General features: G+C 38.6%; 127 protein-coding genes and 3 pseudogenes (2 of these 130 cut by a window edge). 90 read left to right on the top strand and 40 right to left on the bottom strand.

What is annotated here, in order from left to right; translation table 11 throughout:
* From ABC255_RS25990 to ABC255_RS25980, 3 genes are all read right to left on the bottom strand, one after another.
* A protein-coding gene (locus ABC255_RS25990) for an SET domain-containing protein (protein ID WP_412997992.1) crosses the window boundary here: on the bottom strand, positions 1-197 show its 5' portion. 193 nt of this gene lie to the left of the window's left edge; only the first 197 of its 390 coding nucleotides appear in the window; its start codon is at positions 195-197; its stop codon lies off the left edge, out of view.
* Positions 198-314: 117 nt separating this feature from the next.
* Entirely contained in the window at positions 315-2,054 is a 1,740-nt protein-coding gene (ade, locus tag ABC255_RS25985) for an adenine deaminase (protein WP_412997990.1), read from the bottom strand.
* A gap of 24 nt (positions 2,055-2,078) precedes the next feature.
* Positions 2,079-2,549 (bottom strand): nucleoside deaminase, encoded by a 471-nt coding sequence (locus ABC255_RS25980; protein WP_412997988.1) that lies wholly within the window; start codon positions 2,547-2,549, stop codon positions 2,079-2,081.
* Positions 2,550-2,954: 405 nt separating this feature from the next.
* Between ABC255_RS25980 and uraD the strand changes: the two genes are divergently transcribed.
* The 13 genes and pseudogenes from uraD (at position 2,955) to ABC255_RS25915 (ending at position 14,077) form a co-directional block, all read left to right on the top strand.
* Positions 2,955-3,443: a 2-oxo-4-hydroxy-4-carboxy-5-ureidoimidazoline decarboxylase gene (uraD, locus tag ABC255_RS25975; RefSeq protein ID WP_412997986.1), complete on the top strand. Its 489-nt coding sequence runs from the start codon at positions 2,955-2,957 to the stop codon at positions 3,441-3,443.
* 481 nt (positions 3,444-3,924) lie between these two features.
* Positions 3,925-4,875 carry a factor-independent urate hydroxylase gene (gene pucL / locus ABC255_RS25970; RefSeq protein ID WP_412997984.1) on the top strand — a complete coding sequence of 317 codons (951 nt, stop codon included), beginning with the start codon at positions 3,925-3,927 and terminating at the stop codon, positions 4,873-4,875.
* Complete coding sequence (gene uraH / locus ABC255_RS25965) at positions 4,875-5,234, top strand: hydroxyisourate hydrolase (protein WP_412997982.1); 360 nt, start codon at positions 4,875-4,877, stop codon at positions 5,232-5,234. Before pucL ends, uraH begins: the two co-directional genes overlap by 1 nt.
* A gap of 8 nt (positions 5,235-5,242) precedes the next feature.
* Positions 5,243-6,616: an allantoinase AllB gene (allB, locus tag ABC255_RS25960; protein ID WP_412997980.1), complete on the top strand. Its 1,374-nt coding sequence runs from the start codon at positions 5,243-5,245 to the stop codon at positions 6,614-6,616.
* Positions 6,617-6,620: 4 nt separating this feature from the next.
* The gene (locus ABC255_RS25955) at positions 6,621-7,850 is read left to right on the top strand and encodes a Zn-dependent hydrolase (protein WP_412997979.1); all 1,230 of its coding nucleotides are present in this window, start codon (positions 6,621-6,623) and stop codon (positions 7,848-7,850) included.
* A 13-nt stretch (positions 7,851-7,863) separates the two neighbouring features.
* Positions 7,864-9,126, top strand: coding sequence for an ArgE/DapE family deacylase (locus ABC255_RS25950; RefSeq protein WP_412997977.1), 1,263 nt, complete (start codon positions 7,864-7,866; stop codon positions 9,124-9,126).
* Positions 9,107-9,409, top strand: a complete 303-nt coding sequence (locus ABC255_RS25945) for an urease subunit gamma (protein ID WP_412997976.1) — start codon at positions 9,107-9,109, stop codon at positions 9,407-9,409. The genes ABC255_RS25950 and ABC255_RS25945 overlap by 20 nt, the downstream gene beginning before the upstream one ends.
* Before the next feature lie 32 nt (positions 9,410-9,441).
* Complete coding sequence (locus tag ABC255_RS25940) at positions 9,442-9,771, top strand: urease subunit beta (protein WP_412997974.1); 330 nt, start codon at positions 9,442-9,444, stop codon at positions 9,769-9,771.
* A pseudogene (gene ureC, locus ABC255_RS25935) lies at positions 9,768-11,480 on the top strand (urease subunit alpha). The gene ABC255_RS25940 and the pseudogene ureC overlap by 4 nt, the downstream one beginning before the upstream one ends.
* A gap of 13 nt (positions 11,481-11,493) precedes the next feature.
* Complete coding sequence (gene ureE / locus ABC255_RS25930; protein ID WP_412997972.1) at positions 11,494-11,940, top strand: urease accessory protein UreE; 447 nt, start codon at positions 11,494-11,496, stop codon at positions 11,938-11,940.
* Complete coding sequence (locus ABC255_RS25925; RefSeq protein WP_412997970.1) at positions 11,933-12,619, top strand: urease accessory protein UreF; 687 nt, start codon at positions 11,933-11,935, stop codon at positions 12,617-12,619. The genes ureE and ABC255_RS25925 overlap by 8 nt, the downstream gene beginning before the upstream one ends.
* 27 nt (positions 12,620-12,646) lie before the next feature.
* On the top strand, positions 12,647-13,258 hold the full coding sequence (ureG, locus tag ABC255_RS25920; protein ID WP_412997968.1) for an urease accessory protein UreG: 612 nt from the start codon (positions 12,647-12,649) through the stop codon (positions 13,256-13,258).
* Positions 13,259-14,077 (top strand): urease accessory protein UreD, encoded by an 819-nt coding sequence (locus ABC255_RS25915; RefSeq protein ID WP_412997966.1) that lies wholly within the window; start codon positions 13,259-13,261, stop codon positions 14,075-14,077.
* A 64-nt stretch (positions 14,078-14,141) separates the two neighbouring features.
* Here the strand turns inward: ABC255_RS25915 and ABC255_RS25910 are convergent, their stop codons facing one another.
* Both ABC255_RS25910 and ABC255_RS25905 read right to left on the bottom strand, forming a co-directional pair.
* Positions 14,142-14,777: an FMN-dependent NADH-azoreductase gene (locus ABC255_RS25910; RefSeq protein ID WP_412997964.1), complete on the bottom strand. Its 636-nt coding sequence runs from the start codon at positions 14,775-14,777 to the stop codon at positions 14,142-14,144.
* A gap of 130 nt (positions 14,778-14,907) precedes the next feature.
* Positions 14,908-15,057: a hypothetical protein gene (locus ABC255_RS25905; RefSeq protein WP_412997962.1), complete on the bottom strand. Its 150-nt coding sequence runs from the start codon at positions 15,055-15,057 to the stop codon at positions 14,908-14,910.
* Positions 15,058-15,300: 243 nt separating this feature from the next.
* On the opposite strand from ABC255_RS25905, the gene ABC255_RS25900 reads away from it, so the two are divergent.
* From ABC255_RS25900 to ABC255_RS25885, 4 genes are all read left to right on the top strand, one after another.
* Positions 15,301-16,239, top strand: a complete 939-nt coding sequence (locus ABC255_RS25900; RefSeq protein ID WP_412997961.1) for a dipeptidase — start codon at positions 15,301-15,303, stop codon at positions 16,237-16,239.
* The gene (locus tag ABC255_RS25895) at positions 16,236-17,264 is read left to right on the top strand and encodes a DmpA family aminopeptidase (RefSeq protein ID WP_412997959.1); all 1,029 of its coding nucleotides are present in this window, start codon (positions 16,236-16,238) and stop codon (positions 17,262-17,264) included. The genes ABC255_RS25900 and ABC255_RS25895 overlap by 4 nt, the downstream gene beginning before the upstream one ends.
* Before the next feature lie 4 nt (positions 17,265-17,268).
* Positions 17,269-17,499, top strand: coding sequence for an excisionase family DNA-binding protein (locus ABC255_RS25890; RefSeq protein ID WP_412997957.1), 231 nt, complete (start codon positions 17,269-17,271; stop codon positions 17,497-17,499).
* 96 nt (positions 17,500-17,595) lie between these two features.
* The gene (locus ABC255_RS25885) at positions 17,596-17,961 is read left to right on the top strand and encodes a DUF488 domain-containing protein (protein WP_412997955.1); all 366 of its coding nucleotides are present in this window, start codon (positions 17,596-17,598) and stop codon (positions 17,959-17,961) included.
* A gap of 380 nt (positions 17,962-18,341) precedes the next feature.
* Here ABC255_RS25885 and ABC255_RS25880 read toward each other — a convergent pair whose 3' ends face one another.
* Positions 18,342-18,902 (bottom strand): CBO0543 family protein, encoded by a 561-nt coding sequence (locus ABC255_RS25880; RefSeq protein ID WP_412997953.1) that lies wholly within the window; start codon positions 18,900-18,902, stop codon positions 18,342-18,344.
* Between the two features lie 265 nt (positions 18,903-19,167).
* On the opposite strand from ABC255_RS25880, the gene ABC255_RS25875 reads away from it, so the two are divergent.
* The 5 genes and pseudogenes from ABC255_RS25875 (at position 19,168) to ABC255_RS25855 (ending at position 21,272) form a co-directional block, all read left to right on the top strand.
* Positions 19,168-19,347: a hypothetical protein gene (locus tag ABC255_RS25875; RefSeq protein ID WP_412997951.1), complete on the top strand. Its 180-nt coding sequence runs from the start codon at positions 19,168-19,170 to the stop codon at positions 19,345-19,347.
* Between the two features lie 93 nt (positions 19,348-19,440).
* Positions 19,441-20,163 carry a GDSL-type esterase/lipase family protein gene (locus ABC255_RS25870; RefSeq protein WP_412997949.1) on the top strand — a complete coding sequence of 241 codons (723 nt, stop codon included), beginning with the start codon at positions 19,441-19,443 and terminating at the stop codon, positions 20,161-20,163.
* 58 nt (positions 20,164-20,221) lie between these two features.
* Positions 20,222-20,689, top strand: coding sequence for an SRPBCC family protein (locus ABC255_RS25865; RefSeq protein WP_412997947.1), 468 nt, complete (start codon positions 20,222-20,224; stop codon positions 20,687-20,689).
* Between the two features lie 108 nt (positions 20,690-20,797).
* Positions 20,798-20,962 (top strand): annotated as a pseudogene (locus ABC255_RS25860) (Type 1 glutamine amidotransferase-like domain-containing protein); the annotation flags it as partial.
* Positions 20,963-21,137: 175 nt separating this feature from the next.
* Positions 21,138-21,272, top strand: a complete 135-nt coding sequence (locus ABC255_RS25855; RefSeq protein WP_256988982.1) for a hypothetical protein — start codon at positions 21,138-21,140, stop codon at positions 21,270-21,272.
* A 39-nt stretch (positions 21,273-21,311) separates the two neighbouring features.
* Here the strand turns inward: ABC255_RS25855 and trhA are convergent, their stop codons facing one another.
* The gene (gene trhA / locus ABC255_RS25850; RefSeq protein WP_335537272.1) at positions 21,312-21,959 is read right to left on the bottom strand and encodes a PAQR family membrane homeostasis protein TrhA; all 648 of its coding nucleotides are present in this window, start codon (positions 21,957-21,959) and stop codon (positions 21,312-21,314) included.
* Positions 21,960-22,090: 131 nt separating this feature from the next.
* On the opposite strand from trhA, the gene ABC255_RS25845 reads away from it, so the two are divergent.
* On the top strand, positions 22,091-22,681 hold the full coding sequence (locus ABC255_RS25845) for a DUF1836 domain-containing protein (RefSeq protein WP_412997944.1): 591 nt from the start codon (positions 22,091-22,093) through the stop codon (positions 22,679-22,681).
* Positions 22,682-22,710: 29 nt separating this feature from the next.
* Here the strand turns inward: ABC255_RS25845 and ABC255_RS25840 are convergent, their stop codons facing one another.
* Positions 22,711-24,252 carry a glycosyl hydrolase family 28-related protein gene (locus tag ABC255_RS25840; protein WP_412997942.1) on the bottom strand — a complete coding sequence of 514 codons (1,542 nt, stop codon included), beginning with the start codon at positions 24,250-24,252 and terminating at the stop codon, positions 22,711-22,713.
* A 166-nt stretch (positions 24,253-24,418) separates the two neighbouring features.
* Between ABC255_RS25840 and ABC255_RS25835 the strand changes: the two genes are divergently transcribed.
* The 8 genes from ABC255_RS25835 (at position 24,419) to ABC255_RS25800 (ending at position 30,017) form a co-directional block, all read left to right on the top strand.
* On the top strand, positions 24,419-25,315 hold the full coding sequence (locus ABC255_RS25835) for a hypothetical protein (RefSeq protein ID WP_412997940.1): 897 nt from the start codon (positions 24,419-24,421) through the stop codon (positions 25,313-25,315).
* Positions 25,316-25,385: 70 nt separating this feature from the next.
* Positions 25,386-25,700, top strand: coding sequence for a DUF3892 domain-containing protein (locus tag ABC255_RS25830; RefSeq protein ID WP_412997938.1), 315 nt, complete (start codon positions 25,386-25,388; stop codon positions 25,698-25,700).
* A 247-nt stretch (positions 25,701-25,947) separates the two neighbouring features.
* On the top strand, positions 25,948-26,412 hold the full coding sequence (locus ABC255_RS25825) for a DUF2085 domain-containing protein (RefSeq protein ID WP_412997936.1): 465 nt from the start codon (positions 25,948-25,950) through the stop codon (positions 26,410-26,412).
* A 294-nt stretch (positions 26,413-26,706) separates the two neighbouring features.
* Complete coding sequence (locus tag ABC255_RS25820) at positions 26,707-27,330, top strand: histidine phosphatase family protein (protein ID WP_412997934.1); 624 nt, start codon at positions 26,707-26,709, stop codon at positions 27,328-27,330.
* Between the two features lie 35 nt (positions 27,331-27,365).
* Positions 27,366-28,082 (top strand): nucleotidyltransferase domain-containing protein, encoded by a 717-nt coding sequence (locus tag ABC255_RS25815; protein ID WP_412997932.1) that lies wholly within the window; start codon positions 27,366-27,368, stop codon positions 28,080-28,082.
* A gap of 70 nt (positions 28,083-28,152) precedes the next feature.
* Positions 28,153-28,614 (top strand): DinB family protein, encoded by a 462-nt coding sequence (locus tag ABC255_RS25810; RefSeq protein WP_412997930.1) that lies wholly within the window; start codon positions 28,153-28,155, stop codon positions 28,612-28,614.
* A 35-nt stretch (positions 28,615-28,649) separates the two neighbouring features.
* The gene (locus ABC255_RS25805; RefSeq protein ID WP_412997929.1) at positions 28,650-29,363 is read left to right on the top strand and encodes a hypothetical protein; all 714 of its coding nucleotides are present in this window, start codon (positions 28,650-28,652) and stop codon (positions 29,361-29,363) included.
* Between the two features lie 78 nt (positions 29,364-29,441).
* Positions 29,442-30,017, top strand: a complete 576-nt coding sequence (locus ABC255_RS25800) for a GNAT family N-acetyltransferase (protein ID WP_412997927.1) — start codon at positions 29,442-29,444, stop codon at positions 30,015-30,017.
* A 59-nt stretch (positions 30,018-30,076) separates the two neighbouring features.
* On the opposite strand, the gene ABC255_RS25795 is transcribed toward ABC255_RS25800, so the two are convergent.
* Both ABC255_RS25795 and ABC255_RS25790 read right to left on the bottom strand, forming a co-directional pair.
* Positions 30,077-30,967: a DUF3891 family protein gene (locus ABC255_RS25795; protein ID WP_412997925.1), complete on the bottom strand. Its 891-nt coding sequence runs from the start codon at positions 30,965-30,967 to the stop codon at positions 30,077-30,079.
* Between the two features lie 58 nt (positions 30,968-31,025).
* Positions 31,026-31,421 (bottom strand): secondary thiamine-phosphate synthase enzyme YjbQ, encoded by a 396-nt coding sequence (locus tag ABC255_RS25790; RefSeq protein ID WP_412997923.1) that lies wholly within the window; start codon positions 31,419-31,421, stop codon positions 31,026-31,028.
* Positions 31,422-31,469: 48 nt separating this feature from the next.
* On the opposite strand from ABC255_RS25790, the gene ABC255_RS25785 reads away from it, so the two are divergent.
* The 6 genes and pseudogenes from ABC255_RS25785 (at position 31,470) to ABC255_RS25760 (ending at position 34,721) form a co-directional block, all read left to right on the top strand.
* The gene (locus ABC255_RS25785; RefSeq protein WP_412997921.1) at positions 31,470-32,231 is read left to right on the top strand and encodes a 2-phosphosulfolactate phosphatase; all 762 of its coding nucleotides are present in this window, start codon (positions 31,470-31,472) and stop codon (positions 32,229-32,231) included.
* Positions 32,231-32,629 carry a GNAT family N-acetyltransferase gene (locus ABC255_RS25780; protein ID WP_412997919.1) on the top strand — a complete coding sequence of 133 codons (399 nt, stop codon included), beginning with the start codon at positions 32,231-32,233 and terminating at the stop codon, positions 32,627-32,629. The genes ABC255_RS25785 and ABC255_RS25780 overlap by 1 nt, the downstream gene beginning before the upstream one ends.
* Positions 32,514-33,101 (top strand): annotated as a pseudogene (locus ABC255_RS25775) (histidine phosphatase family protein); the annotation flags it as partial. The gene ABC255_RS25780 and the pseudogene ABC255_RS25775, both read left to right, overlap by 116 nt.
* 75 nt (positions 33,102-33,176) lie before the next feature.
* Positions 33,177-33,707, top strand: a complete 531-nt coding sequence (locus ABC255_RS25770; RefSeq protein ID WP_412998640.1) for a GNAT family N-acetyltransferase — start codon at positions 33,177-33,179, stop codon at positions 33,705-33,707.
* Positions 33,708-33,747: 40 nt separating this feature from the next.
* Entirely contained in the window at positions 33,748-34,134 is a 387-nt protein-coding gene (locus ABC255_RS25765) for an iron chaperone (RefSeq protein ID WP_412997918.1), read from the top strand.
* A gap of 11 nt (positions 34,135-34,145) precedes the next feature.
* A complete protein-coding gene (locus ABC255_RS25760; protein WP_412997916.1) occupies positions 34,146-34,721 on the top strand; it encodes a class I SAM-dependent methyltransferase in 576 nt (191 codons plus the stop codon).
* Positions 34,722-34,759: 38 nt separating this feature from the next.
* On the opposite strand, the gene ABC255_RS25755 is transcribed toward ABC255_RS25760, so the two are convergent.
* Complete coding sequence (locus tag ABC255_RS25755; RefSeq protein ID WP_412997914.1) at positions 34,760-34,897, bottom strand: hypothetical protein; 138 nt, start codon at positions 34,895-34,897, stop codon at positions 34,760-34,762.
* A 215-nt stretch (positions 34,898-35,112) separates the two neighbouring features.
* On the opposite strand from ABC255_RS25755, the gene ABC255_RS25750 reads away from it, so the two are divergent.
* Positions 35,113-35,439 carry a YnfA family protein gene (locus tag ABC255_RS25750; protein ID WP_412997912.1) on the top strand — a complete coding sequence of 109 codons (327 nt, stop codon included), beginning with the start codon at positions 35,113-35,115 and terminating at the stop codon, positions 35,437-35,439.
* 218 nt (positions 35,440-35,657) lie between these two features.
* Here the strand turns inward: ABC255_RS25750 and leuD are convergent, their stop codons facing one another.
* The 16 genes from leuD to ABC255_RS25670 all read right to left on the bottom strand — a co-directional run bounded on the left by leuD (position 35,658) and on the right by ABC255_RS25670 (position 51,850).
* Positions 35,658-36,242, bottom strand: coding sequence for a 3-isopropylmalate dehydratase small subunit (leuD, locus tag ABC255_RS25745; RefSeq protein WP_412997910.1), 585 nt, complete (start codon positions 36,240-36,242; stop codon positions 35,658-35,660).
* Positions 36,243-37,661, bottom strand: coding sequence for a 3-isopropylmalate dehydratase large subunit (gene leuC / locus ABC255_RS25740; RefSeq protein ID WP_412997908.1), 1,419 nt, complete (start codon positions 37,659-37,661; stop codon positions 36,243-36,245).
* Between the two features lie 117 nt (positions 37,662-37,778).
* On the bottom strand, positions 37,779-38,885 hold the full coding sequence (leuB, locus tag ABC255_RS25735; RefSeq protein ID WP_412997906.1) for a 3-isopropylmalate dehydrogenase: 1,107 nt from the start codon (positions 38,883-38,885) through the stop codon (positions 37,779-37,781).
* Between the two features lie 48 nt (positions 38,886-38,933).
* Positions 38,934-40,487 carry a 2-isopropylmalate synthase gene (locus tag ABC255_RS25730; protein ID WP_412997905.1) on the bottom strand — a complete coding sequence of 518 codons (1,554 nt, stop codon included), beginning with the start codon at positions 40,485-40,487 and terminating at the stop codon, positions 38,934-38,936.
* Positions 40,474-41,505: a ketol-acid reductoisomerase gene (ilvC, locus tag ABC255_RS25725; protein WP_306075705.1), complete on the bottom strand. Its 1,032-nt coding sequence runs from the start codon at positions 41,503-41,505 to the stop codon at positions 40,474-40,476. The genes ABC255_RS25730 and ilvC overlap by 14 nt, the downstream gene beginning before the upstream one ends.
* A gap of 23 nt (positions 41,506-41,528) precedes the next feature.
* Positions 41,529-42,050, bottom strand: a complete 522-nt coding sequence (gene ilvN, locus ABC255_RS25720) for an acetolactate synthase small subunit (RefSeq protein ID WP_335412328.1) — start codon at positions 42,048-42,050, stop codon at positions 41,529-41,531.
* Positions 42,047-43,774, bottom strand: a complete 1,728-nt coding sequence (gene ilvB, locus ABC255_RS25715; RefSeq protein WP_412997902.1) for a biosynthetic-type acetolactate synthase large subunit — start codon at positions 43,772-43,774, stop codon at positions 42,047-42,049. The genes ilvN and ilvB overlap by 4 nt, the downstream gene beginning before the upstream one ends.
* Before the next feature lie 571 nt (positions 43,775-44,345).
* Positions 44,346-46,013, bottom strand: a complete 1,668-nt coding sequence (gene ilvD / locus ABC255_RS25710) for a dihydroxy-acid dehydratase (protein ID WP_412997900.1) — start codon at positions 46,011-46,013, stop codon at positions 44,346-44,348.
* A gap of 11 nt (positions 46,014-46,024) precedes the next feature.
* The gene (ilvE, locus tag ABC255_RS25705; RefSeq protein ID WP_412997898.1) at positions 46,025-46,933 is read right to left on the bottom strand and encodes a branched-chain-amino-acid transaminase; all 909 of its coding nucleotides are present in this window, start codon (positions 46,931-46,933) and stop codon (positions 46,025-46,027) included.
* A 422-nt stretch (positions 46,934-47,355) separates the two neighbouring features.
* Positions 47,356-48,090 carry an exonuclease domain-containing protein gene (locus ABC255_RS25700; RefSeq protein WP_412997896.1) on the bottom strand — a complete coding sequence of 245 codons (735 nt, stop codon included), beginning with the start codon at positions 48,088-48,090 and terminating at the stop codon, positions 47,356-47,358.
* Complete coding sequence (locus tag ABC255_RS25695; RefSeq protein ID WP_412997894.1) at positions 48,090-49,058, bottom strand: DUF294 nucleotidyltransferase-like domain-containing protein; 969 nt, start codon at positions 49,056-49,058, stop codon at positions 48,090-48,092. Before ABC255_RS25695 ends, ABC255_RS25700 begins: the two co-directional genes overlap by 1 nt.
* Before the next feature lie 67 nt (positions 49,059-49,125).
* A complete protein-coding gene (locus ABC255_RS25690; RefSeq protein WP_412997892.1) occupies positions 49,126-50,406 on the bottom strand; it encodes an ammonium transporter in 1,281 nt (426 codons plus the stop codon).
* A 219-nt stretch (positions 50,407-50,625) separates the two neighbouring features.
* Complete coding sequence (locus ABC255_RS25685) at positions 50,626-50,961, bottom strand: MerR family transcriptional regulator (protein WP_179602541.1); 336 nt, start codon at positions 50,959-50,961, stop codon at positions 50,626-50,628.
* Positions 50,962-51,053: 92 nt separating this feature from the next.
* Entirely contained in the window at positions 51,054-51,227 is a 174-nt protein-coding gene (locus ABC255_RS25680) for a Fur-regulated basic protein FbpA (protein WP_335536301.1), read from the bottom strand.
* A 17-nt stretch (positions 51,228-51,244) separates the two neighbouring features.
* The gene (locus ABC255_RS25675) at positions 51,245-51,382 is read right to left on the bottom strand and encodes a hypothetical protein (protein ID WP_335536302.1); all 138 of its coding nucleotides are present in this window, start codon (positions 51,380-51,382) and stop codon (positions 51,245-51,247) included.
* Positions 51,383-51,547: 165 nt separating this feature from the next.
* Positions 51,548-51,850, bottom strand: coding sequence for a hypothetical protein (locus ABC255_RS25670; protein ID WP_335536303.1), 303 nt, complete (start codon positions 51,848-51,850; stop codon positions 51,548-51,550).
* 290 nt (positions 51,851-52,140) lie between these two features.
* Here ABC255_RS25670 and ABC255_RS25665 point away from each other — a divergent pair, with 290 nt between their 5' ends.
* The 3 genes from ABC255_RS25665 to ABC255_RS25655 all read left to right on the top strand — a co-directional run bounded on the left by ABC255_RS25665 (position 52,141) and on the right by ABC255_RS25655 (position 54,442).
* Positions 52,141-52,959 carry a basic amino acid ABC transporter substrate-binding protein gene (locus ABC255_RS25665; protein WP_412997889.1) on the top strand — a complete coding sequence of 273 codons (819 nt, stop codon included), beginning with the start codon at positions 52,141-52,143 and terminating at the stop codon, positions 52,957-52,959.
* Positions 52,960-53,066: 107 nt separating this feature from the next.
* Positions 53,067-53,723 carry an amino acid ABC transporter permease gene (locus tag ABC255_RS25660; protein WP_412997887.1) on the top strand — a complete coding sequence of 219 codons (657 nt, stop codon included), beginning with the start codon at positions 53,067-53,069 and terminating at the stop codon, positions 53,721-53,723.
* Positions 53,720-54,442 (top strand): amino acid ABC transporter ATP-binding protein, encoded by a 723-nt coding sequence (locus ABC255_RS25655; RefSeq protein WP_412997885.1) that lies wholly within the window; start codon positions 53,720-53,722, stop codon positions 54,440-54,442. The genes ABC255_RS25660 and ABC255_RS25655 overlap by 4 nt, the downstream gene beginning before the upstream one ends.
* Before the next feature lie 39 nt (positions 54,443-54,481).
* Here ABC255_RS25655 and ABC255_RS25650 read toward each other — a convergent pair whose 3' ends face one another.
* Complete coding sequence (locus ABC255_RS25650) at positions 54,482-54,991, bottom strand: hypothetical protein (protein ID WP_412997884.1); 510 nt, start codon at positions 54,989-54,991, stop codon at positions 54,482-54,484.
* A gap of 218 nt (positions 54,992-55,209) precedes the next feature.
* Here ABC255_RS25650 and ABC255_RS25645 point away from each other — a divergent pair, with 218 nt between their 5' ends.
* Together ABC255_RS25645 and ABC255_RS25640 are read left to right on the top strand one after the other, a co-directional pair.
* Positions 55,210-55,611 (top strand): tetratricopeptide repeat protein, encoded by a 402-nt coding sequence (locus ABC255_RS25645; protein WP_412997882.1) that lies wholly within the window; start codon positions 55,210-55,212, stop codon positions 55,609-55,611.
* A 38-nt stretch (positions 55,612-55,649) separates the two neighbouring features.
* On the top strand, positions 55,650-57,962 hold the full coding sequence (locus ABC255_RS25640; RefSeq protein WP_412997881.1) for a dynamin family protein: 2,313 nt from the start codon (positions 55,650-55,652) through the stop codon (positions 57,960-57,962).
* A gap of 43 nt (positions 57,963-58,005) precedes the next feature.
* On the opposite strand, the gene ABC255_RS25635 is transcribed toward ABC255_RS25640, so the two are convergent.
* Together ABC255_RS25635 and ABC255_RS25630 are read right to left on the bottom strand one after the other, a co-directional pair.
* Positions 58,006-58,413 (bottom strand): DUF1761 domain-containing protein, encoded by a 408-nt coding sequence (locus ABC255_RS25635; RefSeq protein WP_412997880.1) that lies wholly within the window; start codon positions 58,411-58,413, stop codon positions 58,006-58,008.
* A 127-nt stretch (positions 58,414-58,540) separates the two neighbouring features.
* The gene (locus tag ABC255_RS25630; protein ID WP_412997878.1) at positions 58,541-59,479 is read right to left on the bottom strand and encodes a glycerophosphodiester phosphodiesterase family protein; all 939 of its coding nucleotides are present in this window, start codon (positions 59,477-59,479) and stop codon (positions 58,541-58,543) included.
* A gap of 189 nt (positions 59,480-59,668) precedes the next feature.
* On the opposite strand from ABC255_RS25630, the gene ABC255_RS25625 reads away from it, so the two are divergent.
* The 5 genes from ABC255_RS25625 (at position 59,669) to recQ (ending at position 67,574) form a co-directional block, all read left to right on the top strand.
* The gene (locus ABC255_RS25625; protein ID WP_412997877.1) at positions 59,669-60,856 is read left to right on the top strand and encodes an MFS transporter; all 1,188 of its coding nucleotides are present in this window, start codon (positions 59,669-59,671) and stop codon (positions 60,854-60,856) included.
* A gap of 150 nt (positions 60,857-61,006) precedes the next feature.
* Complete coding sequence (locus ABC255_RS25620; protein WP_412997875.1) at positions 61,007-62,530, top strand: long-chain-fatty-acid--CoA ligase; 1,524 nt, start codon at positions 61,007-61,009, stop codon at positions 62,528-62,530.
* 38 nt (positions 62,531-62,568) lie between these two features.
* Positions 62,569-63,714, top strand: a complete 1,146-nt coding sequence (locus ABC255_RS25615; protein ID WP_412997874.1) for an acyl-CoA dehydrogenase family protein — start codon at positions 62,569-62,571, stop codon at positions 63,712-63,714.
* 15 nt (positions 63,715-63,729) lie between these two features.
* Positions 63,730-65,292 carry a fatty acid--CoA ligase gene (locus tag ABC255_RS25610; RefSeq protein WP_412997873.1) on the top strand — a complete coding sequence of 521 codons (1,563 nt, stop codon included), beginning with the start codon at positions 63,730-63,732 and terminating at the stop codon, positions 65,290-65,292.
* A 152-nt stretch (positions 65,293-65,444) separates the two neighbouring features.
* Positions 65,445-67,574, top strand: coding sequence for a DNA helicase RecQ (gene recQ, locus ABC255_RS25605; RefSeq protein WP_412997871.1), 2,130 nt, complete (start codon positions 65,445-65,447; stop codon positions 67,572-67,574).
* Positions 67,575-67,754: 180 nt separating this feature from the next.
* Here the strand turns inward: recQ and ABC255_RS25600 are convergent, their stop codons facing one another.
* On the bottom strand, positions 67,755-68,546 hold the full coding sequence (locus ABC255_RS25600) for a formate/nitrite transporter family protein (RefSeq protein WP_412997869.1): 792 nt from the start codon (positions 68,544-68,546) through the stop codon (positions 67,755-67,757).
* A gap of 194 nt (positions 68,547-68,740) precedes the next feature.
* Here ABC255_RS25600 and yfkAB point away from each other — a divergent pair, with 194 nt between their 5' ends.
* The 4 genes from yfkAB (at position 68,741) to ABC255_RS25580 (ending at position 72,716) form a co-directional block, all read left to right on the top strand.
* Positions 68,741-69,859, top strand: coding sequence for a radical SAM/CxCxxxxC motif protein YfkAB (gene yfkAB / locus ABC255_RS25595; protein ID WP_412997868.1), 1,119 nt, complete (start codon positions 68,741-68,743; stop codon positions 69,857-69,859).
* Between the two features lie 113 nt (positions 69,860-69,972).
* A complete protein-coding gene (locus ABC255_RS25590) occupies positions 69,973-70,734 on the top strand; it encodes a threonine/serine exporter family protein (RefSeq protein WP_412997866.1) in 762 nt (253 codons plus the stop codon).
* 13 nt (positions 70,735-70,747) lie between these two features.
* Positions 70,748-71,188 (top strand): threonine/serine exporter family protein, encoded by a 441-nt coding sequence (locus ABC255_RS25585; protein WP_412997865.1) that lies wholly within the window; start codon positions 70,748-70,750, stop codon positions 71,186-71,188.
* 499 nt (positions 71,189-71,687) lie between these two features.
* A complete protein-coding gene (locus tag ABC255_RS25580) occupies positions 71,688-72,716 on the top strand; it encodes an ion channel (protein WP_412997863.1) in 1,029 nt (342 codons plus the stop codon).
* A 28-nt stretch (positions 72,717-72,744) separates the two neighbouring features.
* Here ABC255_RS25580 and ABC255_RS25575 read toward each other — a convergent pair whose 3' ends face one another.
* Genes ABC255_RS25575 through ABC255_RS25565 form a run of 3 tightly spaced genes read right to left on the bottom strand, consistent with a single transcriptional unit; the run spans position 72,745 to position 74,688 of the window.
* On the bottom strand, positions 72,745-73,134 hold the full coding sequence (locus ABC255_RS25575) for a DUF350 domain-containing protein (protein WP_412997861.1): 390 nt from the start codon (positions 73,132-73,134) through the stop codon (positions 72,745-72,747).
* Positions 73,128-74,363, bottom strand: coding sequence for a glutathionylspermidine synthase family protein (locus tag ABC255_RS25570; RefSeq protein WP_412997860.1), 1,236 nt, complete (start codon positions 74,361-74,363; stop codon positions 73,128-73,130). The genes ABC255_RS25575 and ABC255_RS25570 overlap by 7 nt, the downstream gene beginning before the upstream one ends.
* A 4-nt stretch (positions 74,364-74,367) precedes the next feature.
* On the bottom strand, positions 74,368-74,688 hold the full coding sequence (locus ABC255_RS25565; RefSeq protein ID WP_412997858.1) for a hypothetical protein: 321 nt from the start codon (positions 74,686-74,688) through the stop codon (positions 74,368-74,370).
* A 138-nt stretch (positions 74,689-74,826) separates the two neighbouring features.
* On the opposite strand from ABC255_RS25565, the gene ABC255_RS25560 reads away from it, so the two are divergent.
* The 17 genes from ABC255_RS25560 (at position 74,827) to ABC255_RS25480 (ending at position 90,575) form a co-directional block, all read left to right on the top strand.
* Positions 74,827-75,276 carry a hypothetical protein gene (locus ABC255_RS25560; RefSeq protein WP_412997856.1) on the top strand — a complete coding sequence of 150 codons (450 nt, stop codon included), beginning with the start codon at positions 74,827-74,829 and terminating at the stop codon, positions 75,274-75,276.
* A 90-nt stretch (positions 75,277-75,366) separates the two neighbouring features.
* Positions 75,367-76,635, top strand: coding sequence for an ATP-binding protein (locus ABC255_RS25555; RefSeq protein ID WP_412997854.1), 1,269 nt, complete (start codon positions 75,367-75,369; stop codon positions 76,633-76,635).
* A gap of 264 nt (positions 76,636-76,899) precedes the next feature.
* On the top strand, positions 76,900-78,315 hold the full coding sequence (gene bcaP, locus ABC255_RS25550; protein ID WP_412997852.1) for a branched-chain amino acid transporter BcaP: 1,416 nt from the start codon (positions 76,900-76,902) through the stop codon (positions 78,313-78,315).
* A gap of 184 nt (positions 78,316-78,499) precedes the next feature.
* Positions 78,500-79,750 carry an ATP-binding protein gene (locus ABC255_RS25545; RefSeq protein ID WP_412997851.1) on the top strand — a complete coding sequence of 417 codons (1,251 nt, stop codon included), beginning with the start codon at positions 78,500-78,502 and terminating at the stop codon, positions 79,748-79,750.
* 193 nt (positions 79,751-79,943) lie between these two features.
* Positions 79,944-81,107: an HD-GYP domain-containing protein gene (locus tag ABC255_RS25540; RefSeq protein WP_412997850.1), complete on the top strand. Its 1,164-nt coding sequence runs from the start codon at positions 79,944-79,946 to the stop codon at positions 81,105-81,107.
* Positions 81,108-81,248: 141 nt separating this feature from the next.
* Positions 81,249-82,436 (top strand): hypothetical protein, encoded by a 1,188-nt coding sequence (locus ABC255_RS25535; RefSeq protein ID WP_412997848.1) that lies wholly within the window; start codon positions 81,249-81,251, stop codon positions 82,434-82,436.
* A gap of 140 nt (positions 82,437-82,576) precedes the next feature.
* On the top strand, positions 82,577-83,659 hold the full coding sequence (locus ABC255_RS25530; protein WP_412997847.1) for a hypothetical protein: 1,083 nt from the start codon (positions 82,577-82,579) through the stop codon (positions 83,657-83,659).
* Positions 83,646-85,835 (top strand): molybdopterin oxidoreductase family protein, encoded by a 2,190-nt coding sequence (locus ABC255_RS25525; protein WP_412997845.1) that lies wholly within the window; start codon positions 83,646-83,648, stop codon positions 85,833-85,835. The genes ABC255_RS25530 and ABC255_RS25525 overlap by 14 nt, the downstream gene beginning before the upstream one ends.
* Positions 85,836-86,396: a 4Fe-4S dicluster domain-containing protein gene (locus ABC255_RS25520; RefSeq protein WP_063253156.1), complete on the top strand. Its 561-nt coding sequence runs from the start codon at positions 85,836-85,838 to the stop codon at positions 86,394-86,396.
* Positions 86,397-86,408: 12 nt separating this feature from the next.
* Positions 86,409-86,933: a QcrA and Rieske domain-containing protein gene (locus ABC255_RS25515; protein ID WP_412997843.1), complete on the top strand. Its 525-nt coding sequence runs from the start codon at positions 86,409-86,411 to the stop codon at positions 86,931-86,933.
* Positions 86,923-87,114, top strand: coding sequence for a hypothetical protein (locus ABC255_RS25510; protein WP_412997841.1), 192 nt, complete (start codon positions 86,923-86,925; stop codon positions 87,112-87,114). Before ABC255_RS25515 ends, ABC255_RS25510 begins: the two co-directional genes overlap by 11 nt.
* Positions 87,107-87,418, top strand: coding sequence for a hypothetical protein (locus tag ABC255_RS25505; protein WP_335535659.1), 312 nt, complete (start codon positions 87,107-87,109; stop codon positions 87,416-87,418). Before ABC255_RS25510 ends, ABC255_RS25505 begins: the two co-directional genes overlap by 8 nt.
* Positions 87,405-87,677 (top strand): hypothetical protein, encoded by a 273-nt coding sequence (locus tag ABC255_RS25500; RefSeq protein ID WP_412997840.1) that lies wholly within the window; start codon positions 87,405-87,407, stop codon positions 87,675-87,677. The genes ABC255_RS25505 and ABC255_RS25500 overlap by 14 nt, the downstream gene beginning before the upstream one ends.
* A gap of 34 nt (positions 87,678-87,711) precedes the next feature.
* Positions 87,712-88,365, top strand: a complete 654-nt coding sequence (locus tag ABC255_RS25495; RefSeq protein WP_412997838.1) for a sensor histidine kinase — start codon at positions 87,712-87,714, stop codon at positions 88,363-88,365.
* Positions 88,366-88,386: 21 nt separating this feature from the next.
* On the top strand, positions 88,387-89,040 hold the full coding sequence (locus ABC255_RS25490; protein WP_335535662.1) for a response regulator: 654 nt from the start codon (positions 88,387-88,389) through the stop codon (positions 89,038-89,040).
* 15 nt (positions 89,041-89,055) lie between these two features.
* Positions 89,056-89,502: a GAF domain-containing protein gene (locus tag ABC255_RS25485; protein WP_412997836.1), complete on the top strand. Its 447-nt coding sequence runs from the start codon at positions 89,056-89,058 to the stop codon at positions 89,500-89,502.
* A gap of 17 nt (positions 89,503-89,519) precedes the next feature.
* Positions 89,520-90,575 carry a sensor histidine kinase gene (locus ABC255_RS25480; RefSeq protein WP_412997834.1) on the top strand — a complete coding sequence of 352 codons (1,056 nt, stop codon included), beginning with the start codon at positions 89,520-89,522 and terminating at the stop codon, positions 90,573-90,575.
* 45 nt (positions 90,576-90,620) lie between these two features.
* On the opposite strand, the gene ABC255_RS25475 is transcribed toward ABC255_RS25480, so the two are convergent.
* Positions 90,621-92,279 carry a glutamine--tRNA ligase/YqeY domain fusion protein gene (locus tag ABC255_RS25475; protein WP_412997832.1) on the bottom strand — a complete coding sequence of 553 codons (1,659 nt, stop codon included), beginning with the start codon at positions 92,277-92,279 and terminating at the stop codon, positions 90,621-90,623.
* Positions 92,280-92,443: 164 nt separating this feature from the next.
* On the opposite strand from ABC255_RS25475, the gene ABC255_RS25470 reads away from it, so the two are divergent.
* The 7 genes from ABC255_RS25470 to kynB all read left to right on the top strand — a co-directional run bounded on the left by ABC255_RS25470 (position 92,444) and on the right by kynB (position 100,019).
* Complete coding sequence (locus tag ABC255_RS25470) at positions 92,444-93,427, top strand: Gfo/Idh/MocA family protein (protein ID WP_412998639.1); 984 nt, start codon at positions 92,444-92,446, stop codon at positions 93,425-93,427.
* Positions 93,428-93,691: 264 nt separating this feature from the next.
* Positions 93,692-94,705 carry a 4Fe-4S binding protein gene (locus ABC255_RS25465; RefSeq protein ID WP_412997831.1) on the top strand — a complete coding sequence of 338 codons (1,014 nt, stop codon included), beginning with the start codon at positions 93,692-93,694 and terminating at the stop codon, positions 94,703-94,705.
* Positions 94,706-94,953: 248 nt separating this feature from the next.
* Complete coding sequence (gene kduI, locus ABC255_RS25460) at positions 94,954-95,784, top strand: 5-dehydro-4-deoxy-D-glucuronate isomerase (protein WP_335532169.1); 831 nt, start codon at positions 94,954-94,956, stop codon at positions 95,782-95,784.
* Positions 95,785-95,840: 56 nt separating this feature from the next.
* The gene (gene kduD, locus ABC255_RS25455) at positions 95,841-96,623 is read left to right on the top strand and encodes a 2-dehydro-3-deoxy-D-gluconate 5-dehydrogenase KduD (protein ID WP_335532172.1); all 783 of its coding nucleotides are present in this window, start codon (positions 95,841-95,843) and stop codon (positions 96,621-96,623) included.
* A 44-nt stretch (positions 96,624-96,667) separates the two neighbouring features.
* A complete protein-coding gene (locus tag ABC255_RS25450; protein WP_412997829.1) occupies positions 96,668-97,450 on the top strand; it encodes an IclR family transcriptional regulator in 783 nt (260 codons plus the stop codon).
* A gap of 130 nt (positions 97,451-97,580) precedes the next feature.
* Positions 97,581-99,329, top strand: a complete 1,749-nt coding sequence (locus ABC255_RS25445; protein WP_412997828.1) for a WG repeat-containing protein — start codon at positions 97,581-97,583, stop codon at positions 99,327-99,329.
* Positions 99,330-99,398: 69 nt separating this feature from the next.
* Entirely contained in the window at positions 99,399-100,019 is a 621-nt protein-coding gene (kynB, locus tag ABC255_RS25440; RefSeq protein ID WP_412997826.1) for an arylformamidase, read from the top strand.
* Between the two features lie 223 nt (positions 100,020-100,242).
* Here the strand turns inward: kynB and ABC255_RS25435 are convergent, their stop codons facing one another.
* A complete protein-coding gene (locus tag ABC255_RS25435) occupies positions 100,243-101,334 on the bottom strand; it encodes a copper resistance D family protein (RefSeq protein WP_412997824.1) in 1,092 nt (363 codons plus the stop codon).
* Positions 101,335-101,928, bottom strand: coding sequence for a copper resistance CopC family protein (locus tag ABC255_RS25430; RefSeq protein ID WP_412997822.1), 594 nt, complete (start codon positions 101,926-101,928; stop codon positions 101,335-101,337).
* 238 nt (positions 101,929-102,166) lie between these two features.
* On the opposite strand from ABC255_RS25430, the gene ABC255_RS25425 reads away from it, so the two are divergent.
* The 5 genes from ABC255_RS25425 (at position 102,167) to ABC255_RS25405 (ending at position 105,692) form a co-directional block, all read left to right on the top strand.
* Positions 102,167-102,421, top strand: coding sequence for an amino acid decarboxylase (locus ABC255_RS25425; RefSeq protein WP_335532183.1), 255 nt, complete (start codon positions 102,167-102,169; stop codon positions 102,419-102,421).
* 52 nt (positions 102,422-102,473) lie between these two features.
* Positions 102,474-102,677 carry a cation transporter gene (locus tag ABC255_RS25420; RefSeq protein ID WP_412998638.1) on the top strand — a complete coding sequence of 68 codons (204 nt, stop codon included), beginning with the start codon at positions 102,474-102,476 and terminating at the stop codon, positions 102,675-102,677.
* A 133-nt stretch (positions 102,678-102,810) separates the two neighbouring features.
* Positions 102,811-103,947: a DEAD/DEAH box helicase gene (locus ABC255_RS25415; protein ID WP_412997820.1), complete on the top strand. Its 1,137-nt coding sequence runs from the start codon at positions 102,811-102,813 to the stop codon at positions 103,945-103,947.
* Between the two features lie 87 nt (positions 103,948-104,034).
* Positions 104,035-105,498, top strand: coding sequence for an amidase family protein (locus tag ABC255_RS25410; RefSeq protein ID WP_412997818.1), 1,464 nt, complete (start codon positions 104,035-104,037; stop codon positions 105,496-105,498).
* A 59-nt stretch (positions 105,499-105,557) separates the two neighbouring features.
* Positions 105,558-105,692 carry a hypothetical protein gene (locus ABC255_RS25405; RefSeq protein WP_335532188.1) on the top strand — a complete coding sequence of 45 codons (135 nt, stop codon included), beginning with the start codon at positions 105,558-105,560 and terminating at the stop codon, positions 105,690-105,692.
* Positions 105,693-105,860: 168 nt separating this feature from the next.
* Here the strand turns inward: ABC255_RS25405 and ABC255_RS25400 are convergent, their stop codons facing one another.
* The 3 genes from ABC255_RS25400 to ABC255_RS25390 all read right to left on the bottom strand — a co-directional run bounded on the left by ABC255_RS25400 (position 105,861) and on the right by ABC255_RS25390 (position 108,238).
* A complete protein-coding gene (locus ABC255_RS25400; protein ID WP_412997816.1) occupies positions 105,861-107,393 on the bottom strand; it encodes an FAD-dependent oxidoreductase in 1,533 nt (510 codons plus the stop codon).
* A 129-nt stretch (positions 107,394-107,522) separates the two neighbouring features.
* Positions 107,523-107,663 (bottom strand): hypothetical protein, encoded by a 141-nt coding sequence (locus tag ABC255_RS25395; RefSeq protein WP_412997814.1) that lies wholly within the window; start codon positions 107,661-107,663, stop codon positions 107,523-107,525.
* Between the two features lie 200 nt (positions 107,664-107,863).
* Complete coding sequence (locus ABC255_RS25390) at positions 107,864-108,238, bottom strand: DUF1360 domain-containing protein (protein WP_412997813.1); 375 nt, start codon at positions 108,236-108,238, stop codon at positions 107,864-107,866.
* Positions 108,239-108,333: 95 nt separating this feature from the next.
* On the opposite strand from ABC255_RS25390, the gene safA reads away from it, so the two are divergent.
* From safA to ABC255_RS25345, 9 genes are all read left to right on the top strand, one after another.
* A complete protein-coding gene (gene safA / locus ABC255_RS25385) occupies positions 108,334-108,948 on the top strand; it encodes a SafA/ExsA family spore coat assembly protein (protein WP_335532717.1) in 615 nt (204 codons plus the stop codon).
* 143 nt (positions 108,949-109,091) lie between these two features.
* Positions 109,092-109,439, top strand: a complete 348-nt coding sequence (locus ABC255_RS25380) for a lmo0954 family membrane protein (RefSeq protein ID WP_412997811.1) — start codon at positions 109,092-109,094, stop codon at positions 109,437-109,439.
* Positions 109,440-109,457: 18 nt separating this feature from the next.
* Positions 109,458-110,102 (top strand): PspA/IM30 family protein, encoded by a 645-nt coding sequence (locus ABC255_RS25375; RefSeq protein ID WP_412997810.1) that lies wholly within the window; start codon positions 109,458-109,460, stop codon positions 110,100-110,102.
* A gap of 93 nt (positions 110,103-110,195) precedes the next feature.
* Positions 110,196-110,930, top strand: coding sequence for a cell wall-active antibiotics response protein LiaF (gene liaF / locus ABC255_RS25370; protein WP_412997808.1), 735 nt, complete (start codon positions 110,196-110,198; stop codon positions 110,928-110,930).
* Positions 110,927-111,979, top strand: a complete 1,053-nt coding sequence (locus ABC255_RS25365) for a sensor histidine kinase (protein WP_412997807.1) — start codon at positions 110,927-110,929, stop codon at positions 111,977-111,979. The genes liaF and ABC255_RS25365 overlap by 4 nt, the downstream gene beginning before the upstream one ends.
* Positions 111,972-112,604 carry a response regulator transcription factor gene (locus ABC255_RS25360; RefSeq protein WP_335532707.1) on the top strand — a complete coding sequence of 211 codons (633 nt, stop codon included), beginning with the start codon at positions 111,972-111,974 and terminating at the stop codon, positions 112,602-112,604. Before ABC255_RS25365 ends, ABC255_RS25360 begins: the two co-directional genes overlap by 8 nt.
* A gap of 130 nt (positions 112,605-112,734) precedes the next feature.
* Complete coding sequence (efeO, locus tag ABC255_RS25355) at positions 112,735-113,583, top strand: iron uptake system protein EfeO (protein WP_412997804.1); 849 nt, start codon at positions 112,735-112,737, stop codon at positions 113,581-113,583.
* A complete protein-coding gene (gene efeB / locus ABC255_RS25350) occupies positions 113,584-114,870 on the top strand; it encodes an iron uptake transporter deferrochelatase/peroxidase subunit (RefSeq protein ID WP_412997802.1) in 1,287 nt (428 codons plus the stop codon).
* 30 nt (positions 114,871-114,900) lie between these two features.
* Positions 114,901-115,343 carry the 5' end (the start) of an FTR1 family iron permease gene (locus ABC255_RS25345; RefSeq protein WP_412997801.1) on the top strand. Its footprint extends 1,303 nt past the window's final position, so only the first 443 of its 1,746 coding nucleotides appear in the window; it begins with the start codon at positions 114,901-114,903; the stop codon falls past the right edge of the window.

The raw sequence follows: 115,343 nt of genomic DNA, 5'->3' as shown, positions 1-115,343 counted from the left end.
AGAATACATGTGTGGTTGATCCCATATTCAAACGCATAGTCGGCAAGCAATGTTTTTTCGATATGTTCATGCTCAGCATTGGGATAGGCGATAACGGGTGCTTCATGGATAAGTTCACCCTTTTTAATATCACGTGTAGCGAATACTCCTCTATTGAACTCTCCGTCACTGATTTTTGAAGATTTTACTTCTATCATGTTCGTCACCTACATTTACTTTCTTGAAGTCAGATATCCTTATAGTTTGACAGGTAATGGCATTGAAAGCAACCATTTTTGGTTCTCGCATGATAGTGTGTCTAAAAAGCACGAAATTTAATCAGGACTGATGTTAATATGCTCGAATGTTGATACCTTAAATAAACCTTTATCAGTAAGTTTTATCTCTGGGATAACAGGAAGAGCTAAAAAGGAAAGGGTTAAAAAGGGATTGAAATGGTCGTTTGCTCCCAGCTTTTCAAGAGCAATGTGAAGGTTATTGAGACTGGCATATACTTTCCTGTAAGGGCGGTCAGACATTAAACCTGCAATCGGTAATTCTAATGATGCCAGGACTTGGCCCTCTTTAATAACCACCAGCCCACCTTGCATTTCTTTAATCGTATTGGCAGCTAAAATCATATCATCATCATTGGTTCCAGCAATAATGAGATTATGTGAATCATGTGCAATAGTGGTCGCAATTGCACCATATTTTAATCCTAAGCCTTTGACAATGCCTAAACCAATTTGCTTGGTCAAATGATGGCGTTCGATTACGGCAAGCTTTAACTGATCGCTACTCGTCGAGGGTTGGAAGAGCCCTTGATTGCATGTATCCACTTCCTCCACGATATGCCGTGTCACGAGACTGTTAGGGATGATTTCAATGATATTTGCTTTATTTATTGTTAACGGGATATCGAGATTCGCTTTTAAGAGGTCATTAAAGCGGACTGAGTTTCTTAGAGAATCACTGTCCTCCATATGGATGGTACTAATATCAGTAACCAACTTGCCATCCTGTACAACAGCTTTTCCGTCTTTATAAACATGTACGATTTTTAAAGTATCAAGATCTTCTACTAAAGAAAAATCTGCTTTGTAACCGGCCGCGATTGCTCCCTTATTACTAAGCCCAAAACATTCTGCTGCATTGATTGTACCCATTTGAATAGCGCTAATTGGGGATATTCCTGAGTTGATTGCCAGTCTAACGTTATGATCGATGCTGCCTTCGAGCACTAGATCATCTAAATGCTTATCGTCGGTAACAAATAAGCACCTCCGGGAATTATACCCATTTACTACCGGAATCAAATTCTGTAAATCTTTTGCTACAGTCCCTTCACGAATCATTAAATACATTCCACTCCGAAGGCGTTCTTTCGCTTCTTCCACTGTCGTACTTTCATGATCGGTCTTAATGCCCGCAGCCATATACACATTCAAGTCACTTCCAGATAATCCTGCAGCATGACCATCGACCTTTTTTTCGAACTGTATTGCGTCAGATATTTTGTTGAGCATATCATCCTCTGCATTTAGGACAGCAGGGAAATTCATGACTTCAGCTAATCCTAGGACTCGTGGATGTTGGTAAAGGGGTTTTAAATTCTCCGCTTTTAAAATAGCACCTGAGTTTTCAAAGCTAGTTGCAGGAACACAGGAAGGCAGCATTACATAAATATCAAAGGGAAGATCTTCGGAAGAATCTAGCATATATTGAATGCCAGCCGTACCCAGGACATTCGCAATTTCATGGGGATCAGCGATAACGGTCGTTACTCCGTGAGGAAGAAGGACCTTAGCGAATTCACTTGGCGTCACCAAGGACGATTCGATATGAACATGGCCATCAATAAAAGCGGGGACGACATAACGGCCCTTTGCATCAACAATATGTGTCCCGTCATATTGTCCAACACCTGCGAAATAACCATCGACAATGGCAATATCTCCTTCTATTATCTCTCCGTTAAAGACATCAATAATCCTGCCGTTTTTAACAACTGTATCCGCGGGTTCTTTTCCTGAAGCCACAGAGATTCTTCGGGCTAATTGTTTTTTCTCCATTGCTCGACACCCTCTAACTATGAATTAGTATTCTACTTTATTCTTTGAGCTTTCCCATGTTCGGAAGGGAATATCACCATCGTCCGGAAAAAGTTGCTTCATGGGTATTTTTCGATTTTCCATTGGTAATTCAAGTTGTTCATAAATGAATTGATCATCAAACCCGATCTTGGCCGCCTCCTGTTTCGTGCAGGCATAGTAAACGGCCTTTGGTCTCGCCCAGTAAATAGCACCAATGCACATTGGACAAGGTTCACAGCTCGTGTAGATTTCGCAATTCGTTAGTTGAAAATCCTTTAAATAGCTGCAGGCCGCGCGAATGGCCTGGACCTCTGCATGTGCTGTTGGATCATTAGAAGCGGTAACCTCATTACGTCCTACTCCAATTATTTTTCCATCTTTCACCACAATGGCTCCAAACGGTCCACCATGATTGGTTAGGACATTATTGAGCGCTTCTTCAATTGCCTTTTTCATAAAATGAATATCTGACATGGAATCTCTCCATTCTTTGGTATATTTTAATTCATTTACAAGCTATGGAGTGACACTAAGGTCCAATTATCTATTTAACTTGAAATTCATTATTCTATAACACACTAAGAATTTCTTCCTTGTTGTCAGGTTTATTAACACACTTTTTATCGCTGTGATGATTAAAAAAACTTGTTAGATTATATGACGCGTTTGTAGATACTATTTCGGCAATTCGATATTATAGTGAAAAATTGGCAGGACGAGTTTGCTGTGTTACCGATAGCTGACAAAAGCCTGAGCCATTTATGAAGATTCATAAATAGAGAGAGAACAGGTGATGTATTTTTAGGAGGTTCGGAATATATATAGTTTTAACTGTAAGCCATCTGAATGGTCATCAGCTGGAGGAAGAGAGGTGAGGTTATGGAGGAAGTAAATCTAATGAACAAGGAGGAGTTTGTACAAAAAGTAGGCTGGGTATTTGAACATTCTCCGTGGGTGGCTTCAGCGGCATGGGAAAGTATGCCGTTTGAATCCCGTGAGAACCTCTTACAAACGATGATTGATATTGTTCAAAATGCCGAGGAATCTAGGCAGTTAGCGTTACTTCGTGCACACCCAGATTTAGGAACAAGATTGCAAATGTCTGAGGTTTCTCAAAAGGAGCAAGCTGGAGCAGGACTTGATAGGCTTTCAAAGGAAGAGTTTGAGGAGTTTGTATTGTTAAATGAAATGTATGTAAATAAATTTGCCTTTCCATTTATTATGGCGGTAAAAGGGCAAAGCAAAGAAACCATTTTAGCCGCAATGAAGCAAAGGGTTGATAATTCCTACGAGGAAGAATATAACATTGCCTTACGTGAAGTGTATAAAATCGCTGGGTTTCGATTGAATGATATTTTCATAGGATGATTTGTTCATGATGATCGAAATTCTTAAAAAATAAGGTTGTTTTCGCATAGTTTGATGGTTAATTAAGGGTATTGAGGACAAATCTCAGGGCTAGTCAGAAGGATTTGTCCTTAATCAAGGGTATTGAGGACAAATCTCAAGGCCAGTCAGAAGGATTAGTCCTTAATCAGGTGTATTGAGGACAAATCTCAAGGCCAGTTAGAAGGATTCGTCCTTAATCAAGGGTATTGAGGACAAATCTCAAGGCCAGCCAGAAGGATTCGTCCTTAATCAAAGGTATTGAGGACAAATCTCAAGGCCAGCCAGAAGGATTAGTCCTTAATCAAGGGTCTTGAGGACAAATTTCCCAACCATTCAGAAAGATTTGTCCTCAATATAGGTTCAATCAACAAAGTTTACAAGAAGAGCCAAAAAACAAAAGAGTGGTAACCATGACCTGATTTTAAGCCTTTTAAAATGATAAAAGGAGGCTAAATACAATATGAAAAGAACGATGAGCTATGGGAAAGCGGATGTATGGGTTTATCGAACCTACGCTAAGCCGTTAACAGTGATTCGAAACATCCCCGAATCCACATTCGCAGGCAGAAATAACATTCTGTTTGGCATGAATGTAAAAGTCGCGGTTGAAGGTGAAGCATTTTTCCCCTCATTTAAAGATGGTGACAACACTCTGGTTGTTGCAACGGATTCAATGAAAAATTTCATCCTTAAGCATGCAGGAGATTATCAGGGAGCTACCCAGGAAGGTTTTCTTGAATTTGTCGCACACCGCTTTCTTGAAACTTACTCACACATGACAGGCATTACAATCTCAGGTGAACAAATTTCCTTTGAAGAGCTTCCTGTCCCGGCAAATGGCGGCTTTGAACCAAGTCCACTGGTGTTTCGCTATTCACTAAACGAACAAGCAGCAACCTCCATAGAAGTGAAACGTGAAAAGGATGAAATCATCACCACCAATCACCTAAGCAGTTTAAAGGGACTTAAGCTTATTAAGGTAAAAGGCAGTTCGTTTTACGGCTATATAAAGGATGAATATACGACATTGCCGGAATCCCATGATCGCCCGCTGTTTATCTTTTTAAATATTGATTGGCGTTATAACGACCTTGAGGATGCAAGAGGAAATACACCTGATGGCTATGTGGCATCAGAACAAGTAAGAGATATTGCGTACACCGTTTTTCATGAAGAAAACTCTCCATCCATCCAAAATCTGATTTACCGTATTGGTACTAGAATCCTAGAGCGTTTTCCACAGTTAGTAGAAGTACGTTTCGAATCTAATAACCGTACATGGGAAACGATTTTAGATGAAATTCCTGCCTCACAAGAAGGGAAAGTATTTACTGAACCTCGTCCCCCTTATGGTTTCCAATGTTTTTCGATGACCCGTGATGACCTAGAATCTGAAGGGGTCTCAAAGTAATGACAGGGAAGCTGACAACTCATGTCCTAGACACTAGTATAGGAAAGCCGGCTAGCGGTGTGTTAGTAGAGTTAGTACGTGTCCACTCGACCAAAGAGAAAGAAATCATCACATCTTCCTATACAAATGAAGATGGCAGATTAAATCAACCCCTACTGGAGGGGGAGCATATGAAAATGGGTATCTATGAACTTCATTTTTATATAGGAGACTATTACCGATATCGCGGAGCAGCAACTGGAACCCCCTCATTCCTGGATCGTGTTCCCGTAAGATTTGGTATTTCTGAACCAGATTCCCACTATCATGTGCCGCTTTTGATCTCACCGGGAGGGTACAGTACGTACCGAGGGAGTTAGGAGGAAAAATGAGTACTGAACTTTGGGTGAAAAACGGATATGTTTTTACTGAAGACGGGTTTCGGTATGCAAGTATCAGAATTATAGATGGAAAGATTGATACTCTCTATGAGTGCGATTCTGAGCCAATAAAAGAAAACAAAACCAATTCCATAGACGCAAGTGGATGCCTAGTCGTTCCAGGTTTTATTGATGCACATGTTCATTTCAATGATCCCGGTAGGACGGATTGGGAAGGAATTGAGACCGGAAGCACTGCCGCAGCAATTGGAGGAACGACAACAATCTTTGATATGCCGCTAAATTGTTCACCATCCGTAACAACCGTGAAGAGTTTACACAATAAAAGGGAGTATCTAACCTCCCAATCTTATGTTGATTATGCTTTGTGGGGCGGGATGACAAGTAATTCCATTAGTAATACCGAGGAACTCGCCCAAATGAGCGAGGGCATTATTGCTTGGAAGGCATTTATGTCTGAGAGCGGCATCGATGATTTTCCATATGTCCCGCCGCAACAATTAGAACAGGCTATGAAAATAGCAGCACAACAAAATAAAATCCTTGCATTGCACGCAGAGTGGGAGGAAGAGATTAATACCCTTACCACTTTTTATAAAAATCAAAACGCCCTCAACGAGCGTAAAGCCTTTCTAGCCAGCAGGCCCATATCAGCGGAAGAACAGGCGGTTAGTTACGCGTTAGAGGCAGCTGCAAAATATGGTACATGTGTCCACTTCGTTCATATCAGTTCAGCGAGAGTAATTAAACTCATTCAACAAGCAAAAAAAAGCGGAATAAACGTTACAGTTGAAACCTGTCCACATTATTTAATTTTTGATGAAGAAGATTTCCTTAAAGCTGGTGCCATCCTTAAGTGTGCCCCGCCGCTTCGGTCGAGGGAAGAGGTAGAAGGGTTATGGGAATGTATTTCAAACGGCTGGATTGATACCATTGGTTCCGATCATTCACCCTGTCTCTTTTCCATGAAAAACACTGATTCCATTTGGGAAGCATGGGGTGGAATCCAAGGAGTACAATTTACCTGGCTTGCATTACTGGATGAGGCATTGAAAAGGAAAATTCCACTTAAAGACATACTTCCTCTAGGCACTGCTAATGTTGCTAATGTGTTTGGAATATCGGGAAGGAAAGGAAGAATAGTGCACGGATTAGATGCAGATTTAGCCTTGATTTCATTAGATGAGACAACGATAGCGGATCAGCAATCGATTGCCTTTCGAAATCAATATTCTCCCTATGAAAATAGAAATTTTTTGTTAAAAGTAAAGAAAACCATTTTACGAGGGAAAGTCATTTATGACGACCAATTTGGGGTAACCCCAGAAAAGTATGGTCAGTATATACAGCCAAGGAAGTGAGTTTATGGGTCAATTCCCCATTAATCTAGAAGAGGCAATTGATTGGTTAGCTTCATTTGGGGGAGAACCAGATGGAGGAGGGGTAACTCGAACACTTTATTCCCAGCCTTGGAAGGATGCCCAGCAAGCTTTAAAGGGATGGATGGAGGATGCTGGGCTCGACACAACTTATGATTCTATTGGAAACTTATTCGGGAGATTGTCTTCATCCAATCCCAATGCCCCAACTATTTTAATTGGCTCGCATGTAGACACCGTCAAATCAGGCGGTAAATATGATGGTGCCTATGGAATTATTGCTGGAATATTGGCTTTAGACTTTCTAAAAAAGACGTATGGGACGCCAGCCATAAACCTTGAGGTGGTTTCTTTTTGCGAGGAAGAAGGCAGCCGCTTTCCGCTTGCCCTCTGGGGTTCAGGTATGATGACGGGAATTTATTCATTTAATGATATTAGTGAAATCAAGGATTCAGAGGGAATAAGCTTCGAGACAGCTATGATGGCAGCAGGATTTGGACTTTCCGAATACAGGGTCCGAAATGATATCCAAAATTTTATTGAACTACATATCGAACAAGGACCCACCCTTGAAAAAGTAGAAAAATCAATTGGCATAGTCAAAGCCATTGTCGGTCAAAAGCGATTCCGAATTACAGTGAATGGCGTATCTAACCATGTTGGAACCACCTCGATGAAATGGAGAAGAGACGCTTTGCATGGGGCGGTAAACATGATTCATGACTTATACGAAAGTGTGAAGAATTACGATGAAGATCTTGTAACAAGTGTGGGGCAGCTTTTTGTTGAGCCCAATGTACCTAATGTAATTCCTAATCATGTTCTGTTTACTGTCGATGCGCGACATCCAAACGAATCGGTATTAAGCTCTTTTTGTCAGCAATTTACTGAAATGTTTTCAACGCATGCTAAAAAACATGATTTAGATATAAATGTTGAGATGTGGCATGAAGTTCAGCCAGCCGAAATGGATGGTAAGCTTAATGAAATCATCCAAAACATCTGCACGAGCAGTACGATTCCCTTCCATTGGATGAATAGCGGTGCGGGTCATGATGCCCAGCTGTTTCCACGAATTTGTCCTACGACGATTCTATTCGTTCCAAGTCAGGGTGGGATTAGCCATTCACCACTCGAGTATACTTCAACAAAAGACTTAGAAACAGGTCTGGAGGTACTTAAACAATTATTACATCAATTAGCGTACAACCGCTAAAGGAGTGATATTTATGAATGATGATAAAGTAAAGATGGTGCAGTGGATACAGGATCACGAGGAAGAACTAGTTTCTTTTTTGAAAAAGTTAGTGCAAACAGCTTCGGATAATCCTGCCGGTGATTGTTTACCGATAGCCAGAGTTTTAGAGAAACAGCTTTCCGAGCTTGGGTTTGAAAATGTGTCTCTCCTCGAAGTAGACGAAGAAAGTGTAAATGCAAATGGGATGATTAGTATGGCTAATGTCCTCGCACCTACAGTGTTTGGTGAAGGGACAAATGTTGTTTTAAACGCTCACGGAGATGTTGTTCCCCCTGGTTTAGGGTGGAGTGTCGACCCATATGGAGGAGAAATAGTTGATGGAAAAATGTATGGGCGAGGAGTGGCAGTATCAAAGTCTGACATTGCTGCTTATACCTATGCGGTGCTTGCATTAAAACAGGTCAGTGCTCAGCTTTCTGGAAGGGTGGACCTTGCCTTTACGTTTGATGAAGAAACAGGAGGTGAAATAGGTCCCAAAAGGCTAATTGATCAAGGCTATATCAAGCCTGATCAAGCAATCGTGGCAGGGTTTACCTATTCGGCTGTAAATGCTCATAATGGCTGTTTGCATTTTGAAATCAAAACAACCGGAAAGTCAGCACATGCGGCCCTTCCGCATACAGGAATAGATGCAATTGAGGCGACTACTAAAATCTTACAGGTTTTATATGATTATCGTAAAACACTGGCTGAAAAGAATTCATCCATCCTGGGAATTGATTTTCCAACCTTGAATGTGGGACTCATTTCGGGCGGCATTAATACCAACGTGGTGCCAGATGAGTGCACCATAAGAGTGGATCGTCGATTAATTCCTGAAGAGGACTTTGTAGAAGCAGAATCTGAGTTTAGAGACCTCGTACATCAAGCAGTATCAGACATCCCTGGAATAAAAATTGAAATTAGGAAAATCCTTCATGCAAAAAGCTTTGGACCAGTTCCGAAAGAATCACCTTTGGTTCTAGCGCTGGCAGCAAACTGGCAATCGATTTTAAAAGAGCAGGGTGAGTTACCTGTTCACGGAGTGCCATTATATACAGATGCCCGACACTTCTTTGCTGCAGGAATTCCTACGATTATGTTTGGAGTCGGACCTAAAGTGTTAGAAGAGGCAAATGGACACCGTGCCGATGAGAATATTCGACTTTCTGATTTACAGGCTGCAACCAAGATCATCGCCTGTACCCTTTATGATTTATTGGCAGGAGGAAACCATGAAATTAACACAGCGTGAGCAGGAAAAATTAATGATCGTCGTTGCTGCCGACTTGGCAAGGCGTAGAAAAGACCGCGGATTGAAATTAAATTACCCTGAAGCGATTGCCCTCATTACCTATGAAATTATGGAGGGTGCTAGAGATGGTAAAACCGTGGCGCAGTTGATGAGTGAAGGGACAACGATTCTTTCCACCGAGGACGTGATGGAAGGAATACCAGAAATGATTCGGGATATTCAGATTGAGGCTACATTTCCAGATGGGACTAAGCTGATAACCGTCCATGAACCGATTCGGTAAATGTTAGTTTAACAGTAAAGGCGGAGAATGGAATGATTCCTGGAGAATACGTACTAAAAAAAGAGCCCATTGAATGTAATCAGGGTAGACCCGTTTCATTGGTGCTGGTATTAAATAAAGGGGACCGTCCTGTACAAGTAGGGTCCCATTTTCATTTTTTCGAGGTGAATGGTTCTCTGCAATTTGAACGCAAGGAAGCCTGCGGAAAACATTTAAATATTCCGGCGGGCACTGCTGTCCGCTTTGAACCGGGCGATGCAAAAGAGGTAGAGCTGGTTCCATTCGCTGGTAAGCGTGAAGTTTATGGCCTAAATAATAAAACAGATGGCCCGTTAGATCAAAGAAAGGGGGACCCTGCATGAGTTTTCGAATGTCAAGAAAGCAATACGCCGACATGTTTGGTCCCACTGCTGGTGATGCCATTCGACTAGCAGATACCGATTTATTTATTGAAATTGAAAAGGATTTTACGAATTATGGGGATGAAGTGAAATTTGGCGGCGGTAAAGTTATTCGCGATGGGATGGGACAGCACCCGCTTGCAACAAGAGCAGACGGGGCACTCGATGCCGTCATTACCAATGCTATTATTGTTGATTATACAGGGATTTATAAGGCTGATATTGGGATACGAGATGGAAGGATTGCAGGAATTGGAAAGAGTGGGAATCCACTACTTATGGATGGAGTGGATATGGTCATTGGGGTTTCAACGGAGGTCATCGCAGGTGAAGGAATGATTGTCACTGCTGGAGGTATTGATGCCCATATCCACTTCATTAGTCCTCAGCAAATTGAAACAGCGCTATCCTCTGGGATCACAACCATGATTGGAGGAGGCACTGGCCCTGCTACTGGTACCAATGCAACGACTTGTACCCCTGGTGAGTGGAATATTCACCGGATGTTAGAAGCGGCAGAAGAGTTTCCGATGAATCTTGGATTTTTAGGAAAGGGAAATTCCTCCTCTCTTGCGCCGTTAATCGAGCAGGTAAATGCGGGTGTCATTGGGCTAAAGCTCCATGAAGACTGGGGGACGACACCCTAAGCGATTGATCATTGCCTACGGGTTGCGGATCAATATGATGTCCAGGTTGCCATCCATACCGATACCTTAAATGAAGGCGGATTTGTGGAGGATACGCTGGCTGCAATTGGCGGAAGGGTCATACATACCTACCATACAGAAGGGGCAGGTGGAGGACATGCCCCAGATATCATTAAGGTGGCAAGCTATCCTTATATACTTCCTTCATCAACGAACCCGACTCGTCCATATACAAAAAACACATTAGACGAGCATTTGGATATGCTTATGGTTTGTCATCACCTAGACCCTGATGTACCAGAAGATATCGCTTTTGCTGACTCGCGTATCCGTAAAGAAACGATTGCGGCAGAGGATATTCTACATGACATGGGCGTATTCAGTATGATTAGTTCAGATTCGCAGGCGATGGGACGTGTCGGTGAAGTGATTACACGGACCTGGCAGACAGCGGATAAGATGAGGAAGCAAAGAGGTAAAATGGCGGAGGATACAGGAGTGGGGGATAACCTCCGGGTTAAGCGATATATCGCCAAGTATACGATTAACCCAGCGATTACTCACGGGATAGCCGATGAAGTTGGCTCCATTGAGGTTGGGAAATTGGCTGATTTGGTGATTTGGGATCCAGCTTTTTTTGGTGTTAAGCCTGAGATTATCATCAAAGGCGGCATGATTGCTCACAGTTTGATGGGAGACCCAAACGCTTCAATCCCTACTCCTCAGCCTGTCTTATACCGCCCGATGTTTGCTTCCTTTGGCAAGGCAAAGTACTCAACATCCATTACCTTCTTATCAAAAGCAGCAATAGAGCTTGGTGTTCATGTTAAGCTGGGGCTTAAAAAACAAATCAAGCCTGCACATGGAAGCCGTCAACTTTCAAAAAAGGATATGAAGCTCAATGCTGAAATGCCAAAGATTGAAGTGGACCCACAAACATATGAAGTCCTTGTGGATGGAAAACTAGTGTCCTGTGAACCAGCGGAAGTACTGCCGATGGCACAGCGTTATTTCTTATTTTAGGAGGAGAAAAGCTTTGATTATTACAGAAATCGTTGGAAACGTTGACGATATTTCGTCCGCTGGCAGGCATATAGAAAGAGTTTTTTTATCAAGCGATGACTTGGTAAAACGAATCCAGCGTGTGACAACTGACCATGGAAAAGAAATGGGAATCCGCTTAGTGGAGCCGAAGGATTTGATTGATGGTGATATTTTATATATGGACGAAAGAAATATGATTGTCGTTAGTGTAACAAGTGATGACCTTCTCGTCCTTCGTCCTTCAAGTATAAAGCAAATGGGCGAAATCGCCCATCAACTGGGCAACCGCCATCTGCCGGCACAGTTTGAAGAAGAGGAAATGCTCGTTCAATATGATTATCTTGTTGAAGAACTACTCGTCCAATTAGAGATTCCTTATACAAGGGAAGAAAGAAAAGTAAAAAAGGCATTTCGACATATCGGTCATAGTCATGGATAGTCAGCTTTTAAGCTTACTGCAATTAGGGGATTCAAATTTTCCTTCGGGGGCTTTTTCTCATTCCTTTGGTCTAGAAACCTATATTCAGGACGAAAGCGTCCATAACAAAGAAACATTTTTTGACTGGATTCGGATCTATTTGGAAAAACAACTAGCTTATACCGATGGGTTAGCCTGCCGATTAACCCTTGAGGCATTAATGAATCAGGAGGTTGCTGAGATATGGAACCTCGATCGAAGATTGTTTGTGCAGAATATGCCGGAAGAAACCCGGCAGGCGAATCGTCGGATTGGGGAAAGACTGGTGGTAATCGGAATCGATCTCTATTCCATCCCTTTATTACAGGACTATTTGAAAAAAATTCGGTTAAATGAAGCTTTTGGACATCCTGCGATTGCTTTTATGATTATCTGCAATTTTTTAATGATTGATAGAAATCAAGCCATTTTAACCTTCTTATATTCTACTATTGCCACTCTCGTTCAGAATGGGGTTCGGGGAATCCCTCTTGGTCAAACTGCTGGTCAAAGGATCCTATTAGAGATATATCCATATTTACTGAAGACAGTCAAAAAGATAGAGGTCTTAGATTTAGACGATTTTGGAGCAGTGGCACCTGGAATTGAAATCGCACAAATGCGGCATGAAAAGCTGCATGTGCGGTTGTTTATGTCATAAATTTTTGTAAAGAAAGAGGGAATAGGAATGGAACCAGTACGGATCGGAATTGGCGGACCAGTGGGAGCAGGAAAGACAATGCTGGTCGAGCGCCTAACAAGATATTTAAATAATGAATTTAAGATGGCCGTGGTAACCAATGATATCTATACAAAAGAAGATGCGCAGTTTCTAATAAAAAACAGTGTTCTACCTGAAGACCGAATTATTGGGGTTGAAACTGGCGGATGTCCCCACACCGCTATTCGGGAAGATGCCTCCATGAATTTTGCTGCAATTGAAGAACTAAAAGCTACTCATCCGGATTTATCAATAATCTTTGTTGAAAGCGGGGGAGATAACCTAGCGGCGACCTTTAGTCCTGAGCTTGTTGATTTTTCTATCTATATCATTGATGTCGCACAAGGGGAAAAAATTCCTCGTAAAGGCGGACAAGGAATGATTAAATCAGATTTGTTTATTATCAACAAGATAGATCTAGCTCCGTATGTCGGTGCCAGTTTGGAAGTAATGGAGGAAGATACGAAGGCAGCGAGAGGGAAGAAGCCTTATATCTTTACTAATTTGAAAACAGATACAGGGTTAAATCTCGTCGTAGATTGGCTTAAGAAAGATGCTTTATTGGCAGGATTGGGGTGAGTGGTTGTTCCTACAGGATTTCTAAGAATAGCTGCAGCACGGAAAAAAGAGAAAACGATTTTTAAAGAAACCTATACAGAGGGAGCTTTTAAAATCACCAGGCCAGTATATTTGACTTCAAGCGGAGAGGCATATGGGTACGTGATGAATCCTGGCGGCGGTTATGTTGACGGGGACTCTTATCAAATTTCTATTGTTCTAGAGGAGGAGGCGGAGGTGCTGTTAACTACGCAATCCTCCACTAAAATTTATAAAACAAGGACAAAGCCAGCTATTCAAGACATGGAAATTCATTTGAAAAAGGGAAGTATTTTTGAATATCTGCCAGACCCCGTAATCGCTTACCAGCATGCATGTTTTAAACAGAATCTGATTGTTCAGATGGAAAAAGGTGCATCTCTGGTTTGCTGCGATATTTTTACACCCGGCTGGGCCCCAGATGGCACTCTATTTCGCTATGATTTACTTCAATCGAAGATGGAAGTCTATTTGGAAAAGCAGCTTGTTTTATTTGATCATATCAAACTAGAACCAGATGAGGATATGACAGGAATAGGCTATATGGAGGGGTATACCCATTTCGGCACGATGATTATCTTAGATGAGCGGGTGAATAAGGATTTTTTAGGAGAACTCCATGCGCTGTTGGAGTCTCTGACCGAACATAGAATCGGTGTCTCCATGCTGGCGGTTCCGGGATTTACACTGAGGGTACTCGCAAACTCTACACAAGCTATAGAACATATTCAAGGTATTACTCACGAACTCATCAGGAAAAAAATCTTAGGGAAAGAACCAGTCTGTCTACGGAAATATTAAGAGTTTGGCACGTAAGATTTTTTGGATGTGTAAAGAGCCAACGCTTGGTGTTGGCTCTTTTGCTTTAAAACGTATGTGCTAAATCTTTAGCACGCGCGATGGCGTTTTCTTTGATTTCTTGTGCTTTGTCAGGCATTGCGTTATGCCCTTCAACAAATAATCCTTCAAAGGATGGCACTCCATAGAATTGCATCATAATATCAAGGTAGCGATGACCCATCTCCATAGCTGCAGCTGGTCCCTCGGAATAGATACCACCGCGAGCCTGAATATGCAAAGCCTTTTTGTCGGTTAACAGTCCAATTGGACCCTTTTCAGTGTACTTGAAAGTTTTTCCTGCAACTGATACCGAATCTAAATACGCTTTCATGACAGGAGGAAAGGAAAAATTCCATAATGGTGTTACAAAAATATATTTATCAGCCGAAATAAACTGCTCACAAAGCTCAGAAAGTCTGCCAACCTTTGATTTTTCATCAGCTGAAAGCTGTTCAAAGTCCGTACCAGAGCGAAGCTTACCCCAACCACTAAAAACATCAACATCTAGTTGCGGAATATTTTCTTTGTAAAGATCCACGTTAATAATTTCATGATCAGGATTCTTTTCTTTGTAAGAATCAATAAATGCTTTTCCTACTGCCATACTATAAGACTGAGTATCATCATGAGGATGAGCTGTTATATATAATACTTTTGTCATTTTCGTATCGATCCTTTCTGTATCTAGCATACATTCTAGTTTGTGCAATGAATGTTTATATATGCAGATACAAAAACAGGTTTTGACCAAAAATAAAAGGAATTTGCGATTTGCAAACTCCTTTTATTTTTTAGTTATTATTTTCGCTTAAGTAAGGGTTTCCACTAATGTTTGCGCGCATTTCATCCGTTATTGTAAAGTGCTCATTTACTGCAGAATTAGCAGCGGAACTTTCATTGTTTTGAATACTTCCATCATAATGAATTGGGTTATTTGTCATAGGTAAATTCACCTCCATTAATATAGTCTATACATAAATTCTACTATTTATTTACGATTATTAATAGGTAATTTTTAATATTCTAAATGTTATTTATACTGGTTATTATTTACTATTCACTAGTAATATATGGCGGGTTTCAAGAAGCCAGCCACTCTTTTGACAGCTCGAGCATATTGTTTTCCTTATTTAACCTTTCTCTGTTATTTATGATAAAATTTTTAAAAAAGGAGTCGGCTGTTTATGAAATTAATTGACCTGCATTGTGACGCATTACTTAAACTTTCAGAAGGAAAAGGTTCGCTGCGTTTTGCAGATGCGACAGAATTGCAGACGAATAAAAAAAGATTACATAAAGGGCAGGTCAAGGTTCAATGTTTTGCCATTTTTATTGAGCCAGACATTCCTTCGGACCAAAAATTTCAAGAGGCGCTTATACAAATTGATTATTTTTATAAGGAAGTGTTAGCAAAAAATCCTGATATGGTCCATATTAAAGAGTGGTCAGATTTTGAAAAAATCAATATCGGTCAAATTGGCGCCATGCTAACACTTGAGGGAGTCGACGCAATCGGCAACGATTTAACGAAGCTTCATATTCTTTATCAGTTGGGTGTTCGTTCAGTTGGTTTGACATGGAATAATGCAAATCTAGCAGCAGATGGTGCAGGTGAACCGAGGGGCGGCGGACTTACGATTTTTGGAAAAGAGATTGTTAAGTTTAATAATGAACATCAGATCCTAACAGATATATCTCATCTAAGCGACAAAGGGATCTGGGAGGTCATCGAATTAGCCAAGTATCCAATCGCAAGCCACTCCAATTCACGAACTCTTTGTCATCACCTTCGTAACTTAACAGATGAACAGGCGAAAGCGATGTTTAAAAGAAACGCCATGATCCATGTTATTTATTTTCCTCCGTTTGTAAAAGCAGAAGCAGGAGAGGTAACGATCTCTGATCTAATAAAGCATATCGATCATTTCTGCTCATTAGGCGGAGTGAACCATATTGGATTAGGGTCCGATTTTGATGGGATCGGGACATTTATAACCGACCTAGAGGACGCCTCAAAAACGCAGAATCTCATTAACGAATTATTGAAGCATTTTAAAGAGGATGAAGTGCGAGGATTTGCTTACCAAAACTTCCTTAACCATCGGCCAGGAGTGGTAGGATGAAGGTTAGACAGACCGGATTAACGGTTGGTGTGCTGCCAACTGGAAGAAAAAATTGCATAACCGATGTTGAGGGGGTAAAGGTAGGTCATGTAACGCTCGATTATCCCCTTGATGCAGGCGGAAAAGAGTATGCCTGTACGGGTGTTACAGCGGTATTGCCTCATGGTGGGAATGTATTTAAACAAAAAGTGACCGCTGCAAGTTATGTTATAAATGGATTTGGAAAAACCACCGGACTTGTTCAAGTGAATGAATTAGGACAGCTTGAATCTCCGATTATGTTAACCAATACGTTTGCTGTACCTGCGGTCACTCAGGGGACTTTAGAATATATGCTGGCTGAGAATTCTGAAATAGGTGAAACTACGGGCACGATTAACATAGTAGTTGGAGAATGTAATGATAGTTATTTGAATTCGATACGGAAATTTCCAGTTAAACCTGTGCATGCTATTGAAGCTATTAGGAATGCTTCCGATCATCAGGCAGAAGAAGGTGCTGTCGGGGCTGGAAAGGGAATGATCTGCTTTGGATACAAAGGCGGTATCGGTTCATCCTCTCGTACGATTGGAGAGTACACAATAGGGTGCTTAGTTCTCAGCAACTTTGGTAAAAAGGAGGAGCACCAGAAGTTTCGTTATTCAAAAGTGGAGGGGCTTTTGGATCCTGCAGATGGCTCTATTATTATTGTGCTCGCTACAGATGCCCCGTTAAGTGACAGGCAGCTTTTGCGTATTTCAAAGCGCTGTGGCATTGGTCTGGGTAGAACAGGCAGTCATTTTAGCCACGGCAGTGGTGATATCGTCATCGCCTTTTCAACAGCTCATAAGTCAGAACATTTTACGGATGAACTGGCGGAACATAGGCTCCAACTACGTGAAGATCATCCCCTGATGAATCAATTATTTACAGGAGCCGCAGAAGCAGTTGAGGAGGCAATCTTAAACTCACTGTCTCAGGCAGTCACAACAAAAGGAAGAGCAGGAAGAGTAGTAAATAATATCACCTTTACAGATGAGGAATGAATAAATGTATCTAACCATTAAAGAAACCGCAGAATATCTATCAATGCCAGAATCAAAAATAGAAGACCTAATCAAGCAGAAAAAAATCCGCGCCATTCATGACGGAGAAGGGTGGGTCATCAACAAAGAACAATTCAACACCCACCTAAAACAAATCGAAAAATACAAACACCTAATCGAAGATATCCTAAACGAACCCATCCCCGAAGACCTCGACATCAAAGACGAGGACTAAATTAGAATAATTATAATATGGTGCCTGTCACCGTCCGTGGACAGTGTCCACGTGGTATGGACACTGTCCTTATAAATGTAATAAGGAGGGGTTCTAATGGAGGGTTTTTTCTTGAAGAGGGTATATGAACCGTATGATGAGTCTGATGGTTTTCGGATTTTAGTGGATCGTATCTGGCCGCGTGGGATCTCAAAGGAGGCTGCTAAGTTGACGGCTTGGCAGAAGGAGGTTGCTCCGAGTCCTGAGCTTCGTAAATGGTTTTGTCACAAGCCTGAATTGTTTGAGGAGTTTCGCACTAAGTACATAGAGGAATTACGTACGGATGAACAGAAACAGAGTATTATAAATGACCTCATTACAATGAGGTCAAAAGGGAAAATTACACTCCTCTATGGTGCAAAGGATTCTGTATATAATCATGCGATTGTGCTGCAAGAGGAGCTAAACAGAATCACCGTTTAAGTAACCAGCAAAAGTAAGCGGAGGTTTTCCGGTTAAATTTAGAATGTAGCTTGTTTCGGGGAAAATAGGCGGAGGTTTTCAGCTTAAACAAAGAAATATCTCCCATTTTCAAATTTTTCGATCCAATAGGCGGAATCTCTCCGCTTATTAATCAGATCAGGTGCTTAACCTGATCACCCAACCGATAAGTGCGGACCCTATTGAACCTAGAAACGGGCAAGAGCATAATAAAAATTATGCTTCTGCTATTACAGTGCGAATAGACTTGCTAATTTGATAACTAAAATAACGACATTTACCTTGTCGTCATTAATATTTTTTATTGAACATAAGAACCAGTTAAATATGACCTTACACTTAAAACTAACTGTGATGATATTTTACTGTTTGGTTACTATTCCAAATGCTTTACGTTTGCTAACCCAATCTGCCCAAAGATAAAAGATTATATAAATGGGAAACGAGTAGATATATTCCCAATGTATCATCGTGTAAAATCCTATCAAGTTAAAGAAAGGTTCGCCAATGAATGATACTAAGGCACTATAAAAAATAGCTTTTATAAATGGAGATATTTCTGGCCTAATTTGCATTAACAATGTCATTGAAACTGGAAAAAGGCAAAAATCCCAAGGAATATATGAGGGGATAGAAGGTATTACTTTTCCTGTGTAGTACCAAGCACCAGATACAACACCTATAAAATCCATCCAGGAGGAAATAATTATTATAAAAAAAGCCGAAAACATAAAACGGGCCGTATTCTCTTTGTCTCTATATTTCCACCATATAACCCAAGGAATAATTGCAAGTCCTAAAGAAACCCACCAATCCCAATGTAAAAAGGTATGTTCCTTCCAAAAATCATAAAATTTATCGTTTACTTTATCTATATCTTTATAGAAATCTCCAACTATTTTTTCTTTATCCTTATAATTCATAGACACCATGCCCGCTATTAGAATTTTTAGCTTTGTGATACCTTTATTATTTTAGTAAGTAATAGGGAAATTATTCAAAATACTCCTTCCAGTTTTCCAATTAATCCACTGTTTTTATAATTGTTTTATATATGTTTTTTCCTATTGGACTCTAAAAGCGAACGGCTTAACATAAAAGGGACTCCACTTTTTATGCACGTATATCTATATTTTTTAGAGGATTATTACCTGAAATTCTTGAATATGTAAGATATATAAATAGTTTTTGGTAAGTGGTGAAGGTTACGTTAGTATTGATCAGGAAGAATATTATAAAGTACAGCCTGGGGATGCAGTGTTTTGGGAAAAAGACGAATGGCACGAAACGAAGTCAGATATTGGATTAACTGCTATTGTTATTCAAAGTAAAGAGTTAAATCCAGCTGATTTCATGCCTTTTAAATAACGCTATAACATTCGGAGTTAATCTTTACAGATACTACATGACAGTAAGTGTCGCTGGGAAAACTTCTATTAAGTAAACATTAGGAGTTTTAATATGAAAAATTATATTATTTTTTTCTGTGTTATTATAATTCTGTTTGGTACTTATACCGGTATTCGTGGTTCTTCCGCCAGTACCAAGGTGATTAACCTTGTAGCTCTCGGTGATTCCATCACACATGGAATCGGGGACCCTGCAAAAAAGGGGTATATAGAAGGAGTTAAAGTAAAATTAGAAGAAAAACATAAGGCTCCTGTCAAAGTGAACAACTTTGCTATACCAAGGTATCCTTCCGAAAAAATTCTTGAACAACTTCAGGATAAGAAAATCATTGCGCAAATAAGAAAAGCAGATTATATCATTCTTTATATCGGAACAAATGATTTTAGAAAGAGTGCCAATTATCAATTTAACCCACTTGATGTAAAACAAATAAATAAGGGCAAGGTTACATTCACCACAAACCTTTATAAAATCATTGGAAGTATAAAAAAAGACAATTCTGTCGCTCCTATGTTTGTCTTAGGTTTATATCAACCCTATGTTGAATACTCGAATCAGAAAGAAATTCTAGACACAATAAAACATTGGAACGATGAAATCGCCAAAGTGGCTGGTAATTTTGATCAAACCTACTTTGTTCCCACGCTTGATCTATTTCAAGACAAACCAAAAAGCTTCTATTTCAGTGATGCCTTACATCCGAATCCAGCTGGATATCAATTAATCGCGGATCGATTATCTGAGAAAGTATTGAAGGAACCTAGTTTTAAATAACCAACGAATAAGAAACTATAGTAAATATGTTACAAACAAAGGAGAAAGAGTAATTAAAATGATATCACTAAACGAGAAACCAGTTGTAAAAGCAGAAATGCTTATTCGCAAATCAGTTGAGGAAGTATATGAAGCTTTCATCAACCCTGAAATCACTACAAAGTTTTGGTTCACTAAAAGCAGTGGAAGATTAGAAGAGGGTAAAACCATTAGGTGGGACTGGGAAATGTATGGTGTTGGCGATGAATTAGTTGTTAAAGAATTGGAGCAAAACAAGCTAATAAGGATTGAATGGACCGATGGCACCCAGGTTGAGTGGATATTTATTCCCCGAGGAGTTAATCAAACCTTTGTTTCCATCACAAACTATGGCTTTTCTGGAAGCGGCGATGAAATGGTCGCTCAAGCCATTGATTCTATGGGAGGATACACAATGGTACTCTCTGGATTAAAGGCATATCTAGAGCATAACATTCAGTTAAATCTTGTAGCCGACAAAGCGCCAGACGCGAACATAAATCGGTAAGAGTAATCGGCGGCTAAATCCACATGGGTTTAGTCTGCCGTTTTTTAAACCAAGTTCAATCTATCAAGCTAATGAATGGGAAAGTTGGAAAAACAGTGGGGAAGAAATATGAGGCAAATTATTGCTCTTGGTGGCGGCGGTTTCTCAATGGAACCGGAAAATATATTATTGGATTCTTATATTCTTAAACAATCGGGTAAAGACAATCAGAAAATTTGTTTTATTCCCACTGCAAGTGGGGATTCAGAAGATTATATTCAAAGGTTTTATCAGAATACTTAGGTTCTTAAAAAACAATCTTCATAAAATTTGTTGATATAGTTCCTAATACTCATTTTTACGCTTTATTGTGATAAAGAAATAAAGAGAAAATAGGTATAATTCCCTACCATTTTAAGCAGTATATAGATGTTACTAGCCAATTTACATAAAGGGAGGAAATAAAACAATGACCAATAAGAATAATAATCGTAACCAACCGCATACAGGTGGAAGCAAAGCAGATACGGAATTCGGTGCGGAACAAGGACTAAGTAAGAAAGCAAGGAAACAAGCTGCAAGAGATAATAAAAAGAACTCATAATTCAAAGCAAAAAACGCCTCTCAGGGCGTTTTTTTAATTTCATATAACAAAGTAAAACACACATAAGAAGTGAGACATGCTCCCAAGCATGATAAAGATGTGGAAAATTTCATGAAAGCCCATGTATTTAGATTGAAGGAATTTTGGCTTAGCCCCGTATATGACACCGCCAATGGTATAAAAGATACCTCCAAGTATTAATAAAAATAAACCTTTTGAATCCATACTTCCTGCTAATGGTGAGAAAACAAACACAATCATCCAGCCCATAACAAGGTACAGTGCTGTTGAAATCCAGCGAGGACAATTAAACCAAACCATCTTGAATACCACTCCACTTAATGCCACCGCGGCAATAATAGAAAATAGGATATTACCAGTTGTCCCATTTAAGCTGATAAAACAAAATGGTGTGTAGGTACCTGCAATTAAAATAAAAATCATTGAGTGGTCAAGTCGTCTTAAAAAAGCAATTACATGATCTTTAGCTATTACCATATGATAGGTGGCAGAAGCTGAATAAAGGAGAATCATGCTGACGCCAAAGATGATGACAGCCGTAATGGCCATCGCTGATGAAGTCGTACTCGACACTTTAATTACCATCGCAAGAAGTCCTACAAAAGATAAAAGCGCTCCTGATAAATGAGTGAGTCCATTAATTGGTTCCCGTATATAATTACTCAAGTAATAACCCTCCTAATACAACATGTAGTTTTAATAACTACTTATAATAATACTCGTAAAACAGAATCTAGTCAACGGATAATTGTTACGATATAATGTTAATCAGAAAACAATTGGATCGGAGTTTTATGATGGATAAAATTATAGAAATACTTGAACAGCTTGGACTGGAAACAAACCTTTCGGTAGATGAAATACCGAATATTGATCTGTATATGGATCAAGTGATTCAGTTATTTGAAAGCAAATTTGCCGACTCGAAGCGAAATGCTGAGGAAAAGGTTCTTACAAAAACGATGATTAATAATTATGCAAAGGGGAAGCTCATTTTCCCGATAAAAAATAAGAAGTATTCCAAAGAGCATTTAATATTAATGAGTTTAATTTACCAACTAAAAGGTGCACTTTCCATTAACGATATCCAGGTAACACTGGATGGGTTGAATAAAAGGATTATTAAAGAGGATATAGAAATCGATTCTTTGTATAATAGTTATTTAGCTCTCTCCCAAAAAAATGTTGCTGATTTCAATATTGATATTAATGAACGGGTCAAGGATGTAAATGAAGAAGTAGCAAAAATGGAGGATCGGAACTCTGCCTATCTCGAGCAAGTACTTATGATTTCTTCACTCGTACACATGAGTAACCTATATCGAAAAGTGGCTGAAAAGTTGGTGGACGAAATTGTAGTAGATAAAGAAGGAAAGCGTCATAGATAATTATATCTTGGACGCTTTTTCAAATTGATTTATTTAATGCATATATCTTGTACATCTTTACCGATATCAATCACTTTTAAAGTTGAATCACGAACCTCGACGTGATTTATCGAAACTGAATCAGCCCGATTTTCTCCTCCGTAAACCTTGATAGCTGCACCTGCAATCTTAAAATCTCTGACTGAAATATTGGATAGATTCACATTCCTCGCACGGTACTGTATCGCAATAACAGGGTTGCCACTATAGTCATAATCAGGGTGGCCAATCAATGTAAAGTGGTTGATAATAACATTTTTATACGCTGACACCACTAGGCCCCTAGGAGTGGAGTATTTATATAAATCTGTAAAAACGGGTTTAATGGCAGCAAGATTCATAGCAGTAATATTGTATGCCGACTTTGACTCCGTATCTGTACTTTTATGATGTCCGATATGACGGAAGTTATAGGAACGGTTATCGTTTACAGAAATATGTCCAACGATTTGCACATTAGAGGCAGCAGATGAGTTTTGATGTGCTTTAATTTCAATGCCCCCAAAGCACCTTGCTGATGAATTATTAACTAATAGAACATTCCTAGAACCATCATCAATTTCGACCCCATTTGAATTTGAATAACCCTTCTGATGGGCACGGCCGCTAGGGTCACACATATGAGAGTTAGAAATGAAGATGTAATCACTATGATGGGTGGTAATTCCGTCATCTCCAAAACCATATCCATTTAGATTGTCGAGCCACACATATCGGCTGCCACCCTTGGCACGATATCCGTCTCCGGCATAATTGTACAAGGTAGAGGAAATATCAAAGCAATGAAGTCCCGGATTGATTGCTTCCACATCTTTTACCCAGCCATAGCTGACGTTTGCATATGTTAGACAGCTAGAATGATTGCCCCACGTACTCGTCTTTTTTACATACCCAAGCCTTTCGACATTCCAATCTAGACTCATTCCTTGCACATATATATGATGATTTCCTTTCCAATGATTGGCGTTGGTAATTAATCTTGTTCCTTTCGAGGCGCTCTCATGCAGTTTAATTGTTGTTTTTCCCTTTCCGGCCCCTACTAGGCATGTCCAGGAAGGAAGGCAAATGCCTTTTGTGATAAAAATCCCCTCAGGAATGTTTACCCTAACCCGGCCATTTCCAAGCGCTCTTTTAAAGGCAGCGGTGTTATCCGTTTTTCCATCCCCAATCCCGCCGTAATCCTCAATATTTACTTCCTTAATAATTCGACTCATTAACGTTTTGTACTCGTCATCCAATTTGGGTTTCCACTTAGGGAACACATTCCCATCAGAATCGACGTACAAAGGTGTAGGCTCTAAGATTCTAAATGGGCGAGCGAATAATCGAAAAATTTGCTCCATCATCCGTTCGAAAAAAGGAACTTTTATTGGTTCCTTGTTGAATTGTGGGGCAGGATTATTCTTTTTGCATTTTTGAAAAAGCTGCTCTGTTTCTTTGATCACTGCCTCTATATCTATTTGTTTTTCTGAAATAACCGATAGAAGCTCTCCATTTTTTCTTGCATCATGGTCTTTATCTAAAAACATCATTGTGTTCACTCCAGGAATTACTCTTTTTTAAAACTATTATTACCTATTATAGATGGAAAGCCTCTAGCAAAGGGAAAAACTGAACTTTTTGTGAACAAAGAGGTCGAGGAAATGGGATATAGAATATTTACTATGATAGTTATTTTTTTGAATGGGGGTACTAGCGATGAAATACAAAAGGACAATATGTTCACTTGTTATGCTCATTACCATATTTTCTATTTTTGCAACGTCATATGCCATCTTTTCGAATCAAGGGCAAGGAGAATACGAATATCAATCAATATTCGGTGAGACAGTATCTATTTATGGGAAGGGGCTCTACAGTCATGAATCCGTGTCAATGGCTGCACAAGCCATCGCTCAAGACTATGTTACACTATTTCTTGGCGTTCCATTACTGCTGCTATCATTCTATTTATATCAAAAAGGTTCCCTTAAAGGAAGTCTCCTGCTAACGGGGACGTTAGGATATTTCCTATACACCTATGCCTCTTACTCCTTTCTTTCCATGTACAATTCAATGTTCCTAATCTATGTGGCGCTTATGTCAGCCAGTTTTTTTGCCTTTATCCTCATGATGATGTCCTTTGATGTTGAAAATTTACCATTATTCTTCTCAGAAAAAATGCCGGTAAAATTCCTTGGAGGTTTCTTACTTTTTGTTTCCTTTGTATTTGGAATGATGTGGACAGGAAAGTTGGGTTTCCCGCTCCTGAGCAATACACCACCAGCAGATTTACAGCACTACACAACTTTTGTGATACAGGCACTGGACTTAGGATTTGTCGTTCCTGCAGGGCTGCTTGCTGGAATCCTGTTAATTATGCGAAAACCATTTGGCTACCTGCTGACCCCTGTGATTATTATTAAAGAGATTACCTTACTAACAGCGTTGACAGCCATGATTCTCCTCCAATTAAAGGCTGGAGTAGAGATAGGCTATCTGCTTATTTGGAGTGTTATTCTCTTTAATCTGTTGGTCGTATTCTGCATGATTCTAATAATGAAAAACATTAAAGAGAACGTGGAAAAACAAAGTACTGGCATGACTTTACATTAAAAAACAAAAAGGTTGAATATTTATTAACAACAAACAGCAAAATACTAACGTATGTTCGGAGGTGGGAAAAATGGAAGATAAGAATTATGAAAAAATTTATGAAGAATATAAACTGCAAAGTGAGCAGCAAGCGCAGATAGAGGCTAGTCAAAGCAACGCTGGTGGAAAAGAGGAATTCGTGGCGGTTAGGAAAAATGATGATGGAGACATCATCGCTTTCAAAACAAGCTCTGGAAGAGAACTGGATTACGTCACTGCTTTAACGGAAGCGAAAGCAGGTCAGATTGCCCACATTGATGTATTTCATAAATACGGCAGAGATATTATTCGAAGCCAACCTGATGGGATAAAAGAAAACAATCTTGATCGACTTCCCGAATTTTAGTGAGCAAAGGGAGTGGCACAACGTTGCTGCTCTCTTTCTTTTTTTAGAGAAAGGTTTTTTTACAATTAAATGGAATATAAATAAATAGTTGTGTTTTTTGGGGGGAGTAGGATGTTTTTTCTATTGCTAACAGCTATGATTATTTCATTTGTGGTCGGAACTACGTTATTAATTAATGGTGAAATGGTTTTTGGTATATTCGCAACAGTCCTAGGTGTTTTTTTCCTCCTGTTTATTCTGTTTTATTATGGAAGAAAGAAATATCGTAAAAAGAAATACGATTGTACGCCAGACTGTCCCACTTTTGATTGTGGACCGGACTGTGACGGAAAATCAGATTGTGGGGGACCTGATTGTGATTGTGGGCCAGATTGTAATTAATCTTAAGATGCTGATTGATATTGTACCTTGTCACCGGATGAAGTCTAGAAGCCTCACCATTAAAGGATATACACTGCCAATATGCGCAAGGTGCACGGGAATATTATTGGGATATTTATTTTTCCCTTTCCTGTTTGTCTTCGATTTATCTTTACCACTATGGCTGGGGATATTATTAAATTTTCCAATGGTTTTGGATGGATGGACACAGAAAAGGAATATTCGGATGAGTAATAACACCTTAAGATTATCAACAGGTATTGTGAGTGGCTTGGGTCAGAGCATTATTATCGTTAGTCTCAGTCAAAGTTTTATTTCGATTTTATTGTAAAAAAAGTAAACAACTATCCGTTTCATGCTCGTCCTAGAAAGCATAGTATATTTAAGGACGTTATGGAAGGAAGTATGTTCAATGTTGGATTCTTTGTTCGAGTTCTTGTCTCAACTATTCACATTGATTTACCAATTTATTTTATATATTTTAGAAACACTTCAAAATATTTTATAAAAGGCCTGAGAGTACCGGCCTTTTTTTTGTTAAAGTAGAATTATTAGAATGTAAAAGAGACAACTAGAAAACTAATTGAAGCAATTAGTGAATTAATCAAATAAAAGGAGACTGCTTATGATCACTCTATACATAACAAGGCACGGTGAAACAGAGTGGAATACTGAAAAAAGAATGCAAGGCTGGCTGGATTCAAATCTAACGGAAAATGGAATAAAAAATGCTGTATCTTTAGGTGAAAGATTAAAAGAAACAGAGTTAACAGCTATTTTTTCAAGTCCAAGCGGGAGAACGAAAGCGACTACCAGCTTGATACGGGGAGAAAGAGATATTCCTGTCATTTACGATGAGAATCTAAAGGAAATAAAATTGGGTCAATGGGAAGGAAAAACTCATTCATCCATTAAAGAATTGTATCAAACACAGTATGAGTCCTACTGGAACGCACCCCATCAATATACATCTGTTGGAGGAGAAACGTTTGAAGAAACAAGAGCAAGAGCCATTCAGGTATTAGATCGAATAAAAAGAGACTATAAATCTGGAAATATATTAATTGTTACTCATTCTGTTGTTATCAAATGTTTGTATTCATTTTTTAGGAACACATCAATTGAAACCTTATGGGACCCTCCCTATATGCATGATACCAGTCTTACGATTGTAGAAATGAATGAAAATGGTTTTAAACTGGTGTTAGAGGGAGATATCTCTCATCTGGAAACTGCAAATTTTATATAGATGAGCAGAGTGTGAAGCTTTAATAAAAAATTGGAGTGAGTGAGATTAATAGAATCAATCCATACAAAGCAGCGGAACTGTTTACCTTGAATCATTTTCCGAATTGTAACGGAGCCTTATTAGCAGGGAGTGTAGTTCGAGGTGAGGGCACAGAAACATCTGACCTTGATATAGTTATATTTGATAAGAATCTTAAATCTGCGTATAGAGAATCTGTCATTGAGTTTGGCTGGAATATAGAGGTATTCGTTCATAATTTAACTTCCTATAAAGAGTTTTTTAAAAGTGATTGTGAACGAGCAAGACCTTCCTTGCCTAAGATGGTTTCAGAAGGAATTGTGTTAAAAGATAGTGGAATCATAGAGGCTATTAAACAAGAGGCAAAAGATTTATTGGCGAAGGGTCCTGAAGAATGGTCAGCTGAAACCATAAGAATCAAGCGTTATTTTATAACAGATGCGCTTGATGATTTTATAGGTTGTTCAATGCGGGCAGAAGAAATATTCATAGCCAATACACTTGCTGAACTAGTTAGCGAATTTGTCATGAGAACCAATCGGCAATGGATTGGTACTTCAAAATGGGTAATTCGTTCATTAAGAAACTATGATGAAAAGTTTGCAGATCATTTTGTCGACGTGTTTGATACTTTTTATAAAACTGGAGATAAAAATAGGATTATCGTAATGGTTGATGATATCCTGAAGCCATTTGGCGGGCGGTTATTTCAAGGGTTTTGTTTAGGGAAATAGTTAACGATTTGGACAGGCGAAGCAAGACGCAGTGCAAAAATTCTACCAAACATTTCATAGAGGTGAAAAGATGAAGCAGCTATTTCAGTATAATTGGCAGGTACGGGAAGAATGGTTTAATTGGTGCAAGCAGTTTACAACTGAACAGTTATTGGAAAAAAGAGCAGGCGGCTTTGGCAATATACTACATACTTTATTGCATATTATCGTGGTTGAATATGATTGGATTAATGATTTAAATGGGGGAAAGGGGTTTGAATTTAAATTAGAGGAATTCAAATCCATTGATGATGTAATCAAACTCCATAATGACTGGCATGAAGAAGTTGAAAGGTTTGTAACAGAATGGAAGGAAGAAATGAGCAGTCAGATTTTAGAATTGGATGATGAAAGAAGTTTTACATATGGAGAGGTAGTAAATCACATTATCGTACATGAGATTCATCATATTGGACAATTATCGGTATGGGCACGTGAACTTGGTTCAGCACCCATTTCGGCCAATTTAATAGGAAGAGGTTTACAGTTCTAGTTTTTTAAATAGTAACTGGGAGACATGGGAGATATATGACAAAGAAAAGGACAATTTTTGGAGTAATTGTACTGCTGTTTTTTATTATTAGTTGGTTTTCGTATCAAAAAATTACAGACGACACCTATAAAGGGATGTCGATTATACCTGAAGAACACAAAGATATCCCATTATTCAAAGGACTAGAACCTACTGAACACCAATATATTATGAAGGGGAATCACTGGGAGGAGATTTATCATTTCTACAAGAAGGAACTTCCTGGGCTGGGTTGGCAAAAGGACTATATAGAATCTGCACTTGACGATCATGAGGCTGATAATGATGGGAGTAGATTTATGTCTCGCTGGAGAAAAGAAGATTTTGCTGGTGAATTATGGATTTCTGCTCATTACAATCAAAATGAGGACCAAACAGAAGTCATGTTTGATCAAACGGAAATTCTACAATCAACCACCTGGATTGAGGATGTTCCAGATAGTATTTGTATCTATCAAAGTCCAACTGCTCAAAACTGTACAGAAATTACAGATAAATCCAAGATAGAACAAATCACAAGGTTCATTAATGAAGCAATGGATACGAAAGAAGAAGTAGATTCCCGAAATGAAACAATGATAATAGATTTTACTGATATTAAAGTAAACGTTTTTTATGAAGATGAAAAAGAATTTTTCCTTCAATCTGAAAAGGGTACAAAATTGATGAAACCAGAGCAGGAATTTTTAGAACTTCTCATAATAAAATAATCTGGTTCATATCAGTATTAAAAATGGGAAAATCACACATACTTTCCTCATTAAGACACTTACCAGAGGAGTAGTAGAATGCATTGGTATGAAAAATTAAATCAATATTTTCCGGTTGAAGAAATGAAGTCTATAGAGCATATGGAAACTTTATTAAAAGAGCGTTCGGATATTTATCACAAAGATGAAGGTCCTAATCATGTTTTGATGTATTCAGAGTTAGAGGATTTTGTTTTTATTGACTATCTTTTTGTTTCGAAAGATGCACGCGGTCAGGGCCTTGGTCATAAGCTTCTCGAAAAAATGAAACAAAAAGGCAAGCCCATTATTCTTGAGGTTGAACCTGTTAACTATAAAGACAGTGATACAGGAAAAAGGCTCCATTTTTATAAGCGTGAGGGTTTTGAACATGCCAATTCCATCGGCTATGAACGAAGGTCGTTAGCAACAAATGAGATGAATAAAATGGAAATTCTTTATTGGGCTCCAAATAAAGAGTCAGAAGAGCTAATATTTGAAGCTATGCGAAAGACGTATAATAAAATTCATACCTATAAGGATCAGCACTTCTACGGAGAATCATACCAACCAGTTGAAGAGGTTTTGACCTTTAATGAAGATCCACAAAATCAAAATATCTTAGATGATTTATAACAAAAAGCTTTACCCCAATACGGGGTAAAGCACCTTAGGTTTTTAGAGGAATTAACAGGTCAACTTTCCTGTAAAAATGTAACCTTCCTAATCGAAACAGGGGCGTCCTTGTATGCTTGTAAAATACCATGCTCTTCAATTTGGTCTTTCATTACAGTCTTATATGGCAGTTTTACCTCCAATTCCCCTTTTAAAGGTGAGAAGGAAAGCGAAACCGTTTCTTGGTTTTCCCAATGAGCAACAATTGGCTTGTCCGTTACAAACGAAAATAACTGAGGAAACCCATTGCGAAAAAATGGGTGAATCCCTTTATTATCGCCAGGTTCATTTAGACTAATATACAGGGATAGATAATCACAAAATTTTAGTAGATCTAAATGGTACATTAGAGTTTCTTGTTTATGCTCATTTCCCGCTAATTGCAAATCCTTTGAAAGCTGTTCCTGTCTTTGCTTTTCCTCTTTCCAAAATTCCCTGACAACTTGCTCGCTTGAATCCTGAATGAACGAGGCATAGTGCAAACTGCATAAAAGTCCTGCATATTTGCTTAGTTTTTCTACTTCCTCTAACCCCTTTTTATAAAAAGTAATTTTGAGTGATAGTGGATAATCAATAAAAGAGTAAGGTTTCTCCGTTTTATCATTCCATACCGGAGACGAATCCATTTCGATCCAGCCTCGGTCATGTTCCTTGATTGCCAGCAGAACTTCTTTAGTACGGTTATCATCAAAAAAATAATCCTCTTTGCAATTCTGAGCGATAACGCCAGCAATTTGTGCGTGGTCATTCTGCGTTACCATAAGAAAGCTTTGTTCCCGTTCCAGTACAATCATTTTCTTAAATCCCTTTCCTTTGTGAAAACTGAACTTGTTCGGATTTCTCATGCTTCCTTTTGTATTTCCCTTAGCCAGTAGATTTAAACCAAAAACTTCCTGCGATCTTGATAACATAAGAAGGAAAAAAACTACCTAATAAAGAATTAACTATTTCGGCTAAATAATTTAAAAGTTAGAGGATTTTTACATAAAAGGTTCGTGTGCGTGGTCCGTCAAACTCGCAAAAATAGATTCCCTGCCACGTACCTAACAGCAATTGTCCGTTTGCAATAATAACATATTGTGAAGCCCCGACTGTACTTGCTTTCATATGAGCTGCGGTATTGCCTTCCATATGCCGATCGAGTTCATGATGCCATGGATAAACCTCGTCAAAGCGCCGAATCATGTCGTGTTTAACATCTGGATCTGCATTTTCATTTATGGTAATCCCGGCTGTGGTATGTGGACAATAGACAATAGCTGATCCTTCCCGCTGGTTAGTTTCTCTTATGAATGCCTCAACCTGCTGTGTGATTTCTATCATTTGATCACGGGTGTTTGTTTTTAACGTAAATTTTTTTAGCATAATATCATTCCTTTCTAATCAAAACACTAAATAAAGGTGGTAATTGTATTGTTCAGTCAATCCCCCTATGCCTGCCGAATGGAATGGGGCAGACGCGGCGCTAGAGAAGCGGCAGAACGCGGTGATATCATTATTATAGTCGATATCCTCAGTTTTTCATCGACTGTCGTATCCGCCTTACATTTTAATGCGGTGATTTATCCTTATCCCCCGTATGTTGATGGGAAAGAATACGCAAAAAAAGTGAATGCTGAATATATTTTGGGCAGAGCGGAGGCAGCAAAGGCAGGGAACCCAACATTATCGCCTGTTACTTTTACTGAAGAACATTCAAATAAGAAGTATGTACTTTCCTCGCTAAATGGTGCTTTTTGTACTTGGATTGGCTCGAAGGCAAAAGCACTTTTCGTTGGATCTTTATTAAATGCCGCTGCAGTTGCATCCGCGGCTAATCGATTAAGATTAAAAACGAAAGCGAACATAACAGTTATCCTTTGTGGTGAACAATGGAGCGGTGGGAGAGAAGAGGAAGATACCCTGCGACCTGCTATGGAGGATTATATAGGAGCCGGCGCTATTTTATCTTATTTGGAAGGTGAAAAATCACCGGAAGCAGAAGTATGTATGGGTGCATTCCTGCAGGCGAAGCCAAAATTAGATGCACTGATTTGGGATAGTGGAAGCGGCCGGGAATTACGTGAACGAGGATTTGCTGCAGATGTAGAGCATTGCAGCAGGTTAAATGTCTATCAAAGTGTTCCGATATTAAAAGAAGATCATTTTGTTTCTTATAATGGGGAGTGTAGCTAATGAAGCACCTTCGTATTCGGCAGTACCAGGAAGATGATTTTACTAGAATTCAAGAGTTAAACCAGAAGGAAGGATGGAGTAACTTAGTAGAGAAGAACGAAGATACAAAAGAGGCATGGAACCATTCAAGTGTATCGTTGGTTGTGGAAGCAGAAGGCGATGGAATCGTGGGTTATATCAGAGGTTTTACGGATACACGTATCACTTTATATATTTGTGAATTGTTAATTGACAAGAAGTACCGTGGAACAGGTATCGGGAGAGAGGTACTTCGATACGTTCATGCTCAATATCCAAGTACGAGAATGGAACTGCTTGCTTCAAGTACCTCTCATACTTTTTATGAAGGCCAGGGCTATCGCCCATTTTACGGATTCAGAAAGACCTTTAAAGAATAGGAGTGAAACTATAATGAAAAAAACTTATCTCATCAGGCATTGTGAGGCTGAGGGGCAGCCAGCGGAAGCACCACTAACAAACGATGGCTTTAAACAAGCTATCCAATTATCGGAATTCTTTAGAGATATTCCTGTAGACCGCATAATCTCTAGTCCATATAAGCGTGCTCTTCAAACGGTAGAACCACTTGCAAAAAGAATGAATCTGGAAATAGAAAAAAATGAGCTGTTAACAGAACGTGTACTTAGTTCCCAAAACCTAGCAGACTGGCTTGAAAAACTAAGAGATACCTTTGATGATTTTGAATTGAAATTTGAAGGCGGCGAGTCAAGTGGTGAAGCACAGCAACGAATCATTACCGTTTTGGAGGAAGTTCTGAAAAGTGAGGAGCTAAATACTATCATCGTCACACATGGAAATTTACTTTCCTTACTTTTAAATCATTATCAACATCAGTTCGGCTTTGAAGATTGGAAAAGTTTAAAAAATCCGGATGTGTTTCTTTTGAAGAAACAGGGTGAAACTGTAACATATGAAAGATTGTTAATGGAATCTAGCGATCAACTATCCTTGATTAAACCAACAATAGAGTTGAAGGATGAATACCTCTCATTCTATAAAGAATGGGTAGACAGCAAAGAAGATATGGTACCTTGGGTGATTCAAAAGGATCCGTCAGACTTTGAGGCAATGGTCCAATTTTTAAAGGATAATGAACAAGGACGTAATTTGCGAGAAGGTTGGGTTCCTGACTCAACATTTTGGTTAATTAATCAGGATAAAAGAATTCTTGGTGCTGTGAATATTAGACATCAATTAACACCGTTTCTATTGAATAGTGGCGGACATATAGGGTACGGTATTCGTCCTTCAGAGAGAAGGAAAGGATTTGCTACTAAATTATTGTCATTATCGATTGAAAAAGCTAAAGAGTTGGGAATACGAAAAGCACTTGTTGTATGCGATGAAGATAATACAGGTTCCTTTAAAACGATCATAAATAATGGTGGTATTCCAGATTCAGATTTCATCGAAGAAGATGGAAATATTGTTAAAAGATTCTGGATAGACCTATAATATTTCCAAATGGATTAATTTGAAAAGGATTGGAGCCATCATGGAAGCAAACAAAACAATAAATTCTATTGATGAATACATCTTACAATTTCCGAGTGAAGTGCAAGAAATACTACAAAAGATTAGGAATGTAATAAAGGAATCGGCACCAGATGCAGTAGAAAAAATAAGTTACCAAATGCCGACTTTTTACTTACATGGAAATCTAGTTCATTTCGCGGCCAATAAAAATCACATTGGATTTTATCCAGCTCCTAGCGGAATTGAGGCTTTTAAACATGAATTATCCGAATATAAAAGTTCAAAAGAAGCCGTCCAGTTTCCTAAAGACAAGCCGCTGCCCTATGGAGTAATTAGTGAAATTGTTAAATTTCGAGTTGCTGAAAATAAAAAGAAAGCAGAAGCAAAAATTAAAAAGAATAAATAGAGGAGGAACCAGTGGGAAAAAGAAAAGAGGAAATCAAAGTTGTGATTGGAGCAGGGGAGTACAATAATAATCCTGGTTGGATTCATACACAGGAAGATGAACTTAATTTAATCGATATTCATACTTGGAAAGGCAGGTTTGATGAACATTCTATAACGGCTATCCTAGCTGAACACGTCTGGGAACATCTAACCTACGAAGAAGGAGTAAATGCTGCGAAACTTTGTTTTGAATTCCTAAAGCCTTCAGGTTACATACGTTGTGCTGTTCCTGATGGATTTTTTCCAAATGAGGAATACCAAAATATCGTTAAAGTAGGTGGTCCTGGTCCCAAAGATCATCCTGTAGCAAGTCATAAAATTGTACATAACTATAAAACCTTATCTAAAATGTTTGAAAGTGCAGGATATAAAGTGAATTTACTTGAATATTGCGATGAGTACGGCAACTTCCATTTCAATGAATGGGATGGTAAAGATGGAGTTATTTTTCGTTCGAAAAGATTTGATTCTAGAAATCAAGGGGATCAATTATTATTTCCATCGCTTATAATCGATGCAATTAAACCTAAATTTAATGATGAATAAGAAAATTAAGAGGGCAGAAAAACCTGCCCCTCTTATGATTAAATTGGCTTCTTCCCTTGATATTTCATCTTAAACTCTGCTTCACTCATATTTGGATTCTTTCTAGGTGTTGTTTTATTAAGCGCCTTTTTCATTTCAACATTGGCATCGTCATTTGTATTATACTTTCCGTCCATATAAATCCCTCCTTTTTTAATTAGTATCAAACCTAAATCAATCGTTCATTCTTTTATTTTTATAAAAGAACAATTTTTACCTTTAAGAGAAAGATTTGTCTTTAATCAAGGGTCTTAAGGACAAATCGTAGCAGCGGCCATAAAGACTTTGTATGTAATCGATGGTCTTGAGAAAAGAGCACTTATAAAGATAAAGCATTAAGGATGTGATTGTAATGTTTCAAGCAACTCTTTTATTTATCCTTGCAGGTATAGCAGAAATAGGAGGAGGATACCTTATCTGGCAATGGCTGCGGGAAGGGAAGCCATCCTACTGGGGCCTAATTGGAGGAGTAGTACTAGCTTTGTACGGCGTGATAGCTACCTTTCAGGCATTCCCATCATTTGGACGAGTCTATGCTGCTTACGGGGGAGTATTCATTGTGCTTTCACTTTTGTGGGGGTGGGGGATCGACAAAAAGGCTCCTGATTTATATGACTGGATCGGCGGGGGAATCTGTTTAATTGGTGTTTTGGTGATGTTATTGGCACCAAGACAATAAAAAAGGCTGTTTCTGAAAGATATTTGTTAAAATCTTAAAGCAGATTTTAACGTGGAAATAACTATTTTGAGCTTTAGAATTTAGTTTGCAGCTCTTTTCTTAATAAATTTTTACTGTTTTCTACGGAAACTTAGTGCAAGCATTAATTTTGTTCCAAAAACATCAAAGTTTAAGAAAAGAGCATTAAAAAATGAGCTTGGATGTCCAAGCTCATTTTTTTATTTATATGAAAGCTCATATTGTGAAATTTTATCTTCATAGTTTAAAGTAACACCAATTTCGTCCCAGCCGTTAAGAAGCATTTCTTTAGGATATGGAGCAATATCAAAGGTAAACTCCAACCCTTGATTATCGGTAACGACTTGATCTTCTAGATTCACAGTAAGTGTGTACTCCTCGTCTTCTGCTTTACGCATAATACTTTGAACCTGTTCCTCACTTGCCTGAATGGTTAGAATACCATTTTTCACACAGTTATTTTTAAAAATATCTGCATAGCTTTGGGCAATAACTACTTTAAAGCCAAAGTCCTGAATCGCCCATGGGGCATGTTCACGAGAGGAACCACAGCCAAAGTTTTCTCCAGCTACTAAAATAGAGGATCCCTGATATTTAGGATGATTCATTGAAAAATCCTCACGTAGGTTACCATCATCATCAAAGCGCCAGTGATAAAATAAAAATTGTCCAAAACCGCTTCGCTCAATTCTTTTTAGAAATTGCTTTGGAATAATCTGGTCGGTATCAACATTGCTTCGATTTAACGGGCAAACGATTCCTGTATGAATACGTAGTGGTTCCATTTATAGTACCTCCTGTGCTGTGAACTTGCGAACATCGACGAAGTGACCTGCAACTGCAGCTGCAGCAGCCATTTCAGGACTTACAAGGTGGGTACGAGATCCGTTTCCTTGACGACCTTCAAAATTACGGTTAGAAGTAGAGGCACAGCGACCGCCTGGAGGAACGATGTCATCATTCATAGCAAGACACATACTGCAGCCAGCTTCGCGCCATTCAAAGCCTGCTTCTTTAAAAATTTGGTCAATGCCTTCTTTTTCGGCAGCCAATTTTACACTGAAAGAACCTGGTACGACAATTGCTTTCACCTTAGAATTAACCTTGTGACCGCGAACAACATCAGCCGCTTTACGCAAATCACTTAACCGTGAATTGGTACAAGATCCGATAAAGACATGATCAATTTCTACACTTGAAATCGGTTGATCCGCTACAAGTCCCATGTATTGAAGGGCACGAGAGATTTCATCTTTTTTATTCGCTTTTGCTTCATTATCTGGATTAGGAACAGATGCTGTAATCGGGATACACATACCTGGGTTCGTTCCCCATGTAACCTGCGGTTCAACTTCAGATGCCTCAATTTCGACCACTGCATCATATTGTGCACCTTCATCAGTCGCAAGTGCACGCCAATTAGCTACGGCTTCCTCGAAAGCTTCACCCTTAGGAACATGTCTGCGTCCTTTTAGATATTCAAAAGTTGTTTGATCTGGAGAAATCAAGCCCGCTCGAGCACCAGCCTCAATCGACATATTACAAACGGTCATACGCTCTTCCATTGAAAGGGAGCGGATTGCCTCACCTGTATATTCCATTACATAGCCAGTTCCAAATTGAACCCCAAATTTGCCGATAATCGCTAGGATTAAATCCTTCGCTGTTACGCCTGTTCCAAGGTTCCCATTTACCTTCACATTCATTGTTTTTGGAGGTGCTTGCCAAAGTGTTTGTGTTGCTAGGACATGCTCAACTTCACTTGTCCCAATTCCGAACGCTAGGGCACCAAACGCACCATGTGTAGAAGTATGGCTATCACCACAAACGATTGTTTTTCCAGGTTGTGTAAGACCAAGCTCAGGTCCAATTACATGGACAATCCCATTGTCTGGGTGTTGACGGTCTGAAAGTTCAACGCCAAATTCTTGGCAGTTCTCTTTCAATGTATCTATTTGTTTCTTTGAGATTGGATCCTTAATTACGTTTCGATCAAGTGTTGAAACGTTGTGATCCATTGTTGCGTAAGTAAGGTCCGGACGGCGCACCTTTCGTCCGTTCATTCGTAATCCTTCGAATGCTTGAGGAGAGGTTACTTCATGGACCAGGTGCAAATCAATATATAGTAAATCTGGTTTTCCGGCTTCTTGATGTACAACATGCTGCTCCCAAACTTTTTGAATAATATTTTTTGGTTTTTGCATAATGTCCTTCCTCACGTTTATAGATTTGGTGGAGTGGGGATAGTATATCCCCGGATAAATAGTTCGTTCCTTGATAAGGAGAAGCAGCTGGACTTATGAGCCCAGCTGCGAGTAATTTTAAACGTAACAGCTCATGATACATTTTGAGGCGTTTTGGGACTTAATATAATCGACAATCAGACGTGTCATTTCCTCTGTGCCCACTTGTCTTCCTTCAGGAATGTGAAGGTCGGCTGTGTGGAATCCACTATCTAACACAGACTGTACCGCGTCTTCAATTAATGTTGCCTCATCATTAAGTTGGAAAGAGTAACGCAGCATTAATGCTGCAGATAAAATCATTGCAGATGGATTGGCGATTCCTTTACCTGCAATATCTGGTGCTGAGCCATGAACTGGTTCATATAAACCAACTCCATCTTCGCTCAAGGATGCGGAAGCTAGCATTCCAAGTGATCCAGTTAACACAGAAGCTTCATCACTAAGAATGTCACCAAACATGTTCTCTGTCACAATGACATCAAACTTAGTAGGATTTGTAATCAATTTCATTGCAGCGGCATCAACCAATACATGCTCAACTGTAACATCTGGATAATTAGCTTTTTTCTCTTCCACAATTTCGCGCCACATTTTACTGGATTCCAATACGTTTGCTTTATCAACAGAAGTAAGGTGTCCACTCCGTCCTTGTGCTGCTTGAAAGGCTTTGTCTACGATTCTTTCAATCTCTTTACGAGTATAAGCAAGTGTATCAACGACAGTTTGACCGTTGTCACGGCGTTCGCTTGGAGTACCGAAGTAAATACCGCCTGTTAGTTCACGGACAATCAATAAGTCACTGCCTGCCACAACCTCTTCTTTCAATGGAGAAGCATGCAGCAAATTTTTAAATCCTTTGATCGGTCTTAAATTTGCATATAAATCTAGTGCCTTACGAATACCGAGTAATCCTCTTTCAGGGCGTAAATGGGAGGGGTTGTTATCCCATTTTGGGCCGCCAACCGCACCTAATAATACCGCATCCGCCTGCTTACAGGCGTCGACTGTTGTTTCCGGCAGGGGAGTTCCGTGAAGGTCAATGGCTGCCCCTCCGATTTCATGGGTTTCGAAGGTGAAACTGTGGTTAAATTCTTCAGCAATAGCGTTCAATACATCTTGTGCAGAATTAATAACTTCCTTGCCAATCCCATCACCAGGTAGTAATACAATACGTTTTTTCATTCGAAGCAACCTCCTCGTCATTTTTTTATATCGCCTTAGGAAAGGTTTTTATGCTTGCGCTAGTTCTGCTTGAGCCTGAGCAACAGCTTTTGTGTTGAATAATACACGGTTTACAGTATTTAAGAACGCTTTAGCAGAAGCTTCTAATACGTCCTGAGCTGATCCTCGGCCACTTACTTGTGAACCATCAACCGTCATTTTTACATGTACTTCAGCCAATGCGTCACGCCCTTGACCAACTGAATTTAATTTATAATCAGTAAGATGAATTTCTTCTTTAATTAGAGCTTCTAATGTATTCATTAGAGCTTCAACACTTCCTGAACCTGTACGTGCCGTTTCTACTCGAACACCTTCTGGCGTGTTCAGTGCAACTGTTGCAGTAGGGAGGTTAGCTGAACCATAATGAACCTGGAAAGCCACTAGCTCATATTTTTTAATATCAGCGACGGCTGTTTGGATGTCTGTTAAAATGGTGAACAAATCTTCATCGGTAACTTCTTTTTTACGATCGGTGAGCTGTTTAAAAGCTGTAAATGCTTCTTGAAGCTTTTCAGCTGATAATGTAAAGCCCATATTTTCAATTTTATCTTTGAAGGCATGACGTCCTGAATGCTTACCAAGAACTAAATCATTTGATTGAATACCAACCATCTCGGGAGTAATAATTTCATAGGTTAAGGTATTTTTTAATACACCATCCTGATGAATACCAGACTCATGAGCAAAAGCATTTTTTCCTACTACAGCCTTATTTCCAGGAACAATCATTCCTGTAAAGCGGCTGACAAGGTCGCTTGTGCGCTTGATTTCTTTTAATACAAGATTCGTAGTATAAGGGTATTTATCTTTTCTAATATTTAGTGCTACTGCGACTTCCTCTAGTGAGGCATTCCCGGCACGTTCTCCAATACCGTTAATTGTTCCCTCGACCTGGGTAACTCCATTTTCAATCGCTGCTAGTGTATTGGCTACAGCCATTCCTAAATCATCATGGCAATGACAGGATAGTGAGGCTTTATGGATATTTGGAACGTTTTCTCGAATATAACGGAACATGTAACCATATTCTGCTGGAGTGGCATAGCCTACCGTGTCAGGGAGGTTAATGACTGTTGCTCCTGCGTCGATAACCTTCGTAATGATTTTGACAAGAAAATCAAGATCTGAACGAGATGCGTCTTCAGCAGACCATTCGATATGAGGAAATCTTTGTTTTGCATATGCCACCATATCGACAGAGGTTTGAATGACTTCCTCAGGTGTTTTGAACAATTTATATTTCATATGAATAGGGGAGGTTGCAAGAAAAACATGCAACCTTGGTTCTGCAGCATCCTTTAATGCGTCCCACGCAATGTCAATATCCGATTTGGTTGCTCTTGCCAGGCCTGTAACGGAACTGTTTTTAATACTCCGGGCAATTGCTCTAACTGCTTCGAAATCCCCTTGGGAGGAAGCCGGGAACCCGGCCTCCATAATATTCACGCCAAACCTTTCTAGTTGTCTAGCGATTTCAAGTTTTTCGAGCTGGTTTAAATTCACACCAGGAGATTGTTCACCATCACGCAGTGTCGTATCAAAGATGTTAACGTGAACCATTTACCACAGCTTCTTTCTTTTGGTTTACAGGCTTTTTAATAAATGGCATTAATTCACGAAGCTCACGGCCGACAACCTCAATTTGGTGATTGTTTTCGCTGCGGTTAATCGCATTGAATTGTGGACGGTTAGCTTGATTTTCAAGAATCCATCCTTTTGCAAAGGCACCAGTTTGGATATCTGTTAATACATCTTTCATGCGTGCTTTTGTATCTTCGTTAACAACACGTGGTCCAGAAACGAAATCTCCCCACTGAGCTGTATCAGAGATAGAATAACGCATGTTTTCTAATCCTCCTTCATATAGAAGGTCAACGATTAATTTTAATTCGTGTAAACACTCAAAGTAAGCAACTTCAGGCTGATAACCAGCTTCTACAAGAGTTTCGAAACCAGCTTTGATAAGTGCAGTGGTACCACCGCAAAGAACCGCTTGTTCTCCGAATAGATCTGTTTCTGTTTCTTCTTGGAAAGAAGTTTCTAGTACACCTGCACGAGCAGAACCGATTCCTTTAGCATAAGCAAGAGCTAGGTCACGCGCTTGGCCTGTGTAGTCTTGATAAACTGCATATAATGCTGGAACGCCTGCACCTTCTGTATAAGTGCGTCGTACTAAATGTCCTGGACCTTTAGGAGCAACTAGGAATACGTCTACATCAGCTGGAGGTACGATTTGTGTAAAGTGAACGTTGAAACCATGGGCAAATACTAGTGCATTCCCAGCTTCAAGGTTTGGTTTAATACTTTCTTCGTATACCTTAGGCTGCATTTCATCTGGAAGTAAAACCATGATAACGTCAGCTTGTGCAGTTGCATCTGCAACAGATGTTACCTCAACACCATCTTCAACAGCTTTATCCCAAGACTTACCACCTCTTAAACCAACAACAACGTCAAATCCGCTTTCCTTTAGGTTTAATGCATGTGCGTGACCTTGTGATCCATAACCGATTACTGCGATTTTCTTTCCTTGTAAAACTGCCTCTTGAATATCTCCGTTATATAATACTTTTGCCATTATAATCATCCCTTCGAAAATGTTTATTTTATTTGAGAGTAGGTAGTTAACTCGTTAACCTGTGGTTGATGTCCGCGTAAGAATGCGGTTAGTCCTGTTCTAGCAATCTCTTTAATTCCATATGGGCGAAGCAAGTCAATCAACGCGTCAATTTTGTCTGGCCGGCCAGTGATTTGGATCGTTAAGCTATCTTTGCTAACGTCAATAATCAAGGCGCGGAAGGGGTCTATGATCCCGCTAATTTCACTGCGCAGCTGTGAACTGCCGGCTACTTTAATAAGAGCCAATTCACGTGCAACAATCGCTTTATCCGTAATATCTGAAACCTTTAAAACATCAATTTGCTTGTTTAGTTGCTTTGTCACTTGTTCGAGGCGCTGCTCATCTTCGACTTCAACCACCAAGGTCATTTTTGAAATGCCCTCGGTTTCAGTTGGACCGACAGAAATACTTGAAATATTAAATTGGCGTCTTTGTAATAGACCAGTGACCCGATTTAATACACCACTTCGGTCCTGAACGGTTAAGGATATAATCCGTTTCATGATGGTTTCACCCCAATCATTTCATGTATTCCTTTTCCAGGAGCGATCATCGGGAAGACTTTTTCCTGCTGAAGCACTCGGCAGTCCATTAAAACAGGACCGTCATATGCAAACACTTCAGGAAGTTTGGTGATTAATTCTTCCTTGCTATCAATCTTTAATCCTCGGATATGATAGGCTTCCGCAAGTTTTACAAAATCAGGGTGTGTCTGCAAAATTGATTCAGAAATTCGGTTGCCATGTAACAATTCCTGCCATTGTCGAACCATACCTAGGGCACCGTTATTAACAATGATGATCTTTACAGGCAGATTCTGTTCATAGATTACAGATAACTCTTGCAGCGTCATCTGGAATCCAGCGTCCCCAACTATTGCTACGACTGTACTTCCTGGAGAGGCCATTTGCGCACCAATTGCAGCAGGGAAGCCAAAGCCCATTGTTCCAAGTCCACCGGATGTAACCCAGCGATGCGGCTTTTCAAAGTTGTAATACTGAGCTGCCCACATTTGGTGTTGACCTACGTCTGTCGTAACAACAGCGTCTCCATTTGTTACTTTGTGAATCGCTTCAATCAGCCATTGAGGAGACATTCCGTTTGGATCATGCTTATACCATAATGGGAATTCTTCTTTATATTTACTTAATGTTTCTAACCATTCTTCATTTTCAGGTGAATCTGAGGTTTGGTTCATTAATTCAATCAAAGCTTCCTTTGAATCAGAAACAATTGGAATATTGGTTGGAACATTTTTGCCAATTTCCGCAGGGTCGATATCAATATGTGCTACTTTCGCATTTGGAGCGAAGTGCTTTAAATTCCCTGTAAGGCGGTCATCAAAGCGGGCGCCTATATTAATTAGTAGGTCTGACTCGTACATTGCCATGTTAGCTGCATATGTTCCGTGCATACCACCCATCCCTTGAGAGAGAGGATTGTTTGCTGGGAAAGTTCCAAGACCAAGAAGGGTGGTTACAACTGGAATCTTGTGCTTTTCAGCAAAAGCTGTTAACTCTGCAGAAGACTTTCCGTGAAGAATACCAGCACCTGCAAGAATAACCGGTTTTTTAGACTTCGAAATTGCATCAGCAAGTTTTTTAATCTGCAGCGGATTTGGTTTTGTTGTCGGTTGATATCCAGGAAGATTAATCGTTCCTTCTTCAGGAATCTCGAATAATTCTCCAGCAGAGATATCTTTTGGAATATCGATTAATACCGGACCTGGACGGCCTGTTGAAGCAATATGAAAGGCTTCTTTAACCATCCGTGGTAAGTCGGCAATGTCTTGCACCTGATAATTATGTTTTGTGATAGGTGTGGTAATTGCCATTACATCAGCTTCCTGAAATGCGTCGGTTCCGATCACACCTCTTGCAACCTGACCAGTGAAAATTACTAGAGGTAAAGAATCCATCATTGCGTCTGTAATTCCAGTCACCAGGTTGGTGGCACCAGGACCAGAAGTCGCTATTACAACCCCGGGTTTTCCTGTTATGCGTGCATAACCTTCAGCAGCATGAATGCTTCCTTGCTCGTGACGGAAGAGGACGTGCTTAATGGTGCCTCTCGCACGATAAATTGCGTCATATATTGGCAGAACGGCACCACCCGGATACCCAAAAAGCGTATCAACACCTTCATTAATTAATAAGTCAATGAGCAGGTCTGCACCGGTTTTTGGTGCCGTACTTGTTTGGAAATCCGGCTTTGCTTCTACTTTCACCTCGTATTCCCTCCTTGAAAATGTTTTAATCTTTTGAAAATATATCTAAGATTATACCTGAAATATATCGAAAATTATCAGAATAATTGAAGTTGGTGATATAAACCAAAAATTTATCGATATCTAATAAAAAGTAAAAGAAGGCCCTAATCTCCCCGAATAAACTGCAGAAAAAGATAAAAGCAGAATATATCGGGGAGAAAAGGCCTTCCATTTCTCGGTACCACCCGGTTTTACAGCATCCTCACGAATACTGCCTTTTGAAGCGACTTAATAAAACCATAACCGCTTCTTTTTGTAACAGGTGCCTAAGAGTACACCCGATTGAGCCTAATTAGTTAGAACTGTTCAGCTCAATACTCAGGGAGGATGTCGGAATAAGGTGTATTACTGGGCTTCCAGCAACCCCAGCTCTCTGAAAATACATGTTCTTATTCCTTTATTCCCGTCATCGATTTTGTCTATGAATTTTTCAAATCTACTGTAATGTCTTTAACCTCGGCAATTAAAAGGGAGCCTAAACCCTGAGTAGGTTAAAGCGACAGTAACTAAAACTGAGATTAAAACTAAATTATATCTTCATAACTCCGCCAGTATTGGCAGATGTAACTAACTTTGCGTATTTGGCTAGATAGCCGGTTTTGATTTTAGGCTCTGGCTTTTGCCATAAGCGTCTCCGTTCTGCTAAAACCTCGTCATCGACAAGTAGTTCAATGGATCTGGCAGGCAGATCGATTAGGATCTTATCACCATTCTCAATAAGAGCAATTGGTCCGCCTTCTGCGGCTTCCGGTGAAATGTGTCCAATTGATATTCCTCGGCTAGCACCTGAGAAACGGCCATCTGTGATAAGTGCAACTTCTTTACCTAATCCACGACCCATAATCGCTGATGTAGGGGCAAGCATTTCTGGCATTCCTGGACCGCCTTTTGGACCTTCGTAGCGTATAACTACAACGTGTCCTGCTTGAACAGTACCATTATTGATATTTTCTTGTGCTTCTTCCTGAGATTCAAAAACAATTGCTTCACCAAGGAAGGTTTGAATCGATGGGTCAACCGCACCGACTTTGATAACACCGCCATCTGGAGCAATGTTTCCATATAGGATGGATAGACCGCCAACAGGGCTGTATGGATTATCTTTGGTCCGAATGACATTTTCATTTGTTATTGTTGCATCCTTCACATTTTCAGCAAGAGTCTTACCCGTAATACTAATGCAATCTTGATGCAGTGCACCTTCTACTTTACATAGTTCATTAAGAATGGCACTAACTCCTCCAGCGCGATGTACATCATCCATAGAATAATCAGACGCCGGCATAATTTTAGATAAATATGGAACTCGTTCAGCAATTTTATTTATTTCACGTAGGTCATAGTCAATACCAGCTTCATGAGCGATAGCTAAGGTATGTAAAACGGTGTTCGTCGATCCCCCCATAGCCATATCTAAAGCAAATGCATTGTCTATTGCTTCTTTAGTGACAATATCTCGTGGTTTAATATCCTTTTTCACTAATTCAACTAAGTGTTTTGCTGCTTGTCGAATTAACTCGTGTCTTTCTTCAGAGGTAGCTACAATTGTTCCGTTTCCGGGAACAGTCATTCCTAACACTTCCATAAGACAGTTCATTGAGTTTGCAGTAAACATTCCAGAACAAGATCCGCAAGTAGGGCATGCTGCAGTTTCAATATCAAGCAGCTCCTGCTCAGTCATTTTTCCACTATGGTAGGCTCCAACTCCCTCAAAAACAGAAGTGAGTGATAGGTTTTTCCCGGTAGAAGATACACCGGCTTCCATTGGACCACCTGATACAAAAACGGATGGAACGTTGGTTCTAACTGCTGCCATTAACATTCCAGGTGTGATTTTGTCACAGTTCGGAATGTAAAATACACCATCGAACCAATGAGCATTAATGACGGTTTCAGCACTATCAGCAATAATTTCACGGCTTGGTAGGGAGTATCTCATTCCAACATGACCCATGGCAATTCCGTCATCTACGCCGATTGTGTTAAATTCAAAAGGTATTCCGCCAGCTTCACGAATCGCTTCTTTCACAATCTCACCGAAACGATTGAGGTGTTTATGTCCAGGAATAATTTCAATAAACGAGTTACAGACACCGATAAACGGTTTTTCTAAGTCCTTCACTGTTACCCCTGTTGCGTATAATAGGCTTCGGTGGGGAGCACGGTCAATCCCTTTTTTAATCATATCGCTTCGCATTTTTTTATCTCCTAACTGACAATGGCGTGGGTTGCTGATTCAGGATAACAAGCCACTCCGTCTGTTGTTACGATTTTTCTAAATTCTTCTAAAAGGTCGTTTGTAACGCTGCCTGGTTTTCCACTACTAATTTCGCGGCCATCGACTGCGATAACAGCAATGACTTCAACAGCAGTACCAGTTAGGAACACTTCATCAGCCACATAAACATCGTGACGTGTAAATGGAGATTCTTTAACCTCATAACCTTTTGCTCTTGCTACATCTATAATAGCGTTTCGGGTAATTCCTTCTAATGCCCCCAAGTAAACAGGCGGGGTGTAAATAACTCCATTTTTTACAATGAAGATATTATCAGCTGAACCTTCCGTTACATATCCTTGATCATTGAGCATTAATGCCTCTTGCACACCAGCCTGATTGGCTTCTAATTTAACAAGTATATTATTTAAATAGTTAAGTGATTTAACTTGCGGACTTAGTACATCCGGACGATTTCGTCTGCTCGGTACAGAAGCAATTTTAATTCCTTGCTCATAAAATTCTTTTGGATATAGTGCTAATTGCTCAGCAATAATAATGACGCTTGGTGTTGGGCAGGAGGAAGGGTCAAGTCCGAGATTTCCTTTACCTCGTGAAACAACAACACGAATATAGGCGCTTTCTAATTCATTTTTTCTGATCGTATCTACAATTAATTGTGTCATTTCTTCCTGTGTATAAGGAATTTTCAACATAATGGATTGTGCTGATTCGAACAGTCTTTTTAGGTGGGCGTCGAGTCTAAAGACGTTTCCGCTATAAACACGAATGCCTTCAAATACTCCATCTCCATATAAAAATCCATGGTCAAAAACTGAAACTACAGCATCCTCTTTCTTGACGAACTCTCCGCCAAGGAATATCCATTGACTTCCCAACCTAACCACTCCTTTTAGTCATACAACGCTTTAGAAAATTAAAACCTGTTGGAAAAAATTCCCATGCCTTATCACCTATTAGTGAGGATGATCCGGAGGCATGTTCTGTTATTAGAATATTTAATACAAATTATATTTTCAGTAATCTTACACCCAATCTAAATCTTGGTCAATATAAAAATCTGACAATTCAAATAAATCGGAAATGTTGTTAGCGTTTTCATCATTGTTAGATTAAGGTTGATGAGAAATTAAAATAGTAAAAAAATTTTTTTTGAGGGCTAAAAAGAAGAGTGAAAAGGAGCGATTTCTCACGGGGATTCTACTATAGTCGACTGAAAAAACAGACTGGATTTAGAAGTTAATCCATCATAAAGGAACGTGCATTAGTTTTTTACTATAGTTGTTTTTCTCTTTTTCTACTATCTAATTTTTGCGAGATATTCGTATACTTCACGAAGATTTTTATAACCCATGGACTGTGCCAACACTAAATGATGGCTCCAAATATGTGCTGTCAGTTTCGCATCCTCTAGGGCATGGTGCCGATTGATGACTTCGATTCCACATTGTTCGCAAGCTTCTTCTAGTGGAATAGATTTAATCATAGGATTTGATAAGCGCAGTAGAAAGGAAGTATCAATAATTCTGTGTTCAAATCTAGTTTTTAATAAATCCCACGTTAGTTTCTGCATAAAAGACTGTTCATGCTTGGAGTGGTGAGCGACAAGTGTATGATTCTTGATGAATTTGTAAAATTCCATTAGCACTTCGGATACAAAAGGTGCACTTCGTAATTCCTCATTTGTAATGTTAGTCAAGGTGGATATTTCTTCTGAAATAGGTTGTGGAGAATGTACCAGGGAATAAAAAGTTTCTGTATTCAAAAGTTCTTGGCCAGTCATTTTGATGGCGCCGATTGAGATGACACGATCTCCTTTTTCAGGATAGAAACCAGTCGTTTCTAGATCAAAAACAACAACCTGTAATTCCTGAAGTGGTGTGTCAAGGCAGTTGTTTTCTTTCATTTCTTTTTGCAGCTGTCGAATGAAAGAAATATTTTGCATATTGCTTTGCCCTTGAACACCTGCATAAATATTTGAACCAAGTCTGCCTGACATAGTCCTAAAAAATTGAATCATATCATTCATTCCCATTAGTCATCCTCCTTTTCTATTAAATTTCTAACATAACGGTACAGTGCTGTACCATTTTTCAGTATTTCTTTTACTTCTTCCTTTTGCTTTTTTGAGAGAGTCGAGATAGGCAGATAGTGGCTATTTTCGTAATTGTCTGGTTTTGATAGTGTTAAACGAAAGTTTAGTAATTTTAAGAACTGTTGTTTATATAATTCTCTCTTAATAGAAGGAAGTTCCATTTCGGACAGCTTTTCCAGCCTTAAAAGAGTAGAGGTTTCATGGATATTCCCTTTTATAGCCAATAATCGAATACCATTTACATATGGAAAAAGGGCTTTTTCTTTTATGTTTAAGGAGCCGGTATGTGTTCCGTGTGTTTCCACGAGTATTTGTCCTAGTACACCGATTCCCTTTTTTAGGTATAGTGTATTATTAAGCACTTTATGAAATAGGTTTTCTTTATGGATAGTTTGATATACTTCTATTTTTAATTTTTCCAGAAAACTTGCGTCACCATAAAGGGATCGTCCATCAATAAAGATTAATAAATGGCGAATGGCTTCCCAGTTTGAGTTATTGGACCAATTTACTAATTGCTGCCTCCATTCGGAAAGTGACTTACACCATAAGGGATTGCTCGCCATAACCTCTCCATCACAATAATCATATCCGGCAAGCTGCAGCCCCTGTGTGATTTCTTTCCCCAATGCCAAAAAATAATTGTTTATTTCCGTACCTTGCTGTAGATAAATAATGCCATGATCCTGATCGCTCCAAACGGATTGCTCAAACCGCCCAGCACTGCCCATCATGAAAAAGGTGAAGGGGCAGGGGAGGGGGCCATATATTTCTTCCGTGTGTTTGACCGAAACTGAAATGACGCGTTGGATGATTTCATCATGAAGCTGGTTTAACTGTAAATGATTGCGAGAGACCCATATGACTTGGTCATCACGGAATCTTCTAATCTCTAAGTAGCTGGTCATCCATTAAGTTACCTCCTTTTCAAAAAAGATAATTCCATCCCCTTTGAAGGGGATGGAGGGCTGTATATTAAGCGTTTAGCTTTGAATCTGGACTAATTAAAGTTTTTTCAGTCTTTACCATTTCAGGGTAACCATAGCTTCCGTGCTCACTCATGTCAAGACCGATAATTTCTTCTTCTTCTGTAACGCGCAAACCGTTCATAACGGCTTTCATAATGGTTAATAGGATAAAAGAAACGATAAAGGCAAAAGCTCCACTGCTTACAACTCCTAATGCCTGAACTCCAAGTTGGTGTAAGCCGCCTCCGTAAAATAACCCTGGCTGACCAACTGTTGCTAATTCTGGTGTTGCAAAAAAACCTGTTGATAAGGTACCCCATATTCCTGCTACACCGTGTACAGACAATGCTGCGATTGGATCATCAATTCTTTTGCTTTCAAAGAATCGAATGCTATAAAATACTAGGAAACCTGCAATGAACCCAATTAGGACTGCAGCCCATGTATCAACAAATGCACAAGAGGCTGTGATTGCAACTAAACCTGCTAAGGCACCATTCAACATCATTGGGACATCTGCTTTACCCATGACAATCCAAGAAATAATCATTGCTGCGATCACACCGGCACCAGCGGCCAAATTTGTGTTAACTGCTACGAAACCAAAGAAGGCACCGTCAACAGAAACTGTACTTCCTGCATTGAATCCAAACCAGCCAACCCATAAGAGTAATACGCTTAGTGCTGTGAATACTTGGTTGTGTCCTGCGAGATTGTTTGCTGAACCATCTTTATTGTATTTTCCAATACGAGGCTTTAGTATTAACGTAGCTGCAAATGCTGCCATCGCTCCTGTTAAGTGAACAACCGTTGAGCCTGCGAAATCTTGCTTACCATGTTCTGCTAACCAGCCGCCGCCCCAAATCCAGTGGGCAATCGGTGGATAAACAATTACTGAGAATAGTACCGCAAATACTAGGTATGCTCCTAATTTAGCTCTTTCTGCAAAACCGCCGAAGGCAATGGTCAATGATATACCTGAAAAGGCTAATTGGAATAAAAAGAAAACAGCTCCGGAAAGTGATAAACCTTCAATGTCATATCCTGAGTAGAAAAAGTCTGAGAAACCAATCAGTGCGTTTCCTGAGCCAAAAATTAAACCATAACCAACTGCCCAAAAAACAATGGAGCCAATACCAAATGTAAGTATTGTTTTCCCTGCAATATGTCCTGCATTCTTCATTCGGGTTGATCCAGTTTCTAGTAGAATGAAGCCTCCTATCATAAGTATAACAAGTACTGCTGCAACCATTACCCATAAACTGTTCATTAAGAATAAAGTATCCATTATTTCTCCCCCTTAAGTTCATGTTAATTTTCTTAACATTCGATGTATTTGTATTTTTACATGGATTTGATGTAGATTCTACAATTGTGTAAGGTTTCCTGACATTGTTTTTGAAAGTCTAAGTAAAATAAGTGAATTTTTCATGATAGCAGGCTAGGGGAGAGGGAACTTGCCGATGTTTATGTGTAGTTTTATGACAAAAAAAATCCATCCTCGATATTAAGAAGATGGTCCTTTTCGTAAACCGAATTGTGCATTTAATTGTCCTTGAATCATCTTACGTGTAACATCATTCTGATTTTGCTTTTTCTGAGCTCGAAGCATTTCTTTTCTAATTTCATGAGTTTGAACACCATCTTCAATCTTGTTGGCAATTTCCACTAATAACTCAACGTCTGCAAAGGAATATTTTCTACTCCCGCCAGAGGATCTTTCGGGAAAAATTAATTTTCGTTCCTCATAATAGCGTATTTGACGCTCTGAAAGACCGGTTAGATCTCTTACAATCCCAATCGTTATCACCTTTTTATCTTTATAAGAAGAATCATTCGCCATTTTTGATCTCACCACGCTCTACTGTGATTATGTTATATACCGTATTTTATGTTAATTTTTCTTACATTGATTGGATTATGATACTTGGTGCTTTAGTTGTTTAGTTTATTTTTTGGGGGGAATGTCTTTTTGAAAATAATCTGTAGTTCACTTAAAGTGAGGGAATGTAGATCATCGTCAGAAGCGTTATAAAGACCAGACTCAATTAATCTATTAATGTAAAATAGTTTAAGTGTTTCGACTCCTTTACGCAATTGATTTGTCATGCTCCTTCACTCCCTGATTATCGATTTTGAAGTGCTCTAATCAGCTCATGTGCACGTGAGCCCAGTTTTACCATAAGCTCTTCATACAATTCATCCCTTTGTTTATCTAGCTGAAGAATCTTTTCTGCTAATTTAATATCATTCGTCCTATACATCGGCAATCTCCCCTTATCTAAACAGTATGTATCCTAAAAGTTAACGAAATAATTTGAATTTGTCAGGAATTATGTCAGAAACACTGACAAGATATTTTATTTGCAAGAGGAAATCTTACAAATTAAAAAGAACCAGGCGTTAATCGCCTGGTTCTTACATACTTTTTAATATTCGCCATCGAATGGGGTGAATGGGAAGTTAAAACGTCTTTCCACTTGACGCAGGCGTTGATTGATACGTTGTACACGACGTTGAAGTTGGGCAACGTCACGTTGAAGTTGATTGATTTCTCTTTCCTGACGCTGATTTTCTCTTTCGAGCTGATTGACTCTGCGCTCTAATTGTTGTGGTTGTCTATCAGGATCATACTGGTCGTATTGGTTTTGTTGTGCATACGGATCCAACTGTTCATATTGATTGTAATCATACTGCACTTGCGGAACTTGATAATAGCCATAAGGATACATTGGGCAACTCTCCCTTTTTTAAATTAATACCATATAGATTATGTAGTCATCTGCGGAGAGTGTGGGCAGGTGCCTAGAAATATACATGACCTTAAATGAAAAGTGAACAGAGTATGATAATTATCTTTTTAATACTATTTTTATATTACTTTTTTAGCGTATTAAAACAGTAAAGTTTTGATAATAAAATATTGAATAAGTCAACAAAAAAGGTTATAATCACCTATATTCTAAAAATTTTAAATGTTTTAAAGATTGGTTTATTAAAAAAATATTTTGGGGGGTCAAGAATGAAGAAGGCAAAATATTTAGTAACGTTTATGGTCATGGCTTTTATGTTAATCCTAACTGCTTGCGGTTCTAGTGAAACCAGTGGGAATGGCTCAGATTCTGGTAAAGAAAAGAAAACTCTCCGCGTTGTAACAGACGCAGCCTACGCACCATTTGAGTATCAGGATAAAGGTGAAATTGTAGGATTTGATATTGATTTAATTAAAGCGGTAGCTAAAGAAGCAGGATACAAAATTGATATTGCTCACACAGGCTGGGATCCAATATTCGTAGAATTAGAGAAGAAAATTGCCGATATTGGTATTTCGTCCATTACAATTAATGATGATAGAAAGAAAACATATGACTTCTCTGTACCATACTTCTTATCTACCAATAAGATTATGGTTCCAGAAGGCAGTGATATCAAAAGTGCAGAAGATTTGAAGGATAAAACAGTTGCTGTTCAAAATGCAACAACTGGGCAGGAAGCGGTTGAAGGTCTTCTTGGTAAAAACAGTGATCAAATTAAAAAGTTTGAAAACAATAACTTAGCAATACTTGAGCTGAAGGCTGGAGGAGCAGATGCGGTTGTTGCGGATAATACAGTAATTGAAGAATATGCGAAAAATAATCGAAATGATAAATTTGTCATCATTGAAGATAAGGATGCATTCGCTCAAGAATTCTACGGATTAATGTTCCCAAAGGGAAGTAAGATAAAAGCGGATTTTGATAAAGCGCTAAACGAAGTGTTTGATAATGGAACTTATGCAGAAATATACAAAGAATGGTTTAAGGTAGATCCAGATGTACAATTGCTGAAAGACCAACAATAATAACGAAAATTGCGTAACTCTTAATAACTAGAAGTTACGCAATTTTTATTTGAAACCTAGTCTTACATAATTTAACAGAGTTTCAATGTCTCATAGGGGGATTAATTATGGATATTCAGTGGAATATTTTAGCGGAATACGCACCCTTTTTTCTTAAAGGGACACTGCTAACAATTGGACTATCATTAGCTGGTATTTTAATAGGGACAATACTTGGTTTGTTTATCGGGTTAGGGAAAATGATGAAAAATAAGTTTTTATCATTTCCTTTTAGCTTGTATATCACTTTGTTCCGTGGTACACCAATGCTCGTACAAATTATGTTGATTCATTTTGCCGTAGTACCTCTGTTTACAGGTGGTACAAATGGTATTGCTGCCGCTATTCTAACTCTGTCATTAAACTCTGCTGCATACATAGCGGAAATTTTTCGTGCAGGAATTCAATCAATTGATAAAGGGCAGATGGAGGCGGCCCGTTCTCTCGGTATGACGCATGTACAAGCTATGCGTTATGTTATCCTTCCACAAGCGTTTAAACGAATGATTCCACCGTTAGGTAATGAATTTATCGTCCTAATTAAAGAATCTTCACTTGCATCGTTAGTGGCAGCACCTGAACTCATGTATTGGGGACGAGCTATGCAAGGACAATATTTCCGAGTATGGGAGCCGTATATTACGGCAGCGCTTATTTACCTTGTTTTAACGCTTTCTTTAAGTTACGTATTATCGCGTCTTGAAAGGAGGTTAGCCACAGAATGATTAAAGTGAAAAATTTAAAAAAGTCATTTGGAGCTAATGTTGTCCTTAAGGATATTAATGTTACCGTTAAGCCCCAAGAGGTTGTAGTTGTTATCGGTCCATCTGGTTCAGGTAAATCTACCTTCCTGCGATGTATAAATCTACTAGAATCAATTACAGATGGACATGTCTATATTGAAGGTATAGATATTACTGATAAAAAATCAGATATTAATAAAATCCGGATGGAAGTGGGGATGGTGTTTCAGCAGTTTAACCTTTTCCCACATAAAAAGGTCATCGAAAATATTATGCTTGCCCCGATGAAGGTTAGAAATATTTCTGCTGAGCAGGCAAGGAAAAAGGGGTTAGAGCTTTTAAGAAAAGTAGGATTAGAGGATAAAGCTGAGGCGTATCCTGATTCCTTGTCAGGTGGTCAAAAGCAGCGTGTAGCGATTGCAAGGGCGCTTGCAATGGAACCAAAAATAATGCTATTTGATGAACCAACCTCAGCACTTGACCCTGAAATGGTCGGAGAAGTTTTGGAGGTTATGAAACAGCTTGCCAAAGAAGGCATGACCATGGTGGTCGTCACTCATGAAATGGGTTTTGCGAAGGAAGTAGGAGACCGTGTAATATTTATGGACGGCGGGCTTATCGTTGAAGAAAATACCCCAAATGAATTATTTGACCATCCAAAGGAATCTCGAACCAAAGCCTTTTTGAGTAAGGTTTTATAAAAACAGGAAGGCTCGGTGCCTCCCTGTTTTTTGCTATTCCTATATTTCAAAATCAAAAACGTCGACAATCTTATCTGCTTTTATACGATTTTGGCAGAGTCTAAATAGTTCGTCGAAGAATCCTTCTATGTCAGAAGGAGATTCAGGAATTTTGATATGTACCTTTCTTGAGCCGAACATTTGCTTGAAATAGGCTTTTCTTTGATCATTTTTCCCGTCACGTTTTAAAGGATTGTACATCCAAACAATATGAGGGATTCCATCCATTTCTTCAATGACCCTCAGTTCCGCTGCTGTCGTTGATTTATTATGCAGGTAAATGACTAAATAATAGTTGTCATTGCGGTGCCAATCGATAAATAGAAAATAGTAGCTAGTATCACTATCGACACGAGTAACTTCAAATCCAGCCAAAGTTTTTTTACCATTAGTCCATTGATGAAAACCAAGTAATGTTCTATTAACTGTTTCCATCAATTTAATATTATATTTGGCAGGTGTTGACTTTTTAATTAAATCTGCCAAATAAACAGCTTCAATCTTTTTCAAAGTGAATGCTCCTTGTCGTTAATTGGCAAAAAGTAGAAGTTTAATTGAAAGTATTGTATCCTAAATGAAATATAATTGAAACCAGAATAAAAAAATCGTTTGGTAAAATTAACATAATTGGGACTAAAAATGAGTAAGTAGTTCGTATTATATAAAGGAATAAATCTGCCTCTTTTCCATATGAATACAAAAGAAGTGGGGTAATTGGAGGGACAGTCATGACGTTAGAGAGTCAGTTAATTAATAAATCGTATTATCAAATGTATATAAATGAGCATGAAAATGTACAGCCGATACGTGTTTTAGGTGATGCATATCAGGAAGAGCTTCAAAAGGACCTGCCCAATTTAACATCTATTCGCTTTGCCCAAGGTGAAATCTATTTTCATAATCGAGACTTTGAAGCAGCCATTTTCAAATGGGAAAATATTGCCGGAGAACTCGAATTATGGGCTAGGAAAAATATTGCCGATGCCTATTATGAATCAGGTCTTCTCTCAAACGCAGAGGATCTTTATCTTTCAATTGAAACCAATGATCTTACATTGAAGACAGAAGTTGCTCTGCAGCTTTTTCACTCTACATTGATCGGGAAAAACGTGAGGAAGCCATTGAGATAATCAAGAGAACGATTGATTCAAACCCAGATTACCCAAATGTGACTGATATCGCACGTACCTATTTTGAGGATCAGCAGGATTGGGGCAATGCGATTGAGCTTGCCGTAAATGAAGCGAAACGGACAGGTTCAATCGATTGGTTTGAGACGGTGAATTCGTATGTAAAGAAAGACCTTACAAGAGGCTTGAATCCAAATTACTTTATACAGGCAATCTTTGAATTGTTTAGTTTAGATAAGAGTAAGTTTGAAGAGCTTGCAACTTCCCTTTGGAAAAGTTACAAAGACGAAGATTCATATTTTACATGGCTAAGAGAGGTAAATCATCTATTATTAAATCTCGATATTAGCCGAAATCATCATAATGAATCTCTTTCAGAGCTTCATTATCAAACCTATTTTAGATTAATAAATGGAGACTATTCCATTAAAACGCTAGAAGATCTAGTACCTGATCTTTTAACCAATTGGCTGCGATTAGCTGTTCCGAAGCATACAGTCATAGTATCTGCTGCGGTATTGTCATGGAATGAGCTTTTTCCTACAAGTATAAGCATGTCCATTGTCAGTGAGGCTGAAAATCTTATTGGTGAAACAGATAGTAATATTGACGAGTTAGAAGAGAGTTTAAGTCTCTTTGAGGCAATCATTAGTTGGGCAAACGCAAATGATATGGGTGAGAATAACCACTTAAAATGGATGGTTCAGCAATTAAATGATTTTGATACTCAACACCTATTCATTACAGGTTTGAGCGGATGTGGAAAGTCTACTTTCGTAAATTCCATCCTGGGTGAAGAAATTCAGGACAGTCCAACGTCATCACTTGTAATGTTCAAAGACGTTGAGGACCTAAATATTTATGAAATAACCGATCATGATACCATTACACTCGCAGATTTTACACATTTCCAGGAGCGAATGGATCGGCGCCGGAATGCACTTGAGTCAATTATCGAATTTCAACAGCCATTTCCAGTTTTATATGAGCAAAAGCTTGCTTTAATTGACACGCCAGGATTAAAAGGCAGCCGCCAAGAACGGTATGAAGTACTGCAATATGTCCAAATGGCCGATACGTTATTATTTGTGTTAGATGCAAATGCTCCATTTACCGAGATAGAGAAGGGTATTCTATCACAAATTAATGAGCTTGCACCTGATATTCCTGTCCACTTTCTCTTAAATAAGATGGATACGATTGTAAATGAGCATGATGCAATCAGGATATTCGATGAAACGAAGTCGAAGATACAGTCTTATTTACCTGAGGCGCAGGTATTTGCCTACTCTTCCCAATACGAAAGGGGACAGCAATTAGTTGAATTAAAGGGCTTTATCCAATCAATCAAAGATACTAGAAACATAGCAGATAAGCGCTTGGCTAAGCTTTTATTCTTCATACGGACTACGATTTCCAGACTGCTGCAAAAGAGGATTGATGTTGAGAATCAATTAATTGAGTCGGTCCGCTGGAATGAAGAAGTGGTAATGAAGTTAAATGGAGCTCTTAATCAATTAAAGGATGCTGAGGCGCAAAAAATCAAAGCGATCACAAGGTCATACCGTGGCATAAAGGAAAGTATTCAAAATGAGATTTCTATCGAAGTACCAAAAATACTTCAGGAATGCTCGGAGCTAATCAAAGAGGACAGCAACATTAGTACGATTCATATCGAGCTAAATGATGTGATGAACAATAGAATACAAGATTACCTAGAGCAAAGTGTTATGCCGAAGTATTATACAGCACTTCAAGAATGGATTAACAGCAGTAAAGAGGAATTCGAGCAAGGACAGGGATTTTTAGATGAGATGGCAGAAGGTTTAAATAGCTTATATGGGGAAGAGCGAATTAAGACAGAATGTGACTTTAAAGTACTTGATGATTGGCATCGGGATACGGATCGAATGACGAGCCGGTTTCAATTAGAAAAGGTAAATATCTTACTTCGCAACACTCCATCACAATTCTTATTAAAAAGTGCTGGGAAGCTTTTTGGGGCATTATCTCAAAATAAAGCCATGCTTTATAATAAATATAAAGCATTTGTGAAAAATGATAGCTATTCCGAATCCACTGAGATTGTTATTGAACGGTTTTTCCAACAGTTTGAGCTATTTGAAAAATCATTGGAAAGAGACATCACATTGTTCTTTAGACAGCCATTGAAGACCCTTAATGAAGAAATCGAAGTATCACTGTCTCAAATATCGATAAATCAAGATATCCTGAAAAAAATGAATACGAACCCAGAAATGTTCCGCGATCCATTGACACTATTTGAAGTTAGACTACGTCAATTCGAATGGGCTACTATAGCAGGCAAGGGTGTAAACATAATTTATTAATAAAATAAAGGGTGCCTCAGTTTATATGAGGCACCCTTTACCATTATACGAAAGCAGCTATAATGATTCCCATAATCGTCAATGCCACTACGTGATAGCCTGCACTAATGAAGAATAAAGTGTAGTTACGACTCTCAAAGAAAGTAGGGGATAATGCTCTAAATGCAGCAATTAAGCCAATCAGAAATCCGAATAAAGCTCCATCTAAAATGGTCACCGTATCTAATAACTGAATAAAAAGGGAAAGAACAACTGCAGTGAAAATCCCCCCGAGTGTGGTTAATCCGTATCCTACATAGGCCCCTTTTGGGTCAATATCCTCCATTTTCTTACCTAGAGCTTTTACCCAAATGTTAGAAAAAAGAATAGGAGAATACCAGAGTGCTCCGATCACCATATTGGCAATAACCGCCAGAATGATGGCTAAAATACTTATATTTGTGAACTCCAATCCACGTCCCCCCCTTTTGTCTTCCTATTTTTGGTGATTTATAGCATGATATTTTAAAAAAAACAAAACTATTTGGAACTCTTTCCAAAATAAAGGGTGCTTTTTAAAATAGGGTAGCCCCATGTATCTACAACCCTTTTGCCTCAAGCAAATTGAGCAATAAATCTGGCCGATTTGTCAATATACCGTCAGCCCCTGCGTCAATCAGTTTTTCCATGGTTTTTGGGTCATCGATCGTCCAGTAGTGAATTTCCAATCCCAGACGGTGTGCTCCATCAATTAACCTTTGGTCTGTTAAATCAAAGCCGCTATCCTCCACAGGGATTTGGAAAGCATCGGCTGTTGGTACATAAAGATTTCGTAGAAAGAATTTATGAAAGACAACAAAGCTTTTAACCTCTTGTTTGCCTGCTGAAATGGCGACACGGCCTTTTGCATACTTTTCAAATATTTGGATTATCTTTTGGTCGAATGAACCAATAATAATTTTATCTTCCATTTGATATTTTTCAATGAGGTCCCATAATTTCGAAGCAATTTCCTCTATTCTTTCAGGTGGATTATCGTCTTTTATTTCTATTTCTATTTTCAAGTCATTGAATGTTTGAAACATCTCATCGACCGTTGGGATATAGACACCCTTACCACGGAAACTATAGTCGCCTTCTAAGTCTTTAAAATGGTACCCTGCATCAAACGATTGAAGTTCAGCTAAAGTAAGGTCTGCTACATTGCCCTTACCGTTGGTAGTCCGGTCAACGCTGGGGTCATGAATCGTAACTAAATGACCATCCTTGGTAATATGTATATCCGTTTCAAGGACATCGACTCCCATGTTAGCAGCATTCTCAAATGAAGCCATTGTATTGGAAGGTGCCAACAACTCACCGCCCTGGTGGGCAATGACTAATGGACGATTATGATTAAAGAAGCTTTTCTGTTTGATTGGTTTGACTGGAAATAGATTAGTGACTAACAAGAAAATGATAATAGCTGAAACCATCATTTTTAAAGTTAAAAAGACTGTTTTCTTTCTCCTCGTTTTCTCTATTGTGGCGTGTTGCATAATAGTGCCTTCCTCCAGTTGCTCTCAAATGACATATATTCATAATACCTGAATTTACTGAAAAAGGTAATGATTACATATGAAAAATAGCGAAGATGAGATGAATTCATATTTTTATTTCTAGGGTTTTGTGCTATTATTTAGTGATACGAAATAAACTAAATTTTTCCTCTAGATTGGGGTGTTTCTTTGAAAGAACGTTTGTGGACTAAATCTTTTATTATGTTGATGGTTGGGAATCTGTTTGTATTTATGTCCTTCCAAATGCTTATTCCAACCTTACCGCCTTACATAAAATCCATAGGTGCAAGTGGGCTGGAAATTGGCCTAGTTACGGCATTGTTTTCCATCGGTGCTGTGCTAATTCGACCGTTTATTGGATTCATGCTTGAATACAAACATAGAAAACATCTCGTAATAATAGGAGCAGTCATTCTTTTCGCCATTACAATTCTATATCCAATCTCCAGCATTGTCGTGGTATTCCTTTTAATCCGTTTTGTGCATGGACTTGCGTGGGGGTGGTCAACTACCGTGAATGGTACAGCAGCAGTGGACGTAATTCCATTTTCCCGGCTGGGTGAAGGCATGGGTTATTTTGGGCTATCAAATACAATTGCTTATATTATTGCTCCTAGTCTAGGAATCTTCTTATACAATGTCACTACATTTACAAATCTAATAGCTATTTCTAGCATCTTAGGGTTTATATCTGTAGTGCTGCTTGCACTCGTACACTATCGAACACCTGAAGCTGTAGTAAATACTAAAAAAGAGGACCTTAAATTCTCCTACCTTGATTCATTAGTGGAGAAATCGAGCTGGTATCCTTCTTTTATTACCTTCATTATTTGTCTTGGTTATGGTTCTGTCTCAACCTTTATCGTCATCTTTGGAGAAGAAAAAGGCATTGATCAAATTTTCTTATTCTATATTCTTAATGCCATCGTTGCTACAGTGGCTAGACCCATTACAGGTAAGTGGTTTGATGAAAAGGGACCGATTGCAATGGTATTTATCTGTATCTGCGCTACCTTTATTGGGCTGTGGATCCTGTCTTATGCACAAACCAATTTTATGCTTGCCGCAGCTGGTGGACTATTTGGAATCGGCTTTGGCTGTGCATTGCCTATCTTGCAAGCCTGGACATTATCCATTACACCCGAAAATCGCAGGGGTGTGGCGAATGGAATGTTTTTTTCAGCCATAGATTTAGGAATTGGTTTAAGCGGAATGATTTTCGGAGCAATAGCTCTATTCACTGATACGGCAAATCTCTTCCGAATAAGCAGTCTATTTTTAATTATTGCTATCGTTTTAACTATGATAGAAGTTAGGAAAAAAAGAGTTACTCCGAAGGAAAGAATTGTATCATAAACAAAAGGTCAGTTCCTCGAGTTAAAGAGGAGCAGACCTTTTATTAAATTATTGAAGTAAATAATTTTTTCGCTAAAATATTCTAAATATTCTCTACTTTTGTTACAATAAGTTGGGGTGATTTTTTTATTAAAAGGAGGAAGAACATGAATGAATATCGGTAGTCTTTTATCTCAAAATGCCAGGAAGTTCCCGGAAGTTTTGGCCATTGAATGTGAAGGCCGGAATTATACCTACCGTCAATTTAATGAGGAAGTAAATAGACTTGCTCATGGTCTACTAGAAATGGGGATAAATAAGGGCGATAAAATAGCCTTGATGATGAAAAATTCGGATCATTTTGTGTTCACCTTTTTTGCAATTGCTAAAATCGGTGCAGTTGCAGTACCTGTTAATTTTCGATTAACCTCCTCCGAGGTACACTACATACTACAGCAATCAGAGGCAAAGCTAGTGGTTTGTGACCTTGAATTTGAAGAAATCATTACTACAGCAAAAGACGATAGTAATGTAGAGACCGTGATTACTATCGGCGAACCACGAATATTAGGCTACCGCTCCTATGAAAGCGCTTTATCTTCTGGTAAGAATGAACCCGAAATTGAGGTTTCTGAAGAAGATGATTTAGAAATCTTATATACTTCAGGAACAACAGGGCGACCAAAAGGTGCATTGTTTGATCATAAGAGGATTTTTAATGTGGGAATATCTGTAACTATTAATATGGGATTACGTCCACATGAGCGTATTCTTCATGTAGCACCACTCTTCCACTCTGCACAGTTAAATCTTTTCCTAATTTCGGGTGTTGCTTTAGGGGCAACCCACATCATCCATCGTGATTTTCATCCAGTTAAAGCACTCCAAATCATTCAAGAACATAAAATTACTCACTTCTTTGGTGTTCCAGCCATGTTTAATTTCATACTTCAGGTTCCAAATGCAGCTCAATACGATTTATCCTCCATCCGCAGATGTGGGTATGGTGCAGCACCGATGGCACCCGAGTTAGTGAAAAAGAGTATCCAATTATTTAAAACCGATCAATTTTACAATCTTTGCGGCTTGACCGAGGGTGGACCTGGAGGAATTCTGCTAGATCCAGAGGGGCATAAGCTTCATCTTGGCAAGGGAGGAAAACCTATTTTTCTAACTGAGACACGCGTTGTCGACGAACAAGGTAATGATGTTAAACCTAGTGTAGTAGGTGAATTCATTATTAAAAGCCCGATGGTTATGAAAGAGTACTATAAAAAACCGGATGAGACAAAAAGTACGATAAAAAATGGCTGGCTCTATACAGGTGATTTAGCAACGATTGATGAGGAAGGTTATATTACCCTTGTTGATCGGAAAAAGGACATGATTATTACAGGCGGTGAAAATGTTTATTCTGTTGAAGTCGAAGGGGTTCTTTTCGAGCATCCAGCTGTATTAGATGCAGCCATTATTGGACTGCCTGACGAAACATGGGGTGAGGCGGTATGCGCCATCATTGTTCCAAAAGAAGGGGCTGTCATTAATGAAGATGAGTTGAAAAGCTTCTGCCGTCAAAAGCTAGCAGGATACAAGGTTCCAAGAAGGATCTTTATTGAACAGCAGTTACCAAGGAATGCCTCTGGGAAAATATTAAAATATCAGCTTCGTCAAAAATTGAACCAGGTCAATGCTTAGCAGGTAAGCGGGTACAAATAGAAAGTGAGGCGTTCAAAATGAAACATCCTTATTTAACTGGAGACCATGAAATTTTTCGGAAGTCATTAAGGAAAATTCTAGAGAAAGAAGCTGTCCCTTTTTATGATCAATGGGAAGAGGAGAGAATGATTCCTCGCTCCTTATGGAGAAAAATGGGAGAACAAGGCTTCCTATGCCCGGATTTAGATGAACAATATGGTGGCAGTGGTGTCGACTGGGGATTTTCAGTGGTTATTAATGAAGAGTTAGAGAGAGTTGGGTCTGGTCTAGTGGGAATGGGCCTTCATAATGATATCGTTGTCCCTTATATCAATTCTTTCGGCTCTGAGGAGCAAAAACAGCGCTGGCTTCCCCAGTGTGTAACAGGGGAACTTATTACGGCCATTGCCATGACCGAACCAGGTACAGGGTCTGATCTCGCTAATATTAAAACTACAGCAAAGCTTGATGGGGACCACTATATATTGAATGGACAAAAAACCTTTATCACAAATGGAATTCAATCAGATTTAATTCTTGTCGCCTGTAAAACAGATCCTAATTCAGTACCAAAACATAAAGGGGTGAGCCTGCTCCTAGTAGAACGTGATACTCCCGGTTTTTCAAGAGGAAGAAAGCTGAATAAAGTGGGTCTTCATAGTCAGGATACGTCTGAGTTAATATTTGAGGATTGCAAAGTACCTAAGGAGAACCTGCTTGGTGAAGAAGGCAAAGGCTTCTTGTATATGATGGATAAACTTCAGCAGGAACGTCTGCTTGTGGCAATTGCAGCACAAACTGCAGCAGAGGTAATGCTTCAAGGGACGATTAACTATGTGAAAAGTCGTGAAGCCTTCGGAAAACCTGTCAGCCAATTTCAAAATACGCAGTTTAAAATTGCTGAAATGGCTACTGAGGTGGAGATGGGGAGAGCTTTTTTAGATCAATTAATAGCTGAACATATCGATGGTCGAAATGTGGTAACGAAGGTTTCGATGGCGAAATGGAGGCTTACGGATACCGCAAAGAAAATTGCAGGTGAATGCCTGCAGCTTCATGGCGGCTATGGATATATGGAAGAATACGAGATTGCGAGAAGATTCCGGGATATTCAAGTTTCAAGTATTTACGCTGGTACAAATGAAATTATGAAAACAATTATTGCTAAAAATTTAGGTTTGTAAATTGGAGGAGATTCGATGACAACCACTATTGGAAAGATTTTCGAATTAACGGTAAAAAGATATCCGAACAAGGAAGCGATATATGATGTTAGAAAAAACGTCCGTTATACGTACAAAGAATGGAATGAGCAGGTAAATCGCCTCGCAAATGCACTGGTAAACGAAGGCGTTAAAAAAGGTGACCGTGTTTCCACATTCATGTTTAATACAGAAGAATTAGGAACTGCATTCTTTGCCTGTGCTAAGATAGGTGCCATCTTCAATCCAATAAACTTCCGCTTAATGCCCGAAGAGGTGGCTTTTATTCTATCAGATGCAGCTCCTAAGGTTGTTCTTTTTGAAAAGGCGTTGGAGCCTGTTATTGCTGCTATTGAAAATCGTTTTGATGGGATTGCTTTTTGGTTTATTGACGAAGAATCGCCAGCCTATGCAGTAAGCTACCAAGAAAAACTAGCTGAGGTTTCGAACGTAGAAATCCATGCTGAAGTTAATGAAAATGACACTTATGCGTTTATTTATACTAGCGGGACAACTGGAAGGCCAAAAGGGGTCATGCATAGCCATCGAAATATGGTAGACCAAAGTATGCTATGTATTGCTGCCCAAAAGCTAGATTCAGAAGATGTTGGACTTGTTACCGCTCCAATGTTCCATTGCGCTGAGCTTCACTGTGCCTTTTTGCCAAGAATTCAGGCTGGAGCCCGAAACGTCATCCTTCACCAATTTAATCCGAAGATCATCTTACAATTAATTCAGCAAGAGAAAATTACGAAGTTTTTTGCAGCCCCTACTATGTGGAATATGCTGCTGCAAGAGGATTTAAGCCAATATAATACGGAGAGTCTGAAGCTTGGTTTATATGGTGCTGCTCCAATGGCACCGTCTCTTGTGCACGCTCTCCACGACCGGTTCGGTATCGGGTTAGTTCAAGCCTACGGGATGACAGAAATGGGTCCTGCTATCACCTTCTTATCCGAAAAGGATCAGCTTAGAAAGGCTGGATCAGCTGGGCAAGCTGCATTTAATCATGATATTCGCGTCGTTCGTACTAGAGAGGATGGTCCGTCAGAACCTGATGATGTGGTTCCAGTTGGGGAAACAGGCGAGATTATTGTTAAAGGTCCGTGCATGATGGCAGGCTACTTTAATCGTGAAGAAGCGACAGAAAAATCGATGTATAAAGGCTGGTATCATTCAGGTGATATCGGTTATCTAGACGCGGAGGGCTTCCTTTATGTCAATGACCGTGTGGATGACATGATCATAAGCGGCGGGGAAAATATTTATCCACGTGAGGTCGAGGATGTTTTACATGCGCATGAGGGTGTATTGGATGTCGCAATTGTCGGCCAGCCAGATGACCGCTGGGGTGAAACAGTTACTGCTTTTGTGGTGAAAAAGAACCCTCAGCTAACTGAGCAGGACCTGGAAGCCTATTGTAAAAACAGTGATAGTCTTGCAAACTACAAACGCCCGCGTAAATATGTCTTCTGTGAAGCATTGCCGCGTAATGCAAGTGGCAAAATCCAAAAATTTGTGCTGCGGAAGCAGTTAGAAGAGCTATTTACACAGGGATGATGATGAAAAGGTCGCTGAGCATGTCTCAGCGACCTTTTTCAGTACGAGATACTGCCGGATGGCGAGAAATACTCACGTATGGCAGAAAATACACTCGAACAACAAAAAAAGGTATAATAAGAGAAGATTAAATAGTAGAAGGGGGAGACGTTTTGTTATTTGAAAAAGCTCAACAATTGTTAGAATCTCATTTTGGCTATTCATCGTTTCGAAATGGGCAGGAGCTTGCTATCCAATCTGTATTAGCTGGAGAAAACACCATTTGTGTCATGCCAACTGGCGGAGGGAAATCAATTTGTTATCAAATTCCTGCACTTGTTCTACCTGGTACCACGATTGTAATATCCCCGTTAATCTCACTTATGAAGGATCAAGTCGATGCCCTCGTACAGGTAGGAATTCCTGCAACTTTTATCAATAGCTCACTAAATTACAATGAAGCCAATCAACGAATCTGGGAAGCAAAACAAGGAATGTACAAGCTCCTCTACGTAGCACCCGAGCGACTAGAATCTCGTGAATTTATTGAGGACCTTAAACAAATGGATATTCCTTTAGTAGCGGTTGATGAAGCACATTGTATCTCACAATGGGGACATGACTTTCGCCCAAGCTACCGCCATATCCAGCAAATGGTTCGAAGCCTTCCACAAAAACCGAATGTCATTGCTCTAACAGCAACAGCAACTCCAAGGGTTCGGGAAGATATCTGTGAAACATTAGACATCGAAGAAGAGAATTCAATCATTACTGGGTTCGAAAGAGAGAACCTTAGTTTTACTGTGATTAAAGGTCAAGACAGGCTTCACTTTATTAAAGATTATTTAAAAAAGAATGAAAAAGAAGCAGGAATAATCTATGCAGCCACCCGGAAGAACGTTGACCAGCTTTATGAAAGACTAAAAAAAGAAAATACCAACGTCGCCCGTTATCATGCCGGAATGGGGGACGCCGAGCGCATGAGCGAGCAGGATCGATTTCTAAAAGATGAAGCCTCCGTTATGGTTGCAACATCAGCTTTTGGGATGGGAATCGATAAGTCCAACATCCGGTATGTCCTCCATTTTCAACTTCCGAAAAATATGGAGAGCTACTATCAAGAAGCAGGCCGTGCAGGACGAGATGGATTAGAGAGTGAATGTATTCTCCTGTATTCCTCCCAGGATGTACAAGTTCAGCGTTTTCTAATAGATCAATCGAGCGACCGAACTCGGATGACGCAGGAACTGGAAAAGTTGCAGCAGATGGTCGACTATTGCCATACAGAAAACTGTCTGCAGGAATTTATTTTAAAATATTTTGGCGAAACAGAAACCGAGACATGCGGAAGGTGTGGGAATTGCCTCGATTCCCGTTCAAGCCACGATGTAACAAAAGAAGCGCAAATGGTCATGTCTTGCGTAATTCGAATGGGGCAGAGATTTGGTAAAACACTGACAGCTCAAGTACTAACAGGATCCAAGAATAAAAAAGTGACAGAAATGGGCTTTGACAAGCTTACTACGTACGGAATTATGAAGGAAAAAGGTTCAAAGGAAGTCAGTGATTTTATCGAGTTCTTAATCTCCCAGGAGCTAATTGCAATTGAACAAGGACAATTTCCTACAATATATGTTTCCCCTAAAGGAAAAGATGTCTTGCTTGGAAAAGAACAAGTCCATCGCAGAGAAACGGTTAAAGTTAGAGAAATTTCAAAGGATGACCCATTGTTCGAAACCTTACGTGAAGTAAGAAGGGCAATTGCTGAAACAGAAAAAGTGCCGCCATTTGTTATTTTTTCTGATGCTGCGTTAAAGGACATGTGTGCTAGACTGCCAAGGACAAACGAGGAATTTTTAAATGTAAGTGGAGTAGGGGAACTAAAACTGAAGAAATATGGACTTAATTTTATTCAAGCCATTCGTTCATTTTGCGAAGCACATCCAGACCGACAGTCAGAACAGATTCCAACTGCTGCTCCAAAAAAGCCAGCCAAAAAGTCTATTGGCGATTCGCACTTAGAGACTTTCCAGTTGCACCAGCAAAACTTATCAGTAGAACAGATTGCTGAAAAACGTGAGCTGGCACTGAGCACGGTTGAAAACCATTTAATCCAATGTGCTCAACAAGGAATGTCAGTAGATTTCACGAGGCTTATTCCCGCTGAATACCTTCAATTACTAGAAAAAGTAGTGGAAGAGGTTGGCAGAGATCGTTTAAAGCCCATTAAAGATCAGTTGCCTGAAGAAGTAAGTTACTTCATGATAAAAGGGTATTTATACTTTTTAAGTAAAAACAAATAGGAATAGAACAAAACACTGGATTGATCACACATCCAGTGTTTTTTCATTGTTTATAGATTATTAACAAAATTAGATTATGCGTAGCAAATTAATAATTTATTTGTCGTCTGTCGTGTTAATTTGTTGATATTTCCCGGGAATTTGTCGATAAAGAAACAGCCGAATGCAATCATACGGCTGTTATGATTCCTTATACTCATCCAAAAAGGGTTTATTAACAAAATGATACATCCAAGCCATTAATATACCTCCGCCAATCAAGTTACCAATCGTAACGGGGATTAGGTTATGGAAAACACCGCCCCATGAGATTGTACCTGGATGATTTAACACTAACGCAATAGCAAACGTACACATATTGGCGATGCTGTGCTCATAGCCGGAAATAAAAAAGCAGAACACAAAAAGCATCATCGAAAACATTTTTGGTCCATCGCCTTTTAGACCCATTGGGATAAAGAAGGCTAAGCAAACGAGCCAATTACAAAGAATTCCTCTAAAGAACAATTCCATCGTTGGAACTTGCATTTTCTTTTCCACAACACTCAATAAAAAGCCATTAACCGACGATTCTTCATAAAGACCCGTTGTAAAAATTAATAGTGCGAATACTGCTGCCCCTAAAATATTTCCAATGTAGCTGCTAACCCAGAGCTGGGTTACTTCTAACCATGCCATTTTTCCTCTTAGTGCTGCATAGGTATAATAAAAAGTATTACCAGTAAACAAATCTCCTCCGCCGTAAGCGATTAAAATAATCGCTGACCCAAATGTGAGAGCAGCCATCGGGTAGGCAAAAGGGGAATGTTCCAAATAAAAGTAGTTTCCAGTCTTAAATGCAACGATTACACCAAAACCGATAAACATACTTGCAAGCATGGCTCGTAAAATATACCGTAACAGGCTTTGTCTGAAAATTTTTACTTTCTTTAACGCCAGCTTTTCGACTTCACTTAAGAGTGGCATTTCCATTTTCTTTATCACCATCCATAGAGAACAAATTCTATCTTTTTAGTGTCAATCATAGTACATTAAATTATGCATGTATAGAATAATAGATAAATTAATAACATAAGTTTCTTAAAAATGCATTAAATTTATCCACAAAAACCATATTTCGACTATAATGAAGTAGTTTTTCTAATACTGATTTTAAGGAGTTTGCTATGTCCTATTTGAAAAAAATAACCCCTGAATATGATCCATGGGAAGCCTATAATGATATCAAGCAATACGGAAAACCTAAACTTACTAATATCGAATTCACGACAACTCACCTTTGTAATATGCGCTGTGAGCACTGTGCAGTAGGGTACACCCTTCAAACAAAAGACCCTGAAGCAATTCCTCTGGATTTGCTTTTGCATAGGTTAGATGAAATTCCAACCCTACGGTCCCTTAGTATCACAGGCGGCGAACCGATGCTTTCCTTGTCTTCTATAAAAAATTACGTGGTGCCAATATTAAAATATGCCCATGAACATGGTGTTCGGACGCAGATTAATTCGAATTTAACTCTTGATTTAGCACGCTATGAATTAATTATTCCTTATTTGGATGTTTTACATATCTCGCATAATTGGGGTACAGTAGATGATTTTGTTGAGGGTGGATTTGCTAGGATGGCAAACAAGCCTGATTTCAAACAACGAGAAAAGTATTTTAACAGAATGGTAGAAAACAGCAGGGAATTAGTAAAGGCTGGTGTAATGGTTTCTGCGGAAACTATGCTTAACAAACGAACATTACCTCATCTTGAGAAAATACATCGCCAAATTGTTGATGAGATGCTCTGTCAGCGACATGAGGTTCACCCTATGTATCCAAGTGATTTTGCTAGTAATTTAGAAACGTTATCCCTGAATGAAATTAGGGAAGCTATTCATCATTTATTAGATATACGTGATGAAAACGTATGGATGCTTTTTGGGACGTTACCCTTTTACGCATGCAGTCATCAACCGGAAGATTTAAAGCTGTTAACTAGACTCTTTCAAAGTCGAAATGTAACGGTTAGAAATGATCCTGATGGACGGTCACGTCTAAATGTTAATATTTTTAATGGGGATATTATCGTTACAGATTTTGGTGATACACCGCCACTCGGGAATGTCCTAAATACAAAGCTGACAGACGCGTATGAAAACTGGCAATCTTCTACGATTGCTAAGGAATTGAGTTGTCATTGTCCTGCTGTATCGTGTCTTGGTCCGAATATTTTAGTTAAAAATAGTTATTATCAGGAATTGGATTTTTCCAATCTCCAAAACAATATAAGCAAATAAAAAAGCAGGAGCTCCTGCTTTTTTTCTATTGACGTCTATTTTATTGATAAACAGAAGGTTTTTGATTAAACTTAGGAAATCATAAAAAGAAAGTGTAATGTGGTGAAGGTTAGATGGAAAATGAAAAAACACTTACATATGAAATTATGGAAGTATGTTTGCTTGCGGGAAAAATTATGCTTCAAAGCGGTGGAGAAACCTATCGGGTTGAGGATACAATGATGAGAATGGCCGCTGCTTTTGGAATCGAAAATTCGCACAGTTATGTAACTCCAACCGGGATAATTTTTTCTGCAGAAGGTACGGAGCCAACCAAGACGAAGTTGATTCGAATATCAACAAGATCTACCGACTTAAAAAAAGTAGCTATGGTAAATAGTATTTCACGAAGGATTACTAGCGGTGAATTAAATCTGGAATCAGCCCTAACACTTCTAAAAGAGCTCGATGCTTTAAATGTAACCTTTCCATTTATGGTTCAGGTTGCAGCAGCCTCAATTGCCAGCGGCTGTTTTATGATTATGTTTATGGGTGAGTGGATTGATTTTATCCCAGCTATGGTAACTGGAGGAGTAGGTTATTTCGGTTTTTTATACTTTCACCGGTACATATCTGTGAAGTTCTTCTCGGAATTTTTGGCCTCATTCATTATTGGTTTACTGTCCTTTTTCCTTGTAAAAATAGGAGCAGGGCAGCAGTTGGATAAAATTATTATTGGGTCCGTCATGACGTTAGTTCCAGGACTTTTAGTCACGAATGCAGTAAGAGATTTAATGGCGGGGCATTTAGTTTCGGGATTATCTAAAGGTGCGGAGGCATTGTTAACCGCTTTTGCTATCGGATCAGGAATTGCAGTAGTTTTATCTTTTTTGTAAAAGGAGGCTTAATGTGGATATCATTGGACAATTAGTCACTAGCTTTATTGCCACAGCCGCATTTGGCGTGATTTTTAATGCACCGAGGGAGACTTTAGTAAAATGCGGATTTGTCGGAATGGGTGGCTGGATTATTTATTATATAGCGGAAAAATATTCGGGAGATCCTGTTTTATCCACACTAGGAGCTACTCTTTTTGTGGGGATAGTCAGTCAGGAGTTAGCTAAGTTTTATAAAACACCGGTTATTATTTTTAGTGTTGCAGGAATCATTCCTTTAGTTCCTGGTGGTTTAGCATATGATACAATGAGAAACTTTGTCGAGGACGATTACTTTCAAGCATTAGCATTAGGTGCAAAAGTAACGTTACTATCGGGATCAATCGCATTTGGTCTTGTTTTTTCAGAAGTTATCAATCAAGTGGTACGAAAAATTAAAGGTGTAAGGATTTGAAATTCTAAAAACACTTGAAGAATTGGACGAAGGCAGAGGAATATCCTCTGCCTTCTTTTGCTTTGATCCAAAAGGGATCACTATTGTAACTTGTGATTGGGTGTGTTTCTTATATCTGCAATCGCAAGGTAAGTATTTATATATAATAAATGGTATTAAAAGACCAATTTGCCGCGGTTACTCTTCCACCTGATGGTTTTATACCTAAACGATGTAAGCCCTACCTCTCTTACATCCTTACGGCTCCGAAGCCGATCCAGTGTGAATAAGTTTTACTTTTAAAACATAAGCAGAATGCCAGAAAAAAATTCTTACATTGCGTTTATCTATCTATTACAAGTTACATGAAATCTAAAGCACAATTAATAATATTACACCCTGTCGTTGAATTTGTCAATATAATATCTCGCTAATATTATATTAGTGCCTATCTTTAAAAAAAGGAAATAGGAACCGTTAGTAGAAATTATAGTAATAGAAATGGAAAGGAGGGGGGGAAATGCTTTTTTTTCGTAAACTGTTCCTCACAGCCTCACGGTACAAATATCGAACAGTGATTCTGTTTACCTTGCTTTTTATTATTGTAAATGCAGAAATTATGCGAATTATAGAACCTAAGACGTTTGAAAGCAGCTTGCAAGCGGTGTGGTGGATTCTTACTACAATGACTACGGTAGGCTATGGAGATGTATATCCAGCTACTGAAGCAGGAAGAACTTGGGCTATGATTGTGGTGTATACAATAGGAATTGGTCTTTTTGGAACGGTTATTGGGGTGATTGTTGAGGGGGTCTCCCAGTATAAAAAGAGGAAGGAGGAGGGTAAGTTGTTTTATAAAGGTGAAAATCACTTTGTCATAATTGGCTGGACTGCCAAAAGTAAGAGTACGATTAAAGAATTATTTTTAGGTGATGAGAAAACGGATATCGTATTGATAGATGAAGTTGAAAAGACTCCTTTTGAGCATGAACGATTTCATTATATTCAAGGAAGTCCGACAGATGTAGAGACATTAAGAAAGGCACGAATTGAAAATTCCCAAGCTGTTTTGCTGTTTGCAGCAGAAGGTATTACCAATCCTGACTTAGTGGATGGAAAGACTCTTTTAGTTGCTTCGTCCATTGAACGTTATGATGATGGAACGGATAAAAGTATTTATACGATTGCAGAAATCGTCAACGAAAAGCATGTCGATAATTTTAAGCATGTAAAGATTGATGAGTTTATATTATCAAATGGGTCTGTGTCCAACCTAATGGCAAAGTCGGCACAAATGAAAGGAGCCAGCCACCTATTTACACAATTGCTAAGCAGACAGGATGGAGATGGGGGAAGTGATCTTTGGGAAGTCCGCGTAAATCTTGAGTGGAAAACCTATGGTGAAGCATATGAACAACTTAAAGAAAAAGGGGCTCAGCTAATCGCTGATCGGAATGATTTGAACATCCTCAAGAAATGGAATGAGCCCATCCCGAAGGAAGCTAGATTATTTATTATATGTGATAAGGATACATATCAAAAGCTATGAAAAAACGCGTCTAAGAAGACGCGTTTTTTCAATATGTCAAACATCCAGCAATAACAATCCCAATAGATACTGACAATAATAGTAGAAAAAGACCAACTGCAGTATTGTTTTCTTCAATGCTCTGGGATACGTTAAACCGACGAGGTGTGAGCCACTCGGTTAGATAAAAAACAATAATCTGTGCCGCGATTCCCACTGCCCCCCAAATGACCATATCTACTAGCGAGATGGAGTTAGCTAGTGCGGAATATAAAACAATTGCCAGCCCTAGAAGTCTACCGCCCAGCACATAACTTGCAGCTTTATTTCCTTTCGCCATTAAGGCGAATTCCTTTACCTTTGTGGTGATTTCCATTAAAAAGAGTCCAACGAGTAATAAAGCTAACGAAACAGCCAAATATATTAAGAAATCTAACAATTAAACTCCTCCTTTTTTATGCCAACTGGTAAGTAATAAGATTCATTACCTGTGATTTTTCCTCCCGCACGAATCCCGATACTGCTCGGTTTCCCAGCAATAAGGAAAGACCCAAATACCATAGATAGTTCTTCGATACCTTTTTCTGTTTCGAGTGAAACAACAGGAAGAGGGACATACGATTGATAGACAGGCAGTTCGTTATGATATGTTTGGAAGGGATTTTGAACATCAACTTTGCTGTGTGTATCCCATATGGTAACGGTATCTCCCTCCCTGCCGAATGATGGTTTCTGAACATAGGCAGCAGAACCTGAAAATCCATCTGCTTCAAGATAGGTAGGCACCATATATGTTTTTATCCAATCCCGTTCTTCCACCGTATAAAAGCCCTCTTGTTCTGCTAAGCCCCAAACTAGACATTGAATGGATTTGGGTTGTAGCAGGAAAGCTGAAACAGGATTTACAATTGATAATTTTCGGTCCTTTACAAGTTGTAATAATTCAACTCCAACTAAATCCCCACTATTTGGGTCTCGGTCCTCAAGCAAATGTTCTAGAGGATAGGTCTGCCGATATAAGACATCAATTGGTATACCCGCAGAATCTAAGAGTGCACCATCGGTAATTCTTAACTCTGAGATGGGGATGATTTGATTAGGGACATTACATAACTGACTTAAATACATCGTTGTATTCCAATCCTCCATATGGTCACGGTGGGCAGTGAACACCACATTAGGTGACTCATGGGCCTTTCCTGATTCAAGGACGGCTTTAGTGATACCTGAAGCTAGAAGCCGCTCTTGGTTTTCATTGGGATTACGATAATCGAATTCAGAACATACCTCCCCGTTGATTTTGAAGCATTCAACGATAAAAGTAGGGGTATCAGCATTAAACTCAAGCATTTTTACTCCACTGCTTGTCAAAGCAAAATCAAATCTAGAGATAATCGACTCAGGAAAAAGACTTTTTATCCGAAGAAATGGAAGACTTGCAGCAGGGAAACCAAGTTCAAGAAGCTGTTCGTCTTCAAGAGTGCGCAGGAGACCTGCGGTTTTAAAGAATATCCTGCCCATACGTTCCGTTGCTTCCTTCAAAAGGGCGTGCGTCTGTTCTGTAATGCTTTGAACATGGTAAAGACTGTATTCGCTTCCGTATAAGTTGGACCAAAAGTCAGGAAATCTGGAGTAAAATTGGTTTCGGTCCTTTGTATATGTGGACATGTGATTACCCTCCAAATCCACCTTTAGAGCCGCTGCCGAATCCGCTCTTAAAGCTAGAGGAAGATTTATATGACTTGTAAGCAGATGAATTTAACAAAGAGGATTTGCTTCTGAAAAACATCCCTCCGTAAAAGAAATGGCCATAGTAACTTGACCTAGTATCATCACATTGCCAAACTCCGTCATCATCATCCCATTCCCAGTCTGAACAGTCCGTGTCTTCTGGAACTGGGGGTAAGTCCTGTGCCTGGGAACAACCGGACAAGGTCGTTCCAGCCACAAGAGAAGTAAGAACGCCAGAGATTAACCATTGGGTTTTCTTCACCTTCTCACGCTCCTTTTAAATGTCTAGCGCATGCAGCCTGTGCAAGGCGCTTGTGCTTTTCTTCGTTATAATTACATTATAAAAGTAAATTTCAGGAAAACAATGGTAAGATAAAAGAAAAAGAAAAGAGGGATTCAAATGAGGTTGGAATATCGACTTGATGATGAGCTAAAACAATATCCTGCCTTGTGGAATTATCAAAATATTACTCCTGTTGAAGCGGTCGCAAGAATGACATGCGAATTCTTCGTAAAAGAAGGAGAGACATATGTGGTAAATGCCACTGCTATGGACCCGGATGGAACGGCAGTTTTGTATGTATCAAAAGATAGCTACACCAATGATAGCTCCGATACAATCTATTCTCACATTGGTTTTGAAGTCAGGGAACTGAAGGGCACAACATCTACATTAGTGGAAGGAAAAGATGTTTGGAGTCATGAAGAGATACTGGCAACGTTACATTCCGACATTATCTACCTTCAAAAGGACGGTAAGTTTATGGAGTTTGAACTTGACTCAAGGGAGATAGATGAGGATCGAAGATGCTACATTTTTTATGGGACATTTTCTGGTAAAAATCGATAAAAAATTACAAGAAATATAAATATGATGGAAGGATACTGAAGATTTATGTCGTATTGTTTTATCATATAGATGTTTCTTGGAGGCAATTACATGTTGGCGGAAAAACTTCTTTTGAATTTGCTGATTACAATTTCACCAGTTCTGCTTTATAGTGTTCTCACCGATAATAAAAGAAAACTCGATTCACCTGTTGTTTGCGGCATATTGCAGAGTATAGCAGCACTTACCTGCATGATTTTTTCTTATGCTAATTATGGTTTTAGTTGGGATTTGCGTTATGTTCCGTTAATCTTAGCCTTTCTGTATGCTGGTCCTGTTGCGGGAGGAATGGTTTTCACGACTATTTTTACAGCACGAATTATCATGGGTGGAGAAACCGTTCTTTTTGGTCTTGTGAATACCTTTTTAATTGCAATTGTGCCCTTCCTCATCATGAATAGATTTTGGAAATTCACCCCAAATAAGAGAGTACTTCTCACCACAATAATCGGTGCATGGTCCTTGCTTGTTTGCTTTTTATCCTTAACAGCGTTCCATAGCGTCCAAGGGCAGTCATTAACCTTCAATACGAAAATTCCAGATCTTCTAATCGTTGGAATAATTGATACAATTGCGGTCGCTATTGCCGCTAAGCTGAATGAGGGTTTAGTGGAAAAATCAAGGATGAAGCAAGAAATACAAAGAGCAGAAAAGCTTAATACATTAGGAGAACTTGCTGCTTCGATTGCCCATGAGGTGCGAAATCCGCTAACGGTTGTTAAAGGGTTTATACAGCTTATTCAGCAGGATGAGAAAGGGAAAAATTATGATTACTTATCTCTTGTATTAAGTGAATTGGGCCGTGCAGAGGCTATCATAAACGATTACTTAAACTTTGCGAAACCTCAATTTGAAAAATTAGAGGAATTCCCTCTGATTGATGTGCTATCAGAGGTCAAAATGCTTCTTGAACCTCTAGCTTTACAGCAAGGAGTCCAATTAGAGAGTAGTCTTGAGTCAAGTGCTTTTTACCTTAGGACTGACCGGAACCAGTTGAAACAAGCCCTTGTGAATTTAATAAAAAATGCGATTGAAGCAACACCTGAAGGTGGAATAGTAACCATAACCTATAAGCTTAAAGACCATCATGCATATATTAATATAACCGATACTGGGAAAGGGATGGATCATGAACAACTTGCACGAATAGGAACATTGTTTTATACGACAAAGGATAAGGGAACAGGTTTAGGAACATCTGTATCCTTAAGAATTATTGAAACAATGAAGGGAAAAGTATCTTACGAGAGCAAACTAGGTATTGGGACAGAAGTTACCATGATTCTTCCTGAAGGTAAAAAGGAAATCGTCAATTTTTGATATACAAAGCTAACCTGCTTATTAGTGGGTTAGTTTTTTTGTGTTGGAAGGTATTTACCCAAGTATACCTAAATGTTTTATTAATATAGTTATTGAGATAGTTAAAAATAGCTATAGGGTTATGTTTTAATGTCATTATTAGGAAAATGATTAATTTTTCAAAATATATTGCTTTATTAATAAATTAATTATATTATACCAATATACATTTTTGAGGAAGACATTTTCAGAACATTTCGACTTTATGTCGTGGAGGTAATAGACATGAGCTTATTTAGGAAAAAATCAATTACAGATTTAATTAGGGAAGTTGGACAAAAAGATATAACCTTGAAGAAAGAATTAGGTGCATTTGATCTAACGATGCTAGGAATAGGTGCGATTATTGGGACAGGAATATTTGTTCTAACAGGAGTTGCAGCGGCTGAACATGCAGGTCCGGCACTAATCATTTCATTTATTTTGTCAGGTCTGGCATGTGTATTTGCAGCCCTGTGCTATGCGGAATTTGCCTCAACCGTACCGGTCTCAGGCAGTGCCTATACCTACAGTTATGCGATTTTCGGAGAACTAATCGCTTGGATGTTAGGCTGGGTTTTAATCCTTGAATACGGGCTTGCTTCTTCTGCAGTTGCTAGCGGTTGGTCTGGTTATTTTCAGGGTCTTCTCTCGGGGTTTGGAATTCACCTTCCGAAGGCTCTATCAAGTGCGTATGATCCGGCAAATGGAACTTATGTGGACATACCAGCAATTGCGATAATCTTTATTATCACACTGCTTTTGTCACAAGGAGTTAAAAAGTCGGCACGGCTTAACACCATCATGGTTACCATTAAAATAGCTGTCGTGCTACTATTTATTGCTGTGGGTGTTTGGTATGTTGAACCTGCAAATTGGACTCCATTTATGCCGTTTGGTTTCTCGGGTGTTGTAAACGGAGCCGCAACTGTATTTTTTGCTTATATTGGCTTTGATGCTGTTGCTACGGCTGCAGAAGAAGTGAAAAATCCCCAAAAGAACATGCCAATTGGAATTATTGCTTCATTAATGGTTTGTACTATCTTGTATATTGTTGTCTCAGCTATCTTAACAGGAATTGTTCCTTATACAGAACTTGGAGTGAAAAATCCAGTTGCATTTGCCCTTAATTACATTAACCAGGATTGGGTGGCAGGTTTTATTTCTTTAGGAGCAATCACAGGAATTACAACCGTCTTACTTGTTATGGTCTATGGACAATCAAGGTTATTTTATGCAATTTCTCGCGATGGTTTGCTGCCTAAGGTGTTTTCAAAGATAGATAAAAAAAGACAAACACCGATTGTTAATTCGTGGATTACCTGTGTGTTAGTTGCATTTTTTGCAGGTGTGTTACCGTTAAATAAACTTGCGGAACTAGTGAACATTGGAACACTTTTTGCTTTTATGACCGTTTCCATTGGGATTTTATATCTTCGTAAAAATAAGCAAGCACCATCTACAGGCTTCCGTGTACCTTTTGTACCATGGATTCCTATATTGGCTTTCTTGTTCTGTGGATATTTAGCGCTTCAGCTTCCAGCTGTTACATGGAAAGGCTTTGGAATATGGCTTGTAATCGGATTGGTGGTCTATTTTGGCTATGGACGCAGACATTCGAAATTAAATAAAAATAAAGAAAGAATGAATAAAGCAAGCTAATTCATATTACTAAATCTTTAAGAGGACTTGGATTATTCCAAGTCCTTTTTACGTTATAGAAGTATTTTGTCGAATTTCATCGAATTTCCAAAAAAAACAAAAGGATTTTTTACAGAAAGGTGGTAAAATGGTAGGAGATAATTTGAATCATCTTTTAAAATGTATACCTAAGGGAGTAACAGAAATGAAAGTAAGCTCCACGAGCCCTAGATTAATTTCGGAAGAGACAAAAACAATAAAATTTTTTCTAGCACTTTTTTATACGTTTTTCTATGCATATGATATTTATTTGTACTATCTAGTGCCTTTCTATACGAAAGAAGGCAAGCTTGGTTTATCCAGTGATGGGTTAGGATTTTTGTTCCATATAGCTGTTCTTGCGCTTCTTCCTATAGCACTTTATTTTATCAAAAAGGGAAATCCTTATATTGTAAAATATATTTACCTTTTTAGTTATGCGGCAATTGAAACGATGAATAGTCTGTTTATATTTGTAGGTTCTGACAAACCTTATGGATCTGGAAACATTGTTGAATTGTTATTTGTTTTTTTCTCACCTATCTTCGTGAATAAAAAATACTTTTGGACTGCTTCTATATTTATGATAGGAAAATACGTAATTGTTGGAGTGATTTTACAAGAATCTAATGTTGTACTTCCAATAATTGTTTTCTTTATTCTTTCTGTTATAGCATATTTTCTATTAACACGGTTTACCTCGTATATAAGTTCTTTAACTTCAGTTCATTTAGAGCTTCGGCAAAAAGAAAAACTGGCAGTAATTGGACAGATGGCAGCTGGTATTGGTCATGAAATACGCAATCCCCTTTCAGCATTAAAAGGGTTTACCCAACTGCAGCAGGAGAGAAATCCAAATTCAAATGATTTTTATCCTATTATGATTCAAGAAATTGATCGTATCAATTCCATTGTTAATGATCTGATGTATCTTGGAAAGCCAAAAGAGATTAAATTCGATAAAGCAAATATTGAAGAAATTATTGCTTATACGTTATCGATTACTCAACAACAAGCTGAAAGGCATAGCGTAACGATAGAAACAAAAATTGCAGGACCATTGCCTCCATTAGATTGTGATTCTCTTCAGTTGAAACAAGTATTTATTAACTTGATAAAAAATGCGATTGAATCAATGCAAAATGGTGGTAGAATAACGATAAATGTGATGGTTTTAGACGGTAAAATGATGAATATTTCGATCCAAGATGAGGGATGTGGAATAGCTAAGGACAGCATTCCTAATCTAGGTGAACCATTCTTTACTACTAAAACGGACGGAACAGGACTTGGATTATTGGTATCAAACCAAATTATTCAAGACCATCAAGGAGAAATTACGATAAAAAGCAGTGTTGGAAAAGGAACAATGGTTAATGTAATAGTACCGATTTCACAGATTTCTGGAAATAAATAATTCTATAATTATACAAAAACTATCAATATAATATGTTACAACGGTATCTCCAATAAGATATAATGTAGAGGAATACAGAATTATATAGGTTCTTGTTAGAAATTGGAGGTAAATATAGGTATAAAAGTACTTATATCTTTTCAAATCATAACGAATTATATAATAAACATGTGTGAGAAATACGGAGGATTATATGATACCACATGAAGAAAAACGAACCGTTAAATGGTATTTATTAATATCATATATTTTAATAATAGGCTGGGATTTATTCTACTATTACTTTAGTCCTGAGTATATCGAAACGAATGAGGTCATTGGGCTTCCTAATAAAATATGGTATCTCAACTATATTGTGTTATTAGTCATACTGGGAATTGCCTATTATCTAAATAAGGTAAGTAAACAAGATAGGATTAAATATGTATTTATTGTCAGTTATTTAAGTGTATCTTTTCTTGTTGATATAGTATCATTTCATGGCAATAATGCCGGCTATACGAGTGGAAATGTAGTAGAGATATTTCTAATTCTATCGTTGCCCATTTTCTTAAATACGAAATACTTTTGGTCAGTTACACTTGGATTTACACTAAAATACATCGCTACGGGTATATTATTAAAAACATCCTTAGTAGTCGTGCCAATAGTATTGCTTGTAATTTTATCTGGATTGTCGTTCTTTTTATTAGTCCGCTTTCAAGGGTATGTCCGTGCACTCAGCACCTCCTATGATAACCAATTAGAGGGCATTGTAAAGGGAGTAATTGCCACACTTGAATTAAAAGATCCATATACTAGAGGACATAGTGAGCGTGTTGCCAAATATGCATTAATGTTTGCGAATGAAATTGGCAAGTTTTCAAAAGAAGAGCAAAAATCCTTTTATTATGCTTGTTTGCTTCATGATATTGGTAAAGTGAATATACCTGACCAAATATTAATGAAACCAGGTAAACTTACGAATGAGGAATTTGAAATCATTAAAACTCATCCCGTTGTAGGTGCAGAGGCTGTTAAGAATGTTGAAGGAATAAAAAATAGTATTTATGTCATCCGTTCTCATCACGAGCGCTGGGATGGTAAAGGTTATCCGGACCAATTAAAGGGAGAAGAAATACCTTTACTTGCAAGAGTGTCTGCAATAGCCGATGCATTTGATGCGATGACTTCATCTAGATCATACCGGGATGCAATGCCATTTGAAGAAGCGTATAACCGAATTATTAAAGGACAGGGTTCACAATTTGATCCGTTGCTGGTTGAAAAGTTCAAAAAGATTTATCCAGCATGGATTAAATTTCACCAAAATTATCCTTGGACAGAAAAATGGGAATTACTTAGGGAGGTGGAATAAATGAAAATCCGCAAGCTTAAGAAGGTTAAAACAACTTGCTGGTGGTGCATTTATACTGGTAGATAATATAATAAAGCAGGATGCAAGCGAAAGCTTTGCATCCTTTATTTATAAAAATTTAGTGGAGGAGCGGCTTTTTAGATGAACATCACTCTCCATTCGCGTATTTCTATTGTTCCTATTGATATTCACAAAGATAAAAAGAATTATATCGTCGAAGATAAGCTTTCTGGTGAGTTTTTTGAAATGCCTGAAATATGTATTGAAGCAATTAATATGATGAATCAAGGGTTGCAGTTGGGTGAAATTGAAACAACACTTTTGGATAAATTCCCAGAAGATGAAGTCGATTTAGTCGATTTTACCAATCAGCTATTTGAGCTGGAATTGATTGATCAGATTGATGGTGTAAAGATTGAAAAAAGGCAAATTTCAAAAGAACCATCGGGGATGTTATGGGTTTCTCCTAAACTAGGCAGATTCTTCTTTAATAAGTTTACCGTCTTCTTGTATAGTGTAATACTCGTATTAAATATAGTAATATTCATTGTTAATCCTTCATTATTTCCCCACCGAGATGATATTTTTGTTTTTGATATTATGGTTGTGAATGTAATCTTTTGGATGGCGTTTAGTTTTCTATTTGTGTTATTGCATGAATTTGGTCATGTTCTGGCAATTAGGGCACACAATCTTCCAACAAAAATGGAAATTGGCCACCGGATTTTTTTTGTTGTGCTGTTAACAGATATGTCTTCTATCTGGAGATTACCGCCTAAGGATCGGAATATTCTTTTCTTAGCAGGTCTCTATTTTGATTCCACTTTGCTTTTTATAGCGTTAATTTGCCAGTTGTTGTTTCCGAATAGTTCCGAGTTTATCATCGGGTTAATGCACCTTGCGGCCTTTGATATTGTTTTGAGAATGATCTTTCAATGTTGTATTTATATGAAAACAGACTTGTATTATGTCTTTGAGAACGTCTCGGGCTGTTACAACCTGATGGAAAATGCCAAGCAAACAATTAGAAAGCGGCTTTCATTTTTAAAATTAGAACAAATGGATGAGGTGATTTTTTCAGGTGAGAAAAGAACCGTTTCCTTCTACACACTCCTATATTTTTTAGGGTTTGTTATTACCATTTTCCTATACTTTAATTATTATATTCCAGAAATAATTCATGTGGGGGAACAGATTCTCCCTGGATTTGCAAAATCGCCAACAAGTTTACTGTTTTGGGATGCCGTAGTCTTTTCATTACAGGTCAGCATTTTTCTTATTTTGCTTCTATATTCTTGGCGGAAAAAATACCTTCTTAATAAAATGTGACAAAGATTTGTCTGAAAGTAAATTAATAGGGGTTTTTTCCCCGACGGATAGGGGAGTTCCCCTATATAGATAACACTAACGATTTTCTTACAATAAGAGTAAGAAAACTCGTTAGTGTTATTTTTTTAGGAGGAGCTAAAATGCAGACAAATACGCCAATAAATAAAAAATCGGAACACTCCATCAATAATGCTTTTGCATCTAAGTTTGCTAAATCTATGTTTTTAACTGTTTTAGCGATTGGTATTCTTTCGTTTATCGCAACTAGAATGTTCACACATGTTGATTTAAATCTGTACGGATATATGGTTGGAACCATTGTTTTTATCGGAGGATTTTTCTATCGCTTTATTGCATGGGGCGAAAGACCGCCAACTAAAATCTTAATCAAAAAAGGTTTAAAGCTTTTAAAAAGAAAAAGCACACCTAAGACTGCGGTTAACCATCTCGCCATCTATGACTTTATTAAAAACCGCGGATTGTACCGTTGGGTCCAGCACATTTTAATCGGCTGGGGCTGTGTGCTTGCTTGTTTGGTTACCTTTCCGCTCGTGTTTGGCTGGATGTACTTCACAATGGATGATAACGGCTATTACACGATCGTTTTAATGGGAATGAATCTTTTGGAAGTAAAGGCTGACGGAATTATTGCTTGGTTTTCCTATAATGCATTAAATATTGCAGCTATTATGGTAACGGCAGGTGTATGTATGGCTTTACACCGACGCTTAAAAAACATGCAGGCAAGAGCGGAACAAAAGTTTATCTACGACTTCCTGCCATTATATTTACTGTTATTTATTTCAATTACGGGACTATTATTAACCGTTCAAAATGTTTTCTTACATGGCTGGATGCAGCCGCAAATGTCATTAATACATCAATTTTCAGTAATCGTAACGCTCATTTATTTACCATTTGGGAAACTTGCTCATATTCCTTTCCGTCCGGTAAGTGTTTTTGCGAGGAACTATCGTGAGCACTACGCTGAACAGGAAGAGAAAAAGTGTAAGGTATGCGGAAATCATTTCGTATCTGTTGAACAGTCAAATGATGTTATTCAAGTATTGGGAGTAAATGCGATCGAATTTAACATGGAAGATGGCTTTAATCTTGCTGAATTATGCCTCCCATGCCGTAGAAAATATCGTATTTCAAGATTCTCAGGATTCGCAACGCACCAAGTGAAGGTTAAGGAGGCAAACCAGAATGCAAGAGGTTAATTTTAAGAACGAAAGAGATAAGTATTTTAAAGAAATTGAAAACTTAAACCATCCAAATGAAACATTAGTCAAAACACACTGCAGTTATTGTGCCATGCAATGTGGGATGAACTTAAGAGTAAATACAAAAACAAACAAAATTATCGGGGTAGAGCCGCGTTATGATTGGCCAGTTACTCTTGGTAAGATGTGCCCGAAAGGTGTTACTGCTTACCAGCAGGTAAATCATAAAGATCGTTTATTAAAACCGTTAATTCGTGATGATAAATCATTAAAAGGGACGAATAAAGGCTTCCGTGAAGCAAGCTGGGATGAGGCTTACGACCTTATCGTGAAAAAGTTCACCGAGCTCCAAACAACATATGGAAAGGATTCACTTTCCGTGTATAGCGGCGTTTCAATGACGAATGAAAAATGTTATTTAACAGGTAAATTTGCTCGTGTAGGACTGCAAACACGCTACATTGATTATAATGGACGATTCTGTATGGCCAGTGCAGCCGGTGGATTGAATCGTTCTCTGGGGATTGATAGAGGTTCAACCGTTCCATGGACAGATGTACATGAAACAGACTGTATCTTTCTTGCAGGAAGCAATACAGCAGAATGTCATCCAACATCCATGTTTCGTATCTGGGCAGTTCAAGAAAGAGGCGGCTATGTAATTGTTGCAGACCCAAGGGAAACACCAGTTGCAAGAAGAGCAGATGTCCATTTAGATTTAAGACCTGGTACAGATCTTGCACTTGCAAATGGAATATTAAATTTACTTATCCAAAATGGCTATGCCGATGAAGAATTTGTTAAAAATCACACCAATGGATTTGAAGAAACAAAGCAGCTTGTAAAAGAATTCACACCAGAGTACACAAGTGCAATAACAGGTGTGGCACCAGAGAAAATTATCCGTGCGGCTGAACTATATGGAAAGGCACCAAATGCTATTGTTATGTTCGCAAGAGGTATTGAGCAGCAAATTAAAGGGGTAGATAACGTTTCTGCTTATACAAATATGGCACTTGTAACTGGGAAAATTGGCCGTCCAAAAGCAGGTGTTGCGACGATTACAGGACAAGGAAACGGTCAAGGCGGTCGTGAGCACGGACAAAAGGCAGATGCTCTTCCAGGCTATCGAAAAATAGCTTATCCGGAGCACGTGGAGTATATATCTAAGGTTTGGGGCATCGAGCCTGAAGAAATGCCAAAAGAGGGTGTTTCTGCATTTGAAATGTTTGGTTTAATGAAACAAAAGACGATTCGTGCCTTATACCTTTTATGTTCCAATCCTGCTGTTTCTGCACCAGATTTAAATTATGTGCGTGAACAGATGAAAAACTTGGACTTTATGGTATGCGTTGACTTTTACCTTTCAGAGTCTGCTGAATTTGCAGATGTGGTGCTCCCTACTACAACATGGGCGGAAGATGAAGGGACAACAACGAATGTAGAAGGCCGAATTATTAAGATTAATAGAGCGCAAATGCCGCTGGGAGAATCTAAGCCAGACTGGCAGATTCAAGTGGAAATCGCAGAGCGCATGGGTCGCGGTAAATACTTTTCACACTTGAAAACCTCTAAAGATGTATTTAATGAACTTCGTGTAGCTTCAAAAGGTGGAACAGCTGATTATTATGGAGTAACCTGGGAAAAAATCGACAAGCAAGATGGAGTGTTCTGGCCATGTAAAGACGAAAGTGATCCGGGTACACCTCATTTGTTCTTAGATAAAAAATTCTATCATCCAGATGGAAAAGCGAAAATCTTTGCCTTACCTTACAGACCATCAGCAGAAGAACCGGATCAAGAGTATCCACTTCGTTTAACAACTGGTCGAGTGGTGTATCACTATCTATCAGGTAATCAAACTAGAAGAATACAATTCTTGCGTGATATGAGTCCAGAGCCTTTTGTAGAAGTACATCCAGAAACAGCACAAAAGTATGGTATTAACCACGAAGAAATAGTCCGCCTTTTCACAAGAAGGGGAGAGGCTTTTTATCAAGTAAAAATAACCGAAGCCATTCGTAAGGATACGGTGTTTGTTCCTTACCACTGGGGTCATGAAAAATCTATCAATATTTTAACAATTGGCGCACTGGATCCTATTTCAAAAATGCCGGAATTTAAAGCATGTGCAGCGCAGATTGAAAAACTAGAACTAAAGAAGGTGCAGTAAATGAAAAAGAGGCTATATCTAGAACTTGAAAATTGTATAGGCTGCCGTTCATGTTTGGCTGCTTGTACACAGTGTGGTGGACATGAAGAGCGTAATCGTAACTATGTATACGATGTTAACCCGCTTGTTAACAGACAAACCATGCCTCTAATGTGCCTTCACTGTGTGAATCCAGCGTGCGCAAGAAGCTGTCCGGCACAAGCGATCCAAATCCATGAAACAGGGGCCGTTCTTTCGGCTCTAGTGGAGAAATGCATTGGCTGTCAGAACTGTACAATTGCCTGCCCATACGGAATTCCGAAATTCGATACCGAGCAAAATCTAATGTATAAGTGCGACCTTTGTATTGACCGCACAAAAGACGGAATCCCTCCAATGTGCGCAAGTGTATGTCCATCCAATACATTGCAATGGTTAACAGATGAAGAAATTGAAGCAAAACAAAAGCAATTTAATTTAGATAATGGTAAATGGGTTACAAGCATGCCTTATTTAGAAGGCGAAACCAATGTTAGAGTGAATCTCCCTGGTATCCTGCAGGGTGTCACGAAATTGTTTTAGGAGGGATTAACCATGACAGATAAAAATAATAAAATCCCGTTCAATGAAGATAACTATACACATAATATAAACCGCAACAATGAAAGGAAACTAGATCGCCGTGGTTTTATGAAGACCTTGGTCGGTGCGGCAGGAGTGTTCGCTGTTTCCTCACTTCCATGGGGAGCAGTTGCCGCAAAAGAACTCATTGGTTTAGGAGATAAGAAATATCCGAAACAAAAAATTGTGGACGTAAAATCAATTCCTATTGGTGATGCTGTGGATTTTCATTTCCCTGGTGAGCATGATAGTGCGATATTAATTAGACTATCCGAAAATAAATATGTGGCATATCAAAATGCCTGTACACATCTCCGCTGCCCGGTGTTCTGGCAAAAGGAAGAAGGAGATTTGCTTTGCCCTTGCCATCACGGAAAATTTGATGTTGAAACAGGAGCACCGACTGCAGGCCCGCCTAGACGTCCATTGCCAGAAGTTTATGTAAAAGTAGAAAACGGCGCTGTTTATGCTGTGGGGGTGAAACGATATGAAGCGTAGTTACCTTCCTGTTGCCATCCTTCTTGCAGTGTTAATGCTGAATATCATTGTTACACAATATATGGTCCATCAATATTTTTATCAAAATTATGTAAATACCATTGTGGCCGCGGTCATGAATGTTGTATTATTTCCACTCGCGTTTCTCATCTATAAAAAAGGTGTGAATGTTAATGACTAGTGAAACGTATCTTGATTTCTGTTTTATGCGAGGAGAATCAGGCGGATTTTCCAATGAAATTGAACAAATATTAAAAGAGACATTTGGGAAGAAACGTTTGAAATGGTACCTGGAGGAAAAGACCATTGAGGGTGCAGAATTAGTAATTGCCGAGGTAAAAGGGATGAGTGATTGGAATTCAGAGGAAGAAACGATCCTTTTCCTTGAAGAAAATGCAGGCGAGATGTTTTGGGAGTATCTTCAAGGCTATAAAATGTTCATCTACCCTGTAAAGAGAGGGTGTAATAGCTGTGGAACCCATTAATCTGGAAGAACTGCAAGGTTTTGTTGGGACTGCTGTAGAAATCAGTGTTCATGACCAACAGGGTGGAGACCAAGCACCAGTTATAAATAAGAAGATTGAAAAAATTGAGTACTGTCCTGATCATACGCATATCCGCTTCTATTTTGATCATTTCAATTTTATAGCTGTTCCTCTTGCCAGCGATATGGCTCAATCCGGAACGTTGTTTTCCGCGTCTAACACGGAAAGTGGGTTAACTTATACATTTAGAAGAGTATAGTTTTTCAATAGAAAACGGTAAAGGAGGGAAAGTAGTGGAGTACTCTGCATCAAGCAACCAAATTGGTTCCTATATCATTCAAGCCCAGGAGGAGGAAATTAAGAAAATTTCCCTAGAACTTCATGAAGGTGTGGGACAAAACTTATTCAGCATTCTAACGGGTTTAAAAATGGTTGAATCCGGGATAAACGAGGAACATTTTAAAAATCATTTACACGAAATGACTCAGTTGATCGAGAAAACTATGCAGGAAATTCGACTACTTTCCGTTGAACTGTACCCTCCTGCCCTTACCACTCTGGGATTGCTTCCAGCTATAAAGAGTTATATTAAGGTTTACACTTCTACTTTTGGAATTTTAGTTGAGCTTTCCTCCACAGGAGAAGAAAAGCATATACAAGAACAAAATAGTATTGCAGTTTTTCGAGTTTGTCAGGAGGCGCTTGCTAACATTGCCAAATATGCTGATACATCAAATGTAAAGATGGATTTTGCGTGGAGTAACAGTGAATTAAAAATTACTATTTTTGACTTCGGCAGAGGCTTTCAAAAAGAAGATCTAGAAAAGAACCCTTATGCACTTGGAATTGCTACAATGAAGGAGAGAATGCTTCTAACTAGCGGACAGTGTGAAATTTCATCTAAAATAGGAGAAGGTACGTCTATTGAAATATCTCTTCCTATCTAGGAAGTAAAGGGGAGTTACCATTTGATTAAAATCTTATTAGTTGATGACCATGCTGTAGTAAGAAGCGGCTTAAAAATGCTGTTAAATACAAATCCTGAAATCGAAGTAGTGGGAGAAGCTTCTGAAGGTAATGAAGGCATCAAAAAAGCGTTAAAGCTAAAACCAGATGTTGTTGTAATGGATTTAAGCATGCCGCATGGAAAAGATGGATTATCAGCCACCGGTGAATTAAAAAAGCAAATGCCTGAAGTTAATATCTTAATTTTAACCATGCATGATGATGAGGAATACTTATTCCGGGCTGTTCAGGCGGGAGCCTCTGGCTGTATTTTAAAAAGCGCCCCACATGATGAGTTAATGTCTGCAATTGAATCAGTTGCCAATGGAAATGCCTACCTCCATCCTGCAGCAACGAAGCGACTAATGGAAGAATATCTGGGCGGCCTCAAAACTGGCAGTAATGATTCCTATAATCTTTTATCCGATCGGGAAAAAGAAGTCCTTACACTTATTGCAAAAGGATTTTCTAATAAAGAAATTGCTGAGCAATTAGTGATCAGCGTAAAAACGGTGGAATCCCATAAAGGAAACCTAATGGAAAAACTGCAGATGAAAACCAGACCGGAATTGGTTGAATTTGCTGTTAAAAAGGGGTTATTAGGCTATGGTATTTAAGGAGTATTTTCTAGGATGACCGAGATTAAGGAAATGTCACGGGTAAATGAAGTCTGTGAAGGATTAAAGAAAAGAATAAGCTGCGAATTTGTCGCTTTAGCGCTTCAAAATAAGGTGGGGCCAGATGTAAGTTGGCATTATGCTTCAGGTAATTTAAATGATAAATATAAAAGAATCACCGTTCGGTTTGGAAAAGGCATCGCTGGGAAAATTATTTCAAGCGGCAGTCCTATGATGTTGATTGATTTTCCGAATGATATTTATGGAAAGGTGACAGATCATCCTATTATGCTTGCTGAGAAACTTATTTCCTGCTTTGCAGTGCCTATTTTTTTAAATTCTTTACCAAAAGGTGTGCTGCTAGTTGGGAGAAGGGAAAAATACACATTCTCCGAAGACGACCAGGAAATGGTTCAGGATGCTGCCTTGGAATTAGAGCAGATATTACAAAACCCGAAATAGGCTAAAGGGGGATATGTATGGAGAGAGACCGACAGCAGCGTGAGTTTGCCAACCTTGAGTTAGAATTAAAAAAATCCATGCAGGAATTAATTGATATAAAGTTTGCCCTTGATGAATCTTCAATTGTGGCGATTACAGATTCAAGGGGTACGATTACATATATTAATGAACAATTTAGCGAAATATCCAAGTATCCAAAAGAAGAACTTCTAGGTCAGGACCATCGAATATTGAATTCTGGATACCACCCAAACGGTTTTTTTAGAGAAATGTGGAAAACAATTGGCTCAGGGAAGGTTTGGAAGGGTGAAATTCGCAACCGTGCAAAAGATGGAACATTTTACTGGGTCGATACTACTATTGTTCCATTTATGAATGATAAGGGAAAACCGTATCAATATTTAGCAATCCGCTACGAAATTACCGAACGAAAGCGGGTTGAACACGAATTACAGAAAATGATGACAACAATCATCGATGTTCAGGAAGAAGAACGAAAGCGGCTTTCCCGAAATTTACATGACGGTATTGGGCAGAATTTATATAGTCACCTCATTACCATCAATCGCTTGCTTTCTGAAATGGATCATCCTCTGCTAGAGCAAATGCAGAAAGAAGCAACCCAACTGATAGAGGAAATCCGGGATATTTCATGGGAACTGCGTCCTTCTGTATTAGATGATCTTGGACTTGTTCCTGCGATTCGTTCTTTCCTGTCCCGTTTTTCAGAAAGCTATCATATCGATGTTTTTTTTGAGTGCGTACTTAATCGCCGCTTAGACATCAGCATTGAACTAACAATTTATCGTATCATTCAGGAAGCCTTAACGAATATTCGTAAGTATGCGGAAGTTTCCAATGCAAGTGTCACAATTAGAGAATTTGATGAAATTGTTAGAGTAATGATTGAGGATAAAGGAATAGGATTTGATCTGGATTCCCAATCCCGTGGCGTTGGCCTTTTCAGTATGGATGAAAGAACCCGGGCTGTAGGTGGAGAACTTACGATCAACTCTTTACCTGGGAGAGGGACAAGGATAATTCTAGAAGTCCCGTCTACTCCGAAACAATAAAAATAGAACCAAGCATGGATGCCTGGTTCTATTTTTATTGTCTAGCTATATTTTAAATGAACTTTTTAAGGATACAATTCGGTTAAAGACGAGCTTATCCACTGTCGTATGTTTAGGATCTACGTTGAAATATCCATGTCTAAAGAACTGAAATTTATCGTGTGGTCTGCTTTCTCTCATGTTAGGCTCGACAAATCCCTGTAATACCACAAGTGATTCTGGATTTACGTTGTCGAGGAAGGTCTTTTCCTCCTCATTAGTTTCCTCCTCTGTTGTATCGAGAATCAATGGTTCGTATAAACGAAACTCTGCCGGAACTGAGTTGGTTGCTTCCACCCAATGAATGGTGCCCTTTACCTTGCGGCCAGTAAAGCCGGTGCCACTTTTGGTTAGTGGGTCATAGGTACAGCGCAGCTCAATAACTTCTCCGTTTATATCCTTGATTACTTCTTCACACTTAATAAAATAAGCATGTTTAAGGCGAACTTCATTCCCAGGGAAGAGGCGGAAATATTTAGCCGGAGGATTTTCTAGAAAATCGTCTTTTTCAATATAAATCTCACGAGAAAATGGGATTTTCCGCATGCCCATTTCTGGAACCTCAGGATTAATCTCTGCATCAAGTAATTCAATTTGTCCTTCTGGATAATTCGTGATGACCACTTTTAAAGGATTTAGAATTCCCATTGTCCGCGGTGCCTTTAACTTTAAGTCTTCTCTAACAAAGTGTTCGAGCATTTGTGAATCAACAGCTCCTGAACCTTTAGAGACACCTGTTTCGCGGACAAAATTACGGATGGATTCAGGGGTAAATCCTTTGCGTCTCATGCCGGAAATAGTCGGCATCCGTGGGTCATCCCAGCCATCAACAAACCCTTCGTCAACAAGCTGCTTCAATTTACGCTTGCTCATTACTGTGTTCGTCACATTTAAACGGCCAAATTCAATTTGCTGCGGTGTACTTTTCATTTCGCATTGTTCGACTACCCAGTTATAAAGTGGACGCTGGTCTTCAAACTCAATCGTACAAATGGAATGGGTTACGTCTTCAAGTGCATCCTCTAGAGGATGAGCAAAAGCATACATCGGATAAATACACCATTTATCACCAGTATTATGGTGTGTAGCATGTGAAATTCGATAAATAACAGGGTCGCGTAAATTGATATTAGGAGACTTCATATCAATTTTAGCGCGAAGAACTTTTTGTCCATTTTCAAATTCTCCGTTACGCATCCGTTCAAATAAATCTAGATTTTCCTCAACTGAACGTGCGCGGTACGGGCTCTCTTTACCTGGAGAAGTCAATGTGCCCCGGTACTCACGGATTTCGTCTGCTGAAAGGTCATCTACGTAGGCTAGGCCCTTTTTTATTAACAGTACAGCACGTTTGTACATTTCTTCAAAATAATCAGAAGCAAAGAATAAGTTATCCCATTCAAAACCAAGCCATTTTACATCTTCTTTTATCGAGTTAACATATTCGACATCTTCCTTTAACGGATTGGTGTCATCAAATCGTAAATTGGTTTTTCCGTTAAATTCATCAGCTAATCCAAAGTTAATAATAATGGATTTAGCATGGCCGATATGTAAATATCCGTTTGGCTCTGGAGGGAAACGAGTGATAATTTTATCATGCTTACCTGATTCCAAATCCTTAATCATAACGTCTTTTATAAAATTAGAACTTAGATTTTCCACTCTATTCAACCTCTTTTCTCAACTATACTACTTATAAATAACATAAATATTGATATTTTTCCATTGTACCCAACTATTCATTAGAAAAATAGTGAAATTGGAAAAAAGAAAGCAAAAAGGCTACAATATATGCTTAAAGAAGGAATGGAAGGGGATTTTATATGATTAATTTAGGTACAGTGGGAACAGGGTGGATTACAGCCGCCTTTATTGAGGCTGCAAAACTAAGCGGGAAACTAAATTTAACGGCGGTCTATTCCCGGACAGAAGAGAAAGCCAAAGAACTTGCTAATACATTTAACGCAGCACACTATTTTTCTGATTTAGAGGAAATGGCAAAAAGCTCTGAGATTGAGGCTGTTTATATTGCTTCACCCAATTCAGTCCATTTCGAACAGGCAATTACTTTTCTAAAAAATAAAAAGCATGTTATTTGTGAAAAGCCGATATTTTCAAATCCAGCTGAACTGGAAAAAGCCTATCAAACAGCTGAGGAAAATGGAGTTTATTTATTTGAAGCCATTCGTAATATTCATACTCCTAACTTCCGTATTTTAAAGGATAAACTTCGTATGGCGGGTAATCTAAGAAGTGCCATGCTTCCTTATATCCAGTATTCTTCTAGATACGATGCGTTTTTAAAAGGAGAGAACCCGAATATCTTCTCTAGTACTTTTTCTGGAGGTGCTCTAGTAGATCTAGGGGTTTATCCACTCTATTTAGCTGTTGGGCTTTTTGGGGAGCCAAATAAGGTTGCCTACCATCCTGTAATCTTATCAAGCGGAGTAGATGGCAGCGGTACGCTTCTGATAGAGTATCAAGACTTTGTGTGTACGATTCTTTGCTCCAAAATATCACATTCAGTTATGCCATGCGAAATTCATGGTGAAGAGGGAACCTTCGTCCTTGAGGATGCAGCACCGATATCCGAAATAAAATTTATCGATAGTCACACTAAAGAAAGTACAATCTTAAGTGTTGCTCAAGAAGATAAAAACATGGTCTATGAATGCATAAATATCGCAGAAATCATAGAAACAAAGGATGATAATGGATACGAGAAGTTAAAGGATATGAGTAAGATTGTGCTAAGAGTAACCGAAGAAGCGCGGAAACAGAACAATATTGTATTTGGAGTAGAACGCTAGACTGATTTGTAGATAACTTTTTAAAGTGTGTAGATATATCCTAATTTGTGTAGATAAATTGCGAAGGTGCGTAGATATTTCCTTACTTTGTGTAGATATATCCCGAAAGTGTGTAGATATTAAAAAATAAAAAAACGATTTTTGTCCGTTTTAAGAATACGGTTGTGAATTCTTTATGAAAACGGTATTCTCGATGACTTTTATCACATCCCCCGTTTTACTTCGTTCCTTATATTAAGGGTGATGAAGATTGGAGGAGTCGTAATGAAGTCAAAGAACTGGTATAAGAAACAGCTGAAGAGAAAACCGGTTCAAATAACAAGATACGTGGTTCAGGCGGTATTCATGTTGTTTTTACTATATGTTGGTGTTCGTTTTTATCAATTTTATATGCATTTTGAAACCCTTGGGGAAACATCTTTTGTTGAAAGACCGGCTGCGGTGGAAGGGTTCCTGCCGATTAGTGCCCTAATGGCCTTGAAGGTTTGGCTTGCCACTGGAGATTTTGATGTAATCCATCCTGCAGGTCTTGTTTTGTTAAGTTTTTTTGTTGGTGGTGCTATTATTTTCAAAAGATCCTTTTGCAGCTGGATTTGTCCAATTGGAACAGTCAGTGATTGGATTTCAAGATTGGGGAAAAAACTGTTTAAAAGAAATTTTGAAGTACCAACATGGCTCGTTTGGCTGCTAACCCCCATTAAATATTTATTATTGCTGTTCTTCTTGGGGATGGTTATTGTAATGCCTACATATGGTGCGATTGCCTTTTTGAATGAACCATATAACAAAATCTCGGATATAAAAATGCTGACTTTTTTCTTAGATATCAGTGGTTTTGGCCTAGGCTTTCTTATCGTAATGGTTATGCTTTCTTTATTCTATAGGAACTTCTGGTGCCGATTCCTTTGCCCGTACGGAGCGTTCATCGGGCTTGGCTCGGTATTTAGAATTTCAAAGGTCCGTAGAAATGAAGAGACCTGTACAAACTGTGAGATGTGTACGAAGGTATGCCCTTCAAGAATAAAGGTGCACAAAGCAGAAACCGTAAATAACCTTAATTGTACGGCATGTATGGCTTGTGTTGAAGCATGCCCAGTGAAGGACACTTTGAATATGACCGTTGCAAATAAAAAAGTGAGCAAATGGTTTATACCCGTGTCATTCTTTGTAGCTTTCTTCTTAATTATTGGCTTTGCAAAACTAACAGGGCATTGGGAAACCATCATCAGCTATGACGAATGGAAAGTCCTCATTCCAGAGGCGAAAAACATAGATTAATAGATAAACGTAACCTGTTTAAACGTACAGGTTATTTTTTTATATTCATTTTTCTGAGTATTTTATAAAATGCGGTTGAAAAACCAAAAAATGTCCAATATAATTAAAATATAAATTTCCAAATAAACAATACCATTTCCTATTTGGAAATCGAGAGGTAAAGTTTAAATCCATTTACCATAAAGAAAGTAGAAAACCCTTTGGAAAGCGGCAGTGCAAAAATAAATCGATAACAGGAGTGAATAAAAATGGAAACTCGTTACACACATAGTCCAGAAGATATTCGTCATTATTCTACAGAACAACTGCGCAAGGAATTTCTAGTAGAAAGTATTTTTGTTCCAGGAGAAGTTAGATTAACGTATACACATAACGACAGGATGATTTTTGGCGGTGTTACACCAACAGATAAGCCTCTAACCATTGAACTTTCGACAGAATTAGGAGTTACATATTTCTTAGAGCGACGTGAACTTGGAGTTATTAATATTGGAGGACCAGGGTCAATCGTTATCGAGGGCACAGAAGAACCAATGAAAAAGCAAGATGGTTATTACATTGGAAAAGAGACAAAGGATATCCAATTTAAATCAGAAGATCCGACTAATCCAGCAAAATTTTATACCGTTTCTGTACCTGCTCATCATAAATATCCAAATGTAAAAATCAGTATTGATAAAATTGAGCCAATGGTGACAGGTGATTCAGCAACTTTAAATCATCGTTCTATTTATCAATATATTCATCCAAACGTATGTGAAAGCTGTCAGCTTCAATTAGGATACACCATCCTAACTCCAGGAAGCGCTTGGAACACAATGCCAAGTCATACACACGAACGCCGTATGGAAACATACCTTTATTTCGATATGAAAGAAGATACACGTGTATTCCATTTCATGGGTAAACCGGATGAAACAAAACACTTAGTGATTGCCAACGAGCAAGCTGCCATTTCTCCAAGCTGGTCGATCCATACTGGAGTGGGAACAAGTGACTACACGTTCATTTGGGCAATGTGCGGCGAAAACATTACTTATAATGATATGGACATGGTTCCGATGAAGGAATTGAAATAACTCTTTTCGCTAATCGAGTTCTTTTCATGTACTTCATTAACAAGGGGGATTATACAATGGGGAATGACTTACAACAATTTTCATTAGATTATTTTAAATTAGATGGTAAAGTCGCAATAGTAACTGGGGGAAACACAGGAATTGGACAAGGCTTTGCGATTGCGCTTGCAAAAGCAGGTGCGGACCTTTTTATCACGACTCACGGGAACAATTGGGGAGAAACGAAAGAACTAATTGAAAAAGAAGGACGTCGGGTAGCGTTTTTTCAAGGTGATTTAACAGACAAACAAGTATCAAAAGATATCGTTGCTAAATGCTTAGAAACATATGGTAGAGTAGATATTTTGGTAAACAACGCAGGTACCATTCGCCGTTCGCCTATCCTTGAATATAAGGAAGAAGATTGGGATGCAGTCATGGATATTAATCTAAACGCTGTTTACTTTTTAAGCCAAGAAGCTGCAAAGGTAATGGCAGAACAAGGCAGTGGAAAAATCATTAATGTTGCTTCTATGCTGTCCTTCCAAGGTGGAAAATTTGTACCATCCTATACAGCCAGCAAGCATGGTGTAGCTGGTTTAACGAAGGCATTTGCGAATGAATTAGCAATAAAAGGCATACAAATTAATGCCATTGCGCCTGGTTATGTTGAAACCAAAAATACAGCGCCAATCCGTGAGGATGAAGTGCGTCATGCTGAGATTACTTCTCGTATTCCGGCTGGTCGTTGGGCAACTCCAGATGACCTGCAAGGTGTTGTAGTCTTCCTTGCAAGCAGAGGTTCCGATTATATGAATGGAGCCATTATCCCAGTGGATGGTGGCTGGCTCGTTCGCTAGTTTTTATATTATAATAAATCAAAAAGGTGAAGGGAGGTAACATAATGGAGAATGCAAAACAACCATATGGTACTGTTCTAATTAAGGCTTCAAGTATCCTTGATTTTCTGTCAGCAAAGAAAGAACCACAAGCATTAAATGTGATTGCACAAGAAACAGGATTAACGAGTTCAACGGCCTTAAAGATATTAGATACCCTTCTTCTAATTGGTTATGTAAAAAAACATCCAGAAACGAAAAGATTCGGGCTTGGCAGCGCCTTAATCAAATACGCAAATAAGTATCTTGCTGATTTAGACATTTCAAAAATTTCTTATCCATATTTAAAAGAGCTGCAAAATAGTTTAGATGAAACGATTCACTTAGGGATTTTAGAAGGCGATGAAATATTAACTGTTAACAAGTTGGAGACGAAAAAACCAATTGTGTGTTTAAATTCAAGGATTGGTTTATCTAAGCCGCTTTATTGTTCTGCGATGGGGAAAGCCGTACTTTCAGAAATGCCAGAAAGTGCAATAGAAGCTTATTTGAACCGAGTGGAGCTAAAACCCATAACAGAAACGACGATTACGAGTCCGGAGTATTTATTAAAACAGTTAGAAGATGTAAAAAGAAATGGTTATGCAATTGACGACAGTGAAGGTGAAAAGGATGTCTATTGTCTAGGTGCATCCCTAGTAATGAATAACCAAACATACGGAGCATTTAGCGTCAGCGTACCATTCTACCGCATTACACCTGAAGTAAAAGACCAAATCGTCCAAGCCATCTTGAAAACAAAAGAAAATATCCAAAGAGAACTGCAGCAAAATTACGTTTTTATATAAATAATCAAGAAAGAATCTATTTTGAAGCCTTATTGGTCAAATTAGATTCTTTTTTGTTTGTGATTGAAGATAAGCTACATCCCGCCCATCTTTTCATATATATAATAAAAAATAAAATGGGGTAGTACGGATGTCTAGAAGAAATACAGAACAGGAAAATTGGATTACCCACCTGCTTTCCTTATCAAGAATGGTGTACCTCTTTCCAGCAGAATTCAAAGATATTGGCGGCGGTAAGTGGGGATACATCAATGAAAAGGGGACTTTTGTTCTCCCTCCCAAATATGAAATGGCTCGTGATTTTCAGGACAATGGTTTAGCAATCATCCAATTAAATAATCTAACAGGTATTATTAACACTGACGGATATTTTATTGTGAAACCAAAGTATGAAACAATCAGCCCTTTTTCAGAAGGCCGTGCCACTGCTATTGATGATAAAGTCTTTAAAGTATTAGATGAAAGCGGGAAGGAAATTACCTCAAAGGCATATTCCTTTATCGGAGATTACAAGGAAGGCAGGGCCGTGGCTGCCAATACAAATGAAAATGGTGAGTATCTCTATGGCTATTTAAATAAAAGAGGCAATGAAGTCATTCCGTTGGCCTATGAAAATGCTAGTGACTTTCAGGACGGAAAAGCCCTAGTTAAAATGAAGGATGGCAACTATGCTCTAATTGATTTAACAGGAAAAATATTGTATTCCTACTCTTATCCATTTGTCGACGATTACGGAGAGGGTATGCTGGCATTTCGAAAAAGTAATGATGGAAAATGGGGGTACATGGACGAATCGGGTAAAGTACTGATTGAACCACAGTTTATGGGAACACAGCCGTTTGTTGCAGAGAAAGCAATTGTGAATGTTGAAAATAATCATTATGGCCTGATAGATAGGCAGGGGAAATATATCATTAAACCCCAGTATTCCAGTTTGATAAACCTTGGAGAAAATCGATATGCACTGGGGAAAGCTCAAGATCCTGGGAGGCCATATCTTTTTCAAAAGTACGCAATAGCCGATGCTAACGGTCATATTTATACTGGGTTTATCTACAATGGCGTATCCAATTACAAGGATGGAATCGCCTCTGCATATAATGAAGAGATGACATTCTTTATTGATCAGCGTGGTCAGAGAATGGATCACCTTCCTAAGGTACAAGGCAGCGGTACATTAGTATTTGATAAATCCTTGGTTAAGGGAGATATCGATCTCCGTATTCTCTATTTTGATAAAAAGGGCAAGTTAGTTTGGAAACAAAATACAATCATTCCTTTAAAAGAGGATTATTCCGTTACCGAAAACAAATTCAAACCAAATAAGGATTATTTAGTTTATTATCCACAGTTAACAGGGATTGGATCACAGGAGAGCGTAAATCAGACATTGAAGGAACTCTCTGGAGTCAAGGCAATCCCTCAGCATACACAGCTGGAATCAAGCTACTCAGGTGATTTCGACGTTAGTTTTTATAAGAATAACCTAGTAGTCTTGGAGATAAATGGCTATGATTATCCTTTTGGTGCAGCTCATGGAATGCCGGTAAAAAAATATGCCCATATTGACCTAAAAACGGGAAGGTTTTATCAGCTTAAAGAGTTGTTTAAGCAAGAAGCAGATTATGTAAAAGTGATCAGTAAAATTATTGGCGAACAAATTAAGAATGACGAACAATATTCCTATGTTTTCCCGGATACGTATAAAGGTATCAAATCAGACCAGCCCTTCTTTATTAGTGAAGGGGAGTTAAATATTTATTTTGAACCATACGAGATTGCCCCTTATGCTGCTGGGTTTCCAACCTTTACGATTCCGTTTCAAGATATAAGCAGCATTATCGATAACGATGGAGATTTTTGGCGCTCCTTTCATTAATTGACAACACAAGGACACCGATATATTTTTAACATAGGCTAATAAAATGCAGCCCTAGGGAGTGGTTGAATGAAAATAATTGATATTTCTAGAAGGCTTGAAAATGGAATGCCGGTTTGGCCAGGTGATACAGCCTTTCACTATGACGTGTCGTGGTCCAAGGCAGAAAGTGGGTCAGTAAACGTAGGGACTCTTTCAATGAGTACACATACAGGGACGCATGTTGATGCACCTTTTCATTTTGATGATGATGGAAAAAGGATTATTGAATTGGATCTCGAACTATATATTGGTCCTGTAAGGGTTCTCGATATGACTGGGAAGGAAAGTATAGGAGCTAAGGATTTAGATGAAGTAGATTTAGAAGGTATGAAAAGAGTGTTGTTTCGAACTCTATCATGGCAAAATGCTTCTGAATTTCCCGAAAAAATACCCCATTTGGAAGCTGACCTTGGTCCATTCCTAGCAGAGAGGGGAATTAGACTGGTTGGGGTAGATGTTCCATCAGTCGACCCAATTGACAGCAAAGACCTTCATGCTCATCATAGTTTAAATGAAAATGGGATTCACATTCTTGAATCAGTCCTTTTAGATGAAGTAGAACCTGGAGATTATGAATTGATTGCTTTGCCGCTGCCATTGGTTAAAGGGGATGGAAGTCCGGTAAGGGCAGTATTACGTACAATCTAAAAGAAGCAGCGGAATAAATTTCCGCTGCTTCTTTTATGAAGGCTGTTTTCTAATAGATTGTTGTTAAAATCTTAAAGCCGATTTTAACGTGGAAATAGCTATTTTGCGCTTTAGAATTTAGTTTGAAGGCTCTTTTCTTATTAAATTTTGGCTCTTTTTTGCGGGAATTAGCAAAATGATTAATTTTTGTTCTTAAAAGCAACAAAGTTTAAGAAAAGAGCCTTTATGAAAGACTTAACATAAATCCTATATAGCCAGAAACGATAAATAATAAGCTCATTACTAATGCCAAAGCTTTTGGAGCTTTTTTTATAAAAGTTAGAATCACTAACACTAGGAAAAGAATAGCAATTAGGAATAAGATTATTGAGACAATCCCAGGGGAAAAGTTGATAGGAAAATTTATTTCACCTGGATGGAAAAAGGAAAACAGCTTGGAAGCACCTTCTGCTCTAATCATCGAACTAAGCTCATGCGGTGGTGAAACTTGTCCTAGTGCACCCGTAATCGAAAATACAACCAAAACAATAATACTTTCCAGCTTCGCCCATGGAAGCGGATTATAAGAAGGATCATCCTTAAGTCTCTTCCGAATCAAAACGCTGTTGATAAAGGCGAAAGCTAGTAATGGCAAAATCGCGATATGTTTAATTAATAATGACTGACCATAGGAAATTGCCGTTACACTAACATATGTCGACAATTCCATATGAAAAGTCATTAATGATATTCCTGTTATGGTCGTGGTAAGTAAACATAAAAAAGCAACAGGCGAAAACCAATTTAAGAATTTCAGCCAATTGTCATGGTTCTGTGAAAACCAGCTTACCACCAACAGAATTCCAACCCAAGTTGTAACCGCCAAAAAGTGAGTGGTATGTGTAAGGAAACCAGCCAATTTGGATAATGAAGCTGCGTGACTCGACAAGCCAAGGGTAGCAATTAAGATAAGTGTAAATGCTAGACCAGTAAAAGAGAATAACCGTTTTTGTTCAAGCTTAATAGGAATCAGATAAATAAATAGAATCAACGAAATAATCCCCGTACTTATCCATGTCTTACCAACTTCGAAATTTGTTAACACAGACTTAAGAGTATAGCCTAAACCTAGGTCCTCATATAAATATAAAACAATACTTAATACCGGTAGGAATGAAAATATAGCAATTCCTAATGCTGCACTCAATAGTACCATTTTAGGAATCTTAATTTCTGGTCGTACTGATTTGGGTACAAGGTTAAGAATAAAGCTTCCTAGTAACACCGAAAAACAACTATAAAGTAAAGCCTCACTTACAATACCTGCAATAAACATCTAGACGTGTTTCCTCCTATAAATCAACCAATAGCTTCCGAATCCTAAAACAATGATCAAACCAATAATGGCTGGGAGTACATAATTCATGATTTTAGGTTCAACTAAAGCAGTCTCTTTTACATCTATTGCTTGATCTTCCAGTACCTTTTCAGTGTCTGCAGCAGATATTGTTTCGGCAGTCGTCGCATCAGTAGTAGATGGGTCTGTCACAGTTTGTTCTGGAGGTGCAGCATTTTCGGGAAGGTTTTTTGTGAAGGGAATATCGCCCTCAAGTGGGTGACCGTCTTCTCCAATTATTTTCCAATGAATGGTATAAGCTCCATTCGTAAGGTCGTCTTCTACATTAGCGATTAATTGATTACCAGTAATTGAAACCGTAGTAAGTGGAATAGATGTATTATTACCATCCATTAATGTAAAAGAACTAGTTGGTTCTATTGCTGTTTCGAAAGTAAGCGTGATAGCCTTGAGTGACTGAGTTACGATTTCTCCATTTTTGGGGGTAGACTCTTCCAAATGGGAATGTGCAAATACATTTGCTCCAAAAATAAAGAATAACAAAGTGGAAAGTAGAGCAATTTTATTTAACATCATTTTCAACTCCGATATATTGTTATCTTGCTGTTCTTCATTCTACCACTAAATCAAAAGGCTTATATCAAATTCAAGATAATGTTCACAATACGTTCAAAAATATCTTTTTACTATCCCTAATGTATTTATTAACCTAACCCGATTAAAAACATACCTTTGAGTGATTTAAATCAATTCTTTAAAGTAAAAAGGATGCTACACTTGGTGAAAATCATAATCATGAGGAGATGAAGTGATGAGCAGCTTTCAAATAGAAGGACAAAAAGCCGTCATAGATATTCGTGAGAGGGTCTCAAAGGGAGAACATCCACGCAGGGAAATCTTGAATTTTGTAAAAACAGCACCTGTTGGGACGATATTTGAAATTCATTTACCTCACCCAGGAGAGCCATTAGTAGCTACTTTTCAATCTTTAGGAATGAATGCAATCGTAAACGAAGTCGAACCTGCGCACTTCCGATTGATGGCCATAAAAATGAATGAAATTTAGATAAATGAACTGTTAGAATTTCCATTATGGAAAGGGGATATTCAAGGTGAGTATGATTCAGTTATCTCTAAATGATGTAGCCTGCTCAGGATGTATTAGGAAAATTAAAAGGAAAATAAAAAGATATAATGGGATAGAAAAGGTAAGGATATTAGCAGGAAGTGGAAAAATAGAAATCGACTATAATGAAGCAATCATAGAATCTGAAGAAATAAATTCCACCATTCATAAATTGGCAATCCGAACGTTTGATTAATAGGTGAATTGAAGCGAAAACCCATTCCATGCTTAGGAATGGGTTTTTTATGGACACATTTTAGTAAATAGGTTAGTATCAATGTCATGTGTGGATATAATATGTAGAAATGAGATAAAAAAAGGAGTCAAATATGTTAAATACCTTAAGCCCTTTTTTACAGGAAAACTGGGAAAAATCCGGATTTCAACAACCTACTTCGATTCAGGATACAGCCATCCCTTTAATTATTGAAGGAAAAGATTTAATTGCAGAATCTCCAACAGGTACGGGCAAGACACTAGCCTATTTATTACCATTATTAAATAAAATTGAAACCAATTCCCAATCAATACAAGCTGTAGTCTTAGCATCATCACAGGAATTGGTTATGCAGGTTTATTCAGAATTTCAAAAGTGGTCAGAAGGCAGCGGAATAAGAGGAACTTCTATAATTGGCGGAGCAAATGTAAAACGTCAGCTTGAAAAATTGAAAAAGCGCCCTCATGTCATTTTTGCTACACCAGGCCGGTTATTTGAACTGATCAAACAGAAAAAGGTAAAAATGCACGAGGTGAAGCTGGTAGTATTAGATGAGGGAGATCAACTGCTAATTCCAGAGCATCTCAACACAGTCCAAAATATTGTTAAATCGACAATGGGTGACCGCCAAGTAGTTTTATTCTCGGCGACGATGAAGGCTGGAACAGAGAAATTGGCAAAGGAGATAACCAAGGAGCCCGAAATACTTCGAATAGAAAAGGATGAGCTTGCTTCCTCAGGTGAGGTTGAGCATATCTTTTTTTCTGCTGAACCTAGAGATAAGATTAAGCTGCTTGAAAAAATCGCTCGTTTAGACAACATTAAAGCCCTGGCATTTATCAATGATATTGGGGAGATTCAAGTCCTTAAAGAAAAGTTCAATTTCAAAGAACTGTCGACAGGAATTCTGCATAGTGATATGAAGAAGTTAGAACGGCAGGCAGAGCTTAAAGCTTTCCGTGATGGCAAAACTAAAATGCTGATTGCTACGGATGTGGCAGCTAGAGGATTGGATATTCAAGGAGTCACTCATGTTGTCCACGTCGATTTCCCAAGGGATATTGCTCAGTATGTTCACCGAGCGGGAAGAACAGGGAGAATGGGAGCAAACGGCACGGTTATTTCGTTAGTAACCGACCGGGAAGAGAGAGAATTAAAAAAATATTGCCAGGAACTAAACGTCACACCTAATAAAAGAATCTTCTTTAAAGGGCAAATTGCTGAGCCTGAACAAAAGGTACGGCGTTAAACAAAGACAGTGGGACTTTCCTACTGTCTTTTGTTATTGCAAGAATATTCTTTTTCTTATAAAATTTTATCTACGGGAGGGGAATAAATGGAGAATCCGAAGTTAACTAAATATCTCGATCATTGGATTGAGGAGGCAACGATCACTCAAATGCAGGAAAAAATGGCCAGCGGAGAGCTTACATCTAAAGAACTTGTATTGATGTATCTACATAGAATTTCTGTTTATGATAAAAGTATCCACTCAATCCTTGAGGTCAACCCAGATGCTCTTCATATTGCATCAGCACTTGACGCTGAACGGAATGAAGCGGGACCGCGCAGTGCGTTGCATGGTATTCCCATTTTGATAAAAGACAATATTGATACCGCTGATAAAATGCATACTAGCGCAGGTTCTTTAGCTTTAAAGGATTCGGTTGCGTTAAGAGATTCTTATGTGGTGGAACAGCTTCGTGCAGCAGGAGCAGTCATTCTTGGTAAAACGAATATGACGGAATGGGCTAACTTTATGGCGTATGGGATGAAAAGCGGGTATAGCTCACGCGGTGGTCAGGTGTTAAATCCTTATGGTCCTGGGCAATTTGATGTCGGCGGTTCTAGTTCAGGTTCTGGTGCGGCAATTGCTGCGAATTTAGCAGCTGCAGCGATTGGAACGGAAACGTCTGGATCCATTTTGAATCCATCCTGCCAAAACTCGCTGGTCGGAATTAAACCGACAGTGGGCCTAATCAGCAGAAGAGGGATTATACCGATTGCTCATACCCAGGATACAGCCGGACCAATGGCTAGGACTGTCAGAGATGCAGCCATTCTTTTAAATGCTTTGACAGGAAAAGATGAAGAAGATCCAATAACAAAAACCAACCCATTAGCAGAAAAAGACTTTACTGAACATTTACGTAAAGACGGACTTAAGGGAAAAAGGATTGGCATTGCCCAAGATGGATTTTCAGATCAGTTGAGCGAAGAAAAATTAAAGATCTTTCATGACGCTGTTGCTGTTTTGGAGGCAGCGGGTGCTGAAATTATTGAACATATAGACATTCCTTCTGCGAATGCCAAGTGGCAGTATGACGTATTAACATATGAATTTAAACCGGACTTAAACGCTTATTTAAGTAAACTTCATCCTTCTATACCGATCAGAACATTGAATGATTTAATTCAATACAATAAGGAAAATGAAGAAACGATGCTAAAGTATGGACAGGAAGTTCTAATTAAATCAGAAGCAACTAGTGGTTCCTTAACGGAAGCGAAATATGTGGATTCGTTGGAATTTGATCTTTATCATTCCACACAACAGGGGATTGACTATGCGCTTGAGAAGTATCAGTTAGATGTTATACTCATTCCTAGTGATGAGGCCTCGCATATTAGTGCAAAAGCAGGATATCCAACGATTGCCGTTCCTGCAGGCTATACTTCTCTTGGTGAACCCGTCGGAATTTCTTTTGCAGCAACCGCCTATAGTGAACCAACGTTAATTGAAGCGGCTTTTGCTTTTGAGCAGTTAACAAAGTTCCGTAAACCACCAATTCTTGGGTAGAATAACTTGATTTATTTTCACTCACACTATTTATGTATTCTCTAAAAGGAGATGATAGTGTGGGAAGACAGAAACTTGGTAATGCCAATGCCCAGCGAAATAATAATCGTAAAGAGGCAATGAGAACTTCTGAAGAACTCGTTGAATTTGAGACGGGAGAAAAATTAAAACGTAACCGTCCACATGGTAAATAAAGTAAACGCCTCCAATATTCTGGAGGCGTTCATTTTTTATGAATTGTAGATATCGTTCTAAAATGTGTTGAGAATGATTAATAATTTGTAGATATATTCAAAAAGTGTGTAGATAAAGCGCTGTATGGTGTAGATATCTCACAATTCTATGTAGATATCCGAGTCATATTAAACATCGCCAACATTTTTTAGTGCCTTTTTCGCTGGTCCTTCAATGACTTCTCCATTATAGGCGAACCGCGACCCGTGACATGGACAGTCCCAAGATTTTTCAGCATGATTCCATTCACATTCACAGCCTAAATGCGTACAGGTGGTATCCACAATGTAAAGCTTTCCGTTTTCATCCTTATAGGCGCCTGCACGCTGTCCTTTATGCATGACAACAGAACCTTCTCCATTCACTAAATCCCCAGGATCCTTTGGTACAAACTCAAGTTTTCCTTTAATTAAATGCTTCGCTACGTCTGCATTCGTTGAAATAATTGATTTAATATCTGGGTCCGCATCAAAACGTGATGGAGTATACAATTCCTTATAGGGATTGTCTCGGTTTAATACATAATCAGTAAGGAGATGAGCAGCAAGAATACCCGAGGTCATCCCCCATTTTTTATAACCAGTTGCCACTAAAATATGCTCTTTATCTCTTGTGAGTGGACCGATGTAAGGCACCTTGTCCAATGTCACTAAATCCTGTGCAGACCACCGATAGTGATATTCAGAAAGGTCAAACACATCTTTTGCAAAATCCTCAAGTGCAACATAGTGACTGAGCGTATCGACACCCTGGCCTGTTTTATGATTTTCGCCGCCAAGAATTAGGAGATTACCCCCATCAATTGGTGTATAGCGAATGGAGCGTGACGGACTGTCCGCGCTGATATACATTCCGCCAGGATATTCCTTATCGGTCTTAATCCCAATCGCGTAAGATCTTTCAGCATACATTCTTGCGAAATAGAGACCTGGTTTATCATAAAATGGGAAATGGGAGGAAATAATCACATGTTTACAGGCAACTTTATGTCCCCCCTTTATCTTAACTTTTGGCTGGGTAGAATCCACATCCTCGATTCCTGCTGCAACTGAATTTTCATAAACCTTACATCCCGCCTTGATCGCCTCTTCTAAAAGCCCTTTTAAAAATTTAAGTGGGTGGTATTGTGCCTGATTGCGCATTAATAGCGCAGATTTTATTTGAATATCAAATGGAATGTTTCCTACTAAGTCACCATCAATCCCGAGCCTTTGATAGGCAGACATTTCGGTTTCAAGCTTCTTATCATACTGTTCAGTTGTTGCATAAACAAAGGCATCTTGTTTGCTAAAATCACAATCGATTCCTTTTTCGTTCGAGGTATTTTCAACAAATTTAATCGCATTGGAAGCGGATTCGAAATATAACTTAGCCTTTTCCTCTCCAAAATGACTGATTAATTCATCGTATATTAATCCATGCTGAGCAGTCAGCTTCGCGGTTGTATGTCCTGTTGTCCCGTTTAACACACTGCCTGCTTCAATAATTGCAACCTTTACACCTTGTTTTGCCAGCAAATAAGCAGCAGTAATACCTGTTATACCTGCACCGACAATAGCTACGTCAACTGTAGTATCCTCATTCAGCGTTTCAAATGTTGGTAATTCTATTTCTCGCCAATAGGTTCTGGGAAAATGGTGGGTGCTTTCAGATGAGCTCATATGTCTTCCTCCAGTATTATTTTCATATGATTAATTTTTCCATTTTTAATAAAATCATGTAACAATCCTTTTTTAAATAAAAAAATAACAACCCTGAAGTCCAGGATTGTTCTCTTTATTGGTATAAGATTAGTCCGATTCTTTTTTAACCGGGTCAATACGGGTGGAGTCTTCAGTGTTAAGCGTCCCTCTTAAAAAATAAACCAATGTACCCCCAACAATACCAAGACAAATGATAAACCCAATGGCAGTGACCCACCATCCAGCCATTCAAATCCCCCTTTCATTGTCCAGCTACAGGCGCCATCGGCTCGAGGGAAAAAGATAAATCGCTTTTTCCTCGGTCATAAGCCAATCCGTCAAGAAGGTTAAAGAGCAACCTTCATGCCGGCTCGTCTTATGCTTGTCGCCGATAAGCAGGCGCCTTCCGCTTTCCTAATGTTTATGCGAAAGGGGGAGCATTCTATTATTTATTTTTTCTTTTCTAAATCCGCATAATAATCTACTTTCTTAATATTTACCCCGACAAACGTTTCAAGAATGGATTGACCGCCTGCGATTGAAAAAATCAGAATAATCACAAAGGTTACACGGGGGAAAAGTAAATATCCGCCCCCAAGTAATATCGCGCTCCAAACTCCGGCACACCAATAACATTTCAATAAATACCCAAACATGCCTTTTGGTACTTCCTTGGTTTCGATTCCATGATTGGTCTCTACTTTCACTTTCTTCATAAATGGCTTACGTATAAATTCAGTAATTTTATCAAAAACAATTAAATGGGTTAACCGATAGCTTGCCAAAATTAACATGACATAGGTAATCCACGAAATGTCTCTCACACTATTTCCTCCGAACTTAACCTGAAAAATTTTATTTTGACACTCTGTATATTTTGAACCTGAAATCAAAAATATATATCGGAGGAGGCGTAAAAATGAAAAAATCATTTTGGGTAAGTTTACTGTTTTTACTATCACTTATTAGCATTCCAAATGTGTCGTTTGCCCAGCAAATTTACACCGTTCAACCAGGGGACACACTTTGGAAAATTGCAGTTCGTTACCAGGTTGGGATTTCTGAAATCATCTCAGCGAATCCCCAATTTAGGAACCCAAACCTGATATATCCTGGAAATAAGGTGACAATTCCTAATTATGATGCAACTAAAAGCATTGAAAGCCAAGTCGTCCAATTAACGAATCAAGAACGTGCCAAAAATGGATTAAAGGCCTTAACTCAAGATTGGGAGCTTTCCAGAGTTGCACGTTATAAGTCCATCGACATGAGGGATAAAAACTATTTCAGTCATGATAGTCCGACATACGGAAGTCCTTTTACGATGATGAAAAACTTTGGAATTTCATATCGCTCTGCAGGTGAAAATATAGCAGCGGGGCAAACAACTGCACAGGAAGTTGTTCGAGCTTGGATGAATAGCCCAGGTCACCGTGCCAATATATTAAGCGGTAATTATACTCATATTGGTGTTGGATACGCACAAGGCGGGTCACAAAGACATTATTGGACACAAATGTTTATCTCTAAATAACCACTAGGAGGGTCAGTACCTACACAAGGGACTGACCCTTTCTACGTCTCAAGACTGATATGAAAATAAAGCGCTGGTTCGTTATGAGAAATTTGGAATAGAGGTAAGATGTAATCAAGATAAAGAAAGGAGGAAAAAACAAAATGAAAAAGTTTGGTTTACTAGTAGCTGGCGGAATAGCAGCAATGATTTTACTTTCAACAATAGGTCCGATGGTAGGATTACTGGTTGGTCTTGCTGCTCTGTACTTCATTTTTAAACAGTTCTTAAAGGCTGAATCGACCGGAGGTAAAATTGGTCTCGGGATTATCGGATTTTTTGTCTTAATGGCCGCTATTCATAACGCTCCTGCTATCATTGGTGTTGTTGCTGCCTATGTACTATATCTCGTATATAAAAACTGGAATAGCAGTAAAAAGTCTGTTGTAAAAGAGGAGTCTGACCCTTTTGTGAATTTCGAAAAACAATGGAATGAATTAAATAAAAACTAATCTAAGGAGAGAGATAAAATGACAAACCTATTAACTAGAATAAAGGATACCATTATGGCGGATTTACATGCTGCGGTTGATCAAAAAGAAAAGGAAAATCCAATTGCCCTGCTAAACCAATATCTTCGTCAATGTGAACAAGAGACTGACAAAGTTAGAAAGCTTGTGGAACGTCAATACGCACTAAAAGATGAATTCACTAGAGAATACTCTCAAGCAGCGGAATTAGCAGAGAAGAGAAAATATCAGGCAGAAATTGCCTCTAAAGCAGGCGAAACCGAGCTGTATGAATTTGCTTCAGCAGAACATCAGCAATACTCAAGCCGTGTTGAACGTCTTTTCGCTTCACTTGAGCAAGTTAAAGGTCAGCTTAGTGAATTAGAAAGAAAATATGAGGAAATGAAACATAAGTTAAAAGATATGCAGATCCGCCGTTTGGAAATAATGGGCCGTGAGAATGTTACCCGTGCCAATCATCGAATGAATCAGGTATTAGACACAAATCATACCTCTAGCAATGCAAACGCGCGTTTTCAGGAAATTGACTCTTACTTAGATCGTTTAGATCATCAAGTAAAAAGCTCTTATTACCGCGATACCATTGACGCTAAAGTTGCACAATTAGAAAAACAAATGAAATTAGAAGAAAGCAAGTCCATTTAATATCCAAAACATGGTATTCTATAAAGGTGCAGCCATATGCACCTTTTTGGCCATATCATGGATAAAGAAACTAACAGGGGAGGGATAGGCCAAATGTTTAGGAATGCAAAAAATGATTATACGGGATGGCTGGTCGTTATTGGGGTTGTCGTTCTGCTGCTAGAAATTCTATTTTTTAACAGTGGTCTCATTTTCTCCCTCTTATTTTCTGGTGGACTTATTTATATAGGCAGAAGAAAAGCGGGGAAGCGAAGTGGTAAAATTTTTACCATCGCAGGAATTATCTTTCTTTTCATTAGTGTCTTTAGCATGATGACCTTTAGGTTTTTATTACTGGCTATTCTCTTACATTTTATTATTCAATATTTTAACTCTAAAAAGTATCCAAATAAGATTACATTAGATATTAAAGAATCGGAGCAGGCTCAGCAAGAAGAGACACTTATTAAGACCAAGCCACTCTTTGAAAATATATTTTTCGGACAACAAAAAACACCAAGCAGTGTATATGAATGGAATGACATTAACATCCAATCTGGAATTGGAGATACAATTATAGATTTAAGTTATACTGTTTTGCCGAAGGGTGAAACCATTATCTTTATGCGAAATGTCATTGGTAATATTCAAATTCAAATACCTTATGAAATAGAAGTAAGCGTTCATCACTCGTCTGTTATAGGCACCACAACGGTTTTTGAAAATCATCAGGCTCAGGTTTTTAACCAATCTTTCCACCTTAAGACAGCAGGCTATGACAAGGCAGAGCAAAAGGTGAAAATCTTTACCTCCTTGCTGGTGGGCAATATAGAGGTGAGCCGGATATGAGCATAATCCAAAGGCAGGTTGTATGGAATATCGCTTCTTCTGTCATGATTGCTCTCGTTATTGCTGCAACCTTTATCATTGTTTTTCCAATTTCAGATTGGTCAGAACTATGGAACCGGCATTTTATGGATATCCCATTTATCATATTTATTCCGGCATTCAGTATTGCTCTTGGCATACTTTTGGGCATTTTTTCAGGTATATACTGGAGAAGACAGTTTCAGGGTGTTGAGTATTCATTGCACCAGTTAGAGCAAGGGAAACAAGGTGGTTCCGATGAAAAGCAAGCCATTTCGGAAATGCAGAGTATAGCAGAACAAATTGATAAGATCGGCAGGCAAATGTCGGAACAAGCCAAGCTGTCACAGCGATTGGCTACAGAAAAGGTTGAAGATCAGGAAGCGAGGATTCAAGAAATAATTGAACAGGAACGAAACCGCCTCGCTCGTGAATTACATGATTCCGTCAGTCAGCAATTATTTGCTGCATCAATGATGATGTCGGCCATTAATACAACCAGACAAGGTGCGAATGAAGAGGATAGGGAAGCGAAGCAGTTGAAAATGGTGGAGGAAATGATTCACCAGTCTCAACTTGAAATGCGTGCCCTGCTTCTTCATTTGCGTCCAGTTGCGTTAAAAAATAAAACACTGCAAGAAGGAATTGAAGAGTTATTAATCGAATTATCACAGAAAGTAACAATGGAAATTAAGTGGAAAGTAGAAGCATTTCCACTTGATAAGGGAATTGAGGATCATCTTTTCCGAATCCTCCAAGAGTCTGTATCCAATACACTTCGGCATTCCAAATCGAACAAACTTGAGGTTTTATTGATAAAGCGTGATGATCTTGTCATTTTAAGAATTGTCGATGACGGGATAGGTTTTGAAGTTGAAACAAAAAAGGCCGGATCATATGGAATGCAGAATATGCATGAGAGGGCACTTGAAGTTGGCGGCACTTTAAAGGTAGTTAGTGTGAAGAGTAAAGGTACGAGGCTGGAAGTGAAGGTACCTGTTATGACAAATGGAGATGGTGTAAATGATTAGAGTAGTGTTTGTTGATGATCATGAGATGGTGAGGATTGGAGTTTCAGCTTATTTATCCGCACAGCCAGACATTGAAGTAGTAGGTGAGGCTGCTGATGGAAAAAAGGGCGTGGAACTGGCGCTTGAACTTAGACCTGATATTATTTTAATGGATTTAGTCATGAAGGAAATGGATGGGATTGAAGCAACCAAACAAATTATTGAAAACTGGCCGGAAGCAAAAGTTATCATTGTCACTAGCTTTTTGGACGATGAAAAGGTATATCCCGCACTAGAAGCTGGTGCAACTAGTTATATGCTAAAAACGTCAAAAGCAGATGAAATTGCCAATGCAGTCCGTGCTACATATCATGGTCAGTCTGTCCTTGAGCCTGAGGTAACAGGAAAAATGATGATTAAAATGCGCCAGAAACATCAACAACTGCCACACGAAGAACTTACCAGCCGAGAAATGGAAATATTAATGTTAATGGGTGAGGGAAAAACCAACCAGGACATCGCTGATGAATTATATATTGCATTAAAAACCGTAAAAACCCATGTCAGTAACATACTAAGTAAACTAAACGTCCAAGACCGAACACAAGCAGTCATTTATGCGTTTAAACACTCGTTAATAAAATAAATCAAAAAAACTTTCCAATCTGAATAGTTGGAAAGTTTTTTTGATTAACTATTGAAAACCATTATCATTTACTGATATTATAATGGTGAGAATGATTATCATTATTAATGGTGATGGGGGATATTTACAAATGAAATTATTAAAAGTTTCAGGAAGTTTATTATTGTCTAGCAGTCTATTATTTGGTTGTACTAATCCAAATGAAAATTCAGCTAATGAAACGGTAAAAGAATCAAAGAATATTATATCTGATTCACTCTCTGTAGTAACGGATGAATACCGTAAGTATGCTATAGGAGAAATTGAAGAATTTGTAAAGGCAACGGAGGCATTTACAAACGCAGTTAAAAATGGAGATGTAGATAACGCTAAAGCACTATATGCATCATCAAGAGTGCACTATGAGCGTGCAGAACCGATAGCTGAAGTATTTGGAGATCTTGATCCAAAAATTGATGCGCGCGAAGGTGATGTCCCGGAAGCTGAGTGGGGAGGCTACCACCGTATTGAAAAAGGCTTGTGGGTTGAAAACACTACAAATGGTTATGAACAATACGCAGAGCAATTGATGAAAGATGTAAATCTTTTGCGTGCGAAAGTAGATACAGTCGACGTCACAACGGATCTATTAATTACTGGCGCGGTAGACCTCTTAAATGAAGTATCGACTTCAAAAGTGACGGGGGAAGAGGATCGCTATTCTCATACTGATTTATTTGATTTTGCTGCAAATGTAGAAGGTGCGGATAAAATTTTTCAACTTTTAAATCCTGCTTTAAAGGAAAAGGATGAGGAACTTTCTAAGGAAATTCAAACTCGCTTCAATGATGTCTTTACCTTATTAAATAAACATAAAAACGATGGAGGGTACAAGGTGTATACGGAATTGTCAGAACCTGAGGTAAAGGAGCTTAGTCAAGCAATTGATGCGCTTGCTGAACCACTCTCGGAAATCGGGATTGTAACGGAGGCATTATAGATGTCTAAGAATGAGTACTTCATTGAAGGGGAATCGCTTGGAGAAAAGAAAATTTCACGAAGGGATATTTTGAAAACAGCTGGAGTTGGTGGTGTTGGGATTCTAATTGGTGCATCTGGAATAGGAGGCATGTGGTCTATTACAGAAGGAAAGGCCTCTAGCGTGAAGGATGTTGTTTCATTTTATGGAAAGCACCAAAGTGGAATTACGACAAAACCGCAAAACCATGTTTATTTTGCTGCCTTAGACGTGACAACTTCTAGTAAAGAAGATTTAATAACGCTTTTAAAAGAATGGACGCAGGCCTCTGCATTGATGTCTGAGGGTAAACCAATTGGAGAACTAACTAGTAATGAATTTCTTCCGCCAAAAGATACGGGAGAGGCGGAAGGATTATCAGCCTCTAATTTAACGATTACTTTTGGGGTCGGTCCTAGTCTTTTTGAAAAGGACAACCAAGACCGCTTTGGATTAAAACATAAGCAGCCTAAGGAATTAGTAAACCTTCCCGCATTTTCATTAGATGCATTAGAAGAGGAATGGACTGGAGGAGATTTATGTATACAGGCTTGTGCGGATGATATGCAAGTGGCATTTCATGCGGTAAGAAACCTAATTCGAATTGCTAGGGGAAAGGCAGTTTTAAGATGGGCACAGCCAGGATTTCAGCGAACCAAGCAGGCAGATGCAAAAGAAGGAACACCTAGGAACCTGTTTGGTTTCAAAGATGGAAGTGTCAACCCGGATGTGAAAAGTGAAAAACAGATGAATGAACATGTTTGGGTTCAGCCAGGTGATGGACCGAATTGGCTTCAGAACGGCAGTTATCTTGTTGTACGAAGAATCCAAATGTTTATTGAAGTCTGGGATCGGACCAATCTAAAGGAACAAGAAAATACCTTTGGAAGATATCGTGAAACTGGTGCACCTTTCGGACAAAAAAATGAATTTGATAAACTTGATATTAATCACAAACAACCCAACGGAGAAGATACTATCCCTGTGGATTCACATGTACGATTATCACATGGAGATGGATCAGAGCAAATTCTCCGCAGGGGGTATTCTTACTCAAATGGAATGGATTTGAAGACCGGGAGTTTTGATGCAGGTCTGCTTTTCTTAAGTTTCCAACGTTCACCAAGTAAACAATTCATTCCAATACAAAAGAGACTTTCAAGTATGGATAAATTGAATGAATATATTTCACATCGAGGCAGCGCCCTTTTCGCCTGTTTACCAGGAACGAAAAATGGAGGTTTTATAGGAGAGACACTATTTACGTAATGTTTTTCCTTTTATAGAGGAGAGAGATAAATGCAAATGTTATGGAAGCCCTTCATATTATTTTTATCTTTATTCATTTTTTTTCAAGCTGCACACCACGTGGCGGCAGCAGAAAATCATGACGAGCTGTTTGTCTTAATTGGCGATAGTTTAATGAAAGTAAAATCAGGCGATCAGGAAACGGTTTCGAATAACATTGAACAGTTTGCTAAAGAATGGATAAAAATTAAGAATGCAAATAGTGAACAGGCAAAATTGGTTGATCAAGATTTGGAGAAGGTTCAAAGTATAATAGCAAAAGGGGAAGTAGAAAAAGAGATACTTTCTAGTAGTCTCTCAGCACTATCAAGTTCCCTGGTAAAATATGATACAGAACAAAACCCGGTAGATCGAACAAAACAAACCGTCCAGGTTAAAAAATTGCTCCCTCTCCTAGAGTATCTGAAGGGATCTATTTTGGATGGGAATGTAGC

The sequence above is a fragment of the Neobacillus canaveralius genome (assembly GCF_047237705.1).
Classification (GTDB): Bacteria; Bacillota; Bacilli; order Bacillales; family Cytobacillaceae; genus Neobacillus; species Neobacillus niacini_K.
The sequence above is the reverse complement of the archived record's forward strand: the minus strand, read 5'-3'. Positions and strand labels throughout refer to the sequence as shown.

Bases quoted from the DNA above. Each gene is read 5' to 3' on its own strand.
- ABC255_RS25665 (WP_412997889.1), top strand. From the start codon at position 52,141: ATGAAGAAGGCAAAATATTTAGTAACGTTTATGGTCATGGCTTTTATG.
- ABC255_RS25505 (WP_335535659.1), top strand. From the start codon at position 87,107: ATGACTAGTGAAACGTATCTTGATTTCTGTTTTATGCGAGGAGAATCA.
- ABC255_RS25435 (WP_412997824.1), bottom strand. From the start codon at position 101,334: ATGTTTATTGCAGGTATTGTAAGTGAGGCTTTACTTTATAGTTGTTTT.
- ABC255_RS25690 (WP_412997892.1), bottom strand. From the start codon at position 50,406: ATGGATACTTTATTCTTAATGAACAGTTTATGGGTAATGGTTGCAGCA.
- ABC255_RS25890 (WP_412997957.1), top strand. From the start codon at position 17,269: ATGTATCTAACCATTAAAGAAACCGCAGAATATCTATCAATGCCAGAA.
- ABC255_RS25765 (WP_412997918.1), top strand. From the start codon at position 33,748: ATGGAAGCAAACAAAACAATAAATTCTATTGATGAATACATCTTACAA.
- ABC255_RS25800 (WP_412997927.1), top strand. From the start codon at position 29,442: ATGCATTGGTATGAAAAATTAAATCAATATTTTCCGGTTGAAGAAATG.
- ABC255_RS25630 (WP_412997878.1), bottom strand. From the start codon at position 59,479: ATGCAACACGCCACAATAGAGAAAACGAGGAGAAAGAAAACAGTCTTT.
- ABC255_RS25770 (WP_412998640.1), top strand. From the start codon at position 33,177: ATGGAATCTAGCGATCAACTATCCTTGATTAAACCAACAATAGAGTTG.
- ABC255_RS25940 (WP_412997974.1), top strand. From the start codon at position 9,442: ATGATTCCTGGAGAATACGTACTAAAAAAAGAGCCCATTGAATGTAAT.
- kduD (WP_335532172.1), top strand. From the start codon at position 95,841: ATGGGGAATGACTTACAACAATTTTCATTAGATTATTTTAAATTAGAT.
- ABC255_RS25810 (WP_412997930.1), top strand. From the start codon at position 28,153: ATGAAGCAGCTATTTCAGTATAATTGGCAGGTACGGGAAGAATGGTTT.
- ABC255_RS25910 (WP_412997964.1), bottom strand. From the start codon at position 14,777: ATGACAAAAGTATTATATATAACAGCTCATCCTCATGATGATACTCAG.
- ABC255_RS25675 (WP_335536302.1), bottom strand. From the start codon at position 51,382: ATGTATAGGACGAATGATATTAAATTAGCAGAAAAGATTCTTCAGCTA.
- ABC255_RS25415 (WP_412997820.1), top strand. From the start codon at position 102,811: ATGTTAAATACCTTAAGCCCTTTTTTACAGGAAAACTGGGAAAAATCC.
- ABC255_RS25840 (WP_412997942.1), bottom strand. From the start codon at position 24,252: ATGATGTTTTTAGATAAAGACCATGATGCAAGAAAAAATGGAGAGCTT.
- ABC255_RS25685 (WP_179602541.1), bottom strand. From the start codon at position 50,961: ATGGCGAATGATTCTTCTTATAAAGATAAAAAGGTGATAACGATTGGG.
- ilvC (WP_306075705.1), bottom strand. From the start codon at position 41,505: ATGGCAAAAGTATTATATAACGGAGATATTCAAGAGGCAGTTTTACAA.
- ABC255_RS25780 (WP_412997919.1), top strand. From the start codon at position 32,231: ATGAAGCACCTTCGTATTCGGCAGTACCAGGAAGATGATTTTACTAGA.
- ABC255_RS25955 (WP_412997979.1), top strand. From the start codon at position 6,621: ATGGGTCAATTCCCCATTAATCTAGAAGAGGCAATTGATTGGTTAGCT.
- ABC255_RS25535 (WP_412997848.1), top strand. From the start codon at position 81,249: ATGAACATCACTCTCCATTCGCGTATTTCTATTGTTCCTATTGATATT.
- ABC255_RS25510 (WP_412997841.1), top strand. From the start codon at position 86,923: ATGAAGCGTAGTTACCTTCCTGTTGCCATCCTTCTTGCAGTGTTAATG.
- ABC255_RS25530 (WP_412997847.1), top strand. From the start codon at position 82,577: ATGCAGACAAATACGCCAATAAATAAAAAATCGGAACACTCCATCAAT.
- ABC255_RS25400 (WP_412997816.1), bottom strand. From the start codon at position 107,393: ATGAGCTCATCTGAAAGCACCCACCATTTTCCCAGAACCTATTGGCGA.
- ABC255_RS25450 (WP_412997829.1), top strand. From the start codon at position 96,668: ATGGAGAATGCAAAACAACCATATGGTACTGTTCTAATTAAGGCTTCA.
- ABC255_RS25580 (WP_412997863.1), top strand. From the start codon at position 71,688: ATGCTTTTTTTTCGTAAACTGTTCCTCACAGCCTCACGGTACAAATAT.
- ABC255_RS25365 (WP_412997807.1), top strand. From the start codon at position 110,927: ATGAGCATAATCCAAAGGCAGGTTGTATGGAATATCGCTTCTTCTGTC.
- safA (WP_335532717.1), top strand. From the start codon at position 108,334: ATGAAAAAATCATTTTGGGTAAGTTTACTGTTTTTACTATCACTTATT.
- ABC255_RS25445 (WP_412997828.1), top strand. From the start codon at position 97,581: ATGTCTAGAAGAAATACAGAACAGGAAAATTGGATTACCCACCTGCTT.
- ABC255_RS25795 (WP_412997925.1), bottom strand. From the start codon at position 30,967: ATGTTATCAAGATCGCAGGAAGTTTTTGGTTTAAATCTACTGGCTAAG.
- ABC255_RS25755 (WP_412997914.1), bottom strand. From the start codon at position 34,897: ATGGACGGAAAGTATAATACAAATGACGATGCCAATGTTGAAATGAAA.
- ABC255_RS25555 (WP_412997854.1), top strand. From the start codon at position 75,367: ATGTTGGCGGAAAAACTTCTTTTGAATTTGCTGATTACAATTTCACCA.
- ABC255_RS25590 (WP_412997866.1), top strand. From the start codon at position 69,973: ATGGAAAATGAAAAAACACTTACATATGAAATTATGGAAGTATGTTTG.
- kduI (WP_335532169.1), top strand. From the start codon at position 94,954: ATGGAAACTCGTTACACACATAGTCCAGAAGATATTCGTCATTATTCT.
- ABC255_RS25540 (WP_412997850.1), top strand. From the start codon at position 79,944: ATGATACCACATGAAGAAAAACGAACCGTTAAATGGTATTTATTAATA.
- ABC255_RS25485 (WP_412997836.1), top strand. From the start codon at position 89,056: ATGACCGAGATTAAGGAAATGTCACGGGTAAATGAAGTCTGTGAAGGA.
- ABC255_RS25790 (WP_412997923.1), bottom strand. From the start codon at position 31,421: ATGCTAAAAAAATTTACGTTAAAAACAAACACCCGTGATCAAATGATA.
- ABC255_RS25670 (WP_335536303.1), bottom strand. From the start codon at position 51,850: ATGTATCCTTATGGCTATTATCAAGTTCCGCAAGTGCAGTATGATTAC.
- leuC (WP_412997908.1), bottom strand. From the start codon at position 37,661: ATGCAAAAACCAAAAAATATTATTCAAAAAGTTTGGGAGCAGCATGTT.
- pucL (WP_412997984.1), top strand. From the start codon at position 3,925: ATGAAAAGAACGATGAGCTATGGGAAAGCGGATGTATGGGTTTATCGA.
- ABC255_RS25695 (WP_412997894.1), bottom strand. From the start codon at position 49,058: ATGACCAGCTACTTAGAGATTAGAAGATTCCGTGATGACCAAGTCATA.
- efeO (WP_412997804.1), top strand. From the start codon at position 112,735: ATGAAATTATTAAAAGTTTCAGGAAGTTTATTATTGTCTAGCAGTCTA.
- ABC255_RS25885 (WP_412997955.1), top strand. From the start codon at position 17,596: ATGGAGGGTTTTTTCTTGAAGAGGGTATATGAACCGTATGATGAGTCT.
- ABC255_RS25360 (WP_335532707.1), top strand. From the start codon at position 111,972: ATGATTAGAGTAGTGTTTGTTGATGATCATGAGATGGTGAGGATTGGA.
- ABC255_RS25560 (WP_412997856.1), top strand. From the start codon at position 74,827: ATGAGGTTGGAATATCGACTTGATGATGAGCTAAAACAATATCCTGCC.
- uraD (WP_412997986.1), top strand. From the start codon at position 2,955: ATGGAGGAAGTAAATCTAATGAACAAGGAGGAGTTTGTACAAAAAGTA.
- liaF (WP_412997808.1), top strand. From the start codon at position 110,196: ATGTTTAGGAATGCAAAAAATGATTATACGGGATGGCTGGTCGTTATT.
- ABC255_RS25515 (WP_412997843.1), top strand. From the start codon at position 86,409: ATGACAGATAAAAATAATAAAATCCCGTTCAATGAAGATAACTATACA.
- ABC255_RS25905 (WP_412997962.1), bottom strand. From the start codon at position 15,057: ATGACAAATAACCCAATTCATTATGATGGAAGTATTCAAAACAATGAA.
- ABC255_RS25805 (WP_412997929.1), top strand. From the start codon at position 28,650: ATGACAAAGAAAAGGACAATTTTTGGAGTAATTGTACTGCTGTTTTTT.
- ABC255_RS25375 (WP_412997810.1), top strand. From the start codon at position 109,458: ATGACAAACCTATTAACTAGAATAAAGGATACCATTATGGCGGATTTA.
- ABC255_RS25830 (WP_412997938.1), top strand. From the start codon at position 25,386: ATGGAAGATAAGAATTATGAAAAAATTTATGAAGAATATAAACTGCAA.
- ABC255_RS25395 (WP_412997814.1), bottom strand. From the start codon at position 107,663: ATGGCTGGATGGTGGGTCACTGCCATTGGGTTTATCATTTGTCTTGGT.
- ABC255_RS25900 (WP_412997961.1), top strand. From the start codon at position 15,301: ATGAAATTAATTGACCTGCATTGTGACGCATTACTTAAACTTTCAGAA.
- yfkAB (WP_412997868.1), top strand. From the start codon at position 68,741: ATGTCCTATTTGAAAAAAATAACCCCTGAATATGATCCATGGGAAGCC.
- ABC255_RS25660 (WP_412997887.1), top strand. From the start codon at position 53,067: ATGGATATTCAGTGGAATATTTTAGCGGAATACGCACCCTTTTTTCTT.
- ABC255_RS25465 (WP_412997831.1), top strand. From the start codon at position 93,692: ATGAAGTCAAAGAACTGGTATAAGAAACAGCTGAAGAGAAAACCGGTT.
- ABC255_RS25380 (WP_412997811.1), top strand. From the start codon at position 109,092: ATGAAAAAGTTTGGTTTACTAGTAGCTGGCGGAATAGCAGCAATGATT.
- ABC255_RS25430 (WP_412997822.1), bottom strand. From the start codon at position 101,928: ATGTTAAATAAAATTGCTCTACTTTCCACTTTGTTATTCTTTATTTTT.
- ABC255_RS25700 (WP_412997896.1), bottom strand. From the start codon at position 48,090: ATGGGAATGAATGATATGATTCAATTTTTTAGGACTATGTCAGGCAGA.
- ABC255_RS25570 (WP_412997860.1), bottom strand. From the start codon at position 74,363: ATGTCCACATATACAAAGGACCGAAACCAATTTTACTCCAGATTTCCT.
- ilvD (WP_412997900.1), bottom strand. From the start codon at position 46,013: ATGCGAAGCGATATGATTAAAAAAGGGATTGACCGTGCTCCCCACCGA.
- ABC255_RS25410 (WP_412997818.1), top strand. From the start codon at position 104,035: ATGGAGAATCCGAAGTTAACTAAATATCTCGATCATTGGATTGAGGAG.
- allB (WP_412997980.1), top strand. From the start codon at position 5,243: ATGAGTACTGAACTTTGGGTGAAAAACGGATATGTTTTTACTGAAGAC.
- ABC255_RS25925 (WP_412997970.1), top strand. From the start codon at position 11,933: ATGGATAGTCAGCTTTTAAGCTTACTGCAATTAGGGGATTCAAATTTT.
- ABC255_RS25865 (WP_412997947.1), top strand. From the start codon at position 20,222: ATGATATCACTAAACGAGAAACCAGTTGTAAAAGCAGAAATGCTTATT.
- kynB (WP_412997826.1), top strand. From the start codon at position 99,399: ATGAAAATAATTGATATTTCTAGAAGGCTTGAAAATGGAATGCCGGTT.
- ABC255_RS25680 (WP_335536301.1), bottom strand. From the start codon at position 51,227: ATGACAAATCAATTGCGTAAAGGAGTCGAAACACTTAAACTATTTTAC.
- ABC255_RS25980 (WP_412997988.1), bottom strand. From the start codon at position 2,549: ATGTCAGATATTCATTTTATGAAAAAGGCAATTGAAGAAGCGCTCAAT.
- ABC255_RS25545 (WP_412997851.1), top strand. From the start codon at position 78,500: ATGAAAGTAAGCTCCACGAGCCCTAGATTAATTTCGGAAGAGACAAAA.
- ABC255_RS25615 (WP_412997874.1), top strand. From the start codon at position 62,569: ATGAAACATCCTTATTTAACTGGAGACCATGAAATTTTTCGGAAGTCA.
- ABC255_RS25820 (WP_412997934.1), top strand. From the start codon at position 26,707: ATGATCACTCTATACATAACAAGGCACGGTGAAACAGAGTGGAATACT.
- ABC255_RS25480 (WP_412997834.1), top strand. From the start codon at position 89,520: ATGGAGAGAGACCGACAGCAGCGTGAGTTTGCCAACCTTGAGTTAGAA.
- ABC255_RS25600 (WP_412997869.1), bottom strand. From the start codon at position 68,546: ATGGAAATGCCACTCTTAAGTGAAGTCGAAAAGCTGGCGTTAAAGAAA.
- ABC255_RS25880 (WP_412997953.1), bottom strand. From the start codon at position 18,902: ATGAATTATAAGGATAAAGAAAAAATAGTTGGAGATTTCTATAAAGAT.
- ABC255_RS25855 (WP_256988982.1), top strand. From the start codon at position 21,138: ATGACCAATAAGAATAATAATCGTAACCAACCGCATACAGGTGGAAGC.
- ABC255_RS25425 (WP_335532183.1), top strand. From the start codon at position 102,167: ATGAGCAGCTTTCAAATAGAAGGACAAAAAGCCGTCATAGATATTCGT.
- ilvN (WP_335412328.1), bottom strand. From the start codon at position 42,050: ATGAAACGGATTATATCCTTAACCGTTCAGGACCGAAGTGGTGTATTA.
- ABC255_RS25870 (WP_412997949.1), top strand. From the start codon at position 19,441: ATGAAAAATTATATTATTTTTTTCTGTGTTATTATAATTCTGTTTGGT.
- ABC255_RS25620 (WP_412997875.1), top strand. From the start codon at position 61,007: ATGAATATCGGTAGTCTTTTATCTCAAAATGCCAGGAAGTTCCCGGAA.
- leuD (WP_412997910.1), bottom strand. From the start codon at position 36,242: ATGGAACCACTACGTATTCATACAGGAATCGTTTGCCCGTTAAATCGA.
- ureG (WP_412997968.1), top strand. From the start codon at position 12,647: ATGGAACCAGTACGGATCGGAATTGGCGGACCAGTGGGAGCAGGAAAG.
- ABC255_RS25835 (WP_412997940.1), top strand. From the start codon at position 24,419: ATGAAATACAAAAGGACAATATGTTCACTTGTTATGCTCATTACCATA.
- ABC255_RS25945 (WP_412997976.1), top strand. From the start codon at position 9,107: ATGAAATTAACACAGCGTGAGCAGGAAAAATTAATGATCGTCGTTGCT.
- ABC255_RS25525 (WP_412997845.1), top strand. From the start codon at position 83,646: ATGCAAGAGGTTAATTTTAAGAACGAAAGAGATAAGTATTTTAAAGAA.
- ABC255_RS25845 (WP_412997944.1), top strand. From the start codon at position 22,091: ATGGATAAAATTATAGAAATACTTGAACAGCTTGGACTGGAAACAAAC.
- leuB (WP_412997906.1), bottom strand. From the start codon at position 38,885: ATGAAAAAACGTATTGTATTACTACCTGGTGATGGGATTGGCAAGGAA.
- bcaP (WP_412997852.1), top strand. From the start codon at position 76,900: ATGAGCTTATTTAGGAAAAAATCAATTACAGATTTAATTAGGGAAGTT.
- ABC255_RS25730 (WP_412997905.1), bottom strand. From the start codon at position 40,487: ATGGTTCACGTTAACATCTTTGATACGACACTGCGTGATGGTGAACAA.
- ABC255_RS25950 (WP_412997977.1), top strand. From the start codon at position 7,864: ATGAATGATGATAAAGTAAAGATGGTGCAGTGGATACAGGATCACGAG.
- ABC255_RS25420 (WP_412998638.1), top strand. From the start codon at position 102,474: ATGATTCAGTTATCTCTAAATGATGTAGCCTGCTCAGGATGTATTAGG.
- ABC255_RS25645 (WP_412997882.1), top strand. From the start codon at position 55,210: ATGACGTTAGAGAGTCAGTTAATTAATAAATCGTATTATCAAATGTAT.
- ABC255_RS25895 (WP_412997959.1), top strand. From the start codon at position 16,236: ATGAAGGTTAGACAGACCGGATTAACGGTTGGTGTGCTGCCAACTGGA.
- ABC255_RS25750 (WP_412997912.1), top strand. From the start codon at position 35,113: ATGTTTCAAGCAACTCTTTTATTTATCCTTGCAGGTATAGCAGAAATA.
- ABC255_RS25655 (WP_412997885.1), top strand. From the start codon at position 53,720: ATGATTAAAGTGAAAAATTTAAAAAAGTCATTTGGAGCTAATGTTGTC.
- ade (WP_412997990.1), bottom strand. From the start codon at position 2,054: ATGGAGAAAAAACAATTAGCCCGAAGAATCTCTGTGGCTTCAGGAAAA.
- ABC255_RS25610 (WP_412997873.1), top strand. From the start codon at position 63,730: ATGACAACCACTATTGGAAAGATTTTCGAATTAACGGTAAAAAGATAT.
- uraH (WP_412997982.1), top strand. From the start codon at position 4,875: ATGACAGGGAAGCTGACAACTCATGTCCTAGACACTAGTATAGGAAAG.
- ABC255_RS25520 (WP_063253156.1), top strand. From the start codon at position 85,836: ATGAAAAAGAGGCTATATCTAGAACTTGAAAATTGTATAGGCTGCCGT.
- ABC255_RS25825 (WP_412997936.1), top strand. From the start codon at position 25,948: ATGGAAGAAAGAAATATCGTAAAAAGAAATACGATTGTACGCCAGACT.
- efeB (WP_412997802.1), top strand. From the start codon at position 113,584: ATGTCTAAGAATGAGTACTTCATTGAAGGGGAATCGCTTGGAGAAAAG.